At 63.1% G+C, this 115,343-nt stretch carries 93 protein-coding genes and 1 tRNA gene (1 of these 94 running past the window's edge); 43 read left to right on the forward strand and 51 right to left on the reverse strand.

Translation table 11 applies throughout. The features are described from left to right. Window positions 1-840 precede the first annotated feature (840 nt). Window positions 841-1,551, reverse strand: coding sequence for an RHS repeat-associated core domain-containing protein (locus WM94_RS07620; RefSeq protein WP_256207004.1), 711 nt, complete (start codon window positions 1,549-1,551; stop codon window positions 841-843). A gap of 172 nt (window positions 1,552-1,723) precedes the next feature. Here WM94_RS07620 and WM94_RS07625 point away from each other — a divergent pair, with 172 nt between their 5' ends. Next, window positions 1,724-2,305, forward strand: a complete 582-nt coding sequence (locus WM94_RS07625) for a DUF2780 domain-containing protein (protein ID WP_061550865.1) — start codon at window positions 1,724-1,726, stop codon at window positions 2,303-2,305. Between the two features lie 102 nt (window positions 2,306-2,407). Here the strand turns inward: WM94_RS07625 and WM94_RS28845 are convergent, their stop codons facing one another. The 3 genes from WM94_RS28845 to WM94_RS07640 all read right to left on the reverse strand — a co-directional run bounded on the left by WM94_RS28845 (window position 2,408) and on the right by WM94_RS07640 (window position 5,733). Continuing rightward, window positions 2,408-3,157 carry an RHS repeat-associated core domain-containing protein gene (locus WM94_RS28845; protein WP_082810534.1) on the reverse strand — a complete coding sequence of 250 codons (750 nt, stop codon included), beginning with the start codon at window positions 3,155-3,157 and terminating at the stop codon, window positions 2,408-2,410. A 93-nt stretch (window positions 3,158-3,250) separates the two neighbouring features. After that, entirely contained in the window at window positions 3,251-4,600 is a 1,350-nt protein-coding gene (locus WM94_RS07635) for an APC family permease (protein ID WP_061550867.1), read from the reverse strand. A gap of 245 nt (window positions 4,601-4,845) precedes the next feature. Then, window positions 4,846-5,733 carry an acyltransferase gene (locus WM94_RS07640; RefSeq protein WP_061550868.1) on the reverse strand — a complete coding sequence of 296 codons (888 nt, stop codon included), beginning with the start codon at window positions 5,731-5,733 and terminating at the stop codon, window positions 4,846-4,848. A 182-nt stretch (window positions 5,734-5,915) separates the two neighbouring features. Here WM94_RS07640 and WM94_RS07645 point away from each other — a divergent pair, with 182 nt between their 5' ends. From WM94_RS07645 to creD, 4 genes are all read left to right on the forward strand, one after another. Beyond that, window positions 5,916-6,416: an ATP-dependent zinc protease gene (locus WM94_RS07645; protein ID WP_003257529.1), complete on the forward strand. Its 501-nt coding sequence runs from the start codon at window positions 5,916-5,918 to the stop codon at window positions 6,414-6,416. A 184-nt stretch (window positions 6,417-6,600) separates the two neighbouring features. Beyond that, window positions 6,601-7,281 (forward strand): two-component system response regulator CreB, encoded by a 681-nt coding sequence (gene creB, locus WM94_RS07650; RefSeq protein WP_039613202.1) that lies wholly within the window; start codon window positions 6,601-6,603, stop codon window positions 7,279-7,281. Next, window positions 7,281-8,717, forward strand: coding sequence for a two-component system sensor histidine kinase CreC (creC, locus tag WM94_RS07655; RefSeq protein ID WP_061550869.1), 1,437 nt, complete (start codon window positions 7,281-7,283; stop codon window positions 8,715-8,717). The genes creB and creC overlap by 1 nt, the downstream gene beginning before the upstream one ends. Window positions 8,718-8,907: 190 nt before the next feature. Beyond that, a complete protein-coding gene (gene creD / locus WM94_RS07660) occupies window positions 8,908-10,236 on the forward strand; it encodes a cell envelope integrity protein CreD (protein WP_015268673.1) in 1,329 nt (442 codons plus the stop codon). A gap of 131 nt (window positions 10,237-10,367) precedes the next feature. On the opposite strand, the gene WM94_RS07665 is transcribed toward creD, so the two are convergent. From WM94_RS07665 to aceE, 5 genes are all read right to left on the reverse strand, one after another. Further along, window positions 10,368-10,991, reverse strand: coding sequence for a glutathione S-transferase (locus WM94_RS07665; protein ID WP_061550870.1), 624 nt, complete (start codon window positions 10,989-10,991; stop codon window positions 10,368-10,370). A 3-nt stretch (window positions 10,992-10,994) separates the two neighbouring features. After that, a complete protein-coding gene (msrA, locus tag WM94_RS07670) occupies window positions 10,995-11,663 on the reverse strand; it encodes a peptide-methionine (S)-S-oxide reductase MsrA (RefSeq protein WP_003257532.1) in 669 nt (222 codons plus the stop codon). A gap of 168 nt (window positions 11,664-11,831) precedes the next feature. Continuing rightward, on the reverse strand, window positions 11,832-14,522 hold the full coding sequence (locus WM94_RS07675) for a bifunctional diguanylate cyclase/phosphodiesterase (RefSeq protein ID WP_061550871.1): 2,691 nt from the start codon (window positions 14,520-14,522) through the stop codon (window positions 11,832-11,834). Between the two features lie 282 nt (window positions 14,523-14,804). Then, window positions 14,805-16,439, reverse strand: a complete 1,635-nt coding sequence (aceF, locus tag WM94_RS07680; protein ID WP_061550872.1) for a dihydrolipoyllysine-residue acetyltransferase — start codon at window positions 16,437-16,439, stop codon at window positions 14,805-14,807. Window positions 16,440-16,452: 13 nt separating this feature from the next. Further along, on the reverse strand, window positions 16,453-19,098 hold the full coding sequence (gene aceE, locus WM94_RS07685) for a pyruvate dehydrogenase (acetyl-transferring), homodimeric type (RefSeq protein WP_003258640.1): 2,646 nt from the start codon (window positions 19,096-19,098) through the stop codon (window positions 16,453-16,455). 383 nt (window positions 19,099-19,481) lie between these two features. On the opposite strand from aceE, the gene glnE reads away from it, so the two are divergent. From glnE to WM94_RS07725, 8 genes are all read left to right on the forward strand, one after another. Continuing rightward, a complete protein-coding gene (glnE, locus tag WM94_RS07690) occupies window positions 19,482-22,415 on the forward strand; it encodes a bifunctional [glutamate--ammonia ligase]-adenylyl-L-tyrosine phosphorylase/[glutamate--ammonia-ligase] adenylyltransferase (protein WP_061550873.1) in 2,934 nt (977 codons plus the stop codon). A 224-nt stretch (window positions 22,416-22,639) separates the two neighbouring features. Beyond that, entirely contained in the window at window positions 22,640-23,689 is a 1,050-nt protein-coding gene (gene waaF / locus WM94_RS07695) for a lipopolysaccharide heptosyltransferase II (RefSeq protein WP_013970536.1), read from the forward strand. Beyond that, the gene (gene waaC, locus WM94_RS07700) at window positions 23,690-24,748 is read left to right on the forward strand and encodes a lipopolysaccharide heptosyltransferase I (RefSeq protein WP_061550874.1); all 1,059 of its coding nucleotides are present in this window, start codon (window positions 23,690-23,692) and stop codon (window positions 24,746-24,748) included. Then, window positions 24,748-25,872, forward strand: coding sequence for a glycosyltransferase family 4 protein (locus WM94_RS07705; protein WP_013970538.1), 1,125 nt, complete (start codon window positions 24,748-24,750; stop codon window positions 25,870-25,872). Before waaC ends, WM94_RS07705 begins: the two co-directional genes overlap by 1 nt. Beyond that, complete coding sequence (gene rfaP, locus WM94_RS07710) at window positions 25,869-26,675, forward strand: lipopolysaccharide core heptose(I) kinase RfaP (RefSeq protein WP_013970539.1); 807 nt, start codon at window positions 25,869-25,871, stop codon at window positions 26,673-26,675. The genes WM94_RS07705 and rfaP overlap by 4 nt, the downstream gene beginning before the upstream one ends. Then, window positions 26,675-27,409 (forward strand): lipopolysaccharide kinase InaA family protein, encoded by a 735-nt coding sequence (locus tag WM94_RS07715; RefSeq protein WP_061550875.1) that lies wholly within the window; start codon window positions 26,675-26,677, stop codon window positions 27,407-27,409. The genes rfaP and WM94_RS07715 overlap by 1 nt, the downstream gene beginning before the upstream one ends. After that, window positions 27,406-28,158, forward strand: a complete 753-nt coding sequence (locus tag WM94_RS07720) for a lipopolysaccharide kinase InaA family protein (RefSeq protein WP_039613212.1) — start codon at window positions 27,406-27,408, stop codon at window positions 28,156-28,158. Before WM94_RS07715 ends, WM94_RS07720 begins: the two co-directional genes overlap by 4 nt. After that, window positions 28,158-29,600, forward strand: coding sequence for a lipopolysaccharide kinase InaA family protein (locus WM94_RS07725; RefSeq protein WP_061550876.1), 1,443 nt, complete (start codon window positions 28,158-28,160; stop codon window positions 29,598-29,600). The genes WM94_RS07720 and WM94_RS07725 overlap by 1 nt, the downstream gene beginning before the upstream one ends. On the opposite strand, the gene WM94_RS07730 is transcribed toward WM94_RS07725, so the two are convergent. The 8 genes from WM94_RS07730 to WM94_RS07765 form a co-directional block, all read right to left on the reverse strand. Then, window positions 29,561-32,380 carry a dermonecrotic toxin domain-containing protein gene (locus tag WM94_RS07730; protein ID WP_061550877.1) on the reverse strand — a complete coding sequence of 940 codons (2,820 nt, stop codon included), beginning with the start codon at window positions 32,378-32,380 and terminating at the stop codon, window positions 29,561-29,563. The two genes, WM94_RS07725 and WM94_RS07730, sit on opposite strands and share 40 nt — an antisense overlap. Window positions 32,381-32,446: 66 nt before the next feature. Further along, complete coding sequence (locus WM94_RS07735) at window positions 32,447-32,632, reverse strand: hypothetical protein (RefSeq protein WP_061550878.1); 186 nt, start codon at window positions 32,630-32,632, stop codon at window positions 32,447-32,449. After that, window positions 32,629-33,741 carry a PepSY domain-containing protein gene (locus WM94_RS07740; RefSeq protein ID WP_061550922.1) on the reverse strand — a complete coding sequence of 371 codons (1,113 nt, stop codon included), beginning with the start codon at window positions 33,739-33,741 and terminating at the stop codon, window positions 32,629-32,631. Before WM94_RS07740 ends, WM94_RS07735 begins: the two co-directional genes overlap by 4 nt. Before the next feature lie 140 nt (window positions 33,742-33,881). Next, the gene (locus WM94_RS07745; protein WP_061550879.1) at window positions 33,882-36,317 is read right to left on the reverse strand and encodes a TonB-dependent siderophore receptor; all 2,436 of its coding nucleotides are present in this window, start codon (window positions 36,315-36,317) and stop codon (window positions 33,882-33,884) included. A gap of 219 nt (window positions 36,318-36,536) precedes the next feature. Next, window positions 36,537-37,493, reverse strand: a complete 957-nt coding sequence (locus WM94_RS07750) for a FecR domain-containing protein (RefSeq protein WP_061550880.1) — start codon at window positions 37,491-37,493, stop codon at window positions 36,537-36,539. Continuing rightward, a complete protein-coding gene (locus tag WM94_RS07755; protein ID WP_015268687.1) occupies window positions 37,490-38,008 on the reverse strand; it encodes an RNA polymerase sigma factor in 519 nt (172 codons plus the stop codon). Before WM94_RS07755 ends, WM94_RS07750 begins: the two co-directional genes overlap by 4 nt. Before the next feature lie 243 nt (window positions 38,009-38,251). After that, window positions 38,252-38,962 carry a PolC-type DNA polymerase III gene (locus tag WM94_RS07760; RefSeq protein WP_039613220.1) on the reverse strand — a complete coding sequence of 237 codons (711 nt, stop codon included), beginning with the start codon at window positions 38,960-38,962 and terminating at the stop codon, window positions 38,252-38,254. Beyond that, window positions 38,959-40,896 (reverse strand): DUF294 nucleotidyltransferase-like domain-containing protein, encoded by a 1,938-nt coding sequence (locus WM94_RS07765; protein WP_061550881.1) that lies wholly within the window; start codon window positions 40,894-40,896, stop codon window positions 38,959-38,961. Before WM94_RS07765 ends, WM94_RS07760 begins: the two co-directional genes overlap by 4 nt. Window positions 40,897-41,012: 116 nt before the next feature. Between WM94_RS07765 and WM94_RS07770 the strand changes: the two genes are divergently transcribed. Beyond that, window positions 41,013-41,552: a response regulator gene (locus WM94_RS07770; protein WP_039613222.1), complete on the forward strand. Its 540-nt coding sequence runs from the start codon at window positions 41,013-41,015 to the stop codon at window positions 41,550-41,552. 139 nt (window positions 41,553-41,691) lie between these two features. Here WM94_RS07770 and WM94_RS07775 read toward each other — a convergent pair whose 3' ends face one another. Next, window positions 41,692-43,869, reverse strand: a complete 2,178-nt coding sequence (locus WM94_RS07775) for a malate synthase G (RefSeq protein ID WP_061550882.1) — start codon at window positions 43,867-43,869, stop codon at window positions 41,692-41,694. 451 nt (window positions 43,870-44,320) lie between these two features. Between WM94_RS07775 and WM94_RS07780 the strand changes: the two genes are divergently transcribed. Then, the gene (locus WM94_RS07780; RefSeq protein WP_061550883.1) at window positions 44,321-44,839 is read left to right on the forward strand and encodes a glycine cleavage system protein R; all 519 of its coding nucleotides are present in this window, start codon (window positions 44,321-44,323) and stop codon (window positions 44,837-44,839) included. Window positions 44,840-45,172: 333 nt separating this feature from the next. Here the strand turns inward: WM94_RS07780 and rarD are convergent, their stop codons facing one another. The 4 genes from rarD to WM94_RS07800 form a co-directional block, all read right to left on the reverse strand. Beyond that, a complete protein-coding gene (rarD, locus tag WM94_RS07785) occupies window positions 45,173-46,060 on the reverse strand; it encodes an EamA family transporter RarD (protein ID WP_015268692.1) in 888 nt (295 codons plus the stop codon). Window positions 46,061-46,124: 64 nt separating this feature from the next. Next, entirely contained in the window at window positions 46,125-47,099 is a 975-nt protein-coding gene (locus tag WM94_RS07790; protein ID WP_061550884.1) for a serine/threonine protein kinase, read from the reverse strand. Window positions 47,100-47,262: 163 nt separating this feature from the next. Further along, window positions 47,263-48,027 carry a TOBE domain-containing protein gene (locus WM94_RS07795; RefSeq protein ID WP_061550885.1) on the reverse strand — a complete coding sequence of 255 codons (765 nt, stop codon included), beginning with the start codon at window positions 48,025-48,027 and terminating at the stop codon, window positions 47,263-47,265. Window positions 48,028-48,184: 157 nt separating this feature from the next. Beyond that, the gene (locus tag WM94_RS07800; RefSeq protein ID WP_061550886.1) at window positions 48,185-48,916 is read right to left on the reverse strand and encodes a ComF family protein; all 732 of its coding nucleotides are present in this window, start codon (window positions 48,914-48,916) and stop codon (window positions 48,185-48,187) included. A gap of 89 nt (window positions 48,917-49,005) precedes the next feature. Between WM94_RS07800 and bioB the strand changes: the two genes are divergently transcribed. The 9 genes from bioB to WM94_RS07845 all read left to right on the forward strand — a co-directional run bounded on the left by bioB (window position 49,006) and on the right by WM94_RS07845 (window position 59,544). Next, window positions 49,006-50,064: a biotin synthase BioB gene (gene bioB / locus WM94_RS07805; RefSeq protein ID WP_013970556.1), complete on the forward strand. Its 1,059-nt coding sequence runs from the start codon at window positions 49,006-49,008 to the stop codon at window positions 50,062-50,064. A gap of 1 nt (window position 50,065) precedes the next feature. Next, window positions 50,066-51,238 (forward strand): 8-amino-7-oxononanoate synthase, encoded by a 1,173-nt coding sequence (gene bioF, locus WM94_RS07810; protein WP_061550887.1) that lies wholly within the window; start codon window positions 50,066-50,068, stop codon window positions 51,236-51,238. Then, the gene (locus tag WM94_RS07815; RefSeq protein ID WP_061550888.1) at window positions 51,231-51,962 is read left to right on the forward strand and encodes an alpha/beta fold hydrolase; all 732 of its coding nucleotides are present in this window, start codon (window positions 51,231-51,233) and stop codon (window positions 51,960-51,962) included. Before bioF ends, WM94_RS07815 begins: the two co-directional genes overlap by 8 nt. Next, window positions 51,955-52,773: a malonyl-ACP O-methyltransferase BioC gene (gene bioC, locus WM94_RS07820; protein WP_023662347.1), complete on the forward strand. Its 819-nt coding sequence runs from the start codon at window positions 51,955-51,957 to the stop codon at window positions 52,771-52,773. Before WM94_RS07815 ends, bioC begins: the two co-directional genes overlap by 8 nt. Before the next feature lie 10 nt (window positions 52,774-52,783). Then, window positions 52,784-53,464, forward strand: coding sequence for a dethiobiotin synthase (gene bioD / locus WM94_RS07825; RefSeq protein WP_039613231.1), 681 nt, complete (start codon window positions 52,784-52,786; stop codon window positions 53,462-53,464). Window positions 53,465-53,694: 230 nt separating this feature from the next. After that, window positions 53,695-53,991: a hypothetical protein gene (locus tag WM94_RS07830; protein ID WP_003258614.1), complete on the forward strand. Its 297-nt coding sequence runs from the start codon at window positions 53,695-53,697 to the stop codon at window positions 53,989-53,991. Window positions 53,992-54,282: 291 nt separating this feature from the next. Further along, window positions 54,283-56,088, forward strand: coding sequence for a phenylacyl-CoA dehydrogenase (locus tag WM94_RS07835; RefSeq protein ID WP_039613232.1), 1,806 nt, complete (start codon window positions 54,283-54,285; stop codon window positions 56,086-56,088). A 270-nt stretch (window positions 56,089-56,358) separates the two neighbouring features. Then, window positions 56,359-57,642: a diguanylate cyclase gene (locus WM94_RS07840; protein WP_061550889.1), complete on the forward strand. Its 1,284-nt coding sequence runs from the start codon at window positions 56,359-56,361 to the stop codon at window positions 57,640-57,642. Window positions 57,643-57,765: 123 nt separating this feature from the next. Further along, complete coding sequence (locus tag WM94_RS07845; RefSeq protein ID WP_061550890.1) at window positions 57,766-59,544, forward strand: acyl-CoA dehydrogenase C-terminal domain-containing protein; 1,779 nt, start codon at window positions 57,766-57,768, stop codon at window positions 59,542-59,544. A gap of 252 nt (window positions 59,545-59,796) precedes the next feature. Here the strand turns inward: WM94_RS07845 and WM94_RS07850 are convergent, their stop codons facing one another. Further along, entirely contained in the window at window positions 59,797-60,720 is a 924-nt protein-coding gene (locus tag WM94_RS07850; RefSeq protein ID WP_004375209.1) for a LysR family transcriptional regulator, read from the reverse strand. A gap of 208 nt (window positions 60,721-60,928) precedes the next feature. Here WM94_RS07850 and WM94_RS07855 point away from each other — a divergent pair, with 208 nt between their 5' ends. Together WM94_RS07855 and WM94_RS28850 are read left to right on the forward strand one after the other, a co-directional pair. Next, a complete protein-coding gene (locus tag WM94_RS07855; protein ID WP_061550891.1) occupies window positions 60,929-62,209 on the forward strand; it encodes an aspartate aminotransferase family protein in 1,281 nt (426 codons plus the stop codon). 152 nt (window positions 62,210-62,361) lie between these two features. Beyond that, on the forward strand, window positions 62,362-62,520 hold the full coding sequence (locus WM94_RS28850; RefSeq protein ID WP_009681539.1) for a YqaE/Pmp3 family membrane protein: 159 nt from the start codon (window positions 62,362-62,364) through the stop codon (window positions 62,518-62,520). Between the two features lie 132 nt (window positions 62,521-62,652). On the opposite strand, the gene WM94_RS07860 is transcribed toward WM94_RS28850, so the two are convergent. The 9 genes from WM94_RS07860 to WM94_RS07895 all read right to left on the reverse strand — a co-directional run bounded on the left by WM94_RS07860 (window position 62,653) and on the right by WM94_RS07895 (window position 72,926). Further along, window positions 62,653-64,476: a S9 family peptidase gene (locus tag WM94_RS07860; RefSeq protein WP_061550892.1), complete on the reverse strand. Its 1,824-nt coding sequence runs from the start codon at window positions 64,474-64,476 to the stop codon at window positions 62,653-62,655. Next, complete coding sequence (gene pqqE / locus WM94_RS07865; protein WP_039613237.1) at window positions 64,442-65,602, reverse strand: pyrroloquinoline quinone biosynthesis protein PqqE; 1,161 nt, start codon at window positions 65,600-65,602, stop codon at window positions 64,442-64,444. The genes WM94_RS07860 and pqqE overlap by 35 nt, the downstream gene beginning before the upstream one ends. Further along, on the reverse strand, window positions 65,574-65,849 hold the full coding sequence (gene pqqD / locus WM94_RS07870; RefSeq protein ID WP_004375207.1) for a pyrroloquinoline quinone biosynthesis peptide chaperone PqqD: 276 nt from the start codon (window positions 65,847-65,849) through the stop codon (window positions 65,574-65,576). The genes pqqE and pqqD overlap by 29 nt, the downstream gene beginning before the upstream one ends. Continuing rightward, window positions 65,846-66,601, reverse strand: a complete 756-nt coding sequence (pqqC, locus tag WM94_RS07875; RefSeq protein WP_061550893.1) for a pyrroloquinoline-quinone synthase PqqC — start codon at window positions 66,599-66,601, stop codon at window positions 65,846-65,848. Before pqqC ends, pqqD begins: the two co-directional genes overlap by 4 nt. 153 nt (window positions 66,602-66,754) lie before the next feature. Continuing rightward, on the reverse strand, window positions 66,755-67,666 hold the full coding sequence (gene pqqB / locus WM94_RS07880) for a pyrroloquinoline quinone biosynthesis protein PqqB (RefSeq protein ID WP_024086143.1): 912 nt from the start codon (window positions 67,664-67,666) through the stop codon (window positions 66,755-66,757). A 78-nt stretch (window positions 67,667-67,744) separates the two neighbouring features. Beyond that, on the reverse strand, window positions 67,745-67,816 hold the full coding sequence (gene pqqA, locus WM94_RS28860) for a pyrroloquinoline quinone precursor peptide PqqA (protein ID WP_003243383.1): 72 nt from the start codon (window positions 67,814-67,816) through the stop codon (window positions 67,745-67,747). 158 nt (window positions 67,817-67,974) lie between these two features. Beyond that, window positions 67,975-70,275: a pyrroloquinoline quinone biosynthesis protein PqqF gene (pqqF, locus tag WM94_RS07885; protein WP_061550894.1), complete on the reverse strand. Its 2,301-nt coding sequence runs from the start codon at window positions 70,273-70,275 to the stop codon at window positions 67,975-67,977. A 159-nt stretch (window positions 70,276-70,434) separates the two neighbouring features. Continuing rightward, a complete protein-coding gene (locus WM94_RS07890; RefSeq protein ID WP_061550895.1) occupies window positions 70,435-71,229 on the reverse strand; it encodes a carbon-nitrogen hydrolase family protein in 795 nt (264 codons plus the stop codon). 14 nt (window positions 71,230-71,243) lie between these two features. Continuing rightward, window positions 71,244-72,926, reverse strand: a complete 1,683-nt coding sequence (locus WM94_RS07895) for an NAD(P)/FAD-dependent oxidoreductase (protein ID WP_061550896.1) — start codon at window positions 72,924-72,926, stop codon at window positions 71,244-71,246. Between the two features lie 612 nt (window positions 72,927-73,538). On the opposite strand from WM94_RS07895, the gene WM94_RS07900 reads away from it, so the two are divergent. Further along, window positions 73,539-73,829, forward strand: coding sequence for a hypothetical protein (locus WM94_RS07900; RefSeq protein ID WP_025337447.1), 291 nt, complete (start codon window positions 73,539-73,541; stop codon window positions 73,827-73,829). A gap of 13 nt (window positions 73,830-73,842) precedes the next feature. Here WM94_RS07900 and WM94_RS07905 read toward each other — a convergent pair whose 3' ends face one another. Continuing rightward, window positions 73,843-74,304 carry an Lrp/AsnC family transcriptional regulator gene (locus WM94_RS07905; RefSeq protein ID WP_015268712.1) on the reverse strand — a complete coding sequence of 154 codons (462 nt, stop codon included), beginning with the start codon at window positions 74,302-74,304 and terminating at the stop codon, window positions 73,843-73,845. A gap of 458 nt (window positions 74,305-74,762) precedes the next feature. On the opposite strand from WM94_RS07905, the gene nicB reads away from it, so the two are divergent. After that, entirely contained in the window at window positions 74,763-75,701 is a 939-nt protein-coding gene (nicB, locus tag WM94_RS07910; protein WP_061550897.1) for a 6-hydroxy-3-succinoylpyridine 3-monooxygenase, read from the forward strand. A gap of 74 nt (window positions 75,702-75,775) precedes the next feature. Here the strand turns inward: nicB and WM94_RS07915 are convergent. From WM94_RS07915 to rpsU, 5 genes are all read right to left on the reverse strand, one after another. Further along, window positions 75,776-75,852: transfer RNA gene (locus WM94_RS07915), tRNA-Ile, on the reverse strand. A 16-nt stretch (window positions 75,853-75,868) separates the two neighbouring features. After that, a complete protein-coding gene (locus WM94_RS07920) occupies window positions 75,869-79,612 on the reverse strand; it encodes a bifunctional diguanylate cyclase/phosphodiesterase (RefSeq protein ID WP_061550898.1) in 3,744 nt (1,247 codons plus the stop codon). A 313-nt stretch (window positions 79,613-79,925) separates the two neighbouring features. Next, a complete protein-coding gene (rpoD, locus tag WM94_RS07925) occupies window positions 79,926-81,776 on the reverse strand; it encodes an RNA polymerase sigma factor RpoD (protein WP_013970578.1) in 1,851 nt (616 codons plus the stop codon). 67 nt (window positions 81,777-81,843) lie between these two features. Next, window positions 81,844-83,826, reverse strand: coding sequence for a DNA primase (gene dnaG / locus WM94_RS07930; protein WP_061550899.1), 1,983 nt, complete (start codon window positions 83,824-83,826; stop codon window positions 81,844-81,846). Window positions 83,827-84,129: 303 nt separating this feature from the next. After that, window positions 84,130-84,345 carry a 30S ribosomal protein S21 gene (gene rpsU / locus WM94_RS07935; protein WP_003255575.1) on the reverse strand — a complete coding sequence of 72 codons (216 nt, stop codon included), beginning with the start codon at window positions 84,343-84,345 and terminating at the stop codon, window positions 84,130-84,132. 204 nt (window positions 84,346-84,549) lie between these two features. On the opposite strand from rpsU, the gene tsaD reads away from it, so the two are divergent. After that, on the forward strand, window positions 84,550-85,575 hold the full coding sequence (tsaD, locus tag WM94_RS07940; protein ID WP_023661234.1) for a tRNA (adenosine(37)-N6)-threonylcarbamoyltransferase complex transferase subunit TsaD: 1,026 nt from the start codon (window positions 84,550-84,552) through the stop codon (window positions 85,573-85,575). 3 nt (window positions 85,576-85,578) lie between these two features. Here the strand turns inward: tsaD and plsY are convergent, their stop codons facing one another. Then, complete coding sequence (gene plsY, locus WM94_RS07945) at window positions 85,579-86,148, reverse strand: glycerol-3-phosphate 1-O-acyltransferase PlsY (RefSeq protein ID WP_013970581.1); 570 nt, start codon at window positions 86,146-86,148, stop codon at window positions 85,579-85,581. A gap of 74 nt (window positions 86,149-86,222) precedes the next feature. Here plsY and folB point away from each other — a divergent pair, with 74 nt between their 5' ends. Together folB and folK are read left to right on the forward strand one after the other, a co-directional pair. Beyond that, complete coding sequence (folB, locus tag WM94_RS07950) at window positions 86,223-86,579, forward strand: dihydroneopterin aldolase (protein ID WP_004375185.1); 357 nt, start codon at window positions 86,223-86,225, stop codon at window positions 86,577-86,579. Continuing rightward, complete coding sequence (folK, locus tag WM94_RS07955; RefSeq protein WP_061550900.1) at window positions 86,570-87,079, forward strand: 2-amino-4-hydroxy-6-hydroxymethyldihydropteridine diphosphokinase; 510 nt, start codon at window positions 86,570-86,572, stop codon at window positions 87,077-87,079. The genes folB and folK overlap by 10 nt, the downstream gene beginning before the upstream one ends. A 110-nt stretch (window positions 87,080-87,189) precedes the next feature. Here folK and WM94_RS07960 read toward each other — a convergent pair whose 3' ends face one another. From WM94_RS07960 to WM94_RS08010, 11 genes are all read right to left on the reverse strand, one after another. After that, complete coding sequence (locus WM94_RS07960) at window positions 87,190-88,296, reverse strand: multifunctional CCA addition/repair protein (RefSeq protein ID WP_061550901.1); 1,107 nt, start codon at window positions 88,294-88,296, stop codon at window positions 87,190-87,192. Between the two features lie 55 nt (window positions 88,297-88,351). Beyond that, complete coding sequence (locus WM94_RS07965; protein ID WP_013970585.1) at window positions 88,352-89,920, reverse strand: SpoVR family protein; 1,569 nt, start codon at window positions 89,918-89,920, stop codon at window positions 88,352-88,354. Further along, window positions 89,917-91,188 carry a YeaH/YhbH family protein gene (locus WM94_RS07970; RefSeq protein ID WP_013970586.1) on the reverse strand — a complete coding sequence of 424 codons (1,272 nt, stop codon included), beginning with the start codon at window positions 91,186-91,188 and terminating at the stop codon, window positions 89,917-89,919. Before WM94_RS07970 ends, WM94_RS07965 begins: the two co-directional genes overlap by 4 nt. A gap of 130 nt (window positions 91,189-91,318) precedes the next feature. Further along, window positions 91,319-93,241 carry a PrkA family serine protein kinase gene (locus tag WM94_RS07975; protein WP_013970587.1) on the reverse strand — a complete coding sequence of 641 codons (1,923 nt, stop codon included), beginning with the start codon at window positions 93,239-93,241 and terminating at the stop codon, window positions 91,319-91,321. A gap of 283 nt (window positions 93,242-93,524) precedes the next feature. Next, window positions 93,525-93,854: a thiosulfate sulfurtransferase GlpE gene (gene glpE / locus WM94_RS07980; protein ID WP_039613246.1), complete on the reverse strand. Its 330-nt coding sequence runs from the start codon at window positions 93,852-93,854 to the stop codon at window positions 93,525-93,527. Between the two features lie 14 nt (window positions 93,855-93,868). Further along, window positions 93,869-94,735 (reverse strand): symmetrical bis(5'-nucleosyl)-tetraphosphatase, encoded by an 867-nt coding sequence (locus WM94_RS07985; protein ID WP_061550902.1) that lies wholly within the window; start codon window positions 94,733-94,735, stop codon window positions 93,869-93,871. After that, window positions 94,735-95,115 (reverse strand): Co2+/Mg2+ efflux protein ApaG, encoded by a 381-nt coding sequence (apaG, locus tag WM94_RS07990; protein WP_013970590.1) that lies wholly within the window; start codon window positions 95,113-95,115, stop codon window positions 94,735-94,737. Before apaG ends, WM94_RS07985 begins: the two co-directional genes overlap by 1 nt. A 320-nt stretch (window positions 95,116-95,435) precedes the next feature. Next, complete coding sequence (rsmA, locus tag WM94_RS07995; RefSeq protein ID WP_061550903.1) at window positions 95,436-96,236, reverse strand: 16S rRNA (adenine(1518)-N(6)/adenine(1519)-N(6))-dimethyltransferase RsmA; 801 nt, start codon at window positions 96,234-96,236, stop codon at window positions 95,436-95,438. Continuing rightward, window positions 96,233-97,222, reverse strand: a complete 990-nt coding sequence (pdxA, locus tag WM94_RS08000) for a 4-hydroxythreonine-4-phosphate dehydrogenase PdxA (protein WP_038408583.1) — start codon at window positions 97,220-97,222, stop codon at window positions 96,233-96,235. The genes rsmA and pdxA overlap by 4 nt, the downstream gene beginning before the upstream one ends. Further along, window positions 97,219-98,538, reverse strand: a complete 1,320-nt coding sequence (locus tag WM94_RS08005; RefSeq protein WP_061550904.1) for a peptidylprolyl isomerase — start codon at window positions 98,536-98,538, stop codon at window positions 97,219-97,221. The genes pdxA and WM94_RS08005 overlap by 4 nt, the downstream gene beginning before the upstream one ends. After that, the gene (locus WM94_RS08010; protein WP_039613248.1) at window positions 98,519-101,320 is read right to left on the reverse strand and encodes an LPS-assembly protein LptD; all 2,802 of its coding nucleotides are present in this window, start codon (window positions 101,318-101,320) and stop codon (window positions 98,519-98,521) included. Before WM94_RS08010 ends, WM94_RS08005 begins: the two co-directional genes overlap by 20 nt. 130 nt (window positions 101,321-101,450) lie before the next feature. Here WM94_RS08010 and WM94_RS08015 point away from each other — a divergent pair, with 130 nt between their 5' ends. The 3 genes from WM94_RS08015 to WM94_RS08025 are packed head-to-tail and all read left to right on the forward strand — an operon-like array spanning window position 101,451 to window position 103,907. Further along, on the forward strand, window positions 101,451-102,470 hold the full coding sequence (locus WM94_RS08015) for an aminoglycoside phosphotransferase family protein (RefSeq protein ID WP_061550905.1): 1,020 nt from the start codon (window positions 101,451-101,453) through the stop codon (window positions 102,468-102,470). Continuing rightward, window positions 102,467-103,138, forward strand: coding sequence for an N-acetylmuramate alpha-1-phosphate uridylyltransferase MurU (gene murU, locus WM94_RS08020; protein WP_023662470.1), 672 nt, complete (start codon window positions 102,467-102,469; stop codon window positions 103,136-103,138). Before WM94_RS08015 ends, murU begins: the two co-directional genes overlap by 4 nt. A gap of 1 nt (window position 103,139) precedes the next feature. After that, window positions 103,140-103,907 (forward strand): TerB family tellurite resistance protein, encoded by a 768-nt coding sequence (locus WM94_RS08025; protein WP_061550906.1) that lies wholly within the window; start codon window positions 103,140-103,142, stop codon window positions 103,905-103,907. Window positions 103,908-104,015: 108 nt separating this feature from the next. Here the strand turns inward: WM94_RS08025 and WM94_RS08030 are convergent, their stop codons facing one another. Continuing rightward, complete coding sequence (locus WM94_RS08030; protein WP_061550907.1) at window positions 104,016-105,014, reverse strand: alpha/beta hydrolase family protein; 999 nt, start codon at window positions 105,012-105,014, stop codon at window positions 104,016-104,018. Window positions 105,015-105,108: 94 nt separating this feature from the next. Between WM94_RS08030 and WM94_RS08035 the strand changes: the two genes are divergently transcribed. From WM94_RS08035 to trpE, 9 genes are all read left to right on the forward strand, one after another. Continuing rightward, complete coding sequence (locus tag WM94_RS08035) at window positions 105,109-107,496, forward strand: PAS domain S-box protein (protein WP_061550908.1); 2,388 nt, start codon at window positions 105,109-105,111, stop codon at window positions 107,494-107,496. A gap of 7 nt (window positions 107,497-107,503) precedes the next feature. Then, on the forward strand, window positions 107,504-108,136 hold the full coding sequence (locus WM94_RS08040; RefSeq protein ID WP_169774891.1) for a response regulator transcription factor: 633 nt from the start codon (window positions 107,504-107,506) through the stop codon (window positions 108,134-108,136). Window positions 108,137-108,432: 296 nt separating this feature from the next. After that, window positions 108,433-109,557, forward strand: a complete 1,125-nt coding sequence (locus WM94_RS08045; RefSeq protein ID WP_012270208.1) for an ABC transporter ATP-binding protein — start codon at window positions 108,433-108,435, stop codon at window positions 109,555-109,557. Between the two features lie 40 nt (window positions 109,558-109,597). Further along, a complete protein-coding gene (locus WM94_RS08050) occupies window positions 109,598-110,632 on the forward strand; it encodes an ABC transporter substrate-binding protein (RefSeq protein ID WP_039613254.1) in 1,035 nt (344 codons plus the stop codon). 157 nt (window positions 110,633-110,789) lie between these two features. Further along, the gene (locus WM94_RS08055) at window positions 110,790-112,037 is read left to right on the forward strand and encodes an ABC transporter permease (protein ID WP_061550909.1); all 1,248 of its coding nucleotides are present in this window, start codon (window positions 110,790-110,792) and stop codon (window positions 112,035-112,037) included. 11 nt (window positions 112,038-112,048) lie between these two features. After that, entirely contained in the window at window positions 112,049-112,876 is an 828-nt protein-coding gene (locus tag WM94_RS08060; protein WP_003260880.1) for an ABC transporter permease, read from the forward strand. A 219-nt stretch (window positions 112,877-113,095) separates the two neighbouring features. Further along, window positions 113,096-113,770 (forward strand): ribulose-phosphate 3-epimerase, encoded by a 675-nt coding sequence (gene rpe / locus WM94_RS08065; protein WP_003260678.1) that lies wholly within the window; start codon window positions 113,096-113,098, stop codon window positions 113,768-113,770. Then, on the forward strand, window positions 113,767-114,585 hold the full coding sequence (locus tag WM94_RS08070; protein WP_013970605.1) for a phosphoglycolate phosphatase: 819 nt from the start codon (window positions 113,767-113,769) through the stop codon (window positions 114,583-114,585). Before rpe ends, WM94_RS08070 begins: the two co-directional genes overlap by 4 nt. Before the next feature lie 69 nt (window positions 114,586-114,654). Continuing rightward, window positions 114,655-115,343: the start of an anthranilate synthase component I gene (gene trpE, locus WM94_RS08075; RefSeq protein WP_061550910.1), read on the forward strand. Its footprint extends 793 nt past the window's final position; only the first 689 of its 1,482 coding nucleotides appear in the window; it begins with the start codon at window positions 114,655-114,657; its stop codon lies off the right edge, out of view.

The raw sequence follows: 115,343 nt of genomic DNA on the forward strand, positions 1-115,343 counted from the left end.
TGCGCCCGTGAGGGCAGAAAACCAAGGCTATGCCTTGGTTTTCCAATAATCAGCGGCTGAAAATCGGGGTTTTCGGCATCTCCAAGCCGTCCATTTGCGGCTGGTGGGTAACTTGTTCGGAGAATCCTTAAGGGAGTGGGGATTATGGGGCGGATCAGAAACAGTTCTCAGCATGGTGTAACCCTCAATTTGCGATGAAGCCGCCGCCATTTGCTGTCAAACAAAGGGCGGCAGTTGTGCAATGGGTTGACAGACCGGTCAAATTGAGGGGCCCGGCGCACCCGAAGGTGCCCCACGCACAGCCGCCATGAAAGGCAGGGCATAGCTTTTAATTTGAGTCGGCCCGTCAAAGCCGATCGCTGATGTGCAGCGACCGCCCGAGACCAGGACGCAACCCAGAACACCACAATGGCTTGGAGGGAGTTGGGAGTATGTTCCGTGCGGCTTGAAAATGACAGCCCCTCAGGAGGTGAGGGGCTTTGTGGCGTTGTAGTACAAATATAGACACAAAGGCGTAATGTACTACCTATGGGAGTGGTATTTGTAGCTAGCGGTGCAAGCGAATGGCATTTCGCCTGCCACTTACTGGATCGATTCTGGGAACTCCGGATTCATGGGCAAAGTTTAGCATTTTTTGGTTATTTCTATTTATACGTAAGAATGCGACTCCTGGATGCAGGTCAGCAGATGCGTCGCTGTTTTCCAGTCGGCGGATAGGTAAATTTTCAATTTCCTGTATGACACTATTATGAAGGGCGCGCTTACGTTTTGTGTCAATTGGAAGAATACCCTCAACTTCTCCTTGGATTGCCGCAGGTACTAAGTTTGCATCTAGTTTTTTTACATTTTTTTGGATAATTCCCCAATCTCCAAGTGGAATGCCTTTGATGTGGAGGCGAGGTTCCCCAGGTCTTTTGCTGGAAGTTGACTGAATATTTTATCTCGTACACCTGGTTCATTGATGATGCTTAAAGTACCCCCTGGGTTGGATGAAGGCTTTCTCAATCCCGTAATATTACCGATCCACTTGGCAACGCTACGTAAATGGTGGGGAATGTTCCCCGAGGGGTCTACTTTATTGATAGGGTCGTTCTGGCAGTAAGCGTAAGCATTCACACCTCCTCTGTCGAAGGGGCTGAACGTGTCCGGGCTGCCGAACCGCATCAGGCATGTGATGTATAGTCGGTGCCCATTGCCCAGTAGATATCCTTGAGTCAAAAGGTCTCGCCGCTGCCCATTGAATCCGAGCAGTGCTGCCGCTTTTTCAATGTTTAGATAGCCATAGGGGGAGTACGACATTGAGTCACTCAGCATGCCAAGTACTGTATTGGCTTCATCGACTCTAAAAAAGTTAGGCTCCTGAGTTTGGTCAAGCTGAGCCATATGGGTGGCTTGCGCCCCGAAAACATGACAATAGCCTTGCGCATATATCTCGGTAGTAAGTTTGCCATTTTTATAGAAGGTCATGGTGCTTCTATCTGAGACCCTTTGGGAGTGCGGGCTGATTGATGTTGAAACCAATTCTCTTCTACTTCCGGTGTTGTCCATCATAAATTTCTTCCTGGGCGCTTGCGATTTTGCGATGGCGCTTTAGATTGCGCGCCATGTTTAGATGGTGACAACTAGCAATTCTGCTAGGTAACGAACGGCTGGAACAAACCCCAAAACCATGAGTCAAACTACTCGTTTCCCACGCCATCCCGGCCGACGAGGTCCCCTCCCGATGAGAGCATTCACCCTGGCAACCCTGATGACCCTGGCCGCAAGCCCGGTGTTCGCCTTCAACCTCAGCGACGCCGCCAACGCCGTGTCGGCCATGCAGAACCAGAATCAGAGCCAGCAAGGCCAGTTACAGGCACCCGAGGCGCAGGCAAACCTGCTCAATACCTTGGGCAGCCAATTGAATATCACCCCGGAGCAAGCCGTGGGCGGGGCAGGGGCCATGCTTGGGCTGGCGCGCAACAACCTGAGCAGCGACGACTATGGCCAATTGACCAAGGCCGTGCCAGGGCTGGACCTGCTTGCCGGGGCCAATGTGCTGGGTGGCTTGAGTGGCCTGGGTGAGCTGCTGGGCAAGAACAGCGAGAGCCAGTCGGCCTTGAGCAATGCGCTGGGCAACAATGTGGAAAACCGCAGCGACCTGGACAATGCGTTCAAGGCGCTGGGGATGGATACCGGGATGATCGGGCAGTTTGCGCCGTTGCTGCTGCAGTACCTGGGGCAGCAGGGGATTGCCGGGTCGTTGTTACAGAGCCTGGGTAGCCTGTGGGCAAAGCCGGCGCCTTTGGTTCAGCCTTCAGTCTGAAATTTTAGTACGCGTAGTACTGGCCCTATCACCAGCGGCCAGCAGTTTAATAAGGTAGCGGGTGATTAGGGGCCGACTTCTTTGAGTATCTGGGTATCGGCTTTAAAAGTGAAACCATCGGAGTTGATCAGTCCCGAGTTGTTGACGGATCTCCTCCGCTCTCCTTCCAATACGCTCAATATCATTGCGGTATTGCTGAAATAGCTCGGAGCCCGGCTCGAGGTAACCTAGGTTTCTATTGAAGGTTTGAATATGCCCGTCGGCGATCACCAACTCATTGTAGAGACTTAGAGCATTATCCAGCGTTATTGTCTGCGGTGCCTGCTCCGCACGCGGTATGTTGTTGAGAGGTAGCGCTGCATTGCGTTCGTGGTTCGGGGCAGCTGCGGCATCAAGCCCGCCGCGGTGTGCATACCTTTGCTGACCTCTGGGTTGAGCAAGAGGGTTTCTTGGCGGATTCAAAGCGGCCTGTTGTTGCCTGCGCTGCAGTCGCCGAATCAACATAGCGTTTTCTTGGCCAACTTCGTCAGGTTGCAGCAGCGGTACACGTCGGTTGATAAAACTAGGTATGCGCTGCGGTTTAGACCCGGCATGTCCGTCTGGGTCTGACTTATTCACTGGGTCGTTAACGCAGTAACTATATGCATTTAGCCCTCCCGCCCCAAACGGACTCCAACTGTCAGGCGCAAGAAACCGCATGAGTAACGTGCTGTACGGCCGGTAACCATTGCCAAGCAGGTATGTTCCAGAGTGGCTTTCTTGCAGTTCGCCATTGAAGCCGAGCAGGGACGCAAGGCCGGCTTCGGTGGGGCTGTATCCGTATGGGGTATAGGCAGGTAGGACGATTTGCATCGGTAATGACCTCGCGCAAGTCTGGACCGCTTCAGCTTGGGTCAACGCGAGGCCATGTACAACTGGAAGAAATGACAGTACTTGCGGCGGACCTCAGCCCGCTTCGGAGAAGTCAGCCAGCAGAACCGGACGGCGGAAACCCGAAGTCAGAACGGCCAAGTACGCAAGACCCAGCGCAAACCAGCACAGGCCAATCACCAAGGTAAGCGCCGACAGGCTGGTCCACAGCCACAGTGTCAACCCCAACCCCACCAGCGGCACCAGGCCATAGCTCAGCAGCCCTTTGAGGCTGCGCTGCGAGGCATCGTCCACCAGGTGGGTCTTCACCACCGCCAGGTTCACCGCCGAAAACGCCACCAGCGCACCAAAGCTGATCAGCGAGGCAAGGGTCGCCAGGTCGATCACCAACGCCAGCAACGAGAACGCCGAAACCAGCAGAATGGCGAACACCGGCGTGCCAAAGCGCGGTGACAGGTAGCCGAACGTTCGCTGCGGCAGCACCTTGTCACGGCCCATGGTGAACAGAATGCGCGACACCGCCGCCTGCGAGGCCAGCGCCGAGCCAAGGCTGCCGGCCACATAGGCCGCAGTGAAGAAGTTGGCCAGGAACTGCCCGCCCGCCTTGAACATCACCTCGTTGGCCGCCGCATCGGCATTGGCAAAGGTGGTGCCCGGCAGTACCAGTTGGCTTACATAAGCCAGCACGGTGAACAGTACCCCGGCGAACAGGGTGGTGAGGATGATTGCCCGTGGCACATCGCGGCGGGCATCGCGGCATTCTTCGGCCAAGGTTGAGACAGCGTCAAAGCCGAGGAACGACAGGCACAGCACCGCCGCACCAGCCATCAGCGCGCCGAAGCCTGGCTGCGAACCGTCGCCCAGCAGTGGCGAAAGCAGGTCGAGCGGTTGGCCGGCCAGGGACTGGCAGGACAGGGCGACGAACACCACGATGAAGACGATCTGCGCCCCGACGATCAGGTTGCTGGTCTTGGCCACAGAGTGAATACCGACCACGTTGAGCACCGTGACCAGGGCGATAGAGGCCAGCGCGATCGACCACGCGGGGATGGCCGGAAAGGCGATGTTCAGGAACAAGCCGATCAGCAGGTAGTTGATCATCGGCAGGAACAGGTAGTCGAGCAGCAGCGACCAGCCGGCCAGGAAGCCAACGTTCGGGCCGAAGGCCATGTTGGTGTAGGAGTACGCCGAGCCCGCGACCGGGAAGCGTTTGACCATGAAGCTGTAGGAGGTGGCGGTGAACAGCATGGCCACCAGGGTGACGATATAGGCGCCGGCCGTGCGGCCACCAGTAAGTTCGGTGACGATGCCGTAAGTGGTGAAGATGGTCAGCGGGACCATGTACACCAGGCCGAAGAACACCAGGGCGGGCAGGCCGAGGACACGGCGGAGCTGGACGGGGGTGGAGCTGGGTGGGTTGGCCATCGTTCGATCCAGAGCATTTTTGTAGTTGTGCTTTGGTCGATTTTTATCCACTTAGGTGGGGTGTGACAAAGAAGTAATCCTAATGCTGATTATTAGCCAGGTTTTTAATCGGATATTTGTAATGCCTGTTCCGGCCTCTTCGCGGGTAAACCCGCTCCCACAGGGGGCTCACAGGTCTTGAGTACTGCGCAGTACCTGTGGGAGCGGGTTTACCCGCGAAGAGGCCTGGTCAGGCAATGGAAATCTCAGCCCATCTCCACCCGCAGCTGCTCGATCCGCAAGTCCTTCTCCACCCACAACTGGTTCACCCAGGCCTGCACGGTCTGCCTGAACTCAGCATCATTCTCGTAATCCCCCGTCCACAGCATCGGGTCCAGTTCACGCACACGAATGTCGATAATCACCCGGCTGATGCTGCCATTTAGCAAATCCCAGAACCCCGGCGCCTTGTTGCCGGGGTAGACGATGGTCACATCCAGCAAGGCATCCAGTTGCTCGCCCAATGCCGCCAGCACGAACGCCACACCACCAGCCTTGGGCTTGAGCAGGTAGCGATAGGGCGATTGCTGCTCGCGGTGCTTGGCCTCGGTAAAGCGTGTGCCTTCCAGGTAGTTCACCACGGTCACCGGCTGGCGCTTGAACAGCTCGCAGGCCGCCTTGGTGATCTCCAAATCCTTGCCCTTGAGCTCTGGGTGTTTCTCCAGGAAGGCCTTGCTGTAGCGCTTCATGAACGGGTAATCCAGCCCCCACCAGGCCAGGCCCAGCAGTGGTACCCAGATCAGCTCCTTCTTCAGGAAGAACTTGAAGAACGGTGTACGGCGGTTGAGGCTCTCGATCAGCGCCGGGATATCGACCCAGGTCTGGTGGTTGCTGACGGCCAGGTACGAAGTGTCCTTGCGCAGGTTCTCGACGCCGCGGATATCCCACTGGGTAGGAATGCACAGGGCAAAGATGGCCTTGTCGATCTCCGACCAGGTCTCGGCCACCCACATCACCGCCCAGGAAGCATAGTCACGCCCACGCCCCGGAAGCACCAGTTTGAGCAGGGCGAAGACCAGCAGCGGGCAGATCAACACCAGGGTGTTGAGCAGCAGCAGGGTGGTAGTGAGGATGCCGGTCAGCAGGCGACGCATAAAGAGACTCTTGTTGTAGGAGATAAACGGTTGGCAATGATAAGCAGGGCAGTGGCCTACGCCAAATTTCCAGTGCCCTGCGGCGAGGACAAATGTTTCACATTATGTTGGATAGGCTTGTGACAGCGAACCTATCCTGCCAGTGCAGTCTAAGCACTGACCCTCCTCAAGGAAGCTTGCCTGTGAAACCTCTGCTTGCCCTGTTGTCGTTGTTGGCGCTGCCGGTCATGGCCGCCGAGCCCACAATCTATGGCCGTTACGAGAACATAGCCCTGCCCGAACTGGGCGAAACCCTGAAAGCCAAGATGGATACCGGTGCCTTCACCGCGTCGCTGTCGGCCAAGGATATCGAGCTGTTCACCCGTGATGGCGACGAGTGGGTGCGCTTCCGCCTGGCCACCAAGGACTCGGACGGCAAGGTGTACGAGCACAAGGTTTCGCGTATCAGCAAGATCAAGGGCCGTGCCGATGAAGAGGAGGAAGGCGATGCGCCGGAAATCTCCAAGCGCCCGGTGGTCGACCTGGAGCTGTGCCTGGGGGACGTGAAGCGCACCGTCGAGGTCAACCTGGTGGACCGCAGCAGCTTCAACTACCCGTTGCTGGTGGGCTCCAAGGCTTTGCGCGAGTTCAAGGCGGCGGTCAATCCGGCCAAGAAGTTCACTGCTGGCAAGCCTGACTGCTGATTCAAAACCGCATTGGTCCCTCCATTGTAGGAGCGGCCTTGTGTCGCGATCGGGCCGCAAAGCGGCCCCTCGATTCCAGCGTTGATGCAGACATTGTCGGGGCCGCTCTGCGGCCCTTTCGCGACACAAGGCCGCTCCTACACAATAGTGCGTCGCCATAGATATCTGCACAGGCCCGGACGCCATGCCCCACATCCTCATCGTCGAAGACGAAGCCGCCATCGCCGACACCTTGGTCTATGCCCTGCAGGCCGACGGCCATAGCACCGAATGGGTAACCCTGGGCAGCGCCGCCCTCGACCAGCAGCGCCAGCGCCCGGCCGACCTGGTCATCCTCGATATCGGCCTGCCCGATATCAGTGGCTTCGAAACCTGCCGTCAGCTGCGCCGCTTCAGCGAAGTACCGGTAATGTTCCTCAGCGCCCGCGACGGCGAAATCGACCGGGTGGTGGGACTGGAAATCGGCGCAGACGACTATGTGGTCAAACCCTTCAGCCCGCGTGAAGTGGCGGCGCGAGTACGGGCGATCCTCAAGCGCATGGGCCCCAGGGTCGAGCCAGCTGTCGAGACCACGCTGTTCCAGCTCGATACCTTGCGCATGCAGATCACCTACCGCGGCCAGCCACTCCCCCTTACCCGCCACGAATTCCGCCTGTTGCAATGCCTGCTCGAGCAACCGCACCGGGTATTCAGCCGCGAACAGCTGCTCGACGCCGTGGGTGTGGCCTCTGACGTGGGGTACGAGCGCACCATCGACAGCCATATCAAGAGCCTGCGCGCCAAGCTGCGCCAAGTGGCCAGCGACGCCGAACCGATCCAGACCCACCGCGGCCTCGGCTACAGCTACAGCCCGGACCATGCCTGATGCGCCTGGGCATCCGGATCTTCCTGGTGTACTTCCTGTTCGTCGGGCTGGCGGGCTACTTTCTGCTCAACACGGTGCGTGAACAGATCCGTCCGGTAGTGCGACAGTCCTCGGAAGAAACGCTGGTGGACACCGCCAACCTGCTGGCCGAGATCCTGCACGATGACGTCAAGGCCGGCACCCTGAACCAGAGCCGCTTGCCCGAAGTGCTCAAGGCCTACGGCTCGCGCAGCCCGGGTGCGCAGATCTGGGGGCTGGCCAAGAACCAGGTCAGCCACCGCATCTACGTCACCGATGCCAAGGGCACCGTACTGCTGGACTCCAGCGGCGAGGACCTGGGCAAGGACTACTCGAAGTGGAATGACGTGTACCTGACCCTACGTGGCCAGTATGGCGCCCGTTCCACCCGCAGCGACCCCGAAGATGAAAGCACCTCGGTGATGCATGTAGGCGCGCCGATCATCGACGATGGCAAGATCATCGGCGTGGTCACCGTGGCCAAGCCCAACAGCTCGCTGCAACCGTACATCGACCGCTCCGAACGGCGCTTGCTCACCTTGGGGCTGGGGCTGATCGGCCTGGGCCTGCTGATCGGTGCCGCGTTGTCGTGGTGGCTGGCGCGCTCGCTGCGCCGGCTGGCCCGCTACGCTCAGGCGGTCAGCGAGGGCGAGCGCGCCGCCCTGCCGCATTACAAGGGTGGTGAACTGGCGCACCTGGCCCAGGCGGTCGAGCGCATGCGCACTCAACTGGAAGGCAAGGCTTATGTCGAGCGGTATGTGCATACCCTGACACACGAGCTGAAAAGCCCGCTGGCGGCCATTCGTGGCGCGTCTGAGCTGTTGCAGGGCGATGACATGCCGGCTGACCAGCGGGCGCGCTTTGCCGGCAACATCGAGCGCGAGAGCGAGCGTTTGCAGCAGATGATCGAACGCCTGCTCAACCTGGCCCGGGTCGAGCAGATGCAGGCGCTGGAGGATGAGCAGCAGGTGGCGCTGGCGGCGTTGGTGGACGAGTTGCTGTTGGCCCATGCGGCGCGTATCGAAGGTGCCGATTTGCAGGTGCGCCAGCGGGTGCCGGCTGGCTTGCGCTTGTTGTGTGACCCGTTCCTGATGCGCCAGGCGCTGGCCAACCTGCTCGACAACGCGTTGGACTTCACCCCGGAGGGAGGCGCGCTGTTGTTCGACCTGGAGCGCGATGGCGAACGGGTGGCGCTGAGTGTGTTCAACCAGGGGCAGGCGATACCTGCCTACGCCATTGGGCGGGTGAGCGAGCGGTTCTACTCGCTGCCGCGGCCGGGGAGTGGGCGCAAGAGTACCGGGCTGGGGCTGAATTTCGTGGCCGAGGTGATGCAGCTGCATGGCGGGGCGTTGGCGGTGGATAACGTCGATGGTGGGGTGCGGGTGAGGTTGTGGCTGCCGGTGCGGCGTATCAGCTGACATTGCCGGGGCTGCTGCGCAGCCCATCGCGACACAAGGCCGCTCCTACAAGAGCGCGCGTCCTCCTGTAGGAGCGGCCTTGTGTCGCGATGGGCCGCAAAGCGGCCCCAAAAACACACAATCTCCACACCATCTCCCCGAGGCCTCCACGCAAGGCGCAGACACTGCGCCCACTGCCACAGGAGGCCCCATGAACAAGACCCTCGGTTTCAAACTCGGCATGATCGCCGTATTGATCTTGCTGCTGCTCGTCCCGCTACTGCTGATCAGCGGCCTGATCGGTGAACGCCAGGCCCTGCGCGACACTGTGCTGCGCGATATCGCCCAGAGCGCTAGCTTCGACCAGCAACTCAGCGGCCCGCTGCTGGTGGTGCCCTACCGCAAGTACCAGCGCCGCTGGATCGAAAAGGACGGCGAGCGCACCCAGGAAACCAGCACCATTGCCGGTCACCTGTACTTCCTGCCGGAAACCTTCGACGCCGACCTGGGCGTGGACACCGAACTGCGCGCCCGTGGCATCTACCAGGCCCGGCTGTTCCACGCCAAGGGCCGTATCAGTGGCCGCTTCAAGCTCCCGGAACGCTGGGGCATCGACAAGGACTTCGACGACTACCGCTTCGACAAGCCGTTCCTGGTGGTGGGCATCAGCGATATCCGCGGCATCGAGAACGGCCTTGAGCTGAGCATCGGCGAGCAGAAAGTACCGTTCGAAGCCGGTACCCGGCTCGACTGGATGCGCGGCGGCGTGCACGCCAGCCTGCCGGGGCTGGACGGCTTGCAGGCGCGTGAATTCAGCTATGGTTTCGATCTCGCACTGCAAGGCACCGGCCAGCTGCACGTAGTGCCGGTGGGCCGCACCAGTGCCGTGGACCTGCGTGCCAACTGGCCGCACCCGAGCTTCGTCGGCAACTACCTGCCCAGTCGCCGCGATATCGACGCCCAAGGCTTCAGTGCCCACTGGCAGACCTCGTTCTTTGCCACCAACCTCGAAGACGCCCTGCGCCAGTGCGCTACCGCCGGGCAGTGTGCGGACTTCAGCGAGCGCAGCTTCGGTGTCAGCTTCGTCGACCCGGTGGACCAGTACCTGAAGAGCGAGCGGGCGATCAAGTACGCCTTGCTGTTCATCGCCCTGACCTTCGCCGGCTTCTTCCTGTTCGAAGTGCTTAAGAACCTCAGCGTACACCCGGTGCAGTACATCCTGGTGGGGGTGGCGCTGGCTTTCTTCTACCTGCTGTTGCTGTCGTTGTCCGAGCACATCGGCTTTGGTTTGGCGTATGGGTTGTCAGCTTCGGCGTGTGTGCTGCTGATCGGCTTCTACCTGAGCCATGTGCTGCGCAGCCTGGGGCGTGGGGTGGGCTTTGCGGTGGGGTTGGCGGCGTTGTATGCGCTGCTGTACGGGCTGCTGAGTGCCGAGGACTATGCGCTGTTGATGGGCTCGTTGCTGTGCTTTGGCCTGCTGGGGGTATTCATGGTGCTGACCCGGCGGCTGGATTGGGCCCGGGTGGGGAGGGTGGCATGAGGGAGGACAGAGAGATCGGGCGGTGGTTGGCCCTCAGGATCGGGCAGTTGTTTCCTGTGATACCGAGGTGAGGCATTCGCAGCACAAGGCTGCTCCTACAGGGGAGCAGCCTTGTGCTGCGAATGGGCCTGTCAGGCTGCCGGTGCTGTTGCCACCATCGACGGCCGCTTGGCCACCTCGGCATACCACGCAGCCAAGCCAGGCTGGTGCTCACGCCAGCCAAACTCGGGCTGGCGCAAATCCAGATACCCCAGCGCACAGGCCACGCCAATCGCTGCCAGGTCGAACCCGGACATCAACTCGGGCAAATGCTCCTGCTCCAGATTGGCCAGGCTACGGCGGATCTTGTCGCCCTGTGCCTGCAGCCAACCATCCCAGCGCTTGTCTACAGGGCGCAGGAAACTCTCGTAGCGGCTCGACACCGCCGCATCCATGATGGCATCGGCCTGCGACACTAGCGTCATGCGCCGCCAACGCGCCGAGCCTTCGCGCGGCAGCAGCGGCAGGCCGACGTGCTGCAGGTCGAGGTACTCGCAGATCACCCGGCTGTCATGCAGAACGGTGCCGTCTTCCAAGCGCAGGGCCGGGATCTTGCCGATCGGGTTGTCCTGGTTGAGCTGTGGGTCGCCGCTGACCGGGCTGATGTTCACCGGCTGCAGCTGCACGCGCTCAAGTTGGCCGGTCTCGTGCAACACCACCATGACCTTGCGCACGAAAGGCGACAACGGCGAGTGGAACAGAGTCATCGTGCTCATGCTTCAGTTACCCTGCAGGCTCGGTGGCAGGCACACGCCGGTACCGCCGATACCGCAGTAGCCGTCCGGGTTCTTGGCCAGGTACTGCTGGTGGTAGGCCTCGGCGAAGTACACGGTCGGTGCCTGGTCGATTTCGGTGGTGATCTCACCGAAGCCGGCCTTGCTCAGTTCGGCCTGGAAGGCGTCGCGGCTGGCCTTGGCCTGTTCCAGCTGCTCAGGGCTGGTGCAGTAGATGGCCGAGCGGTACTGGGTGCCGATGTCGTTGCCCTGGCGCATGCCCTGGGTCGGGTTGTGCAGTTCCCAGAACATCGCCAGCAACTCGCGGTAGCTGACTCTGTCCTTGTCGAACACCACCAGCACCACTTCGGTGTGGCCGGTCAGGCCCGAGCACACTTCCTCGTAGGTGGGGTGGGGGGTGAAGCCGCCTGCGTAGCCGACCACTGTGCTGACCACGCCTTCACGCTGCCAGAAGCGGCGCTCGGCGCCCCAGAAGCAACCCAGGCCGAAGATGGCGAAGTCGATGGCACCTTCGAAGAATGGGCCGAGCAGCGGCGTGTCTTTGAACACGTAGTGGAACTCGGGCAGGCTCATTGGCGTTTCGCGGCCAGGCAGGGCCTGTTCCGCGGTTGGCATGACGTTTTTGTTCACCAGGATTTCCGAACGCAGGACCATGGCCGTTCCTCTGTGTTTATTCAGTTGGATAGGTGGTGGGGCCATCGCCGGCAAGCCAGCTCCCACAGGGATATCACAGATTTTGAGATATGAGCGGTCCCTGTGGGAGCTGGCTTGCCGGCGATAGGGCCCGAATGGGTTCTATAGTGCCCGAGGTTTGCGCGGCTGTCAGGCCGCTGGGCCACGCGGATAGCGCTTCAGCCGTTCAGCCAGCTCGCGCCCCGGAATCGGCCGGTCGAACAGGTAGCCCTGGCCCACGTCGCAGCGGTGCCGACGCAGGAACGCCAGCTGCTCCGGTGTCTCGATACCCTCGGCCACCACCTTCAGCTTGAGGTTGTGAGCCATGGCCACCACCGCCGATGTGATTTCCATGTCGTCCTGGTTGTCCGGGATCTCGTTGATGAAGCTGCGGTCGATCTTGAGGATGTCGATCGGAAACTTCTTCAGGTAGCTCAGCGACGAATAACCGGTGCCGAAATCGTCCATGGCCAGGGTCAGGCCCAGGGCCTTCAGTTCATCCAGCTGGCGGTGGGTATCTTCGGTGGCTTCCAGCAGCAGGCCTTCGGTCAGCTCCAGCTCCAGCAGGTGCGGGGGCAGGGCTTCTTCCTCGAGGATCGTGCTGATCGATGCCACCAGGTCCGGGTCGGAGAACTGCTTGGGGGACAGGTTGATGGCCACATGCAGGTTGCCCATGCCGGCTTTGCGCAGTTGCTGGCTCATGCGGCACGACTGTCGCACCACCCATTTGCCGATGGGGATGATCAGGCCGGTTTCTTCCGCCACGCTGATGAACTGGTCCGGGCGGATCATGCCGCGTTCAGGGTGGTTCCAGCGCAGCAGCGCTTCCAGCCCCAGCAGGCGACCGCTGCGCAGGCACAGCTTGGGCTGGTAGAACACTTCCAGCTCGTTCTGGGTCAGGGCACGACGCAGGTTGTTCTCGACGAACAGCTTGTAGCTGGCTTCGGCATTGAGCACTTCGGTAAACACCTGCACCTGATGCTTGCCGTTGGCCTTGGCCTTGTGCAGCGCCAGGCCGGCGTTCTTCATCAGGCTGGCCGGGTCGGCGCCATGCAGTGGCGCGCAGGCCAGGCCCACCGAGGCGGTGACGTTGATCAGCTGGTTGTCGACGAACATCGGTTTGTCGAGGGTGCGCAGCAATTGCTGGGCGACGCCCTGGCCATCTTCAAGGCTTGTATCGTCGAGCAGTACCGCGAACTCGTTACTGGCAAAGCGCGCGAGGATACCGCCGGAGTGCAAGCTGTTGCGCAGGCGTCGGGCCAGGCTGATCAGCAGCTTGTCGCCGGTCTGGTGGCCGAGGCTGTCGTTGATGCGCTTGAAGTTGTCGATGTCCACCAGCAGCAGGCACATCGAGTATTCGCCATCACGGGCAAAGCGCTCGTCCAGGCTGCGAATGAACGCCGGGCGGTTGCCCAGGTTGGTCAGGTTGTCGGTGTAGGCCAGGCGCTCGATGCGCTGCTGGGCCAGCTTCGTCTGGGTGACGTCTTCGTAGATGCCGATGTAGTGGGTCAGCTCACGGTTGTCGCCATATACCTTGGAAATCGAAAGCTGGCCCCAGTAGGGTTCGAGGTTCTTGCGGCGGCTCTTGAACTCGCCCTGCCAGCTGTTGCCCATGGCCAGGCTCGACGGCGAGTCGAACAGCAGCTCGCTCAGGTTCTCCAGCGCTGACAGCTCGGCCAGGTGGCGGCCTTGCACTTCCTCGGTGCTGTACTGGGTGATGGCAGTAAAGCTGGGGTTGACGTATTCCACCACACCGTCGCGGTTGACCAGCAGGAAGGCGCTGGCGCTTTGCTCGACTGCGCGCTGGAACAGGTGCAGGGCGCTGGCGGCGGTGCGCCGGTTGTGGTTGGTGATGACCTGGGCGAACTGGTCGGCCAGTTCGCCGGCAAAAGCGATTTCGTCCGACTGCCAGGCCCGTGTCTGGCCGGTCTGCTCCAGGCACAGCACGCCGACGACCTGGCCATCGACACGGATACTGGCATCGAGCATGGCCTTGTTATCCGGGCACAGGCTTTGCGTCAGGGCGCGGGTCCGCGGGTCGTGGCTGGCATTGTGGGCGTCGATGGCGCGGCTGGCGTGCAACGCGTCAAGGTAGTCGGGGAAGCGGCTGGCATCGATGGCTTCGGGCTGGCGGTGTTCTTGCGCGTCCCGGTACCAGGCGATGATCGGCTCCAGACGCTGGTCTTCAAGGTGCCAGATGCTCGCAATATCGACCTTGTAGATTTCGCAGGCGCTCTGGGTAATCAGCTGGGCGGCTTCCCGCAGAGAGTTGCCTGCGCTGTAGCGTTGGCGGGCCAGGCGCAGGATCAGGTCTTGCTGGCCACGTACCCGTTCCAGGTGTTCGAGTTGTTCCTGCTGCGCGCGCTGGTTCAGTTGCAGGGCCAGTTGCAGGCGGTTGTTGCGCGATTCCAGGTCGCTGGCACCGGCATCGCTGGTTTCTTCGGCCTGGTCGTCGAGCACGCTCAGGTAGCCGCGCAACAGATGGCGGTTGTGCTGCTTGTAGGCTTCCCCAGCCTCCAGCAGGCGTAGCGAAGCAGTTGGCGTGTGCAAGGTGTAGCGCACGCGGTAGTACCCGCGCTGGGCCAGTTGCAGCTGGATCTCGTCGTGTAGCCGGTAGCGGGCCTCGGGTTCCATCAGGCTGGCGTAGGGTGCGTCTACCAGGGCGCAGAGGTCGCCAGCGTGCAGGCCGAACTGGCGCTCGCAGGCCGGGTCGAGGTAGAGCATGGCCCAAGTGGCTTCGTTGAGCCTTTCGAAGCGCAGCATGCCGAGCCGCGAGGGCACGGGTAACTGCGTGACGACCTCGGCCGCCACACGGCTGGCGGCATCGGGTTGGCTTTTCATCGAAGACTCGCTTGAAGAGGAAACGCGGCCTTTGGGGGCGGCAGGTCTGGCAAGGTTGCATCATGTCCCGGGGGCTGGCAAGCAGCCATGCGTGATGCTGTGGACGGGTTATCGGCTGGTGGGTGGGAATCTGTAGTCTGGCTGATATTTCCGGGGCCACTTTGCGGCCCCAATGTGCCTTATGCGAGGCAAAAAAAAGCCCCGCCAATCGACGGGGTTGAGGTACGAGCGTGGCAGCTCGAAAAGCATACTGCCCCTCGCAGGGAGGGGCAGCGGGCTGCCTTACAGCAGCATGGTGCGGATATCGCCCAGCACGTCGCCCAGGCGCTTGGTGAAGCGCGCGGCGGCAGCGCCGTTGATCACACGGTGATCGTAGGACAGCGACAGCGGCAGCATCAGCTTCGGCTGGAAGGCCTTGCCATCCCAGACTGGCTGCATGGTCGCCTTGGAGACGCCCAGGATCGCCACTTCCGGCGCGTTGACGATCGGCGTGAAGCCGGTGCCGCCAATGTGGCCGAGGCTGGAGATGGTGAAGCAGGCGCCTTGCATCTCGTCGGCCGACAGCTTCTTGGTGCGGGCTTTTTCGGCCAGCGCAGCCGCTTCGGCAGCCAGTTGCAGCAGGCTCTTCTGGTCGACGTTCTTGATCACAGGGACCAGCAGGCCGTCCGGGGTGTCCACGGCAAAGCCGATGTGCACGTACTTCTTGCGGATGATGGCCTTGCCGCTTGGCGCCAGCGAGCTGTTGAAGTCTGGCAGTTCCTTGAGCAGGAAGGCGCAGGCCTTGAGCAGCAGGGGCAGCACGGTCAGCTTAACGCCAGCCTTCTCGGCCACGGCCTTCTGCGCAACGCGGAAGGCTTCCAGCTCGGTGATGTCGGCGGAGTCGAACTGGGTCACGTGCGGCACGTTCAGCCAGCTGCGGTGCAGGTTGGCAGCACCGACCTGCATCAGGCGGGTCAGGGCCACTTCTTCCACTTCACCGAACTTGCTGAAGTCCACGGCAGGGATCGGCGGGATGCCGGCGCCACCGGTTGCGCCGGCGGCTGCCGGTGCCTCCTTGGCCTTCTGCATCATCGCCTTGACGTAGACCTGCACGTCTTCTTTCAGGATGCGGCCGTGCGGACCGGTCGCGGCAACCGCGCCCAGGTCGACGCCGAATTCACGGGCCAGCTGACGAACCGCCGGGCCTGCGTGAACCTTGGCGTTGCTACCGGCAGCCGGTGCGGTAGCAACCGGTGCAGGGGCAGCAGCCGGGGCTGCAGCGGCAGGTGCGGCGGCCGGAGCCGCTTCAGCCTTGGCCGGGGCAGCAGCGGCAGGTGCCGGAGCAGCAGCCGGGGCAGCGCCCGCGACTTTCAGCTTGAAGATCAGGTCGCCAGTGCCGACTTCGTCTTCCAGCTTGCACAGGACTTCTTCGACCACGCCGGCAGCCGGCGACGGGATTTCCATGGAGGCCTTGTCGGACTCCAGGGTAATCAGCGACTGGTCGGCTTCGACGGTGTCGCCGACCTTGACCAGCACTTCGATGATCTTGGCCTTGCCCGACGAACCGATGTCCGGCACGTGGATGTCCTGCACGCTGGCGGCAGCCGGGGCTGGGGCTGGGGCAGGGGCGGCTTCGGCGGCCGGAGCCGGCGCAGCAGCCTGGGCCGGAGCGGCGGCCGGAGCCTCAGGGGCCGCTGCAGCGGCGCCCTCGGCTTCCAGGACCAGCAGCTCGTCGCCTTCTTTCAGGCGGTCGCCCAGCTTGACCTTCAGTTCCTTGATGACGCCGGCTTTCGGAGCCGGGATCTCCATGGAGGCCTTGTCGGACTCCAGGGTCAGCAGGCTCTGGTCAGCCTCGATACGATCACCGACCTTGACGAACAGCTCGATGATTTCACCTTCACCGCTGCCGATGTCAGGTACGCGAATGAGTTCGCTCACTTAAAAATACTCCTCAGCAGTCCAGTGGGTTGCGCTTGTCCGGGTCGATACCGAACTTGACGATAGCGTCTGCAACAACCTTTGGTTCGATCTCGCCGCGGTCAGCCAGGGCTTCCAGGGCAGCCAGCACCACGAAGTGGCGGTCGACTTCGAAGAAGTGACGCAGCTTCTTGCGGCTGTCGCTGCGACCGTAACCGTCGGTACCCAGGACCTTGAACTCTTTGCTCGGTACCCACTGGCGAATCTGCTCGGCGAACAGCTTCATGTAGTCGGTGGAGGCGATGACCGGGCCCTTGCGACCGTTCAGGCACTGCTCGACATAGGTCTGCTGTGGCTTCTGGCCAGGCTTCAGGCGGTTGGCGCGTTCCACGGCCAGGCCGTCGCGACGCAGTTCGTTGAAGCTGGTGACGCTCCACACGTCGGCACCAACGTTGAACTCTTCACGCAGGATCTTCGCTGCTTCGCGTACTTCGCGCAGGATGGTGCCGGAGCCCATCAGCTGTACGTGGTGCGCGGCTTCGCGGGTGTCTTCTTCCAGCAGGTACATACCTTTGATGATGCCTTCCTCGACACCGGCCGGCATGGCTGGCTGCTGGTAGGATTCGTTCATCACGGTGATGTAGTAGAAGATGTCCTGTTGCTCTTCGGTCATCTTCTTCATGCCGTCCTGGATGATCACCGCCAGCTCGTAGCCGTAGGTCGGATCATAGGTGCGGCAGTTCGGGATGGTGCCCGCCATCATGTGGCTGTGACCGTCTTCGTGCTGCAGGCCTTCACCGTTCAGGGTGGTACGGCCGGCAGTACCGCCGATCAGGAAGCCACGGGTGCGGCTGTCGCCAGCGGCCCAGGCCAGGTCGCCAATACGCTGGAAGCCGAACATCGAGTAGAAGATGTAGAACGGCAGCATCGGCTGGTTGTGGCAGCTGTACGAGGTACCGGCAGCGATGAACGACGACATGGCGCCGGCTTCGTTGATACCTTCCTCGAGGATCTGGCCCTTCTTGTCTTCGCGGTAGAACATCACCTGGTCTTTATCGACTGGCTCGTAGAGCTGGCCGACCGACGAGTAGATGCCCAGCTGGCGGAACATGCCTTCCATACCAAAGGTACGGGCTTCGTCCGGGATGATCGGGACGATGCGCTGGCCGATTTCCTTGTCCTTGACCAACTGCGCCAGAATACGCACGAAGGCCATGGTGGTGGAGATTTCGCGGTCGCCCGAGCCGTCCAGGATCGCTTTCAGCGTTTCCAGTGGCGGGGTCGGTACGCTGAAGCTCTTGGCGCGGCGCTGTGGCACGAAACCGCCCAGGGCAGCACGGCGCTCGGCCAGGTACTTGGCTTCGGCAGAACCTTCTTCCGGCTTGAAGAACGGCAGGTTCTCCAGGTCGGCATCCTTGACCGGGATGTCGAAGCGGTCACGGAAGTGACGCAGGCTGTCGACGTCGACCTTCTTGGTGTTGTGCGCGGTGTTCTTGGCTTCGCCGGCACCGGTACCGTAACCCTTGATGGTCTTGGCCAGGATGACGGTAGGCTGGTCCTTGTGGTTGACCGCCTGGTGGTACGCCGCGTAGACCTTGTACGGGTCGTGGCCGCCACGGTTGAGCTTCCAGATCTCTTCGTCGGACAGGTCTTCGACCATGGCCTTGAGCTCTGGGGTGTTGAAGAAGTTCTCACGAACGTACGCGCCGTCTTTGGCTTTGTAGTTCTGGTACTCGCCGTCGATGACTTCGTCCATGCGGCGCTGCAGGGCACCGTTGGTGTCCTTGGCGAACAGTGGGTCCCAGAAGCGGCCCCAGACGACCTTGTTGACGTTCCAGCCACCGCCACGGAACACGCCTTCGAGTTCCTGGATGATCTTGCCGTTGCCGCGAACCGGGCCGTCGAGGCGCTGCAGGTTGCAGTTGATGACGAAGATCAGGTTGTCCAGCTTCTCGCGGCCGGCCAGGGCGATTGCGCCCAGGGATTCCGGCTCGTCGCACTCGCCGTCGCCCATGAAGCACCAGACCTTCTGCTTGCCGGCCGGGATGAAGCCGCGGGCTTCCAGGTACTTCATGAAACGTGCCTGGTAGATGGCCTGGATCGGGCCCAGACCCATCGAAACGGTCGGGAACTGCCAGAAGTCAGGCATCAGCCATGGGTGCGGGTACGAAGACAGGCCGTTGCCGTCCACTTCCTGACGGAAGTTGTTCATTTGGTCTTCGCTGATGCGGCCTTCCATGAACGCACGGGCGTAGATGCCTGGCGAAGCATGGCCCTGGAAGAAGATCAGGTCGCCGCCGTGCTCTTCGGTCGGGGCCTGGAAGAAGTAGTTGAAGCCGATGTCGTACAGGGTGGCGCTGGAGGCGAAGCTGGAGATGTGTCCGCCCAGGTCCGAGTCTTTCAGGTTGGTACGCATGACCATGGCCAGGGCGTTCCAACGCACCATCGAGCGAATGCGGCGTTCCATGAACAGGTCGCCAGGCATGCGTGCTTCGTGGGTGACAGGGATGGTGTTGCGGTATGGCGTGGTGATCGCATACGGCAGCTGGGAGCCACTACGGGTGGCCAGCTCGCCCATACGGGTCATCAGGTAATGAGCGCGGTCTTCGCCTTCTTTGTCGAGGACCGACTCCAGGGCATCCAGCCATTCCTGGGTTTCGATTGGATCGAGGTCTTGCATGGCTTGCTCCAGGGCGGAAAGGCAACCAGAATCGATTGCCTGAGATTGCGACTGGCCTTATGGGCAGACGTCGTGAATTCTTGGATTACCGGGGTGTCCTCCGGCGCCGTGTAGTTTTACTACATTTGCTTTCGCATTTCATGCTTTTACACGACACGAGTAGTAGTAAAACTACATTTGTGCGACGTTTCGTCGCATGCTGGCTTGTGAGGAAAAACGTTCATGTTGGTTGGCATTGTGTCGCGAACGGGTAATTCTTGATGTTTGTTGCCATTTTTTCGCTTCTTTCAGCTATTTCCAACTTTTGTACGACAGTCCAACCGTGGTCCGGCTTCCCCTTGGCCGCTTCTTCCCCTCTATTTCACGCCGATCAAGGATAGACCATGCGCCTACCTTTGCCGTCCGATCTGCCCGCTACCCTGCAGCCGCTGGTCGCGCGCAACCAGCAATTCATCAGCGATGCGGTGGCTGCCCACCCGGAACTCGACCTCCAGGCCTGGAGCCCGCTGCACCGGCAACAGTTCGACCAGGTAGCCGCCGCCAGCGACTTCGTGCTCGGCCTGGTCCGGCGCGAGCCGGCCATGCTGTTCGGCCTGCTGGCCAGTGGCGAGCTGGATCGGCGTTACGCCGCGGGTGAACTGCGCGGGCACATCGCTGCAGCCGCCCAGGCGGCGCAGAGCGAGGACGAGCTGGCGCGCAACCTGCGCCGCGAGCGCAACCGCCAACAGCTGCGCATCATCTGGCGCGACATCACCCGCCAGGCCGAGCTGGGCGAAACCTGCCGCGACCTGTCCGACCTGGCCGACGCCGCCATCGACGAAGCCTACCAATGGCTGTACCCGCGCCACTGCCAGCAGTTCGGCACGCCTGTCGGCAACCGCAGCGGCCAGCCGCAGCACATGGTGGTGCTGGGCATGGGCAAGCTGGGGGCAGTGGAGCTGAACCTGTCGTCGGACATCGACCTGATCTTCGCCTTCCCCGAAGGCGGTGAAACCGAAGGGGTGAAGCGCTCGCTGGACAACCAGGAGTTCTTCACCCGCCTGGGCCAGCGCCTGATCAAGGCGCTGGACCCGGTCACCGTCGACGGTTTCGTTTTCCGCGTCGACATGCGCCTGCGCCCGTATGGTTCGGCCGGCGCGCTGGTGCTCAGCTTCAATGCCCTGGAGCAGTACTACCAGGACCAGGGCCGTGACTGGGAACGCTACGCGATGATCAAGGCGCGGGTTGTGGCCGGCGACCAGGCGACCGGGGCACAGTTGCAGGAGATGCTGCGGCCGTTCGTGTACCGCCGCTACCTGGACTTTTCCGCGATCGAAGCGCTGCGCACCATGAAGCAGCTGATCCAGCAGGAAGTGCGGCGCAAGGGCATGGCCGACAACATCAAGCTGGGTGCCGGGGGGATTCGTGAGGTGGAATTCATCGCTCAGGCTTTCCAGCTGATCCACGGCGGGCGCGACCTCAGCCTGCAACAGCGGCCGCTGCTTAAAGTGCTGGCCACCCTCGAGGGCCAGGGCTACCTGCCGCCAGCCGTGGTCGCCGAGCTGCGCGAGGGTTATGAGTTCCTGCGCTATACCGAACACGCCATCCAGGCCATCGCCGACCGCCAGACGCAGATGCTGCCGGACAACGAGATCGATCAGGCGCGGGTGGCCTACATGCTTGGCTATGCCGACTGGCAAAGCTTCCATGACCAGCTGACGCAATGGCGTGGCCGTATTGACTGGCACTTCCGCCAAGTGATCGCCGACCCGGATGATGAAGACGGCGAGGGCGAGCTGGTGGTGGGGGGGGAATGGTCACCGCTGTGGGAGCAGGCACAGGATGAAGATGCGGCTGGCCGTCAGCTGCAAGAGGCCGGTTTCCAGCAGCCCGCCGAAGCCCTGCGGCGCCTGGCCGCGCTGCGCTCCAGCCCGCAGCTGCGTTCGATGCAGCGGATTGGCCGTGAGCGCCTGGACGCCTTTATCCCACGGTTGCTGGCCCAGGCTGTGGAACATGACAACCCCGACCTGGTGCTCGAGCGCGTGCTGCCGCTGGTCGAGGCCGTGGCACGGCGTTCTGCCTACCTGGTGCTGCTCACCGAAAACCCCGGCGCCTTGCGCCGCCTGCTGACCCTGTGCGCCGCCAGCCCGTGGATTGCCGAGCAGATTGCCCGCTACCCGCTGCTCCTCGACGAGCTGCTTAACGAAGGCCGCCTGTTCAGCCCGCCACTGGCGCCGGAGCTGGCCAGCGAACTGCGCGAACGCCTGACGCGCATCCCTGAGGACGACCTGGAGCAGCAAATGGAGGCGCTGCGCCACTTCAAGCTGGCCCACAGCCTGCGCGTGGCCGCTTCGGAAATCAGCGGCAACCTGCCGCTGATGAAAGTCAGCGACTACCTGACCTGGCTGGCCGAGGCCATCCTCGACCAGGTACTGGCCCTGGCCTGGCGCCAGACCGTGGCCCGCCACGGCCAGCCCAGGCGCAGCGACGGCAGCCTGTGCGACCCGGGCTTCATCATCATCGGCTACGGCAAGGTCGGTGGCCTGGAGCTGGGCCACGGATCGGACCTGGACCTGGTATTCATCCATGACGGCGACCCGCAGGCGGAAACCGACGGCGCCAAGCCGATCGACAGTGCGCAGTTCTTCACCCGCCTGGGCCAGCGCATCATTCACCTGCTGACCACCCAGACCAACTCGGGCCAGCTGTATGACGTGGACATGCGCCTGCGCCCGTCGGGTGCCTCGGGTCTGCTGGTGAGCTCGCTGGGAGCGTTCGAGCGCTATCAGCAGAACGAGGCCTGGACCTGGGAGCACCAGGCCCTGGTGCGGGCCCGGGTGCTGGTGGGCTGCAAGCAGGTGGGCACGGCGTTCGAAGGTGTGCGCGCCAAGGTGTTGGGCCAGGCCCGCGACCTGGAAAAACTGCGCAGCGAAGTGAGCGAAATGCGCGCCAAGATGCGCGACAACCTCGGCACCAAGGCCACCGCTGCCGGTACCGCGGCCAACGCCTTCGAGGCCGGTGTACCGTTCGATATCAAGCAGGATGCCGGCGGTATCGTCGATATCGAATTTATGGTGCAATACGCCGCTTTGGCCTGGTCCCACGACCACCCGGCCATACTCCGATGGACCGATAACATCCGCATTCTGGAAGAGCTGGAGCAGGCGGGTTTGATGCCGGCCAGTGACGCGGTGCTGTTGCGTGAAGTGTACAAGGCGTTCCGCTCGGCCTCGCACCGCCAGGCCCTGCAGAAGCAGGCCGGGGTTATCGATGCGGCGCAGTTTGCCGATGAACGCCGCGAAGTGCGGCGGATCTGGGGTGAATTGGGTTTGACTTGAGATTGCTGGGGCCGCTTTGCGGCCCATCGCGACACAAGGCCGCTCCTACAGGAGATCGCATTCCCTTGTAGGAGCGGCCTTGTGTCGCGATGGGCTGCAAAGCAGCCCCAAAGGCTCATGCCTCACCACCGGTGGTACACTGTCCGCCACATAGCCTGAATATAAAGAGGGGAGGCCAGGCTGTACCGCAGCCTGTAGCCTCCCCGAGCGTTTCTGGACTAAGCATGAGAATACTGATCATTGGCCCCAGCTGGGTCGGCGACATGGTGATGGCGCAGACCCTGTTCCAGTGCCTGAAACAGCAGCACCCCGACTGCGTGATCGATGTGCTGGCCCCCGAGTGGAGCCGGCCGATCCTCGAACGCATGCCCGAGGTCCGTCAGGCCCTGAGCTTCCCGCTCGGCCACGGCGCACTGGAACTGGCCACGCGGCGACGCATCGGCAAGTCCTTGGCCGGCCAGTACGACCAGGCCATCCTGCTGCCCAACTCGCTGAAGTCGGCGCTGGTGCCGTTCTTTGCCGGTATCCCCAAGCGCACCGGCTGGCGCGGCGAAATGCGCTTCGGCCTGCTCAACGACGTGCGCAAGCTGGACAAGGCCCGTTACCCGCTGATGATCGAGCGCTTCATGGCCCTGGCCTACGCACCCGGCGCCGAGCTGCCGCAGCCGTACCCGCGCCCCAGCCTTCAGATCGAAGCGCAAAGCCGCGACGCCGCCCTTGCCAAGTTCGGCCTGGAGCTGGACCGCCCGGTGCTGGCGCTGTGCCCCGGTGCCGAGTTCGGCGAGGCCAAGCGCTGGCCGGCCGAGCACTACGCCACCGTGGCCGATGCGATGATCCGCCAGGGCTGGCAGGTGTGGCTGTTCGGCTCGAAGAACGATCACCCGGTCGGTGAGCAGATTCGCGATCGGCTGATCCCGGGCTTGCGTGAAGAGTCGTCCAACCTGGCCGGCGAAACCTCGCTGGCCGAGGCCATCGACCTGATGTCCTGCGCCCATGCCGTGGTGTCCAACGACTCGGGCCTGATGCACGTGGCCGCCGCGCTGAACCGCCCGCTGGTGGCGGTGTACGGCTCGACCTCGCCAGGCTTCACCCCACCGCTGGCCGAGCACGTGGAAGTGGTGCGCACCGGCATCGAGTGCAGCCCATGCTTCGACCGCACCTGCCGCTTCGGCCACTACAACTGCCTGCGCTTGCTGGAACCGGGCAAAGTCATTGCTGCCCTGCACAGCCTGACCGGGCCGGACCTGATCGATACCGTGGCCGAGGTCGACTAAGTGCGGGTACTGATCATCAAGACTTCGTCGCTGGGTGATGTGATCCACACCTTGCCGGCGCTTACCGATGCGGCCCACGCCATCCCGGGCATCCGCTTCGACTGGGTGGTGGAAGAAGGCTTCGCCGAAATCCCCAGCTGGCACCCGGCGGTCGACCAGGTGATCCCGGTGGCCATTCGCCGCTGGCGCAAGAATCTCTGGCAAACCATCAAGAGCGGCGAGTGGAAGGCGTTCAAGCAACGTGTACGCGAGCGCAAGTACGATCTGGTGATCGACGCCCAGGGCCTGGTCAAGTCGGCCTGGCTGACCCGCTATGTGAAGGCGCCTGTGGCTGGCCTGGACCGCTACTCGGCCCGCGAAGGCTGGGCCAGCCGCTTCTATGACCGGCGCCTGTCGGTTGCCACCGGCCAGCATGCGGTGGAGCGGGTGCGCCAGCTGTTCGCCATGGCCCTGGCCTACGACCTGCCGGAAGGCATCGGCAACTACGGCCTCGACCTCGAGCGCCTGCAACTGCCGCCGGCCGCCCCCTATGTGGTGTTCCTGCACGGTACCACCTGGGCGACCAAGCACTGGCCCGAAGCCTACTGGCGCGAACTGGCCGAGCGCATGGGCCGGCGCAAGCTGGAAGTGCGCCTGCCGTGGGGCAACCAGGCCGAGAAGGCGCGGGCCGAGCGCATCGCCCAGGGCTTGAACAACTGCCAGGTGCTCCCCAAATTGAACCTTGCCGGCGTCGCACGCGTGTTGGCGGCGGCAAAAGCCTGTGTGGCGGTCGATACCGGCCTCGGCCACCTGGCGGCGGCACTCGATGTGCCCACCATTTCGCTGTTCGGCCCGACCAACCCGGGCCTGACCGGCGCCTACGGACGGACCCAGATTCACCAGGCCAGTGACTGGCCCTGCGCGCCCTGCCTGCAGAAGAAGTGCACCTACAAACCGAGCGCCGACGACCTGCGCCGGTTCGATCTGAAACGCGAGTGGCCGCTGTGCTTCACTCGCCTGAATCCCGAGCATGTGGCGAGCCGCTTGAGCGCGTTGCTGCTGGCTGAGGATGTCCGTTGATGCAACTGGCTTTCGTGCTTTACAAATATTTCCCCTTCGGCGGGCTGCAGCGCGACTTCATGCGCATTGCCCTGGAATGCCAGAAGCGGGGCCACCAGATCCGTGTGTACACGCTGATCTGGGAGGGTGACATTCCGCCGGGCTTCGAAGTGCTGGTGGCGCCGGTGAAGGCGATTTTCAATCACCGCCGCAACGAGAAGCTCAGCGCCTGGATGGCCGCCGACCTGGCCAAGCGCCCGGTCGACCGCCTGATCGGCTTCAACAAGATGCCTGGGCTGGATGTGTACTACGCCGCCGACGGCTGCTTCGAGGACAAGGCGCAGACCCTGCGTGGCGGCCTGTACCGCCGCTGGGGCCGCTACCGGCACTTTGCCGAGTACGAACGTGCGGTGTTCGCCAAGGACGCCCATACTGAAGTGCTGATGATTTCCGAAGTGCAGCAGCCGCTGTTCATCAAGCACTACGGCACCCCGGTGGAGCGTTTCCACCTGCTGCCGCCGGGCATTTCCCAGGACCGCCGCGCGCCGGCCAATGCTGGCGAAATCCGCGCCGAGTTCCGCAAGGAATTCAACCTGGGCGATGACGACCTGCTGTTGGTGCAGATTGGCTCGGGCTTCAAGACCAAGGGCGTTGACCGCAGCCTCAAGGCCCTGGCCGCACTGCCGTCGGCCCTGCGCAAGCGCACCAGGCTGATGGTGATCGGCCAGGATGACCCCAAGGTGTTCCAGCTGCAAAGCGCTACCTTGGGCCTGGGCGAGCAGGTGCAGTTCCTCAAGGGCCGCAGCGACATCCCGCGCTTTCTGCTTGGCGCCGACCTGCTGATCCACCCGGCGTACAACGAGAACACCGGCACGGTGCTGCTCGAGGCACTGGTGGCCGGCCTGCCGGTGCTGGTCTCCAAGGTGTGCGGCTACGCCCACTACATTGCCGAGGCCGACAGCGGCCTGGTGCTGGACGAGCCGTTCGAGCAGGAACAGCTCAATGGCTACCTGCAGCGCATGCTCGAAGACCAGCAGGCCCGCGCCAGCTGGTCGCGCAACGGCCTGGCGTTTGCTGAAACCGCCGATCTGTACAGCATGCCGCAGCATGCCGCCGACGTGATCCTCGGGCAGGAGTCCGCATGAAGCTGATACTGGCCGAACCGTTCAAGCGCCTGTGGGCCGGGCGTGATGCCTTCGATGCCGTGGAGGCGCTGCAAGGCGAGGTCTATCGCGAACTGGAAGGGCGCCGCACGCTGCGCACCGAAGTCGCTGGCGAGGGCTTCTTCGTCAAGATTCACCGCGGCATCGGCTGGGGCGAGATCTTCAAGAACCTGCTTACCGCCAAGCTGCCGGTACTCGGCGCCGGCCAGGAGTGGCAGGCCATCCAGCGCCTGCACCAGGTTGGCGTGCCGACCATGACTGCCGTCGCCTATGGCGAGCGTGGCAGCAACCCGGCCGCGCAGCACTCGTTCATCATCACCGAAGAGCTGGCGCCGACCATCAGCCTGGAAGACTTCAGCATCGACTGGGTCAGGCAGCCGCCCGAGCCGCGCCTGAAGCGCGCGCTGATCGCCGAAGTGGCGAAGATGACCGGCGGCATGCACCGCGCCGGGGTCAACCACCGCGACTGCTACATCTGCCACTTCCTGCTGCACACCGACCGCCCGGTGACGGCGGAAGACTTCAAACTGTCGGTAATCGACCTGCACCGCGCGCAGACCCGGGCGAAAATCAGCCGCCGCTGGCGCGACAAGGACCTGGCCGCGCTGTACTTCTCGGCGCTGGACATCGGCCTGACCCAACGCGACAAGCTGCGCTTCCTGCGCGGTTACTTCCAGCGCCCGCTGCGGCAGGTCCTTAAGGATGAAGCCGCGCTGCTCGCCTGGCTGGAGCGCAAGGCGCAGAAACTCTATGACCGCAAGCAACGCTATGGGGATGCACTCTGATGGCGGGGTGGACACTGGCGCCAGGCTACCAACACCTGGCGGCGGACTTCGGCAGCCTGGAAGCGGTATTTGCCCTGCAAGGCGAGCGCCTGACCCGCGACCCGCTCAGTGAGGTGGTGCGTATCACGCGTGACGGGGTCAATTATTACGTCAAGCGCTACACCGGGGCCGGCAAGCACATGCGCCGTTACCTGGGCCGGCCGCGGATCAAGGCCGAATGGCAGAACCTCAAGCAGTTCGACAAGTGGGGCATCCCCACTGCCGAAGTGGTGGCATGGGGCCTGGAGCGCAATGGCCTGGCCTTTGGCCGGGGGGCCATGATCACCCGCGAACTGCCGCGTACCGAAGACTTGTCGGCGCTGGCCGAGCGTAACGATGCACGCCTGGCCGATCGCGCCTGGGTCGGGCATGTCAGCAGCCAGCTGGCGCGCCACACCCGGGTCATGCACCAGCACCACTTCGCCCACAACGACCTGAAATGGCGCAACTTGCTGGTCGACGACCAGGGCACGCTATTCTTCATCGACTGCCCCACCGGCGATTTCTGGCGCGGCTTCATGTGGCGGCACCGGATGATCAAGGACCTGGCATGCCTGGACAAAGTGGCCAAATACCACCTGTCGGCGACGCAGCGCCTGCGTTTCTACCTGCAATATCGTGGCCGCGACCGGCTGAATGTGCGTGACAAGAAGCGCATTCGCCAGGTGGTGAGCTTTTTCGAGGGAAGGGAATGACCGATTACCTGGCCAGCGCGGACCTCGCGCTGCTCAAGCGCCATGGCCTGGACGACTTCGAGGCACTGTGGGCGCTGCAACTGGATGCCGTGGACGAACCGAACACCGGCCGCGGTGGCTGGAGCAGCGTGTACCGCCTGGAGCTCGAGGGCAAGGGCTACTACCTCAAGCGCCAGAGCGACTACCTGACCCGTACCCTGCACCGGCCATTCGGCGAGCCGACCTTCGCCCGCGAATTCCGCAACATCAGCCGTTACCAGAAACTGCAGATTCCGGCCTTGCAGGCGGTGTTCTACGGCGAGCGCAAGAAAGGCGGCACGCACCGGGCGATCCTGATGACTCGTGCTCTGGACGAATGGGCCGACCTCGACAGCTTGCTGGCCCGGTGGCCACAACTGAGCGATGCCGAACGCAATGGTGTCCTGCAGGCCTGCGGCCAGCTGGCGCGCACCCTGCATAGCGCCGGCCAGGTGCATGGTTGCTTCTACCCCAAGCACATCTTCCTGCGTCAGCGCCGCGAAGGCTGGGACGCGCAACTGATCGACCTGGAGAAGACCCGACCCCTGCTGTTCGGCATGCGTGACCGCCTCAAGGACCTGGAGCCGTTGCTGCGCCGCGCACCGGTCTGGGACGAGCGCGATGTACGTACCTTGCTGGCCAGCTACCTGGCGCAGCCTGCCGATGGCACGCTGGTCGATACCTGGCTGCAACGCCTGACGCAACGCCGTCGTGAAAAAGAGGCCCGCTGATGCGTTTGTCTGAATTGAAAGAGGCCGGGCGCAGCCCCTCGTTGCCCCTGAGCATCACCCTGGCCGATGCCGCCGGCACGGCCGACCTGCAATTGCTCAGCCTGCTGCGCGTGCTGCCGGGCCAGCGCTATGTGGGTGCCGGCGTGTGGCGCGGTACCCCGGTGCTGGCCAAGCTGCTGGTCGGTGGTAACGCTGCACGGCATTTCCAGCGCGAACTGCAAGGCGTGAAACTGCTGGCCGAGCAGGGCCTGACCACGCCGAAGCTGCTGGCTGACGGCCTCAAGGAAGGCGAGGGTGGCTGGCTGCTGTTCGAATTCCTCGACGGCGCCGAGAGCCTGGCCGATGCCTGGGCGGCAGTGGAGAGCTTGCCGGTGTTGGCAGACGAGCAGCATCTGGTGCTGGGCGAGGCGCTCACTGCAGTGGCGCACATGCACGCCCGGGGCCTGTGGCAGGAAGACCTGCACCTGGACAACCTGCTGCGCCACGGCGGCAAGCTGTACCTGATCGACGGCGCCGGCATCAAGGCCGAAACGCCTGGCCAGCAGCTGTCACGCCCGCGTGTGCTGGAAAACCTGGGGGTGTTCTTCGCTCAGCTCCCCAAGCGCCTGGAGCCTTTCATCGAAGAACTGCTGGTTCACTACCTGCTGGCCAACGCCGAGCATGCGCTGCCGCTGGAAGCCTTGCAGAAGCAGGTAGACAAGGTGCGCAGCTGGCGCCAGAAGAATTACCTGGAAAAGGCTGGTCGTGAATGCAGCCTGTTCAGTGTCGAGCGCAGCCTTTCGGGCTTGCGGGCAGTCCGCCGTGACGAGGTCGAAGCCATGTTGCCGGTGCTGGAGCAGGCCGACGCGTTGATCGACCAGGGCCACCTGTACAAGACCGGTGGTGCGGCCAGTGTGGCGCGCATCGAGGTTGGCGGCCGCACGCTGGTGCTCAAACGCTACAACATCAAGAACACCGCGCACTGGTTCAAGCGCTTCTGGCGCCCGAGCCGGGCCTGGCATTCCTGGATCGAAGGCCATCGCCTGGAATTCCTCGACATTGCCACGCCGCGTCCACTGGCGGTGCTGGAGCAACGGGTGATGGGGCTGCGAAGCCGTGCCTACCTGGTCACCGAGTATATCGATGGCCCAGACCTGGCCGAATGCTTCGCGCCCTACGTGGATAACGGCGATGCGCCCGAGGAGCAGGTGGATGCCCTGGTGCATGTGATGCAGCAGCTGATTCGCGAGCGTATCAGCCATGGTGACTTCAAGGGCCACAACCTGTTCTGGTACAACGGCCAATGGTCGCTGATCGACCTTGACGCCATGTGCCAGCACGCCACCCAGCTCAGCTTCGCCCCGGCCTACGCCCGTGATCGGGCGCGGCTGCTGCGCAACTGGCCGAGCGGCAGTGCCTTGCATCAGCGGCTGGACCGGCTGCTGCCCAAGCTGGCCGAGTAATCCGCCGGCAGTGCCAGCCAGTCGCTGCTGCGGCCTGGCTGGCGCACGCGAATGCGCCATTGGCCGCCCTGTTGGCGCAATACTGCCCAGGCGTGGACTGCGCCCAGTGCCTTCTCGGGCAGCAGCAAATGGTATTGCCCGGCAAGCAGGTGCCGTCGAACCGGCAACTGATGGTTACCCAACTGCAGATAGAGTTGCCCCCCAGCGTCGTGCAGGTCGGCGTCCCCTGCCACCGGTTCGCCCGCTAATGGTTGTTGCAGGCGTACCTCTTCCAGCAGGTGGGCTATGTCAGGCAACCCGTCATGCCAAAGCACGATGGAATCGACCACCCAATTGCCGTTGCGCAGCCGTTTGATCGGCAGTTGCGCGTAGGCATCCGGCTGCCTGGGGTCGAGTACCCGCCAGCGATAGCCGTCGAAGTGGACGTTGTACAACCGCCCCTGGCTGTCCTTGACGAAGTACCGGTCCGGACCTGGTACGCTGTTGATCTGTTCGTACACTTCCTCGCCATGAACGCCGTCGATCCGGTAGCGCAGCTTGCTCACATCCACGGCCGCTTCGTGGGTATTCGGCAGTGGGCGCGGAGGTTGCGGCGGCAGGCCGCGCATCGCCCTGCGCATGAGGGGCGAACCAGCGAAACTGGACAATCCATCGGCGCTGTGGCTCAAAGCGGCCATGGCGTGGTGGAAGGTTGCTGCATAGTCCTCTTTTTCCAGGGCTTCGAAGCCGTCCCACAGCGAAATCGACATACGGCCGAAGGCCAGGGCTGACATTGTCGGGGCCGGTAGCACGAGGCTGATCATGTCGAGAACCAGGCGCAGCGTCGACAGCCCGTACTCGCCGAGCAGCTCGCGGTTGCTGCGGCTGTTGGTATCGGCCTCGGCGATCATGGCGTGGACCTGGGCCTTGTAAAGGGCATCGAAGAGGTTGCCGTTGATCATTGGCCTTTGCACATATGGCCCGAGGCGGCCCTTGCGCACCAACTTGTCGAGCCGCTTGCCATCAGCCAGAGGCGCGCGCTGGATCAGGTATTTTCGCAAGGAAGGCATGCTGCGAAGGGTTCTGAGCAGCGCCCGGGTATCGGGGTATTCACGCCATGCGCGCCGATCGGGAGCGTCCGGCGTATACAGCACCAGCGACGGCTGGTTGTCGCTCTCGGCATTGAGCAGCAGTACCCCTTGCAGCGTGTGCCCGTCGATGATCAGTTGGCGCACCGCGATACGATGCTCGTCGATGGTAGGGCGCCAATTGTTGTCGGGGTGGTCGGTGACGGCTTTGACCCAGCGATAGCCCCGCTCGTGGGTATCGTTCAGAAAGTGCCTGGCATAGCGGGCCTTGGCCGCCTCGGCGCGCATGCGGGCGCGGTTCATGTTGCCGTGGCATTGCATGCGCCAGCGCGCACCTGGAGACTCCAGCAGGTGGGTTCGCAGGTAGCGGATGTAGCCACTGCCGGCGTCTAGCTCACGCACCAGGCGCTTTACCCCTTCCGCGGATATTGATTCCAGCGTGGAACCGTCTTCGTGGTGTATTCGGGCAGTCAGCCAGTAATCGACGTCGAACCAGCCGATGTTCAACAGGGCCAGCTCGTCCAGGCGGTAGGTGGTGGTTACCAGTTCGATGGTGCCACCGACATGGCGACGGTTGGCAACGGCCACGTAACCCGAAGGTGCCAGCGGGTTGATCAGCGGGCCGGTGCGGTGTGCAAGTGTGACGGTTATGCAGACTTTTTCGGCAGGCAATTCGATGGAGAATTCGCGCCGCAGCGCCTTGCCGAGGCGTTCGCGCACCCATGCCAGCAGGTGGTGGCGATTGCCGAACGCCTCCAGGGTCAAAAGGCCGGGTGCAGCAGCCTGGGTGATGGCCCCGGCGAGCTCCTGGATCGTTTGCATGATGTGCGTCAGGCTTTGCGTGGAGCTCTGGCGCAGCCAGGCGGGCAGGTGTTTTTCCAGCAGCAGCGCATAACGGGTGGACAACGCATATTGGCTGCCCATGAGATCGGTCAGTGACTGCTGTTTGGCCAGGGTGCTTTTCAGTGCCGGTAGATTCGGGTTCTGGTCAAGCGCCCAGGCGGCGTGCCAGGCGATGGTAAGCCGTTGATGCTGCGCGTCGATCACGTCAGTGGCCTGTTGTTCGACCAGGTCACCGGTAAACCACTCGTAGCGCAGCCGGTCGGCACACCGGACCAGTTGCTGGTCCTGCAGGCGGGGTAGCAATTGCAGTATTGGCCGGCTTTGCATGGGGTCGTCCAGGCGCTCGCACAGCTCCCTGTGCAGTTCGGCCAGGTTGGCGAAGCCTTCAACGCCATGAGACACGCTGCACAACAGTGCCTGGCCTGTGGCTGTTGCAGGCTCGGCAATGGCCCCTTCCGGTACTTCTGCCACCAGTACCAGCACGCCGGGTAACGGTAACCGGCCATTGGGGCTTGAACGGTTGAATACCGGCCGATAAACCTGGGCCCGGTGGGTGTCTGGCAGGTGGTTGCGCTGCCAGGGGAGCGGCAGCTCCAGGGAGGTGCGCAGCATGCTGATGTGGCTGTAGTCCAGGGTCTGGTCGGCGAGGCGCAGTTCCAGTTCGGCCAGAAGTTGCTCATGACGCAGTTCGCGCAGTTGTCGGGCGCGGCTGTGGCCTGCTTCGACAGGGTCGTTCCAGAACGCTGCCAGGTCACCGAAAAAACGCTGACGCATGGCGGCCGGCTCCGTTTCGCCCGCCAGTTCGGGTTTGCCTTGCTCAAGGGCGATCAGTTGTTGATCGAGCGCTTCGAGGCGCTGCAAAGGTGTCATGGTATGGCTCCTTGGAAAATGGCAGCCAACCATGTCGCGGCAAAAGAGGGTGCGGGTATTACCCGGCTACTGCCGTGGACGAGGGTAGAAACCTTGCAGGCCAAGAGCCGCCGACACCCCCAGGCCGAGCCAGGCCAGGCTGTCCCAGACCCCGTCCCCCAGCAAGGCGGCAAATAGCCCCACGGCAGTGAGCAGGGCCACGACCATCGGCCAGATGAGGATGCGCCAGGTCGGCTGTGACTTGTGGCTCATGCCCGCGCCTCCCGCTTCGTGCGTTGTTTGCCCCACCACAGGTACAAGCCGCTGCCGAGGACGATGATGGTCAGCACATCGAGTAGCGCCCACAGGATTTGCATTGGCCGGCCGCCGTAGTCGCCGAAGTGCAGTGGTTGCGACAGGCCCATGGCATCCATGTACCAGGGGCGTTCGCCGACGGCGGTCACCGTTAGTGTTCGCGCATCGATCAGTACGGGCGTGAGCAGGTGCGAGGTCAGGTGCGTGGCGCCCTTCATGAACACCGCATAGTGGTGCTCGCTGGAAAAGCGTGTGCCCGGGAAGGCGATGAAGTCCGGGCGCATGCCGGGGGCGGCCTGTTCGGCGATGGTCAGCAGGTGGGTGGCCGGGGCGCGTTCGGTGAGCGGTGGGGCATCACGGTACGGGGCAACCATGGCCGCCAGGCTGTCGTTGCGCCAGGCGGCGATGACCAGGTCCGACAGCGCGCTGATGACACCGGTCACGCCTACCGTAAGAGCCCAGGCCAAGGTGACCACGCCGATCAGGTTGTGCAGGTCGAGCCAGCGCAGGCGACGGGATTTGCCGTGGCGCACCGTGCCGAAGTCCAGGCGGCGCATGAACGGTGCATAGAGCACGGTGCCGGAGATGATCGCCACGACGAACAGCACGCCCATGAAGGCCAGCAGCAGCTTGCCGGGCAGGCCGGCGAACATGTCCACGTGCAGGCGCAGCATGGTCATCATGAAGCCGCCGTTGGCGGCCGGCATGGCCACGGCTTCACCGGTGCGGGCGTCGAGCATGAAGGTGTGCGACGAATTGGGTTCGGTGCCGGCGGTGGCGGCGGTTATGGCCACTACGCCGTTGGCTTCGTCCTCGTCGTAGCCGAAGTACTGCATGACCTCGCCGGGGCGGTGCTGCTCGGCCTTGATCACCAACTGCTGCAGGTCGAGGTGCGGTGTATCGGCCGGCATTTCCCGCAGTTCGGGGGCGTCGCCGAGCAGGTGTTCGAGTTCGTGGTGGAAGATCAGCGGCAGGCCGGTGACTGCCAGCAACAGCAGGAACAGGGTGCAGACCAGGCTGCTCCAGGTGTGGGTCATCGACCAGCGGCGGATGGTTGGGCTTTTCATCACGGTACCGATTTTTGCCTGTTGGAAGCTGGGCTGCTGCGCAGCCCTTTCGCGACACAAGGCCGCTCCTACAAGGGGGCGTGTTTTCCTGTAGGAGCGGCCTTGTGTCGCGAAAGGGCCGCAAAGCGGCCCCCATTCACTCAGAACTTGTAATTGACACTGGCCACCACGTTGCGCTCGTCGCCGTAGTAGCAGTAGTACCCGTCACAGGTAGACAAGTAGTCCTTGTTGAACAGGTTCTTCGCATCCACGGCTACGGTCACCCCCTTGAGGGTGCTGTTCAGGCGGCCCAGGTCGTAGTGCACCGATGCGTCGTAGACGGTGTAGGACCCAACATGCCCCCAATCGGTGTTAGTGGTATTACCGTAGGTGTCGCCCACGTAGCGCACGCCAACGCCCACCCCAAACCCATCCAGTGGTCCGCTGTGCCAGGTGTAGTCAGCCCAGGCAGTAGCCTGGTTGCGCGGCACCTGCGCCATGCGCTTGCCTTTCTCGTCACTGGTGCCTTTGATGATTTCGCTGTCGTTGTAGGTGTACGAGCCCACCAGTTTGAGGTTCTCGGTCACATCCGAAGTAGCCTCCAACTCCAGGCCTTTGACACGCACTTCGCCAACCTGACGGGTCACACCACCCTCGGTTACCGACATGTTCTCCTGCGTCAGGTCGAACACAGCAGCGGTGAACAGGCTATTGCTGCCTGGAGGCTGGTATTTGATGCCCAGTTCGTATTGCTTGCCTTCGGTCGGTTTGAAGGCATCGGTGCTGTTGACGGTGGAACCGGTGGCAGCCTGGAACGACTCGGCATAGGAGATGTAAGGCGTCAGGCCGTTATCGAATACATAGCTGAGTGCTGCGTTACCACTGAACTTCTTGTCGCGCTGAGTATTGGTGGCGTCGCCTTGGTTGTGGAAGGTGGTGCCGGTGTGCACCCAGTCCTCACGACCACCGAGGGTCAGGCGCCAGTTGTCCAACGCCATCTGGTCCTGGATATACAGGCCGGTCTGCTGGGTTTTCTGGTCGTAGTCGTACATGTCGAAGTACTGAACGTTTGAGAAATCCTGACCGTAGATGGGGTTGTGGATATTGCTCGGTGGCACACCCGCCGAACCCCAGCGCCAGCGGGCATTGCTGTCCGAGCGCTGGTGGTCGAGCCCCAGCAGCAGGGTATGGGCAACCTGCCCGGTCTGGAAGTCGGCCTGGAAGTTGTTGTCCAAGGCGAACTGGGAGATGTCCTCCTCGACGATACCGGCGGTGCGTTGCACGGTGCCATCGGCGCTGACAGCTTCGTCCGGGCCGGCTGGCCAGATCGAACCACCGGCGGTAATGCCCTTGAAGTCCAGTTCGTTACGCGCGTAGCGCAGGTTCTGACGGAACTGCCAGGTGTCGTTCAGGCGTGTTTCGAATGCATAGCCGAGGTGGTAGTAGGTGCGGTCGTAGGATTCCCAATCCGGGTCGCCCAGGTTCTTGTGGTGCGAAATCTTGCCTGCGGGGCTATCCAGTTTGGTGCCCTGCAGTGGCAGGAACTGGCCGGTGATGCCGGTGTCATCGCGGGTGTACTGGCTGATGAAAGTCAGCTTGGTGTCGTCGTTGATGTTCCAGGTCAGGCTGGGCGCGATGTTGTAGCGTTTGTCCGGGATGTGGTCTACCGGCGAACCGCTGTCACGCACGGTGCCGCTCACTCGGTACAGGAACTGGCCTGCATCGTCGAGCTTGCCAGTGCTGTCGAAGTTGATCTGCTTGTGGTTGTTGCTGCCAACCTGGGCTTCGACTTCGTGGCTGCTTTCCAATTGCGGCCGACGGCTGGTCATGTCCAGCAGGCCGCCTGGTGGAGTCTGGCCGTAGACCGAAGAGGCCGGGCCACGCAGCACGGCGATGCGCTCCAGGTTCCAGGGCTCGATCTTGGGGGTGGCGTAGTTGCCCTTGGGCAACGGCAGGCCATCGAGGAACTGGGTAGGCACAAAACCCCGTACCAGCAACCAGTCGCTGCGCGAGTCGGAACCATAGCCGCTGCTCTGCACGCCAGCGGTGTAGCGAAGGGCGTCGTTCAGGCTGAGCACCGGCCGGTCTTCCATCTGCTGGCGGGTGATCACGCTTACCGAGCGGGGAAGTTCGGCGATGGCGGTGTCGGTCTTGGTGCCTGCTGCTGTCCGGGTAGCGGTGTAACCCTCTACCGGTCCCCAGGCACTTTCATAGCTGGAAGTCGCATTGATCGCAGTCTCCGGCAACGCCAGTGTCCCTTCCGGCGTAGCCACCAGGCTGTAGCTGCCCACGCTGCTTTGCTGCAGCTGCAGGCCGGTGCCGCGCAGGGCGGCCTGCAGGGCACCAAGGCCATCGTACTGCCCGCTCACCGGGGCCGAGGTGCGGCCGCTGACCAGTGCCGGGTCGATGGCCAGGGCGATGCCGGACTGGCTGGCGATCTGGTTGAGAGTGGTGGCCAGCGGGGCGCTGGGCAGGTCGTAGGCGCGCTGAGCGGATTGCTCGGCGGCGAACAGGGCAGGGCTGGCCAATGGTGCGGTCACGGCGATGGCCAGGGCCATCAGGCTGGGGCGCAGGATACGATCAACAGCACGGGACATGCAGAGGCTCCTCGACGGATAAGTGCTTTCTGCTTCCTTGCCGAGCGAGATTTGAAAAGTGACAGGGCGAATCTGAAAAAAATTGAGAATTATTTGAAGTTGGATTTCGCCTGTACCGCCCCTTTCGCGGGCTTGCCCGCTCCCACAGGGATCGCGGGGGCTTTGAGGCTGGTGCAATCCTGTGGGAGCGGGTTTACCCGCGAAGAGGCCGGTGCAGGCCTACTTGGGAACGACGGTCACCCACCACGGCGTATGCCGCTCGACCTTCACCGGCAGTGCCGGCACCAGCGACGACAGCGCCAGGTCGGTATCGGTCAGCGGGAAGCTGCCGGTCACCCGCAGGTCGGCGACCTGGTCGTCTACCCCGAGGTAACCGCTGCGGTACTGGCCAAGCGTGGCCAGCAGGTCAGCCAGGCGCACGTTGTCCACCACCAGCATGCCGCGGGTCCAGGCATCGGCACCGGCTGGCACAGTGCCGATCCGGCCAAGGCCGTTGGCGTTCATCAGAACCTGCTGGCCTTCGCGCAGCACCTGTTCGTCGCCGCTGTTCAGCGGCATGGCAGCGACCGAGGCTTGCAGTACTTCCAGGCGCGTGCCGTCGTCCTCGCGGCGCACCAGGAAGCGCGTGCCCAACGGGCGCAGGCGGCCATCGTCGGTGCGTACCAGCAGCGGGCGCCGGTCCTGATGGCCGGTTTCGACCGAAATCTCGCCTTGGTGCAGCACGATCACCCGTTGCTTGCCGGCGTAGTCGATATCCACGGCCGTGTGGCTGTTCAGGCTCAGCAAGGTGCCGTCTTCCAGGCGCAGGGTACGCAGTTCGCCGGTGGCGGTACGCTGATCGGCCAGCCAGTAGCTCGGTGCCAGCGATGGTGCGCCGACCCAGGCCAGCAGCGAGCCCAGCAGAAACATGCCGGCCAGCCCGCCGCCGACCTTGCCGATACGTCGGCGCAGCCCGGCGCGCGATTGCAGCAGGGCCTGGCGTGCCGGGCCGGCAGCGGCGCTCACACGCTGGTCCATGGCGCCGAGTTGGCGCCAGGCGCGGGCATGCTCCTCGCTGGCGGCATGCCAGCGCATGAATTCGCTGCGCTCGTCAGGTGTGCCGCTGCCGTTGTCGAGGCTGAGCTTCCAGGCAATGGCGGCTTCCAGCACCCGGGACGAAACCGGTGAACTGCTCACGTCGGCTCCCCGTACAGGGCCACGTAGCACTGGCGCATGCCCTGGGCGATGTACTGGCGCACCCGCGAAACCGAAACCCCCATGCGCTCGGCGATTTCGGCATGGCTCATACCGTCCAGGCGATTGTGCAGGAATGCTGCGCGGGCCTTGCTCGACAGCTTGCCGAGCAGGCGGTCGATGGCCTTGAGGTCCTCGAGGATCAGGTGTTGCACTTCCGGGGAAGGTTGTTCGGCTTCCGGCATCAGGGCCAGTTCGGCCAGGTAGGCCTGTTCCAGCGCGGCGCGGCGGAAGTGGTCGAACATCAGGCCCTTGGCCACGGCGGCCAGGAACGCGCGGGGTTCGCGGGGCGTATCCAGTTGCGCACGGCCGAGCAGGCGCACGAAGGTGTCCTGGCTCAGGTCTTCGGCACGTTGGCGGCAGGCCATGCTGCGTTGCAGCCAGGCGAGCAGCCAGCCGCGATGGTCGCGGTACAGCGCACCGACCAGATCGGCGTGTGGGCTCTGTGCAGAAGACAAGCAGCGTCCCCCCGGAACGAATGCATTAACTAACGATAATTATTCGCGATTGTTGCAGAGGGGAGGGGGTGGGTGCAATGGACGCTTATCGGATGGCCATCATCCAAGTCGTGCAGATGTTATGCCTGTGCTGGCCTCTTCGCGGGTAAACCCGCTCCCACAGGATCTCCAGGGTATCAAAGGCAGTACAGTCCCTGTGGGAGCGGGTTTACCCGCGAAGAGGCCAGCAAGGGCGGTGAAAAGCTACAGGCCGTGGTTGTGCACCTTGCGCCTGCGCCACCCGCGCAAGCGCTGCTCCAGCTGCAGGGGGCTGTCCAACTGCTGGCGTCGGGCCTGGCTGAACAGGATCAGCGCCAGTTCGGCGGTAACCAGCGCATCGGCGCTGGCGTGATGGCGCTCCTCGACCTGGAGGCCAAACCGCGCCACCCAGTCATCCAGCCCGGCCTCGCGCAGCACTGTGTCGGGGTTGAGCATCGGCGCCAGCTCGGCAACATCCAGGAAAGGTGACTGCAAGCGATAGCCCAGGCTTTCCTTCAGCGCGCGGGCGAGCATGCGCTGGTCGAACGGCGCATGGAATGCCAACACCGGGCTGTTGCCGATGAAGTCGAGCAGATCGAGCAAGGCCTCGGCCGGGTCGCAACCGGCAGCCAGTGCACTCGGGCCCAGGCCGTGGATCAGCACGCTGGCGTTGGTCTTCTGCAAAGGCCGGTGCAAGGTGCGTTCGAACTGCTGGGCAAAGTCGATGGCGCCGTCTTCGATGGCGACGGCACCAACTGATAGCACCTGGTCACGGTTGGTGTTCAGGCCGCTGGTCTCCAGGTCCAGCACCACCCAGCGTTGCTCGCGCAGGGTACACACCCCCAATGGCGCTGGCTTGGGCAGCCGGGCCAGGCGCTGGCGCGTGGCGTGGTCCAGTTCCGGCGCACTGGGGCGCAGCCAGGCGAACAGGCTCATAGCTGGTACCGCAAGGCCAGGCTGCTTTGCAGGCGCTGGGCCTGGCGCAGGGACTCGCGCAGGATGCGCCGGTCCAGGTGGTTGAGGCTGTCCGGGTCCAGGCGGTTGGAATAGGGCAGGTTGTCGCGGGTCTGGCGCTGGTGCTGCTGCATGCGCGTTTGCTGGATGAAGTGGTAGGCCTCTTCATACGCTGCGCCATCCAGTGCCTCGATCACACCCTTGGCCACGAGCTGGCGCAGGCGCTCCAAGGTATTGCAGGCACCGATGCCGTTGGCCAGGGCCAGCAGCCGCGCACCATCGACGAAGGGCGTCAGGCCCTGGACCTTGAGGTCGAGGGTGGCGGCCTTGTCGTTGCCCTGGCGGGTCAGCACGAACTCGCGCAGGCGGCCCACCGGCGGGCGCTGGCGCAGGGCGTTGTCAGCCATCATGCGCTGGAAGATGCGGTTGTCGGCCACCTGGTCCAGCAGGCCCTGGCGCAGCTGCTCGCAACCTTGCTCGTCGCCCCACACCACACGCAGGTCGAAATAGATGCTCGAGCCCAGCAGGTTCTCCGGGCTGGCTTCGCGGACAAAACCGGCAAAACGCCGCGCCCATTCACTGCGCGACAGGCACAGCTCGGGGTTGCCGGCCATGACGTTGCCCTTGCACAGGGTGAAGCCGCACTGGGCCAGGCACTGGTTGATGTATTGCGCCAGCGGCAGCAGGCGTGCGCGGATGGCGTCGGCTTCGGCGGCGTTGGCGGCTTCGAAGAGGATGCCGTTGTCCTGGTCGGTGTGCAGGGTTTGTTCTCGTCGCCCTTCGCTGCCAAAGCACAGCCAGCTGAACGGCACGCCCGGGTCTCCGCGTTCGGCCAGCGCCAGTTCGATCACCCGGCACACGGTGTGGTCGTTGAGCAGGGTGATGATCTGGGTGATCTGGGTGGAGGACGCGCCATGGGCCAGCATGCGCTCGACCAGCTGGCTGATTTCGCCGCGCAGCGAGACCAGGGTATCCAGGCGTGGCGCATGGCGGATGGTGCGTGCCAGGTGCACCAGGTCGACCCGTTGCAGGGAGAACAGGTCGCGCTCCGAAACCACACCGCACAGGCGCTGGTTTTCCACCAGGCATACGTGGGCGATGTGCCGCTCGGTCATCGCCATGGCTGCGTCGAAGGCGCTGGCCTGGGGGCTGAGGTAGAACGGCTGGGCGGTCATGTGGCGTGCGATGGGTGCACCCAGGTCGGCATCGGCCGCAGCCACCACCTGGCGCAAGTCGCGCAGGGTGAAGATACCGGTGGGGTAGCGCTGCGGGTCGACCACCACGATGCTGCCGACCTGCTGCTCGTGCATCAGCCGCACGGCGTCGCGCAGGGGCGTGTCGGGGCTGCACACCACCGGGTGGCGCATGGCCAGTTCACCCAGTGGCGTGTTCAGCGAATACTGGGTGCCGAGGGTTTCCACCGCGCGCTGGCGTACCTGCTGGTTGACCTGGTCGAGCAGGCTGCTGACCCCGCGCAGGGCAAAATCCCGAAACACTTCCGACATCGAGAACACGCGGATGAACGCGGCCTTGTTCAGCTGCAGGCAGAAGGTGTCCTCACCTGCCAGATGCTCGGTGCGTGTCGCCCGTTCGCCGAGCAGGGCAGCCAGCGGGAAGCATTCGCCACTGGTGATCTCGAAGGTAGTCTCCACACCAGGTTTGACCAGATGCTGGCGTTCACCGACCACGCGGCCCTGCTTGACGATGTAGAAGTGCTCGACCGGCCCGTCGGCAGGTTTGACGATGCTTTCGCCGCTGGCATAGAAGCGCAGCTGGCACTGTTCGACCAGGTAGGCCAGGTGGCTGTGTTCCATCTGGTTGAACGGCGGAAAACGCTGCAGGAACTGCAAGGTGCCCTGGATGTTCTGCAGCACTGCCGTCCTGCCCGCCTGGCTGTAGGCGTCCTTTTTGCTCATGAAACTGACCGTATCGCTATGCCGAACTATATATCTATATATATAGGTGCCGGCCATGTTGTTCTCTGCCTCCATGGTCGGCTTGCGGCGGGATGGTGCCCATTGGACGTAAGTCTATGAGTGCCCCTGTCAAAGACCCGACGAAAGGCCAGCCGGGTTACGCAAGTTCTGCGGTCCTAATGCTGAAGCGGAAATTTTTTGACGAGATGAGCATGCCTGAGCAACACGACATCCTGAGCGACGCCGAGCGCGAGGCATTGGCCGTCGTAAGTGCGCCCGTGGCTGCCAAGCCGCTGGTGCTGGTGGTGGATGACAATGCGGTGAATCGTGAGGCGCTGATCCTGTACCTGAAAAGCAGGGGGATTGACTGTGTCGGGGCGGATGGGGCTGAGGAGGCCAGGCTGTACCTGCACTACCAGCAACGGATTGGCTTGATGATTACGGATTTGCGCATGCAACCCGAGGATGGCCTGGACCTGATCCGCAAGGTTCGCGAATCAGAGCGGGCGGCGTTGTCGATCATCGTGGTGTCGGGCGATACCGACGTTAAAGAGGCGGTGGACGTGATGCACCTGGGGGTTGTGGATTTTCTTCTGAAGCCGGTCGACCTGGACAGGCTGCTGGAGCTGGTGAAGAAAGAACTGCAGATCGCTTAGCTGAGGAGCCTGTTCCGGCCTCATCGCCGGCAAGCCAGCTCCCACAGGGACCGCACAGCGTTTGAGGCCTGTGCAGTCCCTGTGGGAGCTGGCTTGCCGGCGATTGGGCCGCAAAGCGGCCCGCTGTCGCAGATGTCGCTTACAGCCCGTTACGCGCCTTGAACTCGCGGCGACGGCGGTGCAGTACCGGCTCGGTATAGCCGTTCGGCTGCTTGCCACCTTCCACCACCAGTTCTACCGCCGCCTGGAACGCGACGTTATCGTCGAAGTTCGGTGCCATCGGGCGGTACAGAGGGTCGCTGGCGTTCTGCTGGTCCACCACCACGGCCATGCGCTTGAGGCTTTCCAGCACCTGCTCCTGGCTGACCACGCCATGGCGCAGCCAGTTGGCCAGCAGCTGGGCCGAGATGCGCAGGGTGGCGCGGTCTTCCATCAGGCCGACGTTGTTGATGTCCGGCACCTTCGAGCAACCTACGCCCTGGTCGATCCAGCGCACCACGTAGCCGAGGATGCCCTGGGCGTTGTTGTCCAGTTCGTTGCGGATCTCTTCGGCCGACCAGTTGGTGTCGGCGGCCAGCGGGATGGCCAGGATGTCGTCCACCGACGCCGGGGTACGCGAAGCCAGTTCACGCTGACGTGCCTGTACGTCCACCTTGTGGTAGTGCAGGGCATGCAGGGTGGCGGCGGTCGGCGACGGCACCCAGGCGGTGTTGGCACCGGCCAGCGGGTGGGCGATCTTCTGCTCGAGCATGGCTGCCATCAGGTCGGGCATGGCCCACATGCCTTTGCCGATCTGCGCACGGCCTTGCAGGCCGGTGGCCAGGCCGACGTCGACGTTGTTGTTCTCGTAGGCACCGATCCACTTCTCGTTCTTCATGGCGCCCTTGCGCACCACGGCGCCGGCTTCCATCGAGGTGTGGATTTCATCGCCGGTGCGGTCGAGGAAGCCGGTGTTGATGAACACCACGCGCTCGGCTGCGGCCTTGATGCACGACTTGAGGTTGACCGTGGTACGGCGCTCCTCGTCCATGATGCCGACCTTGACGGTGTTGCGCTTCATGCCCAGCAGGTCTTCGACCTGGCTGAAGATCTCGGCGGCGAAGGCTACTTCCTCCGGGCCGTGCATCTTCGGCTTGACGATGTACACGCTGCCGGTGCGGGTGTTCTTGCGGCTGGTGTTGCCATTGAGGTTGTGCAGGGCGATCAGGTTGGTGAACAGGCCGTCCTGAATGCCTTCGGGGATTTCGTTGCCTTGGGCGTCGAGGATCGCCGGGTTGGTCATCAAGTGACCAACGTTGCGCACGAACAGCAGCGAACGGCCATGCAGGGTCACGCTACCGCCGTTGGGCGCGGCGTACTCGCGGTCCGGGTTCATGGTGCGGGTGAAGGTTTTGCCACCCTTGCTAACGCTTTCTGCCAGGTCGCCTTTCATCAGGCCCAGCCAGTTGCGGTAGACGATTACCTTGTCGTCGGCGTCGACGGCGGCAACCGAGTCTTCGCAGTCCATGATGGTGGTCAGCGCCGATTCCATCAGGATGTCTTTCACGCCGGCGGCGTCGGTGCTGCCGACCGGGGTGCTGGCGTCGACCTGGATTTCGAAGTGCAGGCCGTTGTGCTTGAGCAGCACGGCAGTCGGCGCAGCGGCATCGCCATGGAAGCCGATCAGCTGGGCATCGTCACGCAGGCCGCTGTTGCTGCCGCCTTTCAGGGCAACTACCAGCTTGCCGCCTTCGATGCGGTAGCCGGTGGAGTCGACGTGCGAGCCGGCCGCCAGTGGCGCGGCTTCGTCGAGGAAGGCGCGGGCGAAGGCGATGACCTTGTCGCCACGTACCTTGTTGTAGCCCTGGCCTTTCTCGGCGCCGCCTTCATCGCTGATGGCATCGGTGCCATACAGTGCGTCGTACAGCGAACCCCAACGGGCGTTGGCGGCGTTCAGGGCGAAGCGGGCGTTCATCACCGGTACGACCAGCTGCGGGCCGGCCATGTGGGCGATTTCTTCGTCCACGTTCTGGGTGGTTGCCTGGAAATCGTCGGCTTGTGGCAGCAGGTAGCCGATTTCCTGGAGGAATGCTTTGTAGGCTACGGCGTCGTGGGCCTGGCCTTTGCGTGCCTGGTGCCAGGCGTCGATCTTGGCTTGCAGCTCGTCGCGCTTGGCGAGCAGGGCTTTGTTCTTTGGAGCGAGGTCATTGATGATCTTCTCTGCACCGGCCCAGAACTGCTCGGCGACGATGCCGGTCCCTGGGATGGCTTCGTTGTTCACGAAGTCGTACAGGACCTTGGCGACCTGAAGGCCACCGACTTGAACGTATCCAGTCATTGCTTGCCTCACTCTGCTCAGCTATTTCGCTCTTCTGTATTAAGCCTGTAGCGCTTCTCTAAACACGGCACCAGTGCATGCCCCCGAGTAAAGCCCCGAGCGCGGCTGGGTGCGGCCTGCCAGACCGGCTGGCAGACAGTGTGCGTATTTTCACAGGCGCCTTGGCAGACATCCAAACGACGTTTTGTAGTCCGCGCCACGGGATACTACATGAAGCAGTAGGCGGGGCAAAATCAGACTAAAAGCGCCGTTATGCGACCCGTTGGTCGCGTATGGTCACGCTGGGAGTAAGTATGTTCGCAAAAAACAGGTGGATTGTTCCAGATAAATCTTGAAACAGTACACGATTCGTTGTGCGGATTGCCCTGCGGCAGGTTGCCGCGCCTTGCCTATACTGAGTCGATCCCCCGATTTTCTGCCGCACGGCGCGGTCCGACACGAGGAAGGGCTTGTGGATCATCTTGTACTGACTGTGATTGCCCCTGACAAGGCCGGCCAGGTCGAGCGCATTGCCCAGTGCATCGCCGACCACAGTGGCAATTGGCTGGAGAGCCGCATGTCGCGCATGGCCGGGCAGTTTGCCGGCATCCTGCGGGTGGCGGTGCCGGCGGAAAACTACGACGAGCTGGTGGCTTCGCTGCAAGGGTTGGTCCGATATGACATTCGCGTGCTGATCGCCGAGAGCGGCATCGAGCCGTCGTGCACCTGGAAGCCGATTGCCATGGAGCTGGTAGGTAATGACCGGCCAGGGATCGTGCGTGATATCACCCGTTTGCTGGCGGACCTTGGGGTGAACCTTGAGCGGTTTACCACTGAGGTGCGGCCGGCGCCCATGAGCAGCGAGCCGCTGTTCCATGCCGATGCCTTGCTGGCATTGCCGTTGACCCTGTCGCTGGAGGAATTGCAGCAGAAGCTGGAGAGCCTGGCGGACGACTTGATGGTGGAGTTGAAGCTGCGGCCGGAGGATTGATCCGAGATTGCCGGGGCCGCTTCGCGGCCCGTTCGCAGCACAAGGCTGCTCCTACAAGGATATGCATTCCCCTGTAGGAGGAGCCTTGTGCTGCGAATGGGCTGCAAAGCAGCCCCCTGCGGTTATCCCGATATCACGGGGAAGGCCCTGTGGATAACCTGGGGGTTCCCCTCTCCAGCCCAGGCCGCGCGCGCCTTGCACGGCCTTGATCAAAAAACACCCAAAAATCAGCAGCTTGTGCACAAAGCACGGGGACGAGGGTGTGGATAACCTTTGGAGATGTCTCTGCAGGCCACGAATCACAAGGCTTGCAGAGTTGTGATCATTTTCTGATCAACTACGCTTGCGCAAACTGACCCACGCATCGACGCTGTAGATCGCCAAACCTGCCCAGATGAACATGAACGCCACCAAAGTGCTCGGCGACAAGTGCTCATCGAACAGCAGCACCGCCTGCAGCAGCACCAGGGTCGGCGCCAGGTACTGCAGGAAGCCCAGCGTGGTGTACGGCAAGTGCCGCGCGGCAGCGTTGAAGCACACCAGCGGCACCAGTGTCACCGGCCCCGCAGCCATCAGCCATAACGCTTCGCTGCTGGTGTAGAACGCGCCCTGGGCACTTGTCGCCGCCGGATGCAGTAACAGCCAACCAAGGGCCAGCGGTACCAGCATCCAGGTTTCCACCACCAGGCCCGGCAGCGCCGCTACCGGTGCCTGTTTGCGAATCAGCCCATAGAAGCCGAAGCTCAGCGCCAGTACCAGCGACACCCATGGCAGGCTGCCCACCTGCCACACCTGCTGAGCCACACCCACGGCGGCCATGGCCACGGCCAGCCATTGCAACCGACGCAGGCGCTCGCCAAGAATCAGCATGCCCAGCAGCACATTGATCAGCGGGTTGATGTAGTAACCCAGGCTGGCCTCGAGCATGCGCCCGTTGTTCACCGACCATACGTAGGTCAGCCAGTTGCCGGCGATCAGCGCCCCGCTCAGGGCCAGGATGCCCAGCCGGCGCGGGTTGTCACGCAGTTCACGCCACCAGCCGGGGTGTTTCCACACCAGTAGCAGCAGCGAGCCGAACAGTGCCGACCACAGCACCCGGTGGACAATGATCTCCACCGCCGGAACGCTCTGGATTGCCTTGAAGTACAGGGGGAAAAGACCCCAGATGATGTAGGCGCTGAGGCCCAGTAGGTACCCGCGACGCGGGTTTGCGGCGTGCATGCAGAATCCTTGCTTAGGTAGCTAAATAAAGCGACGCCTATTGTAGACAGAGGCGGGCGTGCTTCTAGAACAATTTCAGCGGCGCTTCATCCAGTGCGGCCATTTGCTCGCGCAGGGCGAGAATCTGGTCTCCCCAGTAGCGTGGCTGGCCGAACCAGGGGAAGCTCGGCGGGAATGCCGGATCGTCCCAGCGCCGCGCCAGCCAGGCGCTGTAGTGCAGCTGGCGCAGGGCGCGCAAGGGTTCGATCAGGGCCAGCTCGCGCGGGTCGAAATCGTGGAACTCGTTGTAGCCGTCGATCAGTTCGGCCAGTTGGCCCAGGCGCTCCTCGCGGCTGCCGGCCAGCATCATCCAAAAGTCCTGCACCGCCGGGCCCATGCGGCAGTCGTCGAGGTCGACCACGTGGTACACCTCGTCGCGGTGCATCAGGTTGCCGGGGTGCAGGTCGCCATGCAGGCGGATGAGCTTGTGCGGGGTGCGGGCATAGATGTCCTCCACTCGCTTGAGCAGGTCGCGGGCCACCGATTCGAACGCCGGCAGCAGTTCGCGAGGGACGAAATCGCCTTCCAGCAGGGTATTCAGCGAGGCGTGGCCGAAGTTGTCCACAGCCAGCGCTTCGCGGTGCTCGAACGGTTTGCTGGCGCCCACGGCATGCAGGCGGCCGAGCAACTGGCCAAGACGGTAGAGCTGGTCGAGGTTGCCCGGCTCTGGCGCGTGGCCGCCGCGGCGCGGGAACAGGGTGAAGCGGAAGCCCTGGTGTTCGAACAGGGTGCGGCCGTCGTGCTGCAGCGGGGCGACCACCGGCACTTCGCATTCGGCCAGTTCGGCAGTGAAGCTGTGCTCTTCGAGGATGGCCGCGTCGCTCCAGCGGCCTGGGCGGTAGAACTTGGCGATCAGCGGTTGCGCGCCCTCGATGCCCACCTGGTAGACGCGGTTTTCGTAGCTGTTCAGCGCCAGTACCCGGGCATCGCTGAGAAGACCCAGGCTTTCCACGGCGTCCAGGACCAGGTCGGGGGTGAGGGTATCGAAGGGGTGGGACATGGTGGCTCCGGGGATAGGCGGCGTGGGGACCATGGTAACGCGTTATGCCTGTACCGGCCTCTTCGCGGGTAAACCCGCTCCCACATGGACGGCGCAGCTGCCGGGGGAAACGATGCACCTGTGGGAGCGGGTTTACCCGCGAACCGCGCAAAGCGCGGCCAAGCTATGCAGGAATCCCAAGCAATACATAAGAGGGATGAAATTGAACCCGCACCGAACTGCCTGCTGCTACCCGCTGCCCAGCCAACCAATCCGTGTCGGCAAACGCACACAACGTCTGCCCATTCCCTAACGCCAACCGGACCTCACCAGGCCCATCAGCCTTTGCCAGCACCTCCTCCACCGTCGCCCGCAGGCAATTGCTATCCGCTTCGGCCTCTTCGTCGTCGGCCAGCAACCTCACCCACCCCGCCTTGAGCAGCGCCACTACCGTCGTCCCCAGCGTCAGTTCCAGCCGTGCGGTGCTGTCGTGGGTGATCAACGCCTCGATCTCCAACCCACCACCCAACGCCAGGCTGACGCGATCATGCCGTCCCTCGCGGCGCAGGCCGCTGACCTGGCCCTGCAACTGGTTGCGCGCGCTGGTACGCAGCATCAGCCGGCCGAGCAGGTCGAGGTCGCTGGACTCCTCGGCAGCTTCGAGGATTTGCGCCTGAAGGGCCTGCAGCCTCTGGTACAGGCGCAGCACCCGCTGGCCTTCCGGCGACAGACGGGCACCACCGCCACCACGCCCGCCGGTACTGCGCTCGACAAGGGGCTGGCTGGCCAGGTTGTTGAGTTCGTCGATGGCGTCCCAAGCGGCCTTGTAGCTGATGCCCGCAGCCTTGGCGGCGCGGGTGATCGAACCTTCTTCGGCAATGTGCTGCAGCAGCGCGATGCGCTGGGGGCGGCGGGCGATGTGCTGGGTGAGGTGAGGGGGCAGGGACATGGGCATTCGGTCATTGTAAGTGGCAGCGAAGTGTAGCTTGTGTGGGAGCGGCCTTGTGTCGCGAAAGGGCTGTGTAGCAGCCCCAGCGATTTTTGCTGTGGCAGAGATCCTGGGGCTGCTACGCAGCCCTTTCGCGACACAAGGCCGCTCCCACAAGTCATACATACCCCGGCTTGGCCGTACGCGCCAGGCAATACACATCCACCCGCCGCGCACCGGCCTTGCGCAGCACTTCGGCAACCGCCTGCGCGGTCGCACCGGTGGTCAACACGTCATCGACAATGGCGACATGCTTGCCCGTCAGCTTGCCCGTGACGGTAAACGCCTGGCGCAAGTTGCGTCGCCTGGCTTTGGCGTCCAGTTGTTGCTGCGCAGGTGTCTCCCGTGTGCGCAGCAGCAACCGCTCGTCGCAACGTACCCCCACGTGCGACGACAGCCAGCGCCCGAGCATCCCCGCCTGGTTGAACCCCCGCTCCCGTAGTCGACGTTTGGCCAAGGGTACAGGCAACAACAGGTCGGGGCGCGGCAGCCCTTCGGTAAAGCCGTGCAGCAGCCCATGCGCGAGCAATTCGGCCATCAGGCGCCCCAAGGGCCACTGGCGGTTGTGCTTGAAACGGCTGATCAGCGTGTCCACCGGAAAGCCGAAATGCCACAGTGCAAGCACCTGCTCGAAGGCCGGTGCGCGGCGCTGGCACTGAGCGCAAGTCAGGCCGGCCATCGGCAATGGCAGGGCGCAGCGCAGGCAATGATCGCCCAGCCAGGGCAGTTCCTGCTCGCAGGCGACGCACAGCGGGTAGGCCTGCTCGGCAGATTCATCGCACAGCAAACACAGTTGATTAATAAGTGAGCACTTGTAAACCAGTCTTTTCCAGTGTGGTTGACAGTTCATAGGCCTTCCATGACTATGCGAGCTATCCGTGATGCGCTGGCGGGCTTTCCTGTCCCGGCGCCTGCTTCAGCCTAAACAAGGAAACGCCAATGAGCGCCAGCACAACTGCAACAACACGTCACGACTGGTCCCTGGCCGAGGTCAAGGCGCTATTCCAGCAACCGTTCAATGACCTGCTGTTCCAGGCGCAGACCGTGCACCGCGCGCATTTCGACCCGAACCGCGTGCAGGTTTCGACCCTGTTGTCGATCAAGACCGGCGCCTGCCCGGAAGATTGCAAATATTGTCCACAATCCGGCCACTACAACACCGGGCTGGAAAAACAGAAGCTGATGGAAGTGCAGAAGGTGCTGGAAGAAGCTGCCCGCGCCAAAGCCATCGGTTCTACACGCTTCTGCATGGGCGCGGCGTGGAAGCACCCGTCGGCCAAAGACATGCCCTACGTGCTGGAGATGGTCAAAGGCGTGAAGGCCATGGGCCTGGAAACCTGCATGACCCTCGGCAAGCTCGACCAGGAGCAGACCAAGGCCCTGGCCCAGGCCGGCCTGGACTACTACAACCACAACCTCGACACCTCGCCTGAGTTCTACGGCAGCATCATCACCACCCGCACCTACAGCGAGCGCCTGCAGACCCTGGCCTACGTGCGCGATGCCGGGATGAAGATCTGCTCCGGCGGCATCCTCGGCATGGGCGAGTCGCTGGACGACCGCGCCGGCCTGCTGATCCAGCTGGCCAACCTGCCCGAGCACCCGGAGTCGGTACCGATCAACATGCTGGTCAAGGTGGCCGGTACGCCGCTGGCCGAGGAAGAAGACGTCGACCCGTTCGACTTCATCCGCATGCTGGCCGTGGCCCGTATCCTCATGCCCAAGTCGCACGTGCGCCTGTCCGCCGGCCGCGAGCAGATGAACGAGCAGATGCAGGCCCTGGCCTTCATGGCTGGCGCCAACTCGATCTTCTACGGCGAAAAACTGCTGACCACCGCCAACCCGCAGGCCGACAAGGACATGCAGCTGTTCGCACGCCTGGGCATCAAGCCCGAAGCGCGTGAAGAGCACGCCGACGAAGTGCACCAGGCGGCCATCGAGCAGGCGCTGGTCGAGCAGCGCAGCAGTGAGATGTTCTACAACGCCGCGACAGCCTGAAATGGCCTTCGACCTGGCGGCGCGCCTGGCCGAACGGCGCGCCGCAGACCTGTATCGGCAGCGGCCACTGCTGGAAAGCCCGCAGGGGCCGGAAGTGGTGGTCGATGGCCAGCGTTTGTTGGCCTTCTGCAGCAATGACTACCTGGGCCTGGCCAACCATCCCGAGGTGATTGCCGCTTGGCAGGCCGGCGCCGAGCGCTGGGGTGTCGGTGGCGGTGCCTCGCACCTGGTGATCGGCCACAGTACGCCGCACCACCAGGTGGAAGAGGCCTTGGCCGAACTCACCGGGCGCCCGCGCGCGCTGCTGTTCTCCACCGGCTACATGGCCAACCTGGGCGCCATCACCGCGCTGGTGGGGCAGGGCGACACGGTGCTGCAGGACCGCCTGAACCACGCTTCGCTGCTGGATGGCGGGTTGCTCAGTGGTGCCCGTTTCAACCGCTACCTGCACAACGACCCAGCCAGCCTGGCCAGCCGCCTGGACAAGGCCGTCGGCAATACCCTGGTAGTGACCGATGGCGTGTTCAGCATGGACGGCGACCTGGCCGACCTGCCGGCGCTGGCCGATGTCGCCCGCGCTCGCGGTGCCTGGCTGATGGTTGACGATGCCCATGGCTTGGGCACCCTCGGCACCCAGGGCGGCGGTATCGTCGAGCACTTCGGTCTGGGCGTTGAGGATGTGCCGGTGTTGATCGGTACGCTGGGCAAGGCTTGTGGTACCGCCAGTGCCTTTGTGGCCGGCAGCGAAGAGCTGATCGAGGCGCTGGTGCAGTTCGCCCGCCCGTACATCTATACGACCAGCCAGCCACCGGCGCTGGCCTGCGCCACCCTCAAGAGCCTGGAATTGCTGCGCCGCGAAACCTGGCGCCGCGAGCACCTGGCCGCGCTGATCCGCCAGTTCCGTGAAGGTGCGCAGCAGATCGGCCTGGAGTTGATGGACAGCCCGACGCCGATCCAGCCCATCGTCATCGGCGACAGCGCAAAGGCCCTGCGCCTGTCACGCATGCTGCGCGAGCGCGGCTTGCTGGTGACGGCCATCCGCCCGCCCACCGTGCCGGCGGGCAGCGCACGTCTGCGGGTGACATTGAGCGCCGCGCACAGCGAGGCGCAGGTGCAGCTATTGTTGAATGCATTGGCCGAGTGTTGTCCACAGTTGGAGAGCGCCGATGCGTAATCGACTTGTTCTGTTGCCTGGCTGGGGCTTGGGCACTGCTTCCCTGGAGCCGCTGGCCGCGAGCCTGCGTGCCCAGGACGCCCGCCTGCAGGTAGAGCTGATGCCCTTGCCGGAACTGCCCCACAGCGATGTGCAGGCCTGGGTCGACCACCTCGACCGCAAGCTGCCGAGTGATGTCTGGCTGGGTGGCTGGTCGTTAGGCGGCATGCTGGCCAGCGCGCTGGCGCACAAGCGCGGCGACCATTGCTGCGGCCTGCTGACCCTGGCCAGCAACCCCAGTTTCGTGGCTCGCCCCGACTGGCCCCACGGCATGGCCGAAGACACTTTTGGCACCTTCCTCGACGGCTGCCGCAGCCATACCCAGGTCACCCTGAAGCGCTTCCGTACCTTGTGCAGTGACGGTGCCCTGCAACCGCGCACCCTGCTACGCCAACTGGGTGTCGGCGTACCGGACACCGACCCGCTGTACCTGGCCACCGGCCTTGAAGTGCTGGCCAAGCTGGATACCCGCGAAGCACTGCAGGCCTACGGTGGCCCGCAACTGCACCTGTTCGCCGGCAGCGATGCGCTGGTGCCGGCAGAGGCGGCAAAGGCGCTGAGCGAGCTGCTGCCCGATGTGGAAGTGGGCCTGGTCGAAGAAAGCTCCCACGCGTTCCTGCTGGAATACCCGCAGGAACTGGCGGCGGGCATCAAGAGTTTCCTGCATGAGAGTGGCGATGACTGACCTTTCCCGTCCGACCCTGCCCGGCGCGCTGCCCGACAAGCGCCAGGTAGCGGCCTCGTTCTCCCGCGCCGCAGCCAGCTACGACAGCGTGGCAGCCTTGCAGCGTGCGGTGGGTTCGAGCTTGCTGGAGCAGTTGCCGGAAGGCCTGCAGCCGTCACGCTGGCTGGACCTGGGCAGCGGCACCGGTCATTTCAGCAGGGCGTTGGCCGAGCGGTTCACCCAGGCCAGCGGCGTTGCGGTGGATATCGCCGAAGGCATGTTGTGCCATGCTCGCAACGAACAGGGCGGGGCGCTCTATCATGTGGCCGGTGACGCCGAGCGTTTGCCGCTGCGTGATGCCAGTGTCGACCTGGTGTTCACCAGCCTGGCCGTGCAGTGGTGCGGCCAGTTCGCCAGCGTGCTGGCAGAAGCGCTGCGAGTGCTGCGCCCGGGCGGCGTGCTGGCCTTCAGCAGTTTGTGTGTGGGTACCCTCGATGAACTGCGCGCCAGTTGGCAGGTGGTGGATGGCCTGGTGCATGTGAACCGCTTCCGCCGTTTCGAGGACTATCAGCGTCTGTGCGCAGCCAGCGGCTTCGAGCAGCTTGGGCTGCAGCGCTGCCCGCACGTGTTGCACTACCCGGATGTACGCAGCCTGACCCATGAGCTCAAGGCACTCGGCGCCCACAACCTGAACCCTGGCCGGCCTTCCGGGCTTACCGGCCGGGCCCGCATGCAGGGCCTGCTGCAGGCTTACGAGGCGTTTCGCCAGCCCGAGGGGCTGCCAGCCACCTACCAGGTGGTCTATGGTGTGTTGCGCAAGCCACAGGCTTAAGGGGAGCGAGATGAGCCAGGCCTATTTTATTGCCGGTACCGATACCGATGTTGGCAAGACCACCATCGCTGCCGGCCTGTTGCATGCGGCACGGTTGCAGGGCATGAGCACGCTGGGGGCCAAGCCGGTGGCCTCCGGTTGCACGATGACGCCCAAAGGCTTGCGCAACAGCGACGCACAGGCGCTGATCGATGAAAGCACGATCAAGCTGCCCTACGAACAGGTCAACCCGTTTGCCTTCGAGCCTGCGATTGCGCCGCATGTGGCAGCACGTGAGGCAGGGGTGACGCTGGCCGTGTCGGACCTGCTGGCGGCGATGCGGAATGTGCTGCAACAAAATGCCGATTTCACCCTGATCGAGGGAGCCGGAGGCTGGCGCGTGCCGTTGTCGGGGCTGGAAAACCTGTCCGACCTTGCGGTGGCCCTGCGGCTGCCGGTGATTCTGGTGGTCGGGGTGCGGCTCGGCTGTATCAGCCATGCCTTGCTAAGCGCTGAGGCGATCGAGCGTGACGGGCTGCAATTGGCGGGATGGGTGGCGAACATCATCGAGCCGCGTACTTCGCGCCTGGAAGAGAACCTGGCCAGCCTGGCCGAGCGTTTGCCGGCGCCATGCCTGGGGCGGGTGCCCAAGTTGAAGCAGGCCAGTGCCGACATGGTTGCTGAACACCTTCAGCTGGATCTGCTGGATTAGCCGTTTCCAGGCCCGGCCCTTTCGCGGGTAAACCCGCTCCCACAGATATTGCACAAGTCTCGAAAACTGTGGAGACCCTGTGGGAGCGGGTTTACCCGCGAAGAGGCCAGTGCAGGAATACCCAGGGCCTATCAAATGGCACCAGGCCATTAGGGATTTAAACGGGCCTTTTCACCCCTGGCCTGCTTTAATTGGGCCTGTTCGTCATCCAGCGTCAATGGAGTCCTGACATGGAAATCACCGGTAGCTCCGCCTATTACGCGGGCCTGAGCGCAATCCAGACCGGCCAGAACCGCGTCGATCAGGCTGCCAGCCAGATCGCCAGCACCACCGCCGAACGTAGCGCCACCAGCCAGTCTAGCGATTTTCAGGCCGAACGCCTGCGCGCGGTCGACCGCAGCCAGCAGATGGACCTGGCCACCAGCACCGTGCAGCTGGCCGTGGGCAAACTCGAAGTCGAGCTTGGCGCAAAGGTCGCCAAGGCATCCGACGAAATGCTCGGCCGGATCATCGACACCTACGCCTGACAGGGCGCTCACCCGATTTACACGCAGCCCCTGTGGGAGCGGGCGTGCCCGCGAATGCGTCAGATCAGGCACCTCTACTGCCTGGCCTGACCCTTTCGCGGGCACGCCCGCTCCCACAGGGGCGTCTTTATTTTTCAAGGCTAGGCATGAATACCATTTTTCGTGGCGTAAATGGCACCATAGTCCATCCTTGACATAAGGCGGAGCTAAACGTAAGTTTCAAACAACTGTTTGATCGACGGCCGCCACTTGCTGGTCACCCCCACAGAACTCACCTAGAGGTTCATCGCAATGCCTGATTACAAAGCCCCCTTGCGTGATATCCGCTTCGTTCGCGACGAGCTGCTCGGCTATGAGGCGCACTATCAGAGCCTGCCGGGTTGCCAGGACGCCACGCCCGACATGGTCGACGCGATCCTCGAAGAAGGCGCGAAGTTCTGTGAGCAGGTGCTGTCGCCGCTGAACCGCGTGGGTGACCAGGAAGGCTGCACCTGGAGCGAGGCGGGCGTTAAAACCCCGACCGGGTTCAAAGCGGCCTACGAACAGTTCGTAGAAGGCGGCTGGCCGAGCCTGGCGCATGACGTCGAGCACGGCGGCCAGGGTCTGCCGGAGTCGCTGGGCCTGGCGCTGAGCGAAATGGTCGGCGGTGCGAACTGGTCGTGGGGCATGTACCCGGGCCTGTCCCATGGCGCGATGAACACCATCTCTGCGCACGGCACCCCCGAGCAGCAGCACACCTACCTGACCAAGCTGGTATCCGGCGAGTGGACCGGCACCATGTGCCTGACCGAGCCGCACTGTGGTACCGACCTGGGCATGCTGCGCACCAAGGCCGAGCCACAGGCCGACGGTAGCTACAAGGTGTCGGGTACCAAGATCTTCATTTCGGCCGGTGAGCACGACATGGCCGACAACATCGTCCATATCGTCCTGGCCCGCCTGCCGGACGCACCAGCCGGCACCAAGGGTATCTCGCTGTTCATCGTGCCGAAGTTCCTGCCCAACGCCGAAGGCGGTGTGGGCGAGCGCAACGGCGTGAGCTGCGGCTCGATCGAACACAAGATGGGTATCCACGGCAACGCCACCTGCGTGATGAACTTCGACGGCGCTACCGGCTACCTGATCGGCCCGGCCAACAAAGGCCTGAACTGCATGTTCACCTTCATGAACACCGCTCGCCTGGGTACCGCGCTGCAAGGCCTGGCCCACGCCGAAGTAGCGTTCCAGGGTGGCCTGAAGTACGCCCGTGAGCGCCTGCAGATGCGCTCCCTGACCGGCCCGAAAGCACCGGACAAGGCTGCTGACCCGATCATCGTCCACCCGGACGTGCGTCGCATGCTGCTGACCATGAAGGCCTTCGCCGAAGGCAACCGCGCGATGGTGTACTTCACTGCCAAGCAGGTGGACATCGTCAAGTACAGCCAGGATGAAGAAGAGCGCAAGAAGGCCGATGCCCTGCTGGCGTTCCTGACCCCGATCGCCAAGGCGTTCATGACCGAGGTCGGCTTCGAAGCCGCCAACCATGGCGTGCAGATCTACGGTGGCCACGGCTTCATCGCCGAATGGGGCATGGAGCAGAACGTGCGCGACAGCCGCATTTCCATGCTGTACGAAGGCACCACCGGCATCCAGGCCCTGGACCTGCTCGGCCGCAAGGTGCTGATGACCCAGGGCGAAGCGCTGAAGGGCTTCACCAAGATCGTGCACAAGTTCTGCCAGGCGCAGGAAGGCAACGAAGCGGTCAAGGAGTTCGTCGAACCGCTGGCGGCTCTGAACAAGGAATGGGGCGAGCTGACCATGAAAGTGGGTATGGCCGCCATGAAGGACCGCGAAGAAGTGGGTGCGGCCTCGGTCGATTACCTGATGTATTCCGGCTACGCCTGCCTGGCCTACTTCTGGGCCGACATCGCCCGCCTGGCGGCCGAGAAACTGGCTGCCGGCACCAGCGAAGAAGCGTTCTACACCGCCAAGTTGCAGACCGCGCGCTTCTACTTCCAGCGCATCCTGCCGCGTACCCGTACCCACGTGGCGACCATGCTGTCGGGTGCCAACAACCTGATGGCGATGGACGAAGAGAGCTTCGGCCTGTCGTACTGATCCTGCCGTTGTAAAACGAAACCCGCCTGCCTTCACCGGCAGGCGGGTTTTTTCATTCTGCAGCCTGATGCCTATCTCTTTGTAGGAGCAGCCTTGTGCTGCGAATAGGCCATAGCTGCCACAGAAAATCTTTTGTCATTGCGGCCTTTTCGCAGCACAAGGCTGCTCCTACAAGGAAAAGCGTCTGATTCGATATTCAACTGTTCATGTGCACTGCCGATGAAGTAAGGGCACAATGCCACTATTGATCTGCCGGGTTGGAGATTACCCTTGTTTCGTTTTAACGCTGTTCGCGCGACTCACTTCCTGCCTTCGCTGATTCTTTTGCTGGCAGGACTCGCCGCGGCCTATGTGAGAGACCTCAGTGTCTTTTTCACATCGCTTTTCAACGTCCTGCCCACCTTGGTCCTGCTGCTGGGTGGCGCCTACTGTGCGGTGTACCGTCGCCAGCGTGAGCTGTTCCTGATGCTCACGGTGTACATCGCCTACTACCTGCTCGACACCCAGACCGACTTCTACCGTGACCATGGCCGCGTTCGCGAGGACGCGGCGGTGATCTTCCATCTCGTGTGCCTGCTGCTACCCGCCCTGTTCGGGCTGTATGGTGCCTGGCAGGAGCGCACCCACCTGCTGCAGGACCTGATCGCCCGTGGCGCCGTGCTGTTCGCCGTGGGTAGCGTGGCGGTGGCCCTGGAGCAAAGCTACCCCCAAGCACTACTGACCTGGTTGGCGGAAATCCGCTGGCCAACCTTGCATGGCCAATGGATGAGCCTGATCCAGATGGTCTATCCGCTGTTTCTCGGCGTGTTCATCCTGCTGGTGGTGCAATACCTGCGTGCACCACGGCCGCTGCACGCTGCGCAGGTGATGGGCCTGCTGGGCATTTTCTGGATGCTGCCGCAAACCTTCATCCTGCCGTTTACCCTGAACATCATGTGCAGCCAGGTCATGCTGATGATCGCCGCAGCGGTGGCGCACGAGGCCTACCAGATGGCTTTTCGCGACGAACTGACCGGCCTGCCGGGGCGCCGTGCGCTGAACGAGCGCATGCAGCGCCTGGGGCGCAACTATGTGATCGCCATGACCGATGTCGACCACTTCAAGAAATTCAACGACACCCACGGCCACGACGTCGGCGACCAGGTGCTGCGCCTGGTTGCCAGCCGTCTGTCCAAGGTCACCGGGGGTGGCCGTGCCTACCGCTATGGCGGCGAGGAGTTCGCCCTGGTGTTTGCCGGCAAGACTGCCGAGGAATGCGTGCCCCATGTGGAGGCCGTGCGCGAAATGATCGCCAACTACGTGATGCACCTGCGCGACCAGCACAACCGCCCGCAGGACGATACCGCCGGGCGCCAGCGGCGGGCGGGCAGCAGTGGGGGTACGGTGTCGGTCACCATCAGCATCGGTGTGGCGGAGCGCCAGGCCGATCATCGTAACCCCGAAGCGGTGCTGAAATCCGCCGACCAGGCGCTGTACAGCGCCAAGGGCGCAGGGCGTAATTGTGTCATGGTGCATGGGCAGCAAGCGCAGCGAGGGGCGGTGCGCACGGCGTGACCGAGCCAGACTATACGGTCTATTGATGACCCTATGTCTCGTAAAAGTTGTTCGGTTACACTGCCTGCAACCCAGTGTCGCGGTTCCCCGAGACCGCCCCGACCCGAGTAGCGAGAGGTTGTCATGGCTGAATATAAAGCGCCCCTGCGCGACATGCGCTTCGTACTGAATGAAGTCTTCAACGTGGCCGAGCAGTGGGTGCAGTTGCCCGGGTTGGCCGAGGTTGTCGATGCCGACACAGCCATGGCCGTGCTGGAAGAAGCCGGCAAGGTCACCGCCAAGTCCATCGCACCGCTCAGCCGTGCCGCCGATGAAGAGGGCTGTCACTGGGAAAACGGCGCGGTAAGTACCCCAGCCGGTTTCATCGAGGCGTACAAAACCTACGCCGAAGGCGGTTGGGTGGGTGTGGGTGGCGACCCGCTGTTCGGCGGTATGGGCATGCCCAAGGTCATCTCGGCTCAGGTCGAGGAAATGGTCAACGCCTCCAGCCTGTCCTTCGGCCTGTACCCGATGCTGACTGCTGGCGCCTGTCTGTCGATCAACGCCCACGCCAGTGAAGCGCTGAAGGAAAAGTACCTGCCAAACATGTACGCCGGCGTGTGGGCCGGTTCCATGTGCCTGACCGAGCCGCACGCCGGTACCGACCTGGGCATCATCCGCACCAAGGCCGAGCCCCAGGCCGACGGCAGCTACAAGGTCAGCGGCACCAAGATCTTCATCACCGGCGGCGAGCACGACCTGACCGAGAACATCATCCACCTGGTGCTGGCCAAGCTGCCGGACGCACCGGCGGGGCCGAAAGGCATTTCGCTGTTCCTGGTGCCGAAGTTCCTGGTCAATGAAGATGGCAGCCTGGGGGCGCGCAATCCCGCCACCTGCGGCTCGATCGAGCACAAGATGGGTATCCAGGCCTCGGCCACCTGCGTGATGAACTTCGATGAAGCGGTCGGCTATATCGTCGGTGAGCCAAACAAGGGCCTGGCGGCCATGTTCACCATGATGAACTACGAGCGCCTTGGCGTTGGTATCCAGGGCCTGGCGTCGGCCGAGCGCTCCTACCAGAATGCCGTGGAGTACGCCCGCGACCGCCTGCAGAGCCGCGCCCCGACCGGGCCACAAGCCAAGGACAAGGCCGCTGACCCGATCATCGTCCACCCGGACGTGCGCCGCATGCTGTTGACCATGAAGGCGCTGATCGAGGGTGGCCGTGCCTTCTCCAGCTATGTGGCCATGCAGCTGGACAGTGCCAAGTTCAGCGAAGACACCGCCGTGCGCAAGCGCAGCGAAGAACTGGTGGCACTACTGACGCCGGTTGCCAAGGCCTTCCTCACCGACCTGGGCCTGGAGTGCGCGGTGCACGGCCAGCAGGTGTTCGGCGGGCATGGCTACATTCGCGAATGGGGGCAGGAGCAACTGGTGCGGGATGTGCGTATCACGCAGATCTACGAAGGCACCAACGGCATCCAGGCCCTCGACCTGATGGGGCGCAAGGTGGTGGCCAGTGGCGGGGCGTACTACCGGCTGTTCTCCGACGAGATTCGTCAGTTCATTGCCAGCGCAGGTAGCGAGCTGGATGAATTTGCCAAGCCGTTGGGTGCCTGTCTCGATCAGCTCGACGGGCTGACCGAGTGGGTGCTGGAACAGGCCAAGGGCAACCCGAACGAAATCGGGGCGGCTTCGGTCGAGTACCTGCATGCCTTTGGTTATGTCGCCTACGCCTACATGTGGGCACTGATGGCGCGGGCGGCGAAGGCGGGTGAGGGGGATGAAGCGTTCTATACGGGCAAGCTGGGTACGGCGCGGTTCTACTTTGCGCGGTTGCTGCCGCGGGTGAATTCGCTGGTGGCTTCGGTGAAGGCGGGGAGTGAGTCGTTGTACCTGCTGGATGCCGAACAGTTCTGACAGATATGGGGACTGCGTAGCAGTCCCTGCCGTGTAAGCTTTTTCCTACACAACGTGGTGACTTTTCACCACTGTTCTCAGATTGGATCCACGGTTATTCTTTACCACATGGACGTTGCGCAGGAAGCGCAAAGGACAGATCAAGGACGACGACGAAGGACCACCTGCCAGGATGGCGGGGCGATACGGATGTCACAGGGAAACAGTCTGGAAAACCCCGCTTCGGCGGGGTTTTCTTTGTGCGCGGGTTTTTCAGCCCAGCACATCCAGCGGTGATGCACCCAACAGGCGGGCGTCCGTCTCTTCCTCCAGCAGCGTGCGCAGCAGCTCCACAGAGGCCTGCTGGCGCTGGGCATCGCGGAACACCAAGCCAACCTTCAGCGGTACCCGTGGCTCGCTCAACGGCTTCCACAGCAGCCCCTGGTCATCCTCGGCGGCCTCCTTGGCCCGCCCCGGCAAGATGGTGGCCAGCGCGGTATGGGCCAGGCTGTCGAGAATCCCCGCCATGTTGTTCATCTCTGCCTGCACCTGCGGCCGACGCCCCTGGCTGGCCAGCTGCGCCTGCCAGATCTGGCGGATCTGGAATTCCTCGCCCAGCATCAGCATGGGCAGCTCGGCGGCCTGGCGAATGGACACCTTCTTGAAGTCCTTCAGCGGGTGGGTGGCGGGGATGACCAGTTGCAGTTCATCTTCATAGAGCAGCAGACCATGCAGCCCCGGCTGGCGTGGCGGCAGGTAACTGATACCGATGTCCAGGCTGCCATTGAGCAAGCGCCGTTCAATCTCCAGCCCTGACAATTCGTAGATCTGCACCACCAAGTGCGGCTGTGCCCTGCGCAGGCGTTCGAGCAGCTGCGGCACCAGGCTCGGCCGCACGGTCTGCAGCACGCCGATGGCCAAGGTACGCAGCGACTGGCCCTTGAAGTTGCGCATGGCCTCGTGGGCGCGCTGCAGGCCGTCGAGCAACGGCAGGGCGTGGTTGTACAGGGTGTGGGCGGCCAGAGTCGGCAGCAGGCGCTTGTTGCTGCGTTCGAACAGGCTCAGGTCGAGGCTGTGCTCCAGCTGGCGGATCTGCTGGGAAAGCGCTGGCTGGGACAGCGACAGGCGCTCGGCGGCGCGGCCCACGTGGCCTTCTTCATACACCGCGACGAAATAACGCAGTTGGCGGAAATCCATAAGTGATACTTATCGAAAATGCTGGAAAAACGAAATGGTCGAAAACCCTCGCGAGGCCTAGTCTATCGCCGTATTCCAACGGGTTACAGCGATGAATCGATCGATTGTTACTCCGGATGAAAAACACTTTTGATAGGCAAGGCAAAATATCGAGTGCTGCACCAAGACCGCACCGTGACCGCCCCTGTCGTGATTGGTTGGAGCCCTGATGAACCTGTTCAACCTGCGCCGCCCGGCCCCTGCCGCCGTCGCCGAGCCCAAGCGTGCGCCGGTGATCTTGCCGGAAGCGCCACAGCTGTCGCGTGAGTGCCTCATGCCCAGCAACGAACGCGCAGCGCAGGTATTCGTGCGTGGCCAGGGCTCCTGGTTGTGGGACAACGAAGGGCATGCCTACCTGGACTTCACCCAGGGTGGTGCGGTCAACAGCCTGGGCCACAGCCCCAGTGTGCTGGTGAAGGCGCTGGGCAGCCAGGTCCAGGCGTTGATCAACCCGGGCTCGGGCTTCCACAGCCGTGGCCTGCTGGGGCTGGTCAACCGCCTGTGCCAGAGCACCGGCAGCGACCAGGCCTACCTGCTCAACAGCGGTGCCGAAGCCTGCGAAGGTGCGATCAAGCTGGCGCGCAAGTGGGGCCAGCTGCACCGCAACGGCGCCTATCACATCATCACCGCCACCCAGGCCTGCCATGGCCGCAGCCTGGGCGCGTTGTCGGCGTCCGACCCGCTGCCGTGCAACCGCTGCGAACCGGGCCTGCCGGGCTTCAGCAAGGTGCCATTCAACGACTTGGCGGCGCTGCACGCGGAGGTGGACTCGCGCACCGTGGCGATCATGCTCGAGCCGATCCAGGGTGAGGCGGGTGTCATCCCGGCCACGCAGGAATACCTCAAGGGTGTGGAAACGCTGTGCCGGGAACTCGGCATCCTGCTGATCCTCGACGAGGTGCAGACCGGCATCGGCCGCTGTGGCGCGCTGCTGGCCGAGGAAACCTACCGCGTGCGCGCCGACATCATCACGCTGGGCAAGGGCCTGGGCGGTGGCGTGCCGCTGGCGGCCTTGCTGGCCCGGGGCACGGCGTGCTGCGCCGAGCCTGGCGAACTGGAAGGCAGCCACCATGGCAACGCGCTGATGTGCGCTGCCGGCCTGGCTGTGCTGGATACCGTGCTGGAGCCTGGCTTCTTCGCCCAGGTGCAGGACAACGGCCGCCACCTGCGTGAAGGCCTGAGCCGGCTGGCTGGGCGTTATGGCCAGGGCGAAGTGCGCGGGCAAGGCCTGTTGTGGGCCCTGCAGATGAAAGAAAACCTGGCCCGCGAGCTGGTGGCGGCTGCCTTGCATGAAGGCCTGTTGCTCAACGCACCGCAGGCGGATGTGGTGCGTTTTTCGCCAGCGTTGACCGTGAGCAAGGGCAACATCGACGAAATGCTGCTGCGCCTGGCCCGTGCCTTTGCCCGCCTGCACGCCCAGCAGCAGGCCCGCCGCGAAATGCCAGCCTAGCCGCCTGGTGACATCGAGAATTCTACGAACCGTCTGGCGTTCCTGCGCATCGCCCTTGGCCTGTCTCATTCGGCCCGGGGCGTTTTTTTTGCCTGTTGAACCTCTGTGGCGGGCGGCTAGTCTCTGATGTAACCCCTTCAGGAGAGACTCGCATGGACTTTATACGCATCATCATCGCCATCATCCTGCCACCGCTGGGCGTGTTCCTGCAGGTGGGGTTTGGCGGGGCGTTCTGGCTGAATATCTTGCTTACCTTGCTGGGGTACATTCCGGGGATCGTGCATGCGGTGTACATCATCGCCAAGCGCTGAGATTTTTGGGGCTGCTTTGCAGCCCATCGCGACACAAGGCCGCTCCTACAGGTACAGCGCCACATTCGGGCTTGTGCGATCCCTGTAGGAGCGGCCTTGTGTCGCGATGGGCCGCAAAGCGGCCCCAAAATCTCAGCTCCCCAACACCCGGCAATAGAATTTCCATTCTTCTTCCAGCGCATGCGCCAGGTTCTCCGCCTTGCGGAACCCGTGCCGCTCCCCCGCGTAGAAGTGCCCTTCAGCCTCGATCCCGTTAGCCTGCAGCGCCGCCAGCATCGACCGCGTCTGCTCCGGCACCACCACCGCATCCAGTTCGCCCTGGAAGAAAATCACCGGTACCTTGATCTGCCCCGCATGCAGCAGCGGCGTACGCTGGCGATAGCGCTCGGCATCCTGCAGCGGGTCGCCGATCAGCCAGTCCAGGTAGTCCCCTTCGAACTTGTGGGTGGCCCGGCCTAGGGCAACCGGGTCGCTGACCCCGTACAGGCTGGCGCCGGCGCGGAACACATCATGGAACGCCAGGGCGCACAGGGTGGTGTAGCCGCCTGCGCTACCGCCGCGGATGAACGCCTTGCGGCTGTCGATCAGCCCACGTCCGGCCAGGTATTCCACCGCCGCGCAAGCATCGGCCACATCGCTTTCGCCCCAGCGCAGATGCAAGGCCTGGCGGTATTCACGGCCATAGCCGGTGCTGCCCCGGTAGTTCAGGTCGGCGACGGCGAAGCCGCGTTGGGTCCAGTACTGGATGCGCGGGTCGAGCACGGGATAACAGGCCGAAGTCGGCCCGCCATGGATGAACACCACCAACGGCGCGGCACCTTGCGAGCGGGCTGCTGGGTAGAAGAAGCCATGGGCGCGCTGGCCGTCACTGCCGTAGTGGATCGACTGCGGCAGGCTGATATGCCTTGCCGGCAGCACTTCGGCGCCACCAGCCAATACGCTGACCTCGTGGTTGCTGCGGGCGATGGCGATGACCGCCGGCGGGCTGATCGGCGAGGCGGCAATGGCAAACAGGTGTTCGGCATCCATGGCCAGGCTGCGAAAACGCGTGTAGGCACTGGCGAAACGCTCCAGGCTACCATCGGCAGTACGCAGCCCCAGTTGCCCGAAGCCGTCTTCGAACCAGCTGGCCAGATAGCTTTGCTGTCCCAGTGCCAACCAGGTGCTGGCGCCGAGTTGCCAGGGCGCCGCAGCGTGGTCCGCCGGTTCGGCAGGCAGGGCCTGCCAGCAGCCATCGACCTCGCCCCAGGGTTGCCAGAAGCCATTGCGGTCAGACAGGCAGTAGAGTCGGCCTTCGCTATCGAAGCGCGGCTGCTGCAGCGATTCGTCAGCGCCGGCCACACATTGCGCGGGCCCCCAGTGGCCACTTGCATCACGTGTGCGGCACATCAGCCTGGTGATGGTCCAGGGTTGTGCCGGGCGGTCCCATTCGACCCACGCCAGGCGCTGGCCGTCGATACTTACCGTAGGCGATGCATAGAAGTCGGCCCCCTCGGCGAGCACTTCGCGGGCTTGTTCACCCAGGGCGACCAAGCGATGCTCGACCCGTTCGCCATGCTGCTCCTCGACCGCCAGCACCAGGCCGTCGTGCCACTGCACATCGCCGTAGCGGCAGCTGGCATCATCAGTCAGGGCGCGCGGTACCGCGCCTTCCAGGGTCTGGGTATAGACCTGCTGGTCCTTTTCATTGACGAACAGCAGCCCATCACCACCCAGGCAAAAACTGCCACCGCCGTATTCGTACACCCGGCTACGTACGCTGAAGCCATCAGGTGTCAGGCAGCGGGCCTGCTGGTGCTGCCAGTGCCAGATGCGACAGGCACCATCGGCCGGGCGAAACTCGTTCCAGAACAGCCCCGCGGCGCTGACCTTGAGTTCGGCGAAGTCGGTGCCGGCGGCAACTGCCTGGGCCGCGCTGAACTCAGCCGCGGACGATGACACGGGAGTTTCGTTCATTGCGGAAGGTCATCTCTTCAATGGTGAGCTGGGCGCTTTCCGCCTCTTCGCGGGCCTTGAGGATGATGCCGTGGTCGGCCGACTTGGCGCACACCGGGTCGGCGTTGCTGGCATCGCCGGTGAGCATGAAGGCCTGGCAGCGGCAGCCGCCGAAGTCATTTTCCTTCTCGTCGCAGGAACGGCAGGGTTCGGGCATCCACTCATAGCCGCGGAAGCGGTTGAAGCCGAACGAGTCGTACCAGATGTGGTGCAGGTCGTGGTCGCGCACGTTGGGGAACTGCACCGGCAGCTGGCGGGCGCCGTGGCAGGGCAGGGCGGTGCCGTCCGGGGTGATGGTGAGGAACAGGCTGCCCCAGCCATTCATGCAGGCCTTGGGGCGCTCCTCGTAGTAGTCCGGGGTGACGAAGATCAGCTTGCACGGGTTGCCCTCGGCCTTGAGCTTTTCCCGATACTCGTTGGTGATGCGTTCGGCCCGTTCCAGCTGCGCGCGGGTTGGCAGCAGGCCCAGCCGGTTGAGGTGGGCCCAGCCGTAGAACTGGCAGGTGGCAAGCTCGACGAAGTCGGCCTCCAGGGCGATGCACAGCTCGATGATGCGGTCGATCTTGTCGATGTTGTGCCGGTGGGTGACGAAGTTGAGCACCATCGGGTAGCCATGGGCCTTCACCGCACGGGCCATTTCCAGCTTTTGCGCAAAGGCCTTCTTCGAGCCGGCCAGCAGGTTGTTGACCTGCTCGTCGCTGGCTTGGAAGCTGATCTGGATATGGTCCAGGCCGGCCTTCTTGAAGTCGGCGATGCGCGCTTCGGTCAGGCCGATGCCCGAGGTGATCAGGTTGGTGTAGTAGCCCAGCCGGCGGGCCTCGCCGATCAGTTCGGCGAGGTCCTGACGTACCAGCGGTTCTCCGCCGGAGAAACCGATTTGCGCGGCACCCATTTCCCGGGCTTCGGCCATCACCTTGAACCACTGCTCGGTGCTCAGCTCCTGGCCCTGGGCTGCGAAGTCCAGCGGGTTGGAGCAGTACGGGCACTGCAGCGGGCAGCGGTAGGTCAGCTCGGCCAGCAGCCACAGCGGCAGGCCGACTGCGGGCGTGGGCGGTAACTCAGGCGAGGACGATCCAGTGTTCGGCACGGGCCACCTCCATGAACTGCTCGATGTCATCGGCCACTTCCGGGACACCGGGGAACTGTTGTTCGAGTTCGCTAATGATCGCGGCAACGTCGCGTTGGCCGTCGATCAGGCCACCAATCAGGGCTGCGCTGTCGTTGAGCTTGATCATGCCCTCTGGGTACAGCAGCACATGGCCCTTTTGCGCCGGCTCGTACTGGAAGCGGTAGCCGGGGCGCCAGGCTGGCACTTGATTACGGTCGAAACTCATAGGGTGATCCCTTTGTGCCACACCCGTTCCTGGGTGACGGAGTGATAGGGCGGGCGGTTCAGCTCGTAAGCCATGCTCATGGCGTCGAGCATGCTCCAGAGAATATCCAGCTTGAACTGCAGTATCTCCAGCATACGCTCCTGGCCCGCGCGGGTGGTGTAGTGCTGCAAGGTAATCGCCAGGCCGTGCTCCACGTCACGCCGGGCCTGGCCCAGGCGGGTGCGGAAGTATTCGTAGCCGGCCGGGTCGATCCACGGGTAGTGCTGCGGCCAGCTGTCCAGGCGCGACTGGTGGATCTGCGGGGCGAACAGCTCGGTCAGCGAGCTGCTGGCCGCTTCCTGCCAACTGGCCCGGCGGGCGAAGTTGACGTAGGCGTCCACGGCAAAGCGCACACCGGGCAGTACCAGCTCCTGGGAACGCAACTGGTCCGGGTCCAGCCCCACGGCCTGGCCCAGGCGCAGCCAGGCTTCGATACCACCGTCCTCGCCGGGCGCGCCATCGTGGTCGAGCAGGCGCTGGATCCACTCGCGGCGTACTTCGCGGTCCGGGCAGTTGGCCAGGATCGCGGCATCCTTCATCGGGATGTTCACCTGGTAGTAGAAGCGGTTGGCTACCCAGCCCTGGATCTGTTCGCGGCTGGCGCGACCCTGGTACATCGCCACGTGGTACGGGTGATGGATGTGGTAGTAGGCGCCCTTGGCGCGCAGGGCCTGCTCGAATTCGGCAGGGGACATTGGCAGTGCGTCGCTCATTCGGCTGGCTCCTGTATAGCTGAGTCTCGGCGCGATCCCTGTGGGAGCGGGTTTACCCGCGAACACCGGCGAAGCCGGTGCCATACACTGTGTGGGATTCTTCGCGGGTGAACCCGCTCCCACAGGGCCTGTGTTGCTTGTGCGATCTGGCTGTTACAACTCGATACTCATGCCATCGAAGGCCACTTCCACACCCCGGCGCAGCACTTCGGCACGCTCGGGCGAGTCTTCGTCGAGAATCGGGTTGGTGTTGTTGATGTGGATAAGTACCTTGCGCTGGCGCGGGAAGCCATCCAGCACTTCCAGCATGCCGCCGGGGCCGTTCTGCGCCAGGTGGCCCATCTCGCGGCCGGTTCGGGTGCCCACGCCACGGCGCTGCATTTCATCATCTTCCCACAGGGTGCCGTCGACCAGCAGGCAGTCGGCGCCATGCATCATCGTCAGCAGCTTGTCGTCCACCTGGCCCAGGCCCGGGGCGTAGAACAGCTTGCCGCCTGTGCGGGTGTCCTCGACCAGCAGGCCAAGGTTGTCGCCCGGGTGCGGGTCGAAGCGGTGCGGCGAGTAGGGCGGCGCGGCGCTGCGCAGGGGGAACGGGGTGAAGCGCAGGTTGGGGCAGGCGTCGATGACGAAGCTGCCTTCCAGCTCTATACGGTTCCACTGCAGGCCGCCGTTCCAGTGGCTGAGCATGTTGAACAGCGGAAAGCCCGTGGTCAGGTCCTGGTGGACCATGTCGGTGCACCACACCTGGTGCGGGCAGCCTTCGCGCAGGCTGAGCAGGCCGGTGGTGTGGTCGATCTGGCTGTCCAGCAGGATGATGGCGTTGATGCCGGTGTCGCGCAGGGCGCGGGCCGGCTGCATCGGCGCAAATGCCTGGAGCTGGGCGCGAATATCGGGCGAGGCATTGCACAGCACCCAGTGCACGCCGTCGTCGGACAGGGCGATGGACGACTGGGTGCGTGGCGTGGCTCGCAGGGTGCCGTCACGCAAGCCCTTGCAGTTGACGCAGTTGCAGTTCCACTGTGGGAACCCGCCGCCGGCGGCGGAACCGAGAACCTGGATGTACATGGCCACTCTCTCTGCAGAAACCGTAGCGAAAAAACGAAAACGCCCCGGCAGGCCGAGGCGTTGAACCGTAAGCCGGGCTTAGCGGTTGGCGAAGTACATGGTGACTTCGAAGCCGATGCGCAGATCAGTGTATGCAGGTTTGGTCCACATGGAATTACTCCTTCCGGATGAGGGGGTGGGTTTGTCAGCTACTACTTGGGTACCGCCATTTGCTGGAGGTTCCCATGGCTGGGATTGCGCTATCTTACAAGAAAAATTTGTACCGAAAGGTTAATTATTCGAAAACTCCGTTGCGGTTTTCGTAACAATCATGGGTTTGAACCCAGCCAGGAAGTATCTGGTGCGACTGCGTTGGCAAGGCATAGCCAAGTGGAGTCTTTATCGAGCAAGTGGTTCAGCAACTGGTCCAGATCCGTCTGCCGCGTTTTCAGGATAGAACTGCGCAGCGCATCCAGCCTGCCGGGTTGTGTGGCCAGGAATGTCTGCCACGCCCATTCGGCGACTTCGGCATTGCCCATCGCCGGTTCATCGAATTGCCCGGCCAGGGCCTGACGAGCGGGAGGGGCCAGGGTAACGCCCTGGCGCAGCAAGGTGAGCAGGTGGTCGAGGATCTGTACCTGGCTGGCATGAGGCGACTGGACCCCGAACAGCAGGCCGCCGACACCCTCTACCTGACGAAAGGTACTGAATACCGCATAGCCGAGTTGCAGTTCTACCCGCAGCCGTTGGTAAACCGGCCCTTGCAGCAATTGCGCGAGCAGGCGGCCAGCGGCTTCCATGGCCGCTGGCAGTGGGCAGAACAGCAGCAGGGCATGCTCACTGCCGGGTACTTCGGCATGTTGCCAACGGTGGTTGGCTAAGGCGGGCAGAGGGCCAGGCGCTGAGCCTTGCCCTGGGCAGTGCTGCAGCACGGTGCCCAATGCGTTCAGGGCGCCATCGTCGAAGCCGGCAGCCAGGCCGTGCCAGCGTGCTTGCTGCCACAGTTTGTCGAGATGCGTCTGTGCCAGGGTGCAGGCCGGAGCAGGTGCAGGCGTGGCGCCCAACACGGCGTCGGGCAGCTGCTTGAGCAGGGCCCGGATGGGGATCAGTGCCGGAGGCTGCGTCGAACTGGGCAGCCAGCTGCCTGCCGGGGGCTTGCGCATCAGCGCCAAGGCTTGGTCCACAGTGCGCAGTACCGCTGCCGGCAGCCCGGCGCAGCGCAGTTGCCAGTATTCGCCAGCGGCACTGAACTGCAACTGCACCGATACGCGCTCGCAGCGCTCCTGCAGGGGGTGCAAGGCGCGTTCGAGCAGCGCATGCAGACGTTGGCGCAACGGCGAAGGGACATGCCAGCGCAGGTACAGCGCCGCGTACTGACGAGCACCAGGCAGCTGGTCGCTGACTTTCAGTACCGCTGGCAGCGGGTGCGGCCTGGCATCAGGCAAGTCGGCCAGGAGCAAGGGGTCGACTGCGGGCAGTTGCCAATGCCCATGTGCGCGGCCCGGCAGGCCTTCCAGCAGGGCACGGAGCGCCTGCAAGCCTTGTGTGTCCAAACCGCTGAACGGCTGGCCGGCGCTGTCCCGGCGGGCCAGCTCAAGCGCGCTGGCACTGCGTTCGCGGCTTTGCTGCAGCAGCTCGAATTCGGCACTCAATTGCTCAGGGGCGGCCTGGCGGATGAAGCCGAACCAGCCCTGCAACAGGGCATCGGCTTCCTCTGGGCAGGCGTCCTCGCTCAGCTTCAGGTCAATGTGCCACAGCAACTGCCCGGCGAAGGCATACAGCGCCTCGGCCTTGAAGCCTTGCAGCCAGCCACGCTGGCGAAGCGCATGCAGCCAGGTGCCCGGGCGGCTATCGCCGAGGCAGGCGATCAGCAACTCAAGGGCCTGCTCGGCACCTGCCGGCAGGTTTTCGTGGCTGAACAGCAGGTGCGTATCGGACGTCGATAAAGGCGGTGGCAGAGCTTGTGGCACCCGTTCACCTGTTGCGAACAGCTTGGCATGCTGCCGGCCCAGTAATTCCAGTTCATCCAGCGGTTGCGGGCCGCACAGGCTCAGGGTGACCTGGCCGCCTTGGTAGAAGCGCTGGTGAAAGCCACCCAGCGCTTGCTGGAAGGCAGGGTCCTGCAAGGCCAGGGTGTGCCGGTTACCGGCATGAAAAGCGCTCAATGGATGGCCGGGCGCTGCCGATTGCAGCAAGGCGAACTGCTGCTGGGCCTGAGGGTTGCGCGACCAGGCAATGAACTCGGCATGGATTACTTCGCGTTCGCGGCGTTGGCGCTCGATGCCCAGGTCTGGTTCGGCCAACATCTGGCACAGGCGCTCCAGCCCCCCGGCCAGGGCGCTGGGCGGGACCTCGAAGAAGAAGTCGGTGGTGCGTTCGCGGGTGCTGGCATTGACCTGGCCGCCGAGGGCCTGCACATAGCGCATCAGGCCGTCGTCGAGAGGGAAGCGCGAGGTGCCGAGGAAGAACAGGTGCTCCAGGAAGTGGGCCAGGCCGGGCCATCTGGTCGGCGCGTCGTGGCTACCCGCGTGCACCCGCAGGGCCGCGGCCGAGCGCTTCAGGCGCGGGGCGTGGCGCAGGGTCAGTTGCAGGCCGTTGGCGAGGGTGAGGTGGCGGGTGGCGTCAGGCATGGAAACTCCGGGGCAGGTGTTCATGCTAACCCATTTGTGTTGGCAGGCTTGGCCCTATCGCCGACAAGCCGGCTCCCGCAGGGAATGCACATGCCTTGAAACCGGTGCGGTCGAGGTGGGAGCCGGCTTGCCGGCGAATGGGCCGCACAGCGGCCCCTGTCAGCCTTTACGCAGGTGCAGCTCCTGGCGCAGATCGCTCAGGTAAGGAAACGTCACCCGCCCCTGTACCACCCGCTCATGCTCCAGCTCCGCCAGCAACTGGCACTCGTCCCGCCCGGCCATGGCCAGCAGGCTACCATCCGGGCCGACGATGCTGCTCTGCCCGCAATACTGGATATCGTCTTCCGAGCCGCAGTAGTTGGCATACACCAGGTAGCACTGATTCTCCTGCGCCCGCGCCCTCACGGTCACCTGGCAGATGAAGTCGTACGGCGACATGTTCGCCGTCGGCACCAGGATCAGCTCGGCACCGTCCAGCGCCAGGCGTCGCGCGTTTTCCGGGAACTCGATGTCGTAGCAGATCAGCAGACCGACCTTCCAGCCATCCAGCTCCACCACCGGGAAGTGATCGGCACCTGCGCTGAACATCGAGCGGTCCAGCTCGCCGAACAGGTGGGTCTTGCGATAGTTGCTCAGGCTGCGGCCGTGACCATCGATCAACTGCACGCTGTTGTAGATCGCGCCATCATCGCCACGCTCCGGATACCCGTAGACGATGGCGATGCGGTGCGCCTGGGCGATTTCCACCACCTCCATGGCCGTCGGACCATCGGCGGCCTCGGCCAGGCGCTCGACCTGGGCCAGGCCGATGTTGTAGCCGGTCAGGAACATCTCCGGGCACACCAGCAAACTGGCGCCGCGTTCGGCCGCCAGTTGCGCCTGGTGGCGCAACCGTTGCAGGTTGCCGGGCACGTCGAGTGGCTTGGGCGAGCCCTGAAACAGAGCGATACGCATGCTGCCTCCTTGTCTCAGTCCGGCAGGGCGATCGGGCCGATTTCGTCGAACACGTCGCCTGGGCCGGGGTTGTCCGGGTGGGTGCGGCCACCGAAGTGGTTCATGATACCCCACACCGCATTCAGCGATGTCTGTACCGCGCCTTCCACCCAGGCCGGCGTCCACGACACGTCGTCACCGGCGATGAACATGCCGCGCTGCTCGGCAGGCATGTCCTGCTGCATGAAGTGCGCGTACATGCGCTGGTTGTAGCGGTAGTGCCCAGGCAGCGCGCCCTTGAAGGCGCCGAGGAAGTGCGGGTCGGCCTCCCAGGAAACGGTGATCGGGTCGCCGATGATGTGCCCGGCGATGTCGGTCTTCGGGTAGATCTTCTTCAGTGCGTCCAGGGCCAGTTGCACGCGTTTTTCCACTGGGTGCGGCAGCATCTTCAGCGCGTCGCTCATCCACGAGTACGACAGGCAGATCACCCCCGGCTTGTCGTCACCGTTGTCGAACAGGTAAGTGCCGCGGGTGAGGCGATCGGTGAGGGTCATGCTCATCAGGTCGCGGCCGGTTTCCGGGTCTTTGTCTTTCCAGAACGGCCGGTCGACCATGACGAAGGTCTTCGACGACTGCATGTAGCGGGTGCGGTCCAGGGCCATCCACATCTTTTGCGAGAACAGCGATTCCTCGCAGTCGATCTGGGTGGTCAGCAGCCAGGTCTGGCAGGTGGCGAGCACGGCACTGTAGTGACGGGTGTCGCCCCAGTTATCGGTAACCGCCAGGCGGCCATCGGCGGCGCGGGCGATGCGCTTGACCCCGGTACGCGGTGCGCCGCCATGCAGCCCGCTCAGGCTGGTGCCTTCCGGCCAATGTACGCAGCGCTCCGGTACATGGCGCCAGATGCCTTGCGGTACCTGCTCTACACCGCCCACTACCAGGTGCTGGTGGTCGTCGCAGTTGGTCATCACCACGCGGAAGATTTCCAGCATCGAGTTGGGGAAGTCCGAGTCCCAGCCGCCGGTGCCGAAGCCGACCTGGCCGAACACTTCGCGGTGCTGGAAGCTCAGCTGGGCGAACGAGCGCGAGGTGGCGACGAAGTCGTAGAACGTGCGGTCGTCCCACAGCGGTACCAGCTTGTTCCACAGCTCTTTCAGGCGCGGTACGTCACGGTCGCGGATGGCCTGCTGGATGTCGGCGAACCGGGCACCGCTTTCCAGCGCGTCGGCCCAGGCATCGGCGACTTCGTGGAACAGCTCGGGCAGGTCGGTGGGTTTTTCGGCGTAGTAGGTCTGGCCTTCCAGGTCGATCACGGTGCTGCCCGAGGCCGGGGTCAGCGGGTTGGGGAACGGTTTGGTCTCCAGGCCCAGCTTGTCCACGTAGTGGTAGAAGGCAGTGGACGACACCGGGAAGCGCATGCCACCCAGTTCGGCGATGATCCCGTCAGTGCCGTTGAAGGTTTGCGAGCGCAGCCGGCCACCCAGCTTGGATGCTTCGTACACCACCGGCTTGAGGCCCAGCTTCATCAGCTCGTAGGCCGCCACCAGGCCGGCGATACCGGCGCCCACGATTGCCACTTCCTCACCATGGCGCTCGGCCGGGATGCTGCCCAGGCCTGCGGGGTGTTCCAGCCAGTCGTCGAAGGCGAAGGGGAAATCCGGGCCGAAGATGGTGACGGGTTTTTTACCATCGGCGGGGTGGCGGTTTTTCTTGTTCATGAAGTGACCTTGCCAGAGAGGCTGCGCAGCGGGCGGAGCCTGAGTATAGGAGATGCCTGGAGGCCATTTTAGGGAGTGGGGTGTTCGTTATTAAGGTGCAGATTGTTGTCTGAATGTAGCTTGTGTCGTCGAAATGATGCTATTCATACCTATTATGACGAAAAGCGCGATTGAGTAATCGAGAGTTGAACCGGTCTATGTAGGAGCGGGTTTACCCGCGAATGCTGCAGTGAATCTACCGACGCATTCGCGGGTAAACCCGCTCCCACAGGGGGGCTGTGTTGCCCTTGCCATGCGGTCGATCAGACAGTGCCTACACCCATGCCGGGAAATAAAGAATTACCCTACGCCCCCTATCGCCTCGGTCTGGCATCGCGGGAATTGCTTCATCGTTAACTTCACTGGGTCGCCGGAAATTCGGCGATCGGGCGTGAGAACCCGCGGACCATTCTGGAGGCGCACTGCTATGGCAGCTGTGCGCGGGCAGGCTTTGCCTGGCCGGGTACGCGCCTCCAAGTTCGCCGGTTCTCACCTCGTGCATGGCTGCCACCCAATTCCCGTGAGAAGGATGCGATTGGCCGCCGATCACCCTTGTGATTTGGAGGCTATACCATGACCAAGCGCTTACCCGACCAACCCGAAAAACTGAAACCCACCGCAGAAAAAACCTTTTGCAACTGCGAATCCAGCCATCCGCCATTATTCGCCATACGCCCCGGCATCGACGCTGCAGACGCCTTGGTCCACGCCTGCCTGCTGGCCCGTGGCCTCAATCAGATCGCCACCGACTACGCCCAGCATCACGCCCCCGAGCGCAGCCGTGACATCGTCTGGTCGATGCAGCATTCCGCCGAAAGCCTTTCGGCGATTCTGGAAGGCCTGCTCGACGGCCAGGAGGCCTGACCGCCAGCCAGGTTCAGAGCGGCTGCCCGCGGTCCACCTTGCTGCTGAGAATGATCGACGTGGTGGTCTTCTCCACCCCGTCGACACTGCCGATCTGGTCGAGCAACTGGTCCAGTTGCTCGGGCGAATCCGTACGCAGCCAGGCCACATAATCGAACTCGCCGCTCACTGCGCACAGCTGTTGCACCTGGCCCATGGCACTCAGGCGCCGCACCACCTCCTTGCCCGAGCGCGGCTGCACCTTGATCCCCACATACGCCTGCAGCCCACCACCCATAACCCGCTGGCCCAGGCGCACGCCATAGCCGGAGATGACCTTGTTCTTCTCCAGCCGCTCCAGACGCGAGTTGACGGTAGTACGAGCGATGCCCAGCTGGCGGGCGAGGGTGGCTACGCTTTCGCGGGCGTTTATCTGCAACAGGGCGATCAGCTGGCGATCGATTTCATCCAGCGTGATGGAGCGGGAATCCGACATGGCGAGTCTCTACGGTTGACCCGCTAGCCTAGCCAGCCTGCGGTAAGCAGGGCAAGGGTAGACAGTTGTCCATGCTTTGCATCAGTGCTGCAATCCCGGGGCCGCTTCGCGACACAAGGCCGCTCCTACAGCTGCTGCGCCGGCATGTAAGCATCGGCCGCAATGACAGAACTGCTCGATTGGTCCGGCAGGTCGAGGTGCGGTCTAGGGTGGAATAGGAGCTCACAAAATCTAACGATTTATAGCTGTTTAGATAGCCATGCCTGAGCAGAGAATGGCCCTCTCACGAACGTTGTGTTTCGGAGGACGAGGATGCCAGCCTACCACCTTGCATCAGCTCCCTCATTGCGCAATACTGCCGACAACAACTAACCCTCACGACCGGCGTGGCATGACCATCTGGTTGGAGGGGGAAAAAGCCGGCTTAAGACGGTTTTTTCGTTTCTGGAGTGCAAAAAATGCAGAGAAAGCTTGATTCTGAGCCTCTGCGCACTCGTATCTATATCGACGGCTACAACTTCTACTACGGCTGCTTGCGCGGCACACCGTACAAGTGGCTCGACCTGTTGCCTCTCTTTGAAAAGCACATCTTGCCTTCCATACTGGTCACGGACAACCATGGCCAGATCAGGGCATGGCGGCTCCTGGAATCCCCCTCGATCAAATATTTCACGGCAAAGATCATCGAGTCGGTCGCCCGTGCTGGCGATTCGGTGTCGTCACAAGCTCGCTACCACACCGCTTTGCGCAAGCTGCATGACGGTCGAATAGAGCTCATCGAAGGTTATTACGCCGTCAATAAAATGAAGGTGAAGATCGTCGACCCTGAAAATCCGGACAAGGCTCCGCGTGAGTGCCAGGAAATCCAGGCCTGGAAGGTGGAGGAGAAACAGAGCGACGTGAATTTGGCCCTCCAGGCTTACCATGATTCGATCACGGGGCAGGTTGACCATGCCGTCATCGTTACCAACGATACTGACATCGCTCCTGCACTTCAGATGATTCGTGCTCACACAGATGTGCGGATTGGCGTGGTTGTGCCGACGTCGGGGCAAAACCGCTCGGCGAATACCGACCTGATCAAGTTTGCGCACTGGAAGCGAGAGCACATCAATTCAGGCGAGCTTGCGGCCTGTCAGCTACCGAGAGTGATTCCAGGGAGGAAACCAACCATCAAGCCGGAGTCCTGGTATGGACAACCTGAACTGCTGCAGGAAATTCTGGATTTGGCCATTCCTGTACGCGGAAGCAGGGCGGCAGCGTTCAAGTGGATGGAGCAGCCCAATCAGTTCCTCAGTGGTGAGCGGCCGATAGAGCCGGTGGAAACTGCCGAAGGTGCGACACGGGTTCTTCAGTACATACACAGCTGGATAGCCCAGCAAGAGGAGTTGCCCTAGTCAGGAGAACATGACGACTGCAGTCCCTGAAATGACAAAGGCCTACGTTCTGCAACGTAGGCCTTTGAGTTTTCTGGTGGGCCCACACGGACTCGAACCGTGGACCAAAGGATTATGAGTCCTCTGCTCTAACCGACTGAGCTATAGGCCCTCAGTAAGTGGCCGGATTATAACGAGGGTTTCGCACCTGTGCCATCTGAAAGATCCGATAGTGCTATGCGAAGAAACGTCGCCGCGAAGTCGTCCGGGGGCAGGGGCAGGCTGACGATGTAGCCCTGGATCTGCTCACAGCCTTCTGCCGCCAGGAACCGTTGCTGGGCCTGGTTTTCCACACCCTCGGCAATGATGGTCAGCTGCATGCTGCGGCCCAAGGCGATGATGGCGCGGGCGATGGCGGCGTCATGAGGGTCGTCGGGCAGCCCGCGGATGAACGACTTGTCGATCTTGAGAATGTCCAGCGGCAGGCGCTTGAGGTAGCTCAGCGATGAATAACCGGTGCCGAAATCGTCGATGGCCAGCTGCACGCCCAGTTTCTTCAGCTGGTACAGCACGGCCAAGGCTTCCTCTGCCTGGCTCATGATGAAGTTTTCGGTGATTTCCAGCTGCAGGTCACCGGCTGTGAGCTGGTAGTGCTTCAGCAACTGTTCGATGCGCCTGGCAAGATGGGGATGGCGCAGCTGGGCGCCGGCGAGGTTTATCGACAACGGGCCGAAGGGTTCGTAGTGCATCTTCCAGGCCTGCATCTGCCGGCAGGCCTGCTCCAGTACCCAGTCACCGATCTGGAGGATGGTGCCGTTCTCTTCCGCGAGGTGAATGAAGTGCTCTGGCGGCACTTCACCAAAGGTCGGGTGGCTCCAGCGTATCAGCGCTTCGGCACCGACCAGGCTCTGTGTCTTGAGGCTGAGCTTGGGCTGGAAGCACAGGCTCAGTTCGTTGCGCTCGATGGCGCGGCGCAGTTCGTGCTCCAGGGCGATGCGTTCGCTGGCCTGGGCGGTGAGGTCGAGGGTGTAGGCTTCGACGCGGTTACGGCCCTTGGCCTTGGAGCGGTACATGGCGGCGTCGGCGTTGCGAATCAGTGTGGCAACGTCGGTACCGTCCTGTGGATAAAGGCTGATGCCGATGCTGGCGCTTGTGAAGAACTCATGCTCGCCAGCCTGGAATGGCGCGTTGAAGCAGGTCAGCAGCTTGTTGGCGATGGCGCTGGCGTCACTGGGTTTGTGCAGGCCGGGCAGCAGGATGATGAACTCATCGCCACCCAGGCGGGCCACGGTGTCGACATCACGCACCTGCTCCTTCAAGCGTTGGGCGATGCCCTTGAGCAGCAGATCGCCGACTGGGTGGCCGAGGCTGTCGTTGATGTGCTTGAAACGGTCGAGGTCAAGGAACAGCACCGCGCCCTTGCGGTTGGAGACCTGCGCGCAGGTGAGCGCGGCCTGCAGGCGGTTCTCGAACAGGGCACGGTTGGGCAGGCCGGTCAGTGGATCGTGGTGGGCCTGGTAGTCAAGCTTGGCCTGGGCGTGCTTGAGGCTGGAGATGTCGGCGAACACAGCGACGAAGTGGGTAATCTCGCGCTCGCTGTTGCGCACGGCGCTGATGGTCAGCCAGCCGGGGTACAGTTCGCCGTTCTTGCGCTTGTTGTAGATCTCGCCTTGCCAATGGCCTTCATCGGTCAGCTGGTGCCACATGGCGGCATAGAACGCACTGTCGTGCTGGCCGGAGGCGAGCAGGCGTGGGGTCTGGCCGAGGGCTTCGATCTCACTGTAACCGGTGATTTCGCTGAAGGCGCGGTTTACGGCACTAATGTGCTGGTCGATGTCGGTGATCAGCACGCCTTCGGCGGTGTTCTCGAACACGGTGGCGGCCAGCTGCAGCTTTTCCTGCATCAGATGGCGCTCGGTGATGTCGCGGGCGATTGTCAGTATGCAGTCGTCGCCAGCAATCGGCAGCGGCCGTGCAGAGAGTTCGCAGAGGCGAATCTGCCCGTCGCTGCGGCGCAGGTGGCACGTGAAGTCGCGTACGAAGCCGTCGCGGTTTAGCTGTTGGACCAGACGCTTGCGCTCGTTGAGGTCGACCCAGATGCCCAGGTCCAGCGAGGTCTGGTCGATGGTAGGGCTGAGGTCATAGCCGGTCAGGCGGCAGAAGCCTTCGTTCACTTCGAGCAGCAAACCGTCGCTCTGGCGCGACAGCAGCAGGCCATCGGGCGAGGCATGGAAGGCCTTGGCGAATTTCTCTTCCGAGGTTTGTAGCTGCTCCTGGGTTTCCTTGAGCTGGCTGATATCGCGTACCGCCACCACGAGCGCGAGGTTGCCGTCGAGTTCAAAGGTTTCGGCCGAGGTCAGGCCGGTGAAGAGTTGGCCGTTGCTGCGGCGGAAGCTCATTTCCAGGTTGCGGATACCGCCTTGGTGCAGGCGTTCGAGCAGCCGCGGGCCGTCGCCTTCGACGCCCCACAGGTTGAGCTCGGTGGCGGTGCGGCCAATTACCTGGCTCGGGGTGAGGCCGATCTGCTCTTCGAAGGCCTCGTTCACCTCCAGCAGGCAGCCGTCGCTGTGGCGGGCGATCAGCAGGATGTCGGGGCACTGCTGGAACACCGAGGCGAACTTCTGTTCGGAAAGGCGCAGGGCGTCCTCGGTGCGCTTGGTCTCGCTGATGTCGATCATCAGGCCACGCATCACCGGCTGGTGGCCATGCTCGATCATGCTGACGATGTTGCGTACCCACAGTGGCTGGCCATCGGCCCTGATCACCCGGTAGTCGAGGCTGTGGTCGCGGCCGGCGGCAGTCTCGCTGTCGCAGTAGGCCTGGGCCCAGAGGGCATCCTCCGGGTGCAGGATGCTGCGCCAGAAGCCAGGTTTGAGCCAGTCGGCCAATGGGTAGCCGAGCAGGCCTTCTGCGTGGGGCGAGACGTAGCTGTAGGTGAAGTCGTTGGCGTCGGCCTCCCAGGCGATAGCGGACAGGCTCTCGACCAGGCTGCGGTAGTGGTACTCGCTGCTGCGCAGTTCCTGCTCCAGGGCGATGCGCCGTGAAATTTCCGAACTGAGCCGGCGGTTGATGCGGATGACCGCTGCCAGCACGGCCATCAATACCAGCACCGTGGGCAGGCCATACACCAGCAGGTCCGACCAGAACATCCGTTGGTCGACCACATTGCCCACCCAGCGTTGCTGGATCTGGCTGACTTCGCTGCTGCTCATGTCGGCTATCACTTTGTCGAGAATGCCGACCAGTACTTTCTTGTCGCGCGGGGCTGCCATGGCCAGCTGGTAGCGGTAGGGCGTTTCGCCGCTGACGTAGAGGCCGTCGAGCTTGAGCTGGCGCAGGCTCCAGATGCTTGAAGCGAGGTCACCGACCACGGCGTCCACTTCGTCGGTGGCCAGGGCCTGCAGGGTGGAGCTGACGTTAGGCAGGGCCACCAGGTTGAGGTCTGGGTGGTGTGTGCGCAGCAGTTCGTGCGGGGCGTAGTTTTCGACCACGGCGATCTTCAGGCCGTAAAGGTCGTCCAGGTTGCGCGGCTGTGCACCGCCTTTATGGGCGAGGATTACGATGGGGAAGTCGAGGTACGGCCGGGTGAAGGCCAGGTAGCCTTGACGCTCGGGGGTGGACATGATGCCGGGCAGCAGGTCGATGCGGCTTTCGCGTGCTTGCGCCAGTACCTCGGTCCAGCTGCTGGGTTCGACCGGTTTGAGCGTCACGCCCAGGCGTTGCTGGATCGTGGCGATGTAATCGGCGGCCAATCCCTGGTACCGGCCCTCCTGGTCGCGAAATTCGAACGGTGGCCAAGAGGCGTCTACACCCAGGCTCAGCTGCGGGTGGGCAGCCAACCAGGCTTTCTCCTCGTCTGTCAGGGTCAGGGCGCCGGCCGTTGTGTTCCACAAGATCAGGAGCAGCAACAGGATGGCCGGCATCAGCGGCATAGCGGCCTCACATTCAAGTGGTATGAAGTCGAGTGTAGACGGGCATTGCTGCAGATGTGCGGTGGAGGGCAGGGTCTTTTGTCAGAGGCAACAGGGCCTTGCGGGTGTGGGGCGGCCTGCATGGCCTTCATGGCATGCGCGCCCCCTGTAGGAGTAGCCTTGTGCTGCGAAGACGCCAGTTAGGCCAAAGATCATCTACTGTTGCAATGGACTCTTCGCAGCACAAGGCTGCTCCCGCAGAGATCGCGCCAGAATTCAGATTTTGCGCAACAGCCGGAAAAGAAAAACCCCGGCCTGGGCCGGGGTTTTGTCATCACTCGTCGAGGAAGGAACGCAGATGCTCGCTGCGAGTCGGGTGGCGCAGTTTGCGCAACGCCTTCGCTTCGATCTGACGGATCCGCTCGCGGGTCACGTCGAACTGCTTGCCCACCTCTTCGAGGGTGTGGTCGGTGTTCATGTCGATACCGAAGCGCATACGCAGCACCTTGGCTTCGCGTGCGGTCAGGCCCGAGAGCACGTCACGAGTGGCTTCCTTGAGGCTTTCGACCGTGGCCACGTCAATCGGGGACTGCATGGTCGAGTCCTCGATGAAGTCGCCCAGGTGCGAATCTTCGTCGTCACCGATCGGGGTTTCCATGGAGATCGGCTCTTTGGCGATCTTCAGTACCTTGCGGATCTTGTCCTCAGGCATTTCCATGCGCTCGCCCAGCTCTTCCGGGGTCGGTTCGCGACCCATTTCCTGCAGCATCTGGCGGGAAATACGGTTGAGCTTGTTGATCGTCTCGATCATGTGCACCGGAATACGGATGGTGCGCGCCTGGTCGGCGATCGAACGGGTGATCGCCTGGCGGATCCACCAGGTGGCATAGGTCGAGAACTTGTAGCCGCGACGGTATTCGAACTTGTCCACCGCTTTCATCAAGCCGATGTTGCCTTCCTGGATCAGGTCGAGGAATTGCAAGCCACGGTTGGTGTACTTCTTGGCGATGGAGATCACCAGACGCAGGTTCGCCTCGACCATTTCTTTCTTGGCGCGGCGGGCCTTGGCTTCACCGATCGACATGCGACGGTTGATTTCCTTGATCTCGGCAACGGTCAGGCCGGTTTCGGTCTCAAGGTCGATCAGCTTCTGCTGGCAAGCGACGATGGCAGCGTCCTTTTCACCCAGGGCGGCAGCCCATTTGGTGTTGCGCTTGGCCAGGTCACCGCTCCAGGTCTGGTCGGTTTCGTTGCTCGGGAACATGCGCAGGAAGTCGGCACGCGGCATGCGGGCGTCACGCACGCACAGCTGCATGATGGCGCGTTCCTGCTGGCGCAGGCGGTTCAGGGCGTCACGAACACGCTCTACCAGTACCTCGAACTGCTTCGGTACCAGCTTGATCGGCATGAACAAATCGGCCAGGGCCTGCAGGGCGTCGATGCTTTCCTGGTGGGTGCGACCATTCTTCTTCAGAACCTTGTTGGTGGCCTGAAGCTGGTCGTTGACCGCGCCGAAACGCTGACGGGCGACTTCCGGGTCCGGGCCGCTCTCGGCCTCTTCCTCGTCGTCACCGCTTTCGGATTCGTCCTCGTCGTCGTCGGACTCTTCCTTCGCAGCGGCGGCCTTGGTGCCCGGGATCGGCACTTCTTCGGTCGGCGCGGCGATATTGTCGTCAGGATCGATGTAACCGCTGAGAACGTCCGACAGACGGCCGCCTTCGCTGGTGACACGGTCATATTCGCTGAGAATGTAGTCGACAGTGCCCGGGAAGTGAGCGATGGCGCCCATGACTTCACGGATGCCTTCCTCGATACGCTTGGCGATTTCGATCTCGCCTTCGCGGGTCAGCAGCTCGACGGTGCCCATTTCGCGCATGTACATGCGCACCGGGTCGGTCGTGCGGCCGATATCGGTTTCAACTGCCGCCAACGCAGCAGCGGCTTCTTCGGCCGCGGCTTCGTCGGTGTCGGCTTCCGCCAACAGAAGGGCATCCGCATCCGGAGCACTCTCGAATACGTTGATCCCCATGTCGTTGATCATGCGGATGATGTCTTCCACCTGTTCCGGATCTGAAATATCCTCAGGCAGGTGGTCGTTGACCTCCGCGTAAGTCAGGTAGCCCTGCTCACGACCGCGGGTGATCAACTCTTTGATACGAGACTGCTGTTGCGCTTTTCCGGACATAACACCCTATCCACTGAAGGTCTTGGCGGGCAAAAAACAAGCCGAGGATTATACCCGAGCATGGGCCTCACGCGCCAGATGAGGTCGGCGTTTGTGCGGGAACATTCCGGCTCAGCAGGGCGAGGAGCTGGGTTTTTTCCTCGCTGGTCAATTCGCTTTGACGTGATTTCCTGAGCAGTTGTTCCAGGCTGCGCTCGCGTTGGCGGGCGGACAAGCTAGTTATAGTGTCGAAAAACTGTTGTTCAAGGTTGTCGGCCACGATCAGCCATTCCTTTTCCGCCAAGGCCCGCAGCAGGCGCCCCTGTTCGGTGCCGTGCCAGCGTGCGATCAACTGCATTGAGCTTAGCCCAGGATTTTTCTGCGCGGCTTCAATCAGTGCCACCAGCAGCTGGCTGTACAAGTGTTCTTCATCGGCGAAGTGGCTGGCATCTTCCACCTTGCCGGCCAGCAGAGGGTGGTGCAGCAAGGTGCGCAGGGCGGCCAGGGTGGGAGGCTCGACCGGGGCCGGTACGCGTGGTGGTGCTTCGTCACGCTGCTGCCATGGCTTGCCACCCTTGCGGTTCTTGTCCCAGGGTTTGTCGCCCCACTGCTTCTTGCCAGCGCCCTTGTTCGGCTTCCACTCCTGTTCCTGATGAACGGGGGCGAAGTCGTGCTGCGGCATGTCGCCGTAATTGGGGGTATAGCTGGCCATGGCGTCATAGTCGTAGCCAGGGTCGTAGTCCGGCACGCTGCTGGTGGCCGGGGCGTGTTGCGCCAGTTGCTCGACCTGCTGCGGGTCGAGGCCGGTGATTTCCTTAAGGCGGTTGCGCATCAGCTGGCGCAGGTTGGCGCCGGGGATCTTTTCGATCAGCGGTGCGGCAAGGGTCGCCATGTGCGCCTTGCCTTCCAGCGAGCGCGGGTCGGCTTCAACGCTTAGCTGCTCGAAGAAGTAATCGGCCAGCGGCTGGGCGTGCTGGTTGATGCGGGCCATGAAGGCGTCGGTGCCTTCGGCGCGCACCAGGCTGTCCGGGTCTTCGCCTTCGGGCAGGAACAGGAAGCGCGCGCGGCGGCCGTCCTGCAGGTTCGACAGGGTCGACTCCAGGGCGCGCCAGGCGGCCTTGCGCCCGGCCTGGTCCCCGTCGAAGCAGAACAGCACGCTGGGTACCACGCGGAACAGGCGCTTGAGGTGCTCTTCGCTGGTGGCGGTGCCGAGGGTGGCCACGGCGTTGCGCAGGCCCTGCTGGGCCAAGGCAATGACGTCCATGTAGCCCTCGACGACGATGATTTCGTCGAGGTTGCGGTTGTGCTTGCGTGCCTCGTACAGGCCGTAGAGTTCCTGGCCCTTGTGGAACACCGGGGTTTCCGGGGAGTTCAGATACTTGGGCTTGTCGTCGCCGAGCACTCGGCCACCAAAGGCGATGATGCGTCCGCGGCTGTCGCGGATCGGGAACATCACCCGGTCGCGGAAACGGTCGTAGCGCTTGCCGCTTTCGGCGTTTTCGATCAACAGGCCGGCATCGATCATCACCTTCTGCTGCAGGGTGTCGGCACCCAGGTGCTTGAGCAGGTTATCCCAGCCTGGCGGGGCGAAGCCCAGGCCGAAGTCACGGGCGATTTCCCCGGACAGGCCGCGGCCCTTGAGGTAATCCACCGCTGCCTTGCGGGTCGGGTGGCTGCGCAGGGCCTGGCGGTAGAACTCCGAGGCGGCGTCCAGCAGCGGGTACAGCGGCGAATCGGTTGGCTGGCGCGGCTTGTGGTCGCGGCGACCTTGCTCGCGGGGTACTTCCATGCCGGCGGCGCGGGCCAGCTCCTCGACCGCCTGGGGGAAGTCCAGGTTGTCGTGGTCCATTACGAAGCCCAGGGCGTTGCCGCCGGCGCCGCAGCCGAAGCAGTAGTAGAACTGCTTGTCGGGGCTGACCGTGAAGGAAGGGGTTTTTTCCTTGTGGAACGGGCAGCAGGCGGAATAGTTCTTGCCGGTTTTTTTCAGTTGGACGCGCGAACTCACCACGTCGACGATGTCGAGGCGGTTGATAAGGTCGTCAATGAAACTCTGGGGAATCAGCCCGGCCATGGCAGTCTCGTCATCTGGCAGCTGGCAAGTCTAATCGCTCACGCGCCGAATGGGGCGAGTGCCGCTTGGGAAAGTGCGAGGGAATGTGTGCTCGTCGCCAGCCCCTGAGGGCTCGTCAGTCGGACGTGCACGTCTGGTCATACAACAAGGAGGACCAGCTCTGACGTTTCAGGCAGGTTGCCCATGTGCAGTTCGCATGAAGCTTGTGCAGGGCCTTGAGCTAGCTGCTCAAGTTTGAAGCGACCACTGCCATCGCCCGGCGGTTAGCCGGGCAGGGCAGAAGCTTTGCGTAGAACGTCTGTATTAGTACAGACGAACGGCGCGGCGCTGTTCGCGCTGAACTTTCTTGGCGTGACGCTTAACAGCAGCAGCTGCTTTGCGCTTACGCTCGGCGGTCGGCTTCTCGTAAAACTCGCGGCTACGAACTTCAGCCAGTACACCGGCTTTTTCGCAGGAGCGCTTGAAACGACGCAGAGCTACGTCGAAGGGTTCGTTCTCTTTAACTTTGACGGCTGGCATCCAGGGCTACCTTAATTCATTACCGGGGTAGACGTGCTCCTGGCAAAACAAAGGTGTGCTGGAGAACGTCGGTTTTCAAGGGTTGCGGATGTTAACCCTTAGCAAGCCGGAATGCAAAGCCTCTGATCGAAAACCGCTGGTCGGCATCCGACACGGGGACTATCATGCGCGGCTTCGAATTCAGCCCCTACAAGGGACGAACCCATGCTAGTACTGGGATTGGAAACATCCTGCGACGAAACTGGCGTCGCATTATACGACAGCGAACGCGGTTTGTTGGCCGACGCGCTGTTCAGCCAGATCGACCTGCACCGCGTGTTCGGCGGTGTGGTGCCTGAGCTTGCCTCGCGCGACCACGTCAAGCGCATGCTGCCACTCATCCGCCAGGTGCTGGATGAGGCCGGCTGCGTCGCCACCGAGATCGACGCCATCGCCTACACCGCGGGCCCTGGCCTGGTCGGTGCCCTGCTGGTGGGGGCCTCCTGTGCCCAGGCGCTGGCCTTTGCCTGGGACATCCCTGCGATTGGCGTACACCACATGGAAGGCCACCTGCTGGCACCCATGCTGGAGGAAAACCCACCGGAGTTTCCGTTCGTCGCTTTGTTGGTTTCCGGTGGTCACACCCAGCTGGTGCGGGTCGATGGCATCGGCCAGTACGAGCTGCTGGGCGAGAGCCTGGACGACGCCGCCGGCGAAGCGTTCGACAAGACCGCCAAGCTGATCGGCCTGAACTACCCCGGTGGCCCGGAAATCGCCCGCCTGGCCGAGCGCGGCGTGCCTGGCCGCTTCGTGTTCCCGCGGCCGATGACCGACCGCCCGGGCCTGGAGTTCAGCTTCAGCGGCCTGAAAACCTTTGCCCTGAACACCTGGCAGCAGTGCCGCGATGCCGGCGACGACAGTGAGCAAACCCGTTGCGACCTGTCCCTGGCATTCCAGCAGGCGGTGGTGGAGACTTTGACCATCAAGTGCAAGCGGGCGTTGAAGCAGGCAGGCCTCAAGCGCCTGGTCATTGCTGGTGGCGTCAGCGCCAACAAGGCCTTGCGTGCGTCCCTCGAGGACATGCTCGGCAGCATCAAGGGCAACGTGTACTACGCGCGCCCGCAGTTCTGCACCGACAACGGCGCGATGATCGCCTATGCCGGCTGCCAGCGGTTGTTGGCCGGGCAAAAGCAGGACTTGGCAATCAGCGTGCAGGCACGCTGGCCGATGGAGCAGTTGCCGCCGGTTTAAGCGTTAGAAGTGCCGTTCGCGGCCTGCGAACAGGTCGCGAAGGTTGCTGCGGTGGCGCCATACGATCATTGCCGTCAGCACAGTGATCGGTAGCAGGGCCTCTGGCTCGCGCCAGGCCAGCAACGGCAAGGTCAGCGGTGTGGCGATCAGCGCCGCCAGCGAGCTGGTGCGGGTGAGGTAGAAGGTCAGCAGCCAGGCGCCAATGGCCAGCAGCGCGGCCGGGAAGTACAGGGCCATGAGCATGCCGGCGGCGGTTGCCACGCCCTTGCCGCCCTGGAAGCGGAAGTACAGCGGGAACAGGTGGCCCAGCACTGCGCACACGCCAACCCAGGCCTGCGCGTGCAGGTCCAGCCCGGCACCGCGGGCGAGCAATACCGGCAACAGGCCCTTGCACAGGTCGCCAAGCAGGGTCAGGATCGCCAGTTTGCGGCCTGCCAGGCGTAGCATGTTGGTGGCGCCGGCATTGCCTGAACCGCTGGAACGCGGGTCCGGGCTGCCCGTAAGGCGGCTGAGGACGATGGCGAAGGACAGCGAGCCGAGCAGGTAGGCGAGCAACGCCAGTAACCAAAACATGCTAACTATTCCGGGCGAGGACGCCCTGATTCTAACGGCGCCAGTCGCCCTTGTCGTGCTGTGGAGAGAAGTGCTTGGACAGAGTGTTCATCGAAGGCCTGGAAGTCGATACCGTCATCGGTGCCTATGACTGGGAGCGGGATATTCGCCAGTGCTTGCGCCTGGACCTGAGCTTTGCCTGGGATAACCGCCCGGCTGCGGCGGGTGACGACCTGAACCTGGCGCTGGATTATGCCAGTGTGTCGGCCCGTATCCAGGCGTTTGCCGAACAGGCGCGTTTCGAGTTGGTTGAAACTTTCGCCGAGCGCCTGGTGGCGACGTTGATGGAGGAGTTCCACATCCCGTGGGTGCGGTTGAAGCTGACCAAGCCGGGTGCGGTACCGGCGGCCCGTGGCGGTGTTGGCGTGGAGATCGAGCGCGGATGTCTCTGAGCACGGTTTACCTGGGCCTTGGCAGCAACATCGATCGCGCGGTGCACTTGTGCGCCGGGCTCGATGCGTTGGCAGGCATCCTGACCGACATGCGCTGCTCGCCGGCGTTCGAAAGCCAGGCGGTGGGGATCAAGAGCGGTCCGTTCATCAACTTCGTGGTGACTGGGCAGACTGCGTTGCCGTTGATCGAACTGGACCGCCGATTGAAGTTCATCGAGGCCGACAATGGCCGCTATGCCCCGGACCGCAAGGGGCTGCCGCTGGATATCGACGTGCTGATGTATGACGACTTGCACGGTACGTTCGATGGGCTGGTGTTGCCTCGGGCCGAGATCCTGAAAAACGCCTTTGTGCTGTGGCCGCTGTCGCTGCTGGCGCCGGAGCTTGTGCATCCGGGGGTAGGCAAGACAATGGCGCAGTTGTGGCAGGAGGCGCGGATTGATCAGGTGCTGGCGCCGGTTGCCTTTGAGTGGCGTGGGTTGCAGCTGACTCCCGCGTAAGCCTGTACCGGCCCTTTCGCGGCTAAAGCCGCTCCAACAGGTACAGCGACAACCTCGAGAGCAACGCCGTATCTGTGGGAGCGGCTTTAGCCGCGAAGGGGCTGGTATGTTCAACCGAGCTTGTAAGCTTCGAGGGCTTTCAGCCGCTCACCTTTGAGCGCTTCACCCAAGGCCTGGCCAGTCAGCCCAACCTGCACCAACGGCTTGACATCCACTGCCCGCGCAGCCGCCGCTGCCCCTCGCAGGTATTCGGACTGTGGATAACCCGCTTTGCCCTCGCCCAGCGCTGCCATCTCGGAAGCGATCAGGAAGTCTTCGAATCGCTGTGGCCGCCGGTACACATCGAACTTCTGCAGCAGCCCCAGCAGTGCCGTGGCGGGCAACTCCTGCGCCTGGTTGCCCAGCTTCAGGCACTCACCCGTCAGCAGCGCCAGCTCCTGGCACTCCCGCGGCGCCTTCAGGCGCTGGTTGATGGCTTTGATCGCGGCCGGTGTCAGCGACTGCAGCAGGCAGGCCCAGCGTACATGCAGGGGCTGTTCGTGCATTGCCGACTGTTCCAGCGCCGCCAGGGCCTGAGGGGCGTCATCTAGCTCTGGCAGCAGCTCCTGCAGGGCCCCACAAGCATGCAGCACCTGGAAGAACACCTGCGGCTGCGCCTCCATCAGCGCCCGCTCGATTTCCTTCCAGCTGCGCTCGGCGGTCAGTGCCTGCAATTCGCCAGAGGCACTGATCTGACGCATCAGCTCAAGCGTCTCATCGGCAACCCGGAATCCCAGCGGTGCATAACGGGCAGCAAAGCGCGCAACTCGCAGCACACGCAATGGATCTTCGGCGAATGCCGGGGAAACATGGCGTAAAAGGCGCTGGTCGATATCGTCCTGGCCATGATAGGGATCGTATACCGTACCCGTCTCGTCCTCGGCCATTGCATTGATGGTCAGGTCACGACGGATCAGGTCTTCTTCCAGGGTCACATCGGGGCTGGCGTGGAAAGTGAAGCCGCCGTAGCCCCGCCCGCTCTTGCGCTCGGTGCGCGCCAGGGCGTATTCCTCGCCGGTTTGCGGGTGCAGGAACACCGGGAAATCAGCGCCGACCGGTCGAAAGCCCTTAGCGTGCATTTCCTCGACCGTGGCGCCGACCACCAGCCAGTCGATATCGCTGACAGGGCGGCCGAGCAGGCGGTCGCGCACGGCGCCGCCAACTTTGTAGATGTGCATGTGCAGCTCTCCATAACTGCCGACAGGATAACCCGTCGGCAGCCTTGAAGTTGCACTAGAGGTGGTGAATGACAGCCAGATCCATGCGGCCATAGTCGGCGCTTTCGCCGTGCTCGCCGCGTGGTGGCATGTGGTGGGTTTTCATCACCTGCTCGCCCTGGACGGTCTCCAGGTGGATGTCGAAGCCCCACAGGCGGTGCAGGTGCTTGAGCACTTCATCGGTAGAATCGCCCAGCGGTTTGCGGTTGTGTTGCTGGTGACGCAAGGTCAGCGAGCGGTCGCCGCGGCGGTCAACGCTCCAGATCTGCACGTTCGGTTCGCGGTTGCCCAGGTTGTACTGCGCCGCCAGTAGTTCGCGAATGGTCCGGTAGCCGGCCTCGTCGTGGATGGCAGGTACATACAGGTCGTCGCGCTGGTCGTCATCGAGGATGCTGAACAGCTTCAGATCGCGAATGACCTTCGGCGACAGGTACTGCAGGATGAAGCTCTCGTCCTTGAAGCTGCTCATGGCGAACTTGATTGTAGAAAGCCAGTCGCTGCCGGCAATGTCGGGGAACCAGCGCCGATCTTCTTCGGTCGGGTTTTCGCACATGCGGCGGATGTCGGTATACATCGCAAAGCCCAGTGCGTAGGGGTTGATGCCGTTGTAGTAGGGGCTGTCGAAGCCGGGCTGGAATACCACGCTGGTGTGCGACTGCAGGAACTCCATCATGAAGCCTTCGGTGATCAGCCCCTCGTCGTACAGGTCGTTCATCAGCGTGTAGTGCCAGAATGTCGCCCAGCCTTCGTTCATCACCTGGGTCTGGCGCTGCGGGTAGAAATACTGGGCGATCTTGCGCACGATGCGCACCACTTCACGCTGCCAGGGCTCCAGCAGCGGGGCGTTCTTCTCGATGAAATACAGGATGTTTTCCTGCGGTTCGGCGGGGAAGCGCGCATCATCGCGCTCGTTACCCTTGTCAGCGCTTTTCGGAATGGTCCGCCAAAGGTCATTGATCTGCCGCTGCAGGTGCTCCTCGCGCTCCTTCTGCCGCCGCCGCTCCTCTTCGGCGGAAATCGGATAAGGCCGCTTGTAGCGGTCGACGCCGTAGTTCATCAGGGCGTGGCAAGAGTCGATCAGGTCTTCTACGGCATCGATGCCATGGCGCTCTTCGCACTGGGCGATGTACTGCTTGGCGAACACCAGGTAGTCGATGATCGAGCTGGCGTCGGTCCAGGTGCGGAACAGGTAGTTGCCCTTGAAGAAACTGTTATGGCCGTAGCAGGCGTGGGCGATCACCAGTGCCTGCATGCACATGGTGTTTTCTTCCATCAGGTAGGCGATGCACGGGTCGGAGTTGATCACGATCTCGTAGGCCAGGCCCATCTGGCCACGGCTGTAGGACTTCTCCGTACTGAGGAACTGCTTGCCGTAGGACCAGTGGTGATAACCCAGCGGCATGCCGACCGAGGCGTAGGCGTCCATCATCTGCTCGGCGGTAATGACCTCGATCTGGTTGGGGTAGGTGTCCAGGGCGTAACGCTCGGCCAGGCGGCTGATTTCCCGGTCGTAGGTCTGGATCAGTTCGAACGTCCACTCGGACCCGGTGGAAATAGGTTGGCGTCTCTGTGCTCTGGCGGTCATGTGGCTAACCTGCGCTGGAAGAGTTCACGGAAGACCGGGTAGATATCGCCGGCCGATACCAACTGCTGCTGGGCGAACGTATCGGGGAAGGCTTCGCCGATGCGCTCGTATTCGTACCACAGCGCCTGGTGTTCACGCGGGGTGATTTCAACGTAAGTGTAGTACTGCACATGCGGCATGATCTGCTTGGCCAGGATGTCGCGGCAGATCGGCGAGTCGTCGTTCCAGTTGTCGCCGTCGGAGGCCTGGGCGGCGTAGATGTTCCAGTCGCTGGCCGGGTAGCGTTCGGCCATGACCTCCTGCATCAGTTTGAGTGCGCTGGAAACGATGGTGCCGCCGGTTTCCCGCGAATAGAAGAATTCTTCCTCGTCGACTTCACGAGCGCTGGTGTGGTGGCGGATGAACACCACTTCGATGCGGTCGTAGTTACGCTTGAGGAACAGGTACAGCAGGATGAAGAAACGCTTGGCGATGTCCTTGGTGGCCTGGGTCATCGAGCCGGACACGTCCATCAGGCAGAACATCACAGCCTTGGAGCTGGGGTTGGGCTGCTTGACCAGCAGGTTGTACTTGAGGTCGAAGGTGTCGAGGAAGGGCAGGCGGTTGATGCGTGCCTTCAGGCGTTCGATCTCGTGCTCGACTTCCTGGATATCGGTGAAGTTGTCCGGTTCCTCGACCTTCAGGCGGGCGAGTTCCTTTTGTGCTTCGCGCAGTAATGCGCGGCTGCTGCCGGTCAGGGCGATACGCCGGGCATGGGCTGAACGCAGTGTGCGCACGATGTTGATGCGTGACGGGTTGCCTTCGTTGGCGATACCAGCGCGCACGGTCTTGAAAGTGTCGGCCCCGGTCAGGTGACGTTTGACCAGGTTGGGTAGCTCGAGGTCCTCGAACATGAACTCGAGGAATTCTTCCTGGGTGATCTGGAAGACGAAGTCGTCCATGCCCTCGCCGGAGTTGCCTGCCTTGCCGCGGCCGCTGCCACCGCCGCCGCCTTGTGGCCTTGGGATGTGTTCACCGGCAGTGAATTCCTTGTTGCCTGGATGCACGATGGTCTGCTTGCCCCCGCGACCATGGTGCAGCACCGGTTCGTCGATGTCGCGCCCCGGAATGCTGATCTGCTCGCCATGTTCCATGTCCATGATGGAACGGCGGCTCACCGCCTCTTCGACGGCTTTCTTGATGTGTTCGCGGTACCGCCGCAGGAAGCGCTGGCGGTTCACCGTGCTCTTGTTCTTGCCGTTCAGGCGTCGATCTATAACGTAGCTCATGGTCCCTCCGGTAGCTGGGAACAGCTGCACGCTTCAAGCTACGAGCTGCTGCACATAAAGGCAGCAAAGCAGCTGCCGCCGCCCAGGGCTGGCATGGCAGCCCTGGGCGCGCGGTGGGTAGCTTGTCGCTTTATTGCGATTTCCTGACCCGCAGGTACCATTCCGACAGCAGACGAACCTGTTTGTCGGTGTAGCCACGCTCCACCATACGCGTGACGAAGTCGTTGTGTTTCTGTTGGTCCTCCTTGCTTGCCTTGGCGTTGAAGCTGATGACCGGCAGCAGGTCTTCGGTGTTGGAGAACATTTTCTTCTCGATCACCACCCGCAGCTTTTCGTAGCTCAGCCAGCTCGGGTTCTTGCCGTTGTTGTTGGCACGGGCACGCAGCACGAAGTTGACGATTTCGTTGCGGAAATCTTTCGGGTTGCTGATGCCGGCCGGCTTCTCGATCTTCTCCAGTTCTTCGTTGAGGGCGATACGGTTGAGGATTTCGCCGGTTTCCGGGTCGCGGTATTCCTGGTCCTGGATCCAGAAGTCTGCGTACAGCACGTAGCGGTCGAAGATGTTCTGGCCGTATTCGCTGTAGGACTCCAGGTAGGCGGTCTGGATTTCCTTGCCAATGAACTCGATATAGCGCGGGGCCAGGTATTCCTTCAGGTAGCGCAGGTAGCGTTCGCGCACCTCGGCCGGGAACTGTTCCTGCTCGATCTGCTGCTCCAGCACATAAAGCAGGTGCACCGGGTTGGCGGCCACTTCATGCGGATCGAAGTTGAACACCTTGGACAGGATCTTGAACGCGAAGCGGGTCGACAGGCCGTTCATGCCTTCGTCGACGCCGGCCGCATCGCGGTACTCCTGGATCGACTTGGCCTTCGGATCGGTGTCCTTGAGGTTCTCCCCGTCGTACACCCGCATCTTCGAGTAGATGTTGGAGTTTTCCGGCTCTTTCAGGCGCGACAGCACGGTGAACTGGGCGAGCATCTTCAGTGTGTCTGGCGCGCAGTGCGCCTTGGCCAGTGAGCTGTTGATCAGCAGCTTGTCGTAGATCTTGATTTCGTCGCTGACGCGCAGGCAGTACGGCACCTTGACGATGTAGATCCGGTCGATGAACGCCTCGTTGTTCTTGTTGTTACGGAAGGTGTGCCACTCCGATTCGTTGGAGTGGGCCAGCAGAATCCCGGAGTAGGGGATGGCGCCGAGGCCTTCGGTACTGTTGTAGTTGCCTTCCTGGGTGGCGGTAAGCAACGGGTGCAGGACCTTGATCGGGGCCTTGAACATCTCGACGAATTCCATCAGGCCCTGGTTGGCCCGGCACAGCGCGCCCGAATAGGCATATGCGTCGGCGTCGTTCTGCGGGAATTCCTCGAGCTTGCGGATATCGACCTTGCCGACCAGGGCCGAGATGTCCTGGTTGTTCTCGTCGCCAGGTTCGGTCTTGGCGATGGCGATCTGGTTGAGGATCGACGGGTACAGCTTCACCACCTTGAACTTGCTGATGTCGCCGCCGAACTCCTGCAGGCGCTTGGTGGCCCAAGGCGACATGATGGTGTTCAGGTAGCGCCGCGAGATGCCGTACTCTTCCTCGAGAATGGCCCCGTCTTCGGTGGCATTGAACAGGCCCAATGGCGACTCGAATACCGGCGAGCCCTTGATAGCGTAGAACGGTACCTTTTCCATCAGCTGCTTGAGTTTTTCGGCCAGCGACGACTTACCGCCGCCCACCGGGCCCAGCAGATAGAGGATCTGTTTCTTCTCCTCCAGGCCTTGGGCGGCGTGGCGGAAGTAGGACACGATCTGGTCGATGCACTCTTCCATGCCATGGAAGTCGGCAAAGGCCGGATAGCGGCGGATAACCTTGTTGGAGAAGATTCGCGACAGTCTGGAGTTGGTTGAGGTGTCGATCAGCTCCGGCTCACCGATGGCCAGCAACAGCCGTTCGGCCGCCGATGCGTAGGCACTGCGATCCTCTTTGCACAGCTCGAGGTACTCCTGCAGCGAGAGTTCTTCCTGGCGCGTAGACTCGAAACGTTGTTGGAAGTGGCTAAAAATACTCATGACGTCACCTCGCTCGATACGTGGAGACGACGCCGGATCAGTCAGCTGATGCTGGCATGCAACCGGGGCTGCCGATTGCTGTATACCCCCCAGAACACCCTGTAACGCTACCGATGACCCGCACGCCGGTGTACCGGCTCTCCCCTTTTTCTGGATGGCCTGCGCTTAAGAATAGTTGGTTATCCGCAAGGTCAAGGGCGAGGGGCGGAGAAGTTGCGAACGACCGTTCGTCAGATAAGCCGCAAGCCCGCATGGGGCGCGGGCTGCAGTAAAAATGAAAAAATTATTCAGCAGTGCCCTGGGCGGTTTCGGCCGGGTAGGTGGCGCGCCACAGCTCAAAGCCGCCGTCGACACTGTATACGTCCGAGAAACCCTGGTTCACCAGATAGGCCGCAGCGCTCTGGCTGGAATTGCCGTGGTAGCACACCACCAGGGTTGGGGCGTCGAGGTCGGCATTGCGGATGAACTCGGCGACAGAATGGTTATCCAGATGCTTGGCGCCAGTGATGTGGCCGGCGGCATAGGCCTGCGGGTCGCGAATGTCGACGACTACCGCACCTTGCGCGCGAAGGGCCAGGGCCTGTTCGGGAGGGATGCGCTTGAATTCGCTCATGGGTACGGCTTCCTTCAGGATTGATCGTTCAGTGTAGGCGTTTGGGCGGGGAGGCGTAAGTTGCCGTCGTCGCTGCAGTCACAGCGGTGATATTCGCCGCTGTCGACGTTGTACAGGGTCATGGCACCGCCCCACACGCAACCGGTGTCCAGGGCGATGATGCCGGGCTCGTTGACCTGCCCCTGAAGGGCGGCCCAGTGGCCGAAAATAATCTTCACGTGGCGCGAGCGGCGGCCTTTGTGTGCGTACCAGGGCTTGTAGCCTTTGGGGGCGGTATCCAGGCCTTCCTTGCTCTTGAGGTCGAGCTTGCCCTCGGCGGTGCAGAAGCGCATGCGCGTGAGGCAGTTGGTGATGACCCGCAGGCGTTCGATGCCGGTGAGGCTTTTGCTCCACTTGTTCGGCTCGTTGCCGTACATGCCGTCAAGGTACAGTTTCAGGCGCTCGTCGTCGCGCAGCACTTCCTCGACCTCGGCGGCCAACTCCAGGGCTTTGCCCAAGGTCCATTGCGGTGGAATGCCGGCGTGAACCAGCGCAATGCCGCGGGGTTCGTCGTAATGCAGCAGCTTTTGCTGGCGCAGCCAGTCGAACAGCTGGTCGGCGTCAGGCGCTTCGATGATCTCGCGCAGGGTGTCGCTTTTCTTCAGGCGTTCGACGTTATGCCAGGCGGCCAGCAGGTGCAGGTCATGGTTGCCCAGCACGCACACCAGCGACTGGCGGATCGAATAAAGGAAGCGCAGGGTTTCCAGTGACTCGGGGCCGCGGTTGACCAGGTCGCCGACCAGCCACAGGCGGTCGACGGCGGGGTTGAAATTGACCCGTTCGAGCAGGCACTTGAGTGGCTGCAGGCAGCCCTGCAGATCACCGACGGCGTAGGTAGCCATCAGTGCAGCGCCCCGGGCACCGCCAGGCGGAAGGGGGCGATCTCGGCATCGAAGCGTTTGCCGTCTTCGGCGAACATCTGGTAGCTGCCCTGCATGGTGCCCACGCGGGTGCTGATGACCGCGCCGCTGCTGTAGGTGTGGCTCTGGCCCGGGTCGATATTGGGCTGCTGGCCGACCACGCCGGCGCCACGCACTTCCTCGACCTCGCCGTCACCGTTGGTGATCAGCCAGTGGCGCGACAGCAGCTTGGCCTTCAGCGAGCCATTGTTCTGCACGGTGATGGTGTAGGCGAAAGCGAAACGACTGTTTTCGGGGTCGGATTGTTCTTTGAGGTAGCGGGTCACGACGCTGACGTCGATTTTATAGCGAGGGTCGGACATGCAAGGGCCTTGGGCAAACTGACGCAATAATGCAGTCTAGGCCATTGAGAGGGGGAAGGGCCAGCGGTGAGAGGCTTGGGGATTTGTGTTGTCTGTCCCGGCCCTTTCGCGGGTAAACCCGCTCCTACCTGGAGAGCATGGGTTTCAAGGTATGCACAGGACCTGTAGGAGCAGCCTTGTGCTGCGAAGAGGCCATTACTGTCGAAGAAAATCCTTCTTCGCAGCACAAGGCTGCTCCTACAAGGTACTACGCAGATTTTGAGGGCTGTGCAGTACCTGTGGGAGCGGGTTTGCCCGCGAAGAGGCCGGTACAGGCGATATCAGGCTTGCTGATCGGCCAACTGGTCAGCCAGGCGCACGAAGGCGGCCAGGTCCAGCTGTTCAGGGCGCAGGCTGCCATCCACGCCGGCAGCTTCGATGGCCGGGCTGTCGAGCAGGCCTTTCATGGTGTTGCGCAGGGTCTTGCGGCGCTGGTTGAAGGCTTCGCGTACCACCTGCTCCAGCAGCTTTGCGTCCTTGGCCGGGTACGGCAGCACTTCGTGCGGCACCAGGCGGACGATGGCCGAGTCCACTTTCGGCGGCGGGTTGAATGCGCCAGGGCCAACGTTGAACAGGTGCTCGACCCGGCAGTGGTACTGCACCATGATCGACAGACGCCCCCAGTCACCACCGCCAGGGCCGGCGGCCATGCGCTCGACCACTTCCTTCTGCAGCATGAAGTGCATGTCGCGGATCAGCCCGGCATGGCTGAGCAGGTGGAAGATCAGTGGGGTGGAGATGTTGTAGGGCAGGTTGCCCACCACCTTGAGGCTGCGCGGTGGCACGCCCAGCTGGTTGAAGTCGAACTTCAGGGCGTCGCCCTGGTGCAGGCGGAAATTGCTGCGGCCGGCGAACTTGTGCTGCAGGATCGGCACCAGGTCCTTGTCCAGTTCCACCACGTCCAGCTGTGCCCCGCTGCCCAGCAGGCCTTCGGTCAGGGCGCCCTGGCCGGGGCCGATTTCCAGCAGATGTTCGCCGGCCTTGGCGTTGATGGCACGCAGGATGCGGTCGATGATGCCGGCGTCGTGCAGGAAGTTCTGGCCGAAGCGCTTGCGCGCCCGGTGTTGGTATTGCTCGTTCATGGTCGGTTCTCGGCCATCTGGTAGGCGGTTTCCAGCGCGACGCGCAGGCTGCCGGTGTCGACCTTGCCGGTGCCGGCCAGGTCCAGGGCGGTGCCGTGGTCGACCGACGTGCGGATGATCGGCAGGCCCAGGGTCACGTTGACTGCAGCGCCGAAGCCTTTGTACTTGAGTACAGGCAGGCCCTGGTCGTGGTACATCGCCAGCACCGCGTCGCAGTGCTCCAGATATTTGGGGGTAAACAGGGTATCGGCCGGCAGCGGCCCGCGCAGGTCCATGCCTTCGGTGCGCAGGCGTGCCAGGGTCGGCTCGATGATGTCGATTTCCTCGCGGCCCAGGTGGCCGCCCTCGCCCGCGTGCGGGTTGAGGCCGCACACCAGGATGCGCGGGTTGGCAATGCCGAACTTGTCGCGCATGTCGGCATGCAGGATACGGGTTACACGCTCGACGCGCTCGGCAGTGATGGCGTCGGCAATGTCGCGCAGCGGCAGGTGTGTGGTCACCAGGGCCACGCGCAGGCCACGGGTGGCCAGCATCATCACCACTTGCGCGGTGTGGGTCAGCTCGGCAAGGAATTCGGTATGCCCGGAGAAGGCGATACCGCTTTCGTTGATCACGCCCTTGTGTACAGGGGCGGTGATCATCCCGGCGAAATGCCCTTCCAGGCAGCCTTGCCCGGCACGGGTCAGGGTTTCCAGCACGAACGCGGCATTGGCCTTGTCGAGCTGGCCCGGCACCACCGGGGCCGCCAGGGGGGTATCCCAGACGTAAAGGCTACCCGCTGGCGCCGGCTGCTCGGGCCATAGGCCCGGCGCTACCGGCAGCAGGTTGACGGCCAGCCCCAGCTGCGTGGCCCGCTCGGCGAGCAGGTCACGGCTGGTGATGGCGATCAGGGGGTGGGGCTGGGCGTCTGCGGCGAGCAGCAGGCACAGGTCGGGGCCTATGCCGGCTGGCTCGCCGGGGGTGACGGCGAAGCGCAGGGGCTTCACTGGGCGGCCTGGTCAGCGCCAGGCAGCTTGATTTCAACGTAGGCCTCGTCGCGGATCTGGCGCAGCCAGGTCTGCAGCTCTTCGTCGTACTTGCGGTTGCGCAGTACGTTCATGGCCTGCTGCTCACGAGCCTGCTCGGTGCTGTCGGTGGCGCGACGGCCCAGCACTTCCAGGACATGCCAGCCGTACTGGGTCTTGAACGGACGGGTGACTTCGCCTTGGGCGGCGTTGGCCATCTGCTCGCGGAACTCCGGTACCAGGCTGTTCGGGTCAACCCAGTTGAGGTCGCCGCCGTTGAGCGCCGAACCCGGGTCTTCCGAGAAGCTCTTGGCCAGCTCGCCGAAGTCTTCGCCGTTCTTGATGCGCTCGTACAGGCGCTCGGCCAGTTGCTCGGTAGCAGCCTCGCTGCGGATCTCGCTAGGCTTGATCAGGATGTGGCGAACGTGCACTTCGTCACGCAGCACGTTCTCGCTGCCGCCACGCTTTTCCTCGAGCTTGAGGATGATGAAACCGTTGGGGATGCGGATAGGCTGGGTAATTTCGCCAACCGGCATGCTGCTGAGCATCTTGGCGAAGTCTGGCGGCAGCTGGCCGGCTTTACGCCAGCCCATCTCGCCGCCTTCCAGGGCGTTTTCGCTGGCGGAGCGGGCAATGGCCATCTGGCCGAAGTCCGCGCCCTGCTTGAGCTGCTGGTACACATCGCCAACCTGGCGCGCGGCGGCCTGGATGGCTTCCGAGTTGGCCGCTTCCGGGGTCGGGATCAGGATGTTGGCCAGGCGGTACTCTTCCGACATCTGCATCTTGCCAAGGTCGGAGTTGAGGAAGTTCTTCACTTCCTGCTCGGAGACCTGGATACGCTCGGCCACGCGGCGCTGGCGCACGCGGCTGATGATCATCTCGCGCTTGACCTGCTCGCGGGCGTCGTCGAACGACATGCCGTCACGGGCCAGGGCGGCGTGGAACTGGTCCAGCGACATGCCGTTGCGCTGGGCAATGGTGCCCATGGCCTGGTTCAGTTCTTCGTCGGTGATGCGGATGCCGGAGCGCTCGCCGATCTGCAGCTGCAGGTTCTCGACGATCAGGCGTTCCAGTACCTGCTGGTCCAGCGCACCGGCAGGCGGCATGCCGCCGCCGCGCTTGGCGATGGTTTGCTGGACCTCGCGGACACGCTGGTCCAGCTGGCTTTGCATGACCACGTCGTTGTCGACGATGGCCACCACGCGATCAAGAGGTTGCACCGCGGCATGCACCGCGCCACTCAGCAATGCAACGCCCAGCAACGCCGGGCGCAGTCGATCAATAAGCTTGGTCTTCACGTTCACGGTAACCTTGAATGCCTTGGTCGAGGAAAGACTCGACCTTGTTGCCGACTACACCACCGAGGCCTTTCAGGACGATCTGAAGGAAGATGCCGTGGTCGCCTTTTTCGTTCGCCGGTAGGGCTTGGCTGAAGTCGTCGTAGTCGATCCAGTAACGGTTGATCAGACGCAGCTTCCAGCAGCAGTTGTCGTACTCGAAACCGCCCATGGCTTCCAGGGTGCGATTGCGGTTGTAGTCATGCTGCCAGCGAGCGATGACGCTCCACTGCGGAACGATCGGCCAGATGACCGAGAAGTCATGCTGCTGGATCTTGTAGTAGTCCTTGATGTAGTTCTCGCTGCCTGGGACGCCGTAGTCGCCACCGCCCACTTTCCAGGTACCGGTCGTGGAGTCGTAGGAGATGGTGTCGTTACGGTAGCGATAACCGAGGTTGACCACTTTGTTCGGATTGTCTTCAGGCTGGTAATGGAACATCGCGCTGCCCGAGCGGGTGCTGCGGCTGTCCGGGTCCCAGTTGAAGTCCGAATTGAAGCGCCAGTCGCGGTTGAAGAAGTAGTTGTACACCAGCGCATACGGAGATACATCGGACTGCGAGTCGCTGCGGGTACGGTAATCGATACCAGGGAGCTGAACTTTGCGGTCCTTGAAATAGAAAGCCTGACCGATGCTGAAGTTCTGGCGTTCGAAACCGTTTTCTTCGATCCAGCGGGTGGTCACGCCCAGCGACAGCTTGTTCTCGTCACCAATGCGGTCGGTGCCGCTGAAGCGGTTGTCGCGGAATAGCGAATCGTAGCTGAACAGGGTTTCACCCGAGTCGAACAGCGGGATGTCCTTCTGGTCCTTGTACGGGACGTAGAGGTAGTACATACGCGGTTCGAGGGTTTGCTTGTAGTTGGTGCCGAACAGCGAAGTTTTGCGGTCGAAATACAGGCCGCTGTCCACGCTGAAGATCGGTACGTCGCGGTTCAGCGAGCTGTTGTAGCTGCCGTACGCTGGGTTGGCCGATTGCGCGATAGCCTGGGTTTTACCCTGGCTGTCCAAGTCCAGATCGTAGTGGGTATACGCATACTTCAGCTTGGGGGTCAGGAAGCCGTAGCTGGCTTCCATCGGCAGGCTGATCGATGGTGCGACGTTGAAACGGTTGCCGTTGGCGCGGGCGATGCCGCTGACGTTCTGGTCCAGGCGGCGACCAGGCGCACCCGCCGAAGTGTCGGGAAGGCCATCTTCGTTCAATACAAAGTCGTCTTTCAGGTCACGATCGAAACGGACTGCCTCGGTTTCGTAAGCAATATTGAGCCCACCTGGCTCGTACGGCAGCTTGCCATTGAAGGTAATCTGCGGCAGGCGATCATACGGGGTGATCTTCGAGATGGTCGCCATTTCGTAGGCATGCACATTCAACCGCGCGGTGTAGCTGTCACCACGGTAGGTCAGTGCACCCTGCTGGTTCAGCAGGTCCTGGGTTTCAATACCGATCTGGTCGGATTCCAGGTCCTGGAAGTAGAACGGGTCGCTGATGTCGGTGTAGTCCACCTCGGTCATCAGGCGCTCGTCCAGCCCGCCCTTGTGCTGCCAGTTGACCATCCAGCGCTGCTCTTTGTAGTCAGTCTGGTCTTTGCGGTCGTCGTTCTTGTCGTTGAGGTACGCGCCACCGAACTGGCCTTCGCTGGAAGGCGTCAGGTAGCGGAACTCGCCTTCCATCAGCAGGCCGCGCTTGGTCATGTAGCGCGGGTACAACGTGGCATCGTAGTTCGGCGCCAGGTTGAAGTAGTAAGGCGTGACCAGCATGAAGCCGGTATCGCTGGTGCTGCTGAACGATGGCGGCAGGAAGCCGGACTGGCGACGGTCGTCGATCGGGAAGTAGATGTACGGTGTGTAGAACACCGGGAAATCCTTGACCCGCAGCGTAACGTTGGTCGCGGTACCGAAACCGGTGGCCGGGTTCAGGGTGATGTTGTTGCCCTTCAACTGCCAGGCGTTGCTGCCCGGTTCGCAGGTGGTGTACGTACCGTCCTTGAGACGAATGATGGCGTTCTCGCCACGCTTGGCGTACAGGGCACTGCCGCGGATGTGCGACTTGTGCATCACGTATTCGGCGTTGTCGACCTGGGCCTCGCCCGTGTCGAGCTGGATCTGTGCCTCGTCACCGACCACCAGCGAACCGTTGTCACGGATCTTGACGTTGCCCTTGAGCTCGCCACGGTTTTCGGTCTGGTAGAGGTTGGCCTCGTCGGCCTCGGCCTGCATGCTGCCCTGGCGCATCACCACGTCACCGGCGAGGGTAGCGATCTGCTGCTCTTGCTGGTACTTGGATACCTTGGCGTTGATGTAGGTCGGCGACTCGTCCTTCGGCGTGGTGTCGGCCATGCCAGGGCGGGTTGGCTCGATGTAGGCGCCACCGCAGTACGGGCCGGTTTCGGCCAGCTGTGCGGCAGTGAGCTTTTCACGCGGAACCCAGTCCAGGTGGCTGTAGTCTTCGCTACGCGACTTCAGGCCACGGCCCTTGGCCTCGGTGACCAGCATCGGCCGGTCCGCGGTTTCGCCTTCGCTCGCGGCTTCGGTGCCGGTGCTGACTGCAGCACCCTCGTGCACCGGGCGCGGTGGCAGGTTGTTGGTTGGGGTCTTGGGCTTGCAGTCCCAACCACCGGAGGCGGACACTTGGCAGTCGAACTGTTCGGCTGCCACCACGTAAGACGTGGCCAGAGGTTGCAGGGCCAGCAGACCGCCGGTTACCAGCAACGGAAACTTTCTACGAAACGCGGGGGATTTCAATGCCATCTTATTAGTCCGGGCTTCCTGCGTGCCATCTGCCCGCGTGTGGGGCCGCACGCCTCTCGATGGTCTGAAAAAGATGCTGGATAATAAAGCATGACCCGCTTGACGGCTAGGGCCGTCGGAGACCCTTGTAATGCCTGAACACGATGTACGCCTGCAACAACTGACGGTCTGGCTCGATGAGCAGCTCAATGATCTTTTCCGGAAAAACGCCTGGGGCGACGTGCCTGCAGGCAGCTTGACCGCGGCCAGCAGCGACGCCAGCTTCCGCCGTTATTTCCGCTGGCAGGGTGCCGGCCACAGCTTCGTGATCATGGATGCACCACCTCCACAGGAAAACTGCCGACCGTTCGTCGCCATCGACCACCTGCTGGCCAGTGCCGACGTGCACGTGCCGCTGATCCATGCCCAGGACCTGGAACGTGGCTTCTTGCTGCTGGGTGACCTGGGCCATCAGACATACCTTGATATCATTGATGCGGACAACGCCGACGGCCTGTTCGCCGATGCCGTCGACGCGCTGCTGGCGTTCCAGCGCCTGCCGATGGACGCGCCGTTGCCCAGCTACGACGATGCGCTGTTGCGCCGTGAAGTCGAGTTGTTCCCGGAGTGGTACGTGGGTCGTGAGCTTGGCCTGGCCTTCAGCGATGCCCAGAAAGCCACTTGGCAACGAATCAGCCAGCTGCTGATCGACAGCGCATTGGCCCAGCCCAAGGTGCTGGTGCACCGCGACTACATGCCGCGCAACCTCATGCAGAGCACGCCCAACCCCGGTGTGCTGGACTTCCAGGATGCCGTGTATGGCCCGGTCACCTACGACATCACCTGCCTGTTCAAGGACGCCTTCCTCAGTTGGCCGCAGGCTCGGGTCGAAGGCTGGCTGCGCGACTACTGGCAGAAGGCGCAGGCTGCCGGCATCCCGGTGCAGGCCGACTTCGAGGCGTTCCAGCGTGCCAGCGACCTGATGGGTGTGCAGCGCCACCTGAAGGTGATCGGCATCTTCGCCCGTATCTGCCACCGCGACGGCAAACCCCGTTACCTGGGCGACGTGCCGCGCTTCTTCGCCTATATAAAAGAAGTGATCAGCCGCCGGCCCGAATTGGCGGAGCTGGGTGAGCTGATTGCCGAGTTGCAGGCCGGAGCGCGTGCATGAAGGCAATGATATTGGCAGCGGGCAAAGGCGAGCGCATGCGCCCGCTGACCCTGCACACCCCCAAGCCGCTGGTCCCGGTCGCCGGCCAGCCACTGATCGAGTATCACCTGCGGGCCCTGGCTGCGGCGGGTGTCACCGAGGTGGTGATCAACCATGCCTGGCTCGGCCAGCAGATCGAGGACCACCTGGGTGACGGCAGCCGTTTCGGCCTGAGCATCCGCTATTCGCCCGAAGGAGAGCCGCTGGAAACCGGCGGTGGCATCTTCAAGGCCCTGCCATTGCTGGGTGACGCGCCGTTCCTGTTGGTGAACGGCGATGTCTGGACCGACTACGACTTCGCGCGCCTGCAGGCTCCCCTGCAAGGCCTGGCTCACCTGGTGCTGGTCGACAACCCAGGCCATCACGGCCGCGGCGACTTCCGCCTGGTGGGCGAGCGGGTGGTCGATGGTGACGATGCGCCCGGCACGCTGACCTTCAGTGGCCTTTCGGTGCTGCACCCGGCGCTGTTCGAAGGCTGCCAGCCTGGCGCCTTCAAGCTGGCGCCGTTGCTGCGTCAGGCCATGGCTGCGGGCCAGGTCAGTGGCGAGCACTACCATGGGCACTGGGTTGATGTCGGTACGCTCGAACGCTTGGCCGAGGCCGAGCGCCTGATCGGCGAGCGTGCCTGACATGTGGTGGCCAAGCACGGTGATTGGTGCCGGTGCCGGCTTTGCCGTTGCCAGCATCCCCGGGGCCTTGCTCGGCGCGTTGCTCGGCCAGGCCATGGACCGCCGCCTGCGTTTGCAAGGCTGGGAGGACATGCGTGAACGCTTGGGCGGGCGCCCGGCGTTGCAGGACGACGAATTGCTGTTCGTGATGCTCGGGCGCCTGGCCAAGTGCGATGGCCGGGTGGGCGAGCAGCATATTCAGCAGGCACGCCAGGAGATGGTGCGCCTGGATCTGGCCGAAGCGGCTCGGCTGCGTGCGATTGCTGCGTTCAACCGCGGCAAGGCGGGCAAGGACCGGCTGGGTGGGCACCTGCGGCGCATTCGCCAGCAGCCGCATGCGGCCGAAGGTACCCTGCGTGCCTGTTGGCGCATGGTCTGGGCTGACGGCAAGATGGGCAACAAGGAGCGTGAACTGCTGCTGGACTGGGGGCAGAAACTGGGCCTGAGCCGGCGGCAGGTGCAGGCCATGTCGCTGGAGTACGAGCCACGCAAGGCGGCGGGGCCGGAAGGGGTCGCCATGACCTATGCGGCGGCGTTGCGCTTGCTGGCGGTCGAGGCGGATACCGATGGCGACAAGGTCAAGCAGGCGTATCGTCGACTGGTCAGTCGGCATCACCCGGACAAGTTGGCGGGTACTGGTGCCAGTGAGTCGCAGGTGCGTGAAGCGACTGAACGGACCCGGGAGCTGCATCAGGCTTATGCCATGATCCGCAAGCGGCGCGGGCTTTGATGGCCCTATCGCCGGCAAGCCGGCTCCCACAGGTATTGCACTGACCCTGAACACTGTGGCGTACCTATGGGAGCTGGCATGCCGGCGACAGGGCCATCATGGCAAACCTTACCCCTGCGGACTCATCCACCCCCGCACCCGGCGGAACAGTTGCTCCTGCTCGGCCGCCTTGTTCCCCGGCATGGCAATCAGCGACAACTGCCGGTACTGGCTGTCCTTCTGCCGCTTGCTGGCCTGCAGGCGCTGTGCGGCTGCATTGCGGTCACTGCTGCGGGTGGCGTAGTAGATGTCGGCAGTCGGCACTTTCAAGGTTGGCGCCAGGCTTTCCAGGTCATGCTCCACCCGTGCTGGAGTCTGCGCGGCAACCATTACCAGTTTCTGCACCTGTGGTGGCCGTTTCTCGCTCAGGTAGCGGGCCGCCCAATATGCGCCGCTGCCATGGCCGATCAGCACGATGCTGCGGGCGTTGTGCTGCTGGGCAAAGGCCACCGCAGCATCCAGGCGGGCGAAAATGCGCTCGGCATCGGCTGGGTCGGTTTGTTCGCTGGCCTGTTTGGCGTCAGTGCTCTCTGCGGTGTCGGCATCGGCTGCGGTAGCCTGGGCGACGTTGGCATTGGCATCGGCTGGTACGTCCTTGGCCGGGGCGCTTTCGCCCTTGTCTGACTGCGGCTCGGCAGCCGGCTTGGCCTCGACCCGCGCCTGCGGGCTGTCGGCGAGCAGGTCGGGCAGGCTGATGCTCAGGCTGTGCCAGCCGATATCGGGGAACTTCTGCCGCAGCGGGCCGACCGCATTCGGCCAGTCAGCCGTTTCGCCAGCCCCCGGGACGATGATGACCGCGCCCTGTGGATCGCTGTCGTTGGCCGGTTTCCACAAGGCCAGGAAGCTGTCGGCACCGGCCTGAAGGGTCTGCTGTTCGGCCTTGGGCACCAGCCGTTCAAGTGCCTGGGCATCCTCCTGGCTGCGTTCCAGCAGCGGCGGGCGAGGGGCTTGGGCAACGGGTGCCTCGGTGGTGGTAGATGGTTTTTCGGCATCGGCGGCCAGGGCGCCGAGTGGAAGGATCGAGGCCAGGCAGCACATTGCCAGCGTCGTGCGATAAAGTGTGGACATGAGTCAACCCGGGGCCAGAATGATACCGGCAGCCTAATGGTATTTGCCCGTGACGGCCATGCTGCATGGCCGCTTTGCCAAGACGAGCGTGTAGATGAAGCGAGTGCGTCGCCTGATGGTTATCGGCTGCTTTTGGCTGCCCTTGATTGCATTGGCCAGGCCCGAATCGGTGCCCACGGTTGCCCTGGAACCGGCCCAGCAGCAATGGCTGGATACACACCGCAGTCTGCGTGTCGGCCTGGTGTTGCAGGCGCCTTACGCTCAGTTCGACCGGCGCCTGCAGCAGCTGTACGGGGCCAACGTGGAACTGGTGAGCAGCCTGGCGCAGGCGCTGCGGCTGGACCTTACCTGGCGCAACTTCGCCGACCAGGCCAGCCTCGAGCATGCCCTGCAGGCCGGCGAAATCGACTTTGCCCCGGGGCTTACCCAGACCCCTGCCAGCTTGCGTTTGTGGCTGTTCAGCGACCCTTACATGCGCGTGCCGCAACTGGTGGTTGGGCCGCGCACCGGGACGATGGCCGTGGAGCTGGAAACGCTCGGAGCCGAGCAGCGGGTGGCGGTGCGCATGCCCAGCCAGCTGGCGGACTACCTGCGCGGTAACTACAGCAACCTCAACCTGCAAGGGGTGCCCAACGAGCGCGAGGCCCTGCAATTGGTGGTGGGCGGCCAGGCCAGTTTCGCCGTGCTGGATGAAGCTCAGCTCAGCCGCCTGTCGCGCGAAAGCGAGTTCGGCGAGCTGGCTGTGGTCGGCGATATCGGCCTGCCACAACTGTTGCGCATCGGTTCGCGGCGCGACTGGCCGCTGCTGGCCGATGTGCTGGAGCGCGGCCTGCAGGCGCTGCCGGCCAAGGAACTGGAGCAACTGCACCAGCGTTGGCTGCAGCCAAAGTACCCACGCCTGAGCGAGTCGACAGGGTTCTGGAAGAACCTGGCACTGCTGTTCGGCTTGCTGCTGTTGTGTGCGCTGGCCACCCTGGTGTGGCAGCGTCGGCAACAGCGCCAGTTGGAGCGCAGCCTGCTGGCCACGCGGGAAAGTCTTGTGGAGCGGCAAGTGCGCGAAGAAGCGTTGCGCCTGAGTCAGTTTGCCATCGACCAGAGCACGGTGGGCATCCTCTGGGTCAACTGGGACAGCCACGTACGCTACGCCAACCATGCCGCCGAGCGCATGCTGGGCTACGGCGAAGGCGCACTGCTGGAGCGGCCGCTGAGCGACTTTGAACCCAGCCTGACCATGGATCGCTGGCTGGAGCTGTGGAAGGGCGCACGTACCGGGGCGGGCGGTGTTGGTCAGTTCGAGACGCAGTGCCGCCGGGCTGACCACAGCCTGTTGCCGGTCGAGCTGTCGCTGAGTTTTCTGCGCTTTCGTGACTCCGAGTACCTGGTGGTGTACCTCGCCGATGTCACCGAGCGCTACCGCGCCCTGGCGGCCCTGCGCGAAAGCGAGGCGCGGCTCAAGGGCATTGCCGGCAACGTGCCGGGGCTGGTGTTCCGCCTGGAGCGCGACCCGGCCGAGGGCGACCTGGAATTCCCCTACATCAGCGAAGGCAGCGAGGCCTTGGTGGGCTATTCGCCCAGTGAGATCCAGGACCCGCAGATGGGCCTGCGCAACCTGGTGCACCCTGAGGACCGTGCCGATTACCACCGGGTGCAGGACCTGGCCCTGGCCAGCGATCAGGACTGGTCCTGGCAGGGGCGCATCCTCACTCGCCAGGGTGAACAGCGCTGGGCCGACATCAAAGCCAGTACCCGGCGCCTGGGTAACGGCCAGGTGGTATGGGACGGTGTGGTTTGGGACATCACGCAGGGCAAGCGGGCCGAGTTGGCGCTGGCCAGGTCCCAGGAGCAGCTGCGCGAACTGTCGGCCCACCTGGAAAGCGTGCGTGAGGAAGAAAAAGCCCGCATCGCCCGAGAAGTGCACGATGAACTGGGGCAGATGCTGACCGTGCTCAAGCTGGAAGTGTCGATGTGCGAGCTGGCCTTCGCCGAGCTGGACCCGGGGCTGAACGAGCGGCTGGCCAGCATGAAGCGCCTGATCGCCCAGCTGTTCCAGCTGGTGCGCGACGTAGCCACTGCCTTGCGTCCTCCGATTCTCGATGCCGGCATCGCCTCGGCCATTGAATGGCAGGCGCGGCGCTTTGAAGCACGCACGCAGATCCCCTGCCTGGTGCAAGTACCGGATAATCTGCCAGCATTGAGCGATGCCAAGGCCATCGGGCTGTTCCGTATCCTCCAGGAGGCGCTGACCAACGTGATGCGCCATGCCCAGGCGCATAGCGTGGAGATCGAACTGGTGCGTGAGCACGGGCAATTGCGCATGACCGTCAGCGATGACGGCCAGGGCTTTTGCCGCGACCAGCCTCGGCCCACATCGTTCGGCCTGGTAGGGGTACGTGAGCGGGTGCTGATGCTGGGCGGCAGCATGGCGCTGGACAGTGAACCGGGCGAAGGCACCAGCCTGAGCGTGGCCATACCGTTGGAGTAGGAGAGCGATCGTGATTCGAGTGCTGGTGGCCGAAGACCACACCATTGTCCGTGAGGGCATCAAGCAGTTGATTGGCCTGGCCAAGGACATGCAGGTGGCGGGGGAGGCCGGTAACGGCGAGCAGTTGCTGGAGACCTTGCGCCACACCCCGTGCGAGGTGGTACTGCTGGATATCTCGATGCCGGGCGTGAATGGTCTGGAGGCGATTCCGCGAATCCGCGCGTTGCAGGACGCCCCGGCGATCCTGATGCTGTCGATGCACGATGAAGCGCAGATGGCGGCGCGGGCGCTGAAGGCCGGAGCGGCGGGTTATGCCACCAAGGACAGCGACCCAGCGTTGTTGCTGACCGCGATTCGCCGGGTTGCCGCTGGCGGGCGCTATATCGACCCGGCGCTGGCCGACCGCATGGTCTTCGAGGTGGGCCTGACCGAGTCGCGGCCGTTGCACACGCTACTGTCGGAGCGAGAGTTTTCGGTGTTCGAACGCCTGGCCCAGGGCGCCAACGTCAACGACATCGCCCAGCAGTTGGCGCTGTCGAGCAAGACCATCAGCACCCACAAGGCGCGCCTGATGCAGAAGCTGAAAGTGAACTCGCTGGCTGAGCTGGTGAAGTACGCGATGGAGCACAAGCTGGTCTGATTGCGACATGCGCTTCCTGCGTGCTGTAGCGAATCCCTGTGGGAGCGGGTTTACCCGCGAAAGGGCCTGACCTGCCATCTGCGGTGCCTGGGCTGGCCTCTTCGCGGGTGAACCCGCTCCCACAGGGGCGTGCCGGAGGGCTGAGAGAAATATTCCAAACCCGCCATCTTTGTAGGGGAATCCCTACAACAAATCTTCCATCCGGATGATGGCATTCTCTCAGCACCCCCGATTTTCCGGCGCTTGCCGCTTGTCTAGTCTATGCCTACGCAGTCATCCAACAAGAAGGTGCAGGCATGAGCGAGGCGAAGTCGAACGCTGCAACCAGCGAAACGCTGGTCAGCTTCCGTGGTGTGCAGAAGAGCTACGACGGCGAGTCGCTGATCGTCAAAGACCTCAATCTGGATATTCGCAAGGGCGAGTTCCTTACCCTGCTTGGCCCGTCCGGCTCGGGCAAGACCACCAGCCTGATGATGCTGGCCGGCTTCGAAACCCCCACCGCCGGTGAAATCCAGCTGGCCGGGCGTTCGATCAACAACGTGCCGCCGCACAAGCGCGACATCGGCATGGTGTTCCAGAACTACGCGCTGTTCCCGCACATGACCGTGGCCGAGAACCTGGCGTTCCCGCTGACCGTGCGCAACCTGAGCAAGACCGACATCAGCGAGCGGGTAAAGCGGGTGTTGAACATGGTCCAGCTCGACGCCTTCGCCAAACGCTACCCCGGTCAGCTGTCCGGCGGCCAGCAACAGCGTGTGGCCCTGGCCCGGGCACTGGTGTTCGAGCCGCAGCTGGTTCTGATGGACGAACCGCTGGGCGCGCTGGACAAGCAGCTGCGCGAGCACATGCAGATGGAGATCAAGCATATCCACCAGCGCCTGGGCGTGACCGTGGTGTATGTGACCCACGACCAGGGCGAAGCGCTGACCATGTCCGACCGGGTGGCCGTGTTCCATCAGGGCGAAATCCAGCAGATCGCCGACCCGCGCACGCTGTACGAAGAACCCTGCAACACCTTCGTCGCCAACTTCATCGGCGAGAACAACCGCATCAACGGCACATTGCTGGCCAGTGATGGCAAGCGCTGCCAGGTGCAGTTGCCGCGTGGCGAGCGGGTCGAGGCGCTGGCGGTGAATGTCGGCCAGGCCGGCGAGCCGGTGACCCTGTCGATCCGCCCGGAGCGCGTGCGCCTGAATGGCCACAGCGAAAGCTGTGTTAACCGTTTCTCGGGCCGGGTGGCGGAATTCATTTACCTGGGCGACCACGTGCGGGTGCGCCTGGAAGTTTGCGGCAAGGGCGACTTCTTCGTGAAACAGCCGATTGCCGAGCTCGACCCGGCCCTGGCCGTGGGCGATGTGGTACCGCTGGGCTGGGAGGTGGAGCACGCCCGCGCGCTCGATCCGATTGCCGAAGCCCATTGATGGATTGCTTCACCAACCCTGTACTGTGGAGAGAATAATAATGCGCAAGCAGTTGAAACTGACCGCCCTGGCCCTGGGGCTGTTCGCCGCTGGCCAGGCCATGGCCGCAGACCTGACTGTTGTCTCGTTTGGTGGTGCCAACAAGGCGGCCCAGGTGAAGGCGTTCTACGAACCGTGGGAGAAGGCCGGCAAGGGCAAGATCATCGCAGGCGAGTACAACGGCGAGATGGCCAAGGTCAAAGCCATGGTCGACACCAAGAGCGTTTCGTGGAACCTGGTGGAAGTGGAGTCGCCAGAGTTGGCCCGCGGCTGTGACGAGGGCATGTTCGAAGAACTCGACCCGGCCCTGTTCGGTAATGAGGCCGACTATGTGCCGGGTGCCATTCAGCCATGTGGCGTTGGCTTCTTCGTATGGTCCACGGTGCTGGCCTACAACGCCGACAAGCTGAAGACCGCACCGACCAGCTGGGCCGATTTCTGGGATACCAAGAAATTCCCGGGTAAGCGCGGCCTGCGCAAGGGCGCCAAGTACACCCTTGAATTCGCCTTGATGGCCGACGGTGTGGCACCGAAGGATGTGTACCAGGTGCTGGGCACCAAAGAGGGCGTGGACCGCGCCTTCAAGAAGCTCGACGAACTCAAGCCAAGCATCCAGTGGTGGGAAGCCGGCGCCCAGCCGCCGCAGTACCTGGCCTCGGGTGACGTGGTCATGAGCTCTGCCTACAACGGCCGCATCGCTGCGGTGCAGAAAGAGAGCAACCTGAAGGTGGTGTGGAACGGCGGCATCTACGACTTCGATGCCTGGGCCATCCCGAAAGGTGCCAAGGATGTCGAGGAAGCGAAGAAATTCATCGCCTTCAGCGTGCAGCCCGAGCAGCAGAAGACCTACTCCGAGAACATTGCCTATGGCCCGGCCAATTCCAAGGCCGTGAGCCTGTTGTCGGACGATGTGAAGAAGGACATGCCGACCACGCCTGAAAACATCGCCAACCAGGTGCAGATCGATGTGGCCTTCTGGGCCGACAACAGCGAGCAGCTGGAGCAGCGCTTCAACGCCTGGGCGGCGAAGAAGTAAACGACCAGTGTAGGGGGCCGCTTTGCGGCCCATCGCCGGCAAGCCAGCTCCCACAGGGGGCCGCTGCCCTGGAGTCAGCGCAGTATCTGTAGGAGCTGGCTTGCCTGCGATGGGCTGCGCAGCAGCCCCATTTTCAGTTCGTATCGCGGAGTTCGCCATGGCCATTGCAGTGCCCCTCAAAGAAGGCGCAGGTCCAAGTCTCAAGCAGCGCCTCAAGCATGCCGAGCGGGTCAACCGCTGGAAGGCGCAGGCGTTGATCGCGCCGCTGGCGCTGTTTCTCCTGCTGGTGTTCCTGGTGCCTATTGCGGCGCTGCTGTACAAGAGCGTCGGCAACCCGGAAGTGGTTGGCGGCTTGCCGCGCACCGTTGGCGTCATCACCCAGTGGGATGGCAAGAGCCTGCCGGGCGAGGACGTTTACAAGGCGTTGAGCCAGGATTTGGCCGAATCGCGCAAGAACCAGACCTTGGGCGACCTTTCCAAGCGCCTGAACATGGAGCTTGCCGGTTACCGCAGCCTGTTGGCAAAGACCGCGCGGGCGCTGCCGTTCAAGAGCGAACCCGCTTCGTATAAAGATGCCTTGCAGGCTCTCGACGAGCGTTGGGGCGACCCGGCCTACTGGCAGGCAATCCGCCGCAACACCAGTACGGTCACCTCTTTCTACCTGCTGGCTTCGCTCGACCACCGTATCGATGACCTTGGCGAACTGGCCAAGGCCACCCCGGACCAGGCCATTTACCTGGACATCTTCGCCCGCACCCTGTGGATGGGTGTGGTGATTACCGCAATCTGCCTGGTGCTGGCCTACCCGCTGGCGTACCTGCTGGCCAACCTGCCGACCCGGCAGAGCAACCTGCTGATGATTCTGGTGCTGCTGCCGTTCTGGACCTCGATCCTGGTGCGGGTGGCGGCGTGGATCGTGCTGCTGCAGTCGGGCGGCCTGATCAACAGCGCGCTGATGGCCATGGGCATCATCGACCAGCCGTTGGAACTGGTGTTCAACCGCACCGGCGTGTACATCTCGATGGTGCACATCCTGTTGCCGTTCATGATCCTGCCGCTGTACAGCGTGATGAAGGGCATTTCGCCGAGCTACATGCGTGCGGCGATCTCGCTGGGCAGCCACCCGTTCGCCAGTTTCTGGCGGGTCTACTTCCCGCAGACCTACGCCGGGGTTGGCGCTGGTTGCCTGCTGGTGTTCATTCTGGCCATCGGCTACTACATCACCCCGGCACTGCTGGGCAGCCCGAATGACCAGATGGTCAGCTACTTCGTGGCCTTCTACACCAACACCAGCATCAACTGGGGCATGGCCACCGCACTTGGCGGGCTGTTGCTGCTGGCGACCGTGCTGTTGTACCTGATCTATAGCTGGCTGGTCGGCGCCAGCCGCCTGCGCCTGAGCTGAGGAGCCTTGTCATGCTGAGCCCTTACATGTCGCCCGTGGAGCGGGTGTGGTTCTACAGCCTGCGCATACTTTGCGGCTTGATCCTGCTGTTCCTCATATTGCCGGTGCTGGTGATCGTGCCGCTGTCGTTCAACAGTGGCAGTTTCCTGGTGTACCCGCTGCAGGGCTTCTCGCTGCAGTGGTACCAAGACTTCTTCGGCTCGGCCGAGTGGATGCGGGCCTTGAAGAACAGCATCATCGTCGCCCCGGCAGCCACGGTGCTGGCCATGGTGTTCGGCACCCTGGCGGCCATCGGCCTGACCCGTGGCGACTTCCCGGGCAAGTCGCTGGTGATGGCGCTGGTGATTTCGCCGATGGTGGTGCCGGTGGTGATCATCGGTGTGGCCAGCTACCTGTTCTTTGCCCCGTTGGGCATGGGCAACAGTTTCACCTCGCTGATTCTGGTGCATGCGGTACTCGGCGTGCCGTTCGTGATCATTACCGTGTCGGCGACCTTGCAGGGCTTCAACTACAACCTGGTGCGTGCGGCAGCCAGCCTGGGCGCCTCGCCACTGCTGACTTTCCGCCGGGTAACCCTGCCGTTGATCGCGCCCGGGGTGATTTCGGGGGCGTTGTTCGCCTTTGCCACGTCGTTTGACGAAGTAGTGGTGACCCTGTTCCTGGCCGGGCCGGAACAGGCGACCCTGCCGCGGCAGATGTTCAGTGGCATTCGCGAGAACCTCAGCCCGACCATTGCCGCGGCGGCGACCTTGCTGATTGCCTTCTCGGTGGTGTTGCTGCTGACCCTGGAGTGGTTGCGTGGGCGTAGCGAGAAGCTGAGAACTCAGCAGCCGGCTTGATTAGGTAGCCCAAGGCCTGCGCATTACCCTTGTAGGAGCAGCCTTGTGCTGCGAAGAGGCCGGAAAGACAAAAGCTATTCTTCGGTCCTACCGGCCTCTTCGCAGCACAAGGCTGCTCCTACAGACGCGAAGAGGCCGGTACAGGTTGATGCTAATCAGCCTTCATCCGCTTCCCTGGGTTACAATGCGCGCCACCGTGATTCTGCCAACAGGTGCGCCATGCAGCCCTACGCTATTGCCCCCTCCATTCTCTCTGCCGATTTCGCCCGTCTGGGCGAGGACGTCGACAAGGTATTGGCCGCGGGTGCCGACATCGTCCACTTCGATGTGATGGACAACCACTACGTCCCCAACCTGACCATCGGTCCGATGGTCTGCACCGCCCTGCGCAAGTACGGCGTCACCGCCCCGATCGACGTGCACCTGATGGTCAGCCCGGTCGACCGCATCATCGGCGACTTTATCGAAGCTGGCGCCACCTACATCACCTTCCACCCGGAGGCCTCGCAGCACATCGACCGTTCGCTGCAGTTGATCAAGGACGGTGGTTGCAAGGCCGGTCTGGTGTTCAACCCGGCCACCAGCCTGGATGCCTTGAAGTACGTGATGGACAAGATCGACATGGTGCTGCTGATGAGCGTCAACCCTGGCTTTGGCGGGCAGAAGTTCATCCCTGGCACCCTCGACAAGCTGCGCGAGGCGCGTGCGCTGATCGACGCCAGCGGCCGTGATATCCGCCTGGAAATCGACGGTGGCGTCAACGTCAACAACATCCGCGAGATCGCTGCCGCTGGCGCCGACACCTTCGTGGCCGGCTCGGCAATCTTCAACGCCCCGGACTACCAGGAAGTCATCGCCAGGATGCGTGCCGAACTGGCTCAGGCCCGCCCATGAGCGGCTTCGAGCAGCTGTTCCCCGGGACGCTGCCCAGGCTGGTGATGTTCGATCTGGACGGTACCCTGATCGATTCCGTGCCAGACCTGGCCGCCGCCGTGGACCGCATGCTGCTCGAACTGGGGCGCCCGCCTGCCGGCCTGGAGGCGGTGCGCCACTGGGTGGGCAACGGTGCCCAGGTGCTGGTGCGCCGGGCGCTGGCCGGCGGCATCGACCACGCCGCCGTGGAAGATGCGCTGGCCGACCAGGCGCTGGCGCTGTTCATGGACGCCTATGCCGAAAGCCACGAACTGACCGTGGTCTACCCCGGTGTGCAGGACACCCTGCGCTGGCTGCGCAAGCAGGGCGTGGAGATGGCTCTGATCACCAACAAGCCCGAGCGCTTCGTTGGCCCGCTGCTGGACCAGATGAAGATCGGCAACTACTTCCGCTGGATCATCGGTGGCGACACCCTGCCGCAGAAAAAGCCCGACCCTGCGGCGTTGCTGTTCGTCATGCAGATGGCCGGTGTCACCCCGCAGCAGTCGCTGTTTGTCGGCGATTCACGCAGTGACGTGCTGGCGGCCAAGGCGGCTGGCGTGCAGTGCGTCGGCCTGACCTACGGCTACAACCATGGCCGGCCGATCCACGACGAATCCCCCAGCCTGGTGATCGATGACCTGCGTGCATTGCTGCCCGGTTGCGCAGACCCGGCCACTGGGATAACGTTGGCGGACCTTCAAGCCTCACAAGACAGAGAGTCCACCGTGGCGGTTACCGGCAAATTCTGGATGAAAGTCATCAAGGCCCTGGCCCGTTGGCGTTGGCGCGCCTGACTTCAGCCTGCCGGCGCGTGCCGGCCCGTCCGTTTGCCTGACCTATTGCTGCTTGCCACGAGGCTACCCATGACCCGCGAAGAATTCCTGCGCCTGGCCGCTGCCGGCTACAACCGCATTCCCCTGGCCTGCGAAACCCTGGCCGACTTTGACACGCCGCTGTCGATCTATCTGAAACTGGCCGACCAGCCCAACTCGTACCTGCTCGAATCGGTGCAGGGCGGCGAGAAATGGGGCCGTTACTCGATGATCGGCCTGCCGTCGCGCACCGTGATGCGTGTGCACGGTTACCACGTCAGCATCCTGCAGGATGGCGTGGAGGTGGAAAGCCACGATGTCGAAGACCCGCTGGCCTTCGTCGAAACCTTCAAGGACCGTTACAAGGTCGCCGATATCCCTGGCCTGCCGCGCTTCAATGGCGGCCTGGTCGGTTACTTCGGCTACGACTGCGTGCGCTATGTGGAAAAGCGCCTGGGTGCCAGCCCCAACCCGGACCCGCTGGGTGTGCCGGATATCCTGCTGATGGTGTCCGATGCGGTGGTGGTGTTCGACAATCTGGCGGGCAAGATGCATGCGATCGTGCTGGTCGACCCGGCGCAAGAGCAGGCTTTCGAACAGGGCCAGGCACGCCTGCAAGGCCTGCTTGAAACCCTGCGTCAGCCGATCACTCCACGCCGTGGCCTGGACCTGAGTGGCCCGCAGGCTGCCGAGCCGGAATTCCGCTCCAGCTATACCCGCGAGGATTACGAGAACGCCGT

This window comes from Pseudomonas sp. ABFPK, from assembly GCF_001586765.1.
In the GTDB taxonomy this organism is placed as follows: Bacteria; Pseudomonadota; Gammaproteobacteria; order Pseudomonadales; family Pseudomonadaceae; genus Aquipseudomonas; species Aquipseudomonas asiatica.

Coding starts and splice junctions, on each gene's coding strand:
- WM94_RS07620 (WP_256207004.1), bottom strand. CDS start 1,551: ATGATGGACAACACCGGAAGTAGAAGAGAATTGGTTTCAACATCAATC.
- WM94_RS07625 (WP_061550865.1), top strand. CDS start 1,724: ATGAGAGCATTCACCCTGGCAACCCTGATGACCCTGGCCGCAAGCCCG.
- WM94_RS28845 (WP_082810534.1), bottom strand. CDS start 3,157: ATGCAAATCGTCCTACCTGCCTATACCCCATACGGATACAGCCCCACC.
- WM94_RS07635 (WP_061550867.1), bottom strand. CDS start 4,600: ATGGCCAACCCACCCAGCTCCACCCCCGTCCAGCTCCGCCGTGTCCTC.
- WM94_RS07640 (WP_061550868.1), bottom strand. CDS start 5,733: ATGCGTCGCCTGCTGACCGGCATCCTCACTACCACCCTGCTGCTGCTC.
- creB (WP_039613202.1), top strand. CDS start 6,601: ATGCCCCACATCCTCATCGTCGAAGACGAAGCCGCCATCGCCGACACC.
- creC (WP_061550869.1), top strand. CDS start 7,281: ATGCGCCTGGGCATCCGGATCTTCCTGGTGTACTTCCTGTTCGTCGGG.
- creD (WP_015268673.1), top strand. CDS start 8,908: ATGAACAAGACCCTCGGTTTCAAACTCGGCATGATCGCCGTATTGATC.
- WM94_RS07665 (WP_061550870.1), bottom strand. CDS start 10,991: ATGAGCACGATGACTCTGTTCCACTCGCCGTTGTCGCCTTTCGTGCGC.
- msrA (WP_003257532.1), bottom strand. CDS start 11,663: ATGGTCCTGCGTTCGGAAATCCTGGTGAACAAAAACGTCATGCCAACC.
- WM94_RS07675 (WP_061550871.1), bottom strand. CDS start 14,522: ATGAAAAGCCAACCCGATGCCGCCAGCCGTGTGGCGGCCGAGGTCGTC.
- aceE (WP_003258640.1), bottom strand. CDS start 19,098: ATGCAAGACCTCGATCCAATCGAAACCCAGGAATGGCTGGATGCCCTG.
- glnE (WP_061550873.1), top strand. CDS start 19,482: ATGCGCCTACCTTTGCCGTCCGATCTGCCCGCTACCCTGCAGCCGCTG.
- waaF (WP_013970536.1), top strand. CDS start 22,640: ATGAGAATACTGATCATTGGCCCCAGCTGGGTCGGCGACATGGTGATG.
- WM94_RS07705 (WP_013970538.1), top strand. CDS start 24,748: ATGCAACTGGCTTTCGTGCTTTACAAATATTTCCCCTTCGGCGGGCTG.
- rfaP (WP_013970539.1), top strand. CDS start 25,869: ATGAAGCTGATACTGGCCGAACCGTTCAAGCGCCTGTGGGCCGGGCGT.
- WM94_RS07715 (WP_061550875.1), top strand. CDS start 26,675: ATGGCGGGGTGGACACTGGCGCCAGGCTACCAACACCTGGCGGCGGAC.
- WM94_RS07720 (WP_039613212.1), top strand. CDS start 27,406: ATGACCGATTACCTGGCCAGCGCGGACCTCGCGCTGCTCAAGCGCCAT.
- WM94_RS07725 (WP_061550876.1), top strand. CDS start 28,158: ATGCGTTTGTCTGAATTGAAAGAGGCCGGGCGCAGCCCCTCGTTGCCC.
- WM94_RS07730 (WP_061550877.1), bottom strand. CDS start 32,380: ATGACACCTTTGCAGCGCCTCGAAGCGCTCGATCAACAACTGATCGCC.
- WM94_RS07735 (WP_061550878.1), bottom strand. CDS start 32,632: ATGAGCCACAAGTCACAGCCGACCTGGCGCATCCTCATCTGGCCGATG.
- WM94_RS07740 (WP_061550922.1), bottom strand. CDS start 33,741: ATGAAAAGCCCAACCATCCGCCGCTGGTCGATGACCCACACCTGGAGC.
- WM94_RS07745 (WP_061550879.1), bottom strand. CDS start 36,317: ATGTCCCGTGCTGTTGATCGTATCCTGCGCCCCAGCCTGATGGCCCTG.
- WM94_RS07760 (WP_039613220.1), bottom strand. CDS start 38,962: ATGAGCCTGTTCGCCTGGCTGCGCCCCAGTGCGCCGGAACTGGACCAC.
- WM94_RS07765 (WP_061550881.1), bottom strand. CDS start 40,896: ATGAGCAAAAAGGACGCCTACAGCCAGGCGGGCAGGACGGCAGTGCTG.
- WM94_RS07770 (WP_039613222.1), top strand. CDS start 41,013: ATGAGTGCCCCTGTCAAAGACCCGACGAAAGGCCAGCCGGGTTACGCA.
- WM94_RS07775 (WP_061550882.1), bottom strand. CDS start 43,869: ATGACTGGATACGTTCAAGTCGGTGGCCTTCAGGTCGCCAAGGTCCTG.
- rarD (WP_015268692.1), bottom strand. CDS start 46,060: ATGCACGCCGCAAACCCGCGTCGCGGGTACCTACTGGGCCTCAGCGCC.
- WM94_RS07790 (WP_061550884.1), bottom strand. CDS start 47,099: ATGTCCCACCCCTTCGATACCCTCACCCCCGACCTGGTCCTGGACGCC.
- WM94_RS07795 (WP_061550885.1), bottom strand. CDS start 48,027: ATGTCCCTGCCCCCTCACCTCACCCAGCACATCGCCCGCCGCCCCCAG.
- WM94_RS07800 (WP_061550886.1), bottom strand. CDS start 48,916: ATGAACTGTCAACCACACTGGAAAAGACTGGTTTACAAGTGCTCACTT.
- bioB (WP_013970556.1), top strand. CDS start 49,006: ATGAGCGCCAGCACAACTGCAACAACACGTCACGACTGGTCCCTGGCC.
- bioF (WP_061550887.1), top strand. CDS start 50,066: ATGGCCTTCGACCTGGCGGCGCGCCTGGCCGAACGGCGCGCCGCAGAC.
- WM94_RS07815 (WP_061550888.1), top strand. CDS start 51,231: ATGCGTAATCGACTTGTTCTGTTGCCTGGCTGGGGCTTGGGCACTGCT.
- bioC (WP_023662347.1), top strand. CDS start 51,955: ATGACTGACCTTTCCCGTCCGACCCTGCCCGGCGCGCTGCCCGACAAG.
- bioD (WP_039613231.1), top strand. CDS start 52,784: ATGAGCCAGGCCTATTTTATTGCCGGTACCGATACCGATGTTGGCAAG.
- WM94_RS07830 (WP_003258614.1), top strand. CDS start 53,695: ATGGAAATCACCGGTAGCTCCGCCTATTACGCGGGCCTGAGCGCAATC.
- WM94_RS07835 (WP_039613232.1), top strand. CDS start 54,283: ATGCCTGATTACAAAGCCCCCTTGCGTGATATCCGCTTCGTTCGCGAC.
- WM94_RS07845 (WP_061550890.1), top strand. CDS start 57,766: ATGGCTGAATATAAAGCGCCCCTGCGCGACATGCGCTTCGTACTGAAT.
- WM94_RS07850 (WP_004375209.1), bottom strand. CDS start 60,720: ATGGATTTCCGCCAACTGCGTTATTTCGTCGCGGTGTATGAAGAAGGC.
- WM94_RS07855 (WP_061550891.1), top strand. CDS start 60,929: ATGAACCTGTTCAACCTGCGCCGCCCGGCCCCTGCCGCCGTCGCCGAG.
- WM94_RS28850 (WP_009681539.1), top strand. CDS start 62,362: ATGGACTTTATACGCATCATCATCGCCATCATCCTGCCACCGCTGGGC.
- WM94_RS07860 (WP_061550892.1), bottom strand. CDS start 64,476: ATGAACGAAACTCCCGTGTCATCGTCCGCGGCTGAGTTCAGCGCGGCC.
- pqqD (WP_004375207.1), bottom strand. CDS start 65,849: ATGAGTTTCGACCGTAATCAAGTGCCAGCCTGGCGCCCCGGCTACCGC.
- pqqC (WP_061550893.1), bottom strand. CDS start 66,601: ATGAGCGACGCACTGCCAATGTCCCCTGCCGAATTCGAGCAGGCCCTG.
- pqqB (WP_024086143.1), bottom strand. CDS start 67,666: ATGTACATCCAGGTTCTCGGTTCCGCCGCCGGCGGCGGGTTCCCACAG.
- pqqF (WP_061550894.1), bottom strand. CDS start 70,275: ATGCCTGACGCCACCCGCCACCTCACCCTCGCCAACGGCCTGCAACTG.
- WM94_RS07890 (WP_061550895.1), bottom strand. CDS start 71,229: ATGCGTATCGCTCTGTTTCAGGGCTCGCCCAAGCCACTCGACGTGCCC.
- WM94_RS07895 (WP_061550896.1), bottom strand. CDS start 72,926: ATGAACAAGAAAAACCGCCACCCCGCCGATGGTAAAAAACCCGTCACC.
- WM94_RS07900 (WP_025337447.1), top strand. CDS start 73,539: ATGACCAAGCGCTTACCCGACCAACCCGAAAAACTGAAACCCACCGCA.
- WM94_RS07905 (WP_015268712.1), bottom strand. CDS start 74,304: ATGTCGGATTCCCGCTCCATCACGCTGGATGAAATCGATCGCCAGCTG.
- nicB (WP_061550897.1), top strand. CDS start 74,763: ATGCAGAGAAAGCTTGATTCTGAGCCTCTGCGCACTCGTATCTATATC.
- WM94_RS07920 (WP_061550898.1), bottom strand. CDS start 79,612: ATGCCGCTGATGCCGGCCATCCTGTTGCTGCTCCTGATCTTGTGGAAC.
- rpoD (WP_013970578.1), bottom strand. CDS start 81,776: ATGTCCGGAAAAGCGCAACAGCAGTCTCGTATCAAAGAGTTGATCACC.
- dnaG (WP_061550899.1), bottom strand. CDS start 83,826: ATGGCCGGGCTGATTCCCCAGAGTTTCATTGACGACCTTATCAACCGC.
- rpsU (WP_003255575.1), bottom strand. CDS start 84,345: ATGCCAGCCGTCAAAGTTAAAGAGAACGAACCCTTCGACGTAGCTCTG.
- tsaD (WP_023661234.1), top strand. CDS start 84,550: ATGCTAGTACTGGGATTGGAAACATCCTGCGACGAAACTGGCGTCGCA.
- plsY (WP_013970581.1), bottom strand. CDS start 86,148: ATGTTTTGGTTACTGGCGTTGCTCGCCTACCTGCTCGGCTCGCTGTCC.
- folK (WP_061550900.1), top strand. CDS start 86,570: ATGTCTCTGAGCACGGTTTACCTGGGCCTTGGCAGCAACATCGATCGC.
- WM94_RS07960 (WP_061550901.1), bottom strand. CDS start 88,296: ATGCACATCTACAAAGTTGGCGGCGCCGTGCGCGACCGCCTGCTCGGC.
- WM94_RS07965 (WP_013970585.1), bottom strand. CDS start 89,920: ATGACCGCCAGAGCACAGAGACGCCAACCTATTTCCACCGGGTCCGAG.
- WM94_RS07970 (WP_013970586.1), bottom strand. CDS start 91,188: ATGAGCTACGTTATAGATCGACGCCTGAACGGCAAGAACAAGAGCACG.
- WM94_RS07975 (WP_013970587.1), bottom strand. CDS start 93,241: ATGAGTATTTTTAGCCACTTCCAACAACGTTTCGAGTCTACGCGCCAG.
- glpE (WP_039613246.1), bottom strand. CDS start 93,854: ATGAGCGAATTCAAGCGCATCCCTCCCGAACAGGCCCTGGCCCTTCGC.
- WM94_RS07985 (WP_061550902.1), bottom strand. CDS start 94,735: ATGGCTACCTACGCCGTCGGTGATCTGCAGGGCTGCCTGCAGCCACTC.
- apaG (WP_013970590.1), bottom strand. CDS start 95,115: ATGTCCGACCCTCGCTATAAAATCGACGTCAGCGTCGTGACCCGCTAC.
- rsmA (WP_061550903.1), bottom strand. CDS start 96,236: ATGAACGAGCAATACCAACACCGGGCGCGCAAGCGCTTCGGCCAGAAC.
- WM94_RS08010 (WP_039613248.1), bottom strand. CDS start 101,320: ATGGCATTGAAATCCCCCGCGTTTCGTAGAAAGTTTCCGTTGCTGGTA.
- WM94_RS08015 (WP_061550905.1), top strand. CDS start 101,451: ATGCCTGAACACGATGTACGCCTGCAACAACTGACGGTCTGGCTCGAT.
- murU (WP_023662470.1), top strand. CDS start 102,467: ATGAAGGCAATGATATTGGCAGCGGGCAAAGGCGAGCGCATGCGCCCG.
- WM94_RS08025 (WP_061550906.1), top strand. CDS start 103,140: ATGTGGTGGCCAAGCACGGTGATTGGTGCCGGTGCCGGCTTTGCCGTT.
- WM94_RS08030 (WP_061550907.1), bottom strand. CDS start 105,014: ATGTCCACACTTTATCGCACGACGCTGGCAATGTGCTGCCTGGCCTCG.
- WM94_RS08035 (WP_061550908.1), top strand. CDS start 105,109: ATGAAGCGAGTGCGTCGCCTGATGGTTATCGGCTGCTTTTGGCTGCCC.
- WM94_RS08045 (WP_012270208.1), top strand. CDS start 108,433: ATGAGCGAGGCGAAGTCGAACGCTGCAACCAGCGAAACGCTGGTCAGC.
- WM94_RS08050 (WP_039613254.1), top strand. CDS start 109,598: ATGCGCAAGCAGTTGAAACTGACCGCCCTGGCCCTGGGGCTGTTCGCC.
- WM94_RS08055 (WP_061550909.1), top strand. CDS start 110,790: ATGGCCATTGCAGTGCCCCTCAAAGAAGGCGCAGGTCCAAGTCTCAAG.
- WM94_RS08060 (WP_003260880.1), top strand. CDS start 112,049: ATGCTGAGCCCTTACATGTCGCCCGTGGAGCGGGTGTGGTTCTACAGC.
- rpe (WP_003260678.1), top strand. CDS start 113,096: ATGCAGCCCTACGCTATTGCCCCCTCCATTCTCTCTGCCGATTTCGCC.
- WM94_RS08070 (WP_013970605.1), top strand. CDS start 113,767: ATGAGCGGCTTCGAGCAGCTGTTCCCCGGGACGCTGCCCAGGCTGGTG.